The 110369-nt window shown below is 61.0% G+C and carries 110 protein-coding genes, 1 tRNA gene and 4 pseudogenes (2 of these 115 cut by a window edge); 68 read left to right on the forward strand and 47 right to left on the reverse strand.

Features of this window, described 5'->3' with window-relative positions; all coding sequences use genetic code 11:
* Nucleotides 1–791 carry the beginning of an NADP-dependent isocitrate dehydrogenase gene (locus BMZ57_RS05385; protein ID WP_044287354.1) on the reverse strand. The gene continues 1435 nt to the left of window position 1, outside the view, so the window shows 791 of its 2226 coding nt (coding positions 1–791); it begins with the start codon at nt 789–791; its stop codon lies off the left edge, out of view.
* 493 nt (nt 792–1284) lie between these two features.
* Here BMZ57_RS05385 and icd point away from each other — a divergent pair, with 493 nt between their 5' ends.
* Complete coding sequence (icd, locus tag BMZ57_RS05390; protein ID WP_010209595.1) at nt 1285–2541, forward strand: NADP-dependent isocitrate dehydrogenase; 1257 nt, start codon at nt 1285–1287, stop codon at nt 2539–2541.
* An 81-nt stretch (nt 2542–2622) separates the two neighbouring features.
* Here the strand turns inward: icd and cspD are convergent, their stop codons facing one another.
* Nucleotides 2623–2901, reverse strand: coding sequence for a cold shock domain-containing protein CspD (cspD, locus tag BMZ57_RS05395; RefSeq protein ID WP_029529108.1), 279 nt, complete (start codon nt 2899–2901; stop codon nt 2623–2625).
* A 224-nt stretch (nt 2902–3125) separates the two neighbouring features.
* Between cspD and clpS the strand changes: the two genes are divergently transcribed.
* The gene (gene clpS / locus BMZ57_RS05400) at nt 3126–3494 is read left to right on the forward strand and encodes an ATP-dependent Clp protease adapter ClpS (RefSeq protein ID WP_010209597.1); all 369 of its coding nucleotides are present in this window, start codon (nt 3126–3128) and stop codon (nt 3492–3494) included.
* 29 nt (nt 3495–3523) lie between these two features.
* On the forward strand, nt 3524–5794 hold the full coding sequence (gene clpA / locus BMZ57_RS05405; RefSeq protein WP_010209598.1) for an ATP-dependent Clp protease ATP-binding subunit ClpA: 2271 nt from the start codon (nt 3524–3526) through the stop codon (nt 5792–5794).
* Nucleotides 5795–6048: 254 nt separating this feature from the next.
* Here the strand turns inward: clpA and infA are convergent, their stop codons facing one another.
* The 3 genes from infA to aat form a co-directional block, all read right to left on the reverse strand.
* Nucleotides 6049–6267, reverse strand: coding sequence for a translation initiation factor IF-1 (gene infA, locus BMZ57_RS05410; protein WP_002553999.1), 219 nt, complete (start codon nt 6265–6267; stop codon nt 6049–6051).
* Nucleotides 6268–6367: 100 nt separating this feature from the next.
* A complete protein-coding gene (locus BMZ57_RS05415) occupies nt 6368–7075 on the reverse strand; it encodes an arginyltransferase (protein WP_010209600.1) in 708 nt (235 codons plus the stop codon).
* Nucleotides 7076–7130: 55 nt separating this feature from the next.
* Complete coding sequence (aat, locus tag BMZ57_RS05420; protein ID WP_010209601.1) at nt 7131–7811, reverse strand: leucyl/phenylalanyl-tRNA--protein transferase; 681 nt, start codon at nt 7809–7811, stop codon at nt 7131–7133.
* 246 nt (nt 7812–8057) lie between these two features.
* On the opposite strand from aat, the gene BMZ57_RS29085 reads away from it, so the two are divergent.
* From BMZ57_RS29085 to cysG, 7 genes are read left to right on the forward strand one after another with little or no spacing between them, the layout of a single operon-like run.
* Nucleotides 8058–8333 (forward strand): hypothetical protein, encoded by a 276-nt coding sequence (locus BMZ57_RS29085; protein WP_137205507.1) that lies wholly within the window; start codon nt 8058–8060, stop codon nt 8331–8333.
* Nucleotides 8308–10716 carry a DNA translocase FtsK gene (locus BMZ57_RS05425; RefSeq protein ID WP_010209603.1) on the forward strand — a complete coding sequence of 803 codons (2409 nt, stop codon included), beginning with the start codon at nt 8308–8310 and terminating at the stop codon, nt 10714–10716. Before BMZ57_RS29085 ends, BMZ57_RS05425 begins: the two co-directional genes overlap by 26 nt.
* A 54-nt stretch (nt 10717–10770) precedes the next feature.
* A complete protein-coding gene (gene lolA / locus BMZ57_RS05430; RefSeq protein WP_010209605.1) occupies nt 10771–11394 on the forward strand; it encodes an outer membrane lipoprotein periplasmic chaperone LolA in 624 nt (207 codons plus the stop codon).
* A gap of 10 nt (nt 11395–11404) precedes the next feature.
* Nucleotides 11405–12727, forward strand: a complete 1323-nt coding sequence (locus tag BMZ57_RS05435; RefSeq protein ID WP_010209607.1) for a replication-associated recombination protein A — start codon at nt 11405–11407, stop codon at nt 12725–12727.
* Nucleotides 12727–13101, forward strand: coding sequence for a fluoride efflux transporter CrcB (gene crcB, locus BMZ57_RS05440; protein WP_042572146.1), 375 nt, complete (start codon nt 12727–12729; stop codon nt 13099–13101). Before BMZ57_RS05435 ends, crcB begins: the two co-directional genes overlap by 1 nt.
* A 16-nt stretch (nt 13102–13117) precedes the next feature.
* Nucleotides 13118–14398 carry a serine--tRNA ligase gene (gene serS / locus BMZ57_RS05445; protein ID WP_010209612.1) on the forward strand — a complete coding sequence of 427 codons (1281 nt, stop codon included), beginning with the start codon at nt 13118–13120 and terminating at the stop codon, nt 14396–14398.
* Entirely contained in the window at nt 14399–15793 is a 1395-nt protein-coding gene (cysG, locus tag BMZ57_RS05450; RefSeq protein ID WP_021492757.1) for a siroheme synthase CysG, read from the forward strand.
* 104 nt (nt 15794–15897) lie between these two features.
* On the opposite strand, the gene BMZ57_RS05455 is transcribed toward cysG, so the two are convergent.
* The 6 genes from BMZ57_RS05455 to tusD form a co-directional block, all read right to left on the reverse strand.
* Entirely contained in the window at nt 15898–16893 is a 996-nt protein-coding gene (locus tag BMZ57_RS05455) for a glutathione S-transferase family protein (RefSeq protein WP_069672540.1), read from the reverse strand.
* A gap of 88 nt (nt 16894–16981) precedes the next feature.
* Complete coding sequence (locus tag BMZ57_RS05460) at nt 16982–17983, reverse strand: glycosyl transferase family protein (protein WP_021492755.1); 1002 nt, start codon at nt 17981–17983, stop codon at nt 16982–16984.
* Nucleotides 17980–18315 (reverse strand): TusE/DsrC/DsvC family sulfur relay protein, encoded by a 336-nt coding sequence (locus BMZ57_RS05465; protein ID WP_069672541.1) that lies wholly within the window; start codon nt 18313–18315, stop codon nt 17980–17982. The genes BMZ57_RS05460 and BMZ57_RS05465 overlap by 4 nt, the downstream gene beginning before the upstream one ends.
* Complete coding sequence (gene tusB / locus BMZ57_RS05470; protein ID WP_010209618.1) at nt 18312–18590, reverse strand: sulfurtransferase complex subunit TusB; 279 nt, start codon at nt 18588–18590, stop codon at nt 18312–18314. The genes BMZ57_RS05465 and tusB overlap by 4 nt, the downstream gene beginning before the upstream one ends.
* Entirely contained in the window at nt 18590–18940 is a 351-nt protein-coding gene (tusC, locus tag BMZ57_RS05475; protein WP_069672542.1) for a sulfurtransferase complex subunit TusC, read from the reverse strand. The genes tusB and tusC overlap by 1 nt, the downstream gene beginning before the upstream one ends.
* 1 nt (nt 18941) lies before the next feature.
* Complete coding sequence (tusD, locus tag BMZ57_RS05480; protein ID WP_021492753.1) at nt 18942–19334, reverse strand: sulfurtransferase complex subunit TusD; 393 nt, start codon at nt 19332–19334, stop codon at nt 18942–18944.
* 157 nt (nt 19335–19491) lie between these two features.
* Here tusD and BMZ57_RS05485 point away from each other — a divergent pair, with 157 nt between their 5' ends.
* Nucleotides 19492–20673: a CaiB/BaiF CoA transferase family protein gene (locus BMZ57_RS05485; protein ID WP_069672543.1), complete on the forward strand. Its 1182-nt coding sequence runs from the start codon at nt 19492–19494 to the stop codon at nt 20671–20673.
* Between the two features lie 105 nt (nt 20674–20778).
* Here BMZ57_RS05485 and BMZ57_RS05490 read toward each other — a convergent pair whose 3' ends face one another.
* Both BMZ57_RS05490 and BMZ57_RS05495 read right to left on the reverse strand, forming a co-directional pair.
* Nucleotides 20779–21273: a SprT family zinc-dependent metalloprotease gene (locus tag BMZ57_RS05490; RefSeq protein WP_010209629.1), complete on the reverse strand. Its 495-nt coding sequence runs from the start codon at nt 21271–21273 to the stop codon at nt 20779–20781.
* Nucleotides 21274–21401: 128 nt separating this feature from the next.
* Nucleotides 21402–22004, reverse strand: coding sequence for a Yip1 family protein (locus BMZ57_RS05495; protein ID WP_010209630.1), 603 nt, complete (start codon nt 22002–22004; stop codon nt 21402–21404).
* 262 nt (nt 22005–22266) lie between these two features.
* Here BMZ57_RS05495 and ttcA point away from each other — a divergent pair, with 262 nt between their 5' ends.
* Nucleotides 22267–23091: a tRNA 2-thiocytidine(32) synthetase TtcA gene (ttcA, locus tag BMZ57_RS05500; RefSeq protein WP_010209631.1), complete on the forward strand. Its 825-nt coding sequence runs from the start codon at nt 22267–22269 to the stop codon at nt 23089–23091.
* Nucleotides 23092–23158: 67 nt separating this feature from the next.
* The gene (locus BMZ57_RS05505) at nt 23159–23830 is read left to right on the forward strand and encodes a DNA-3-methyladenine glycosylase I (RefSeq protein WP_010209632.1); all 672 of its coding nucleotides are present in this window, start codon (nt 23159–23161) and stop codon (nt 23828–23830) included.
* Nucleotides 23831–23918: 88 nt separating this feature from the next.
* Here BMZ57_RS05505 and BMZ57_RS05510 read toward each other — a convergent pair whose 3' ends face one another.
* The 3 genes from BMZ57_RS05510 to arsC are packed head-to-tail and all read right to left on the reverse strand — an operon-like array spanning nt 23919 to nt 25283.
* Entirely contained in the window at nt 23919–24335 is a 417-nt protein-coding gene (locus tag BMZ57_RS05510; protein WP_010209633.1) for a DUF2069 domain-containing protein, read from the reverse strand.
* Nucleotides 24319–24933: an NAD(P)H:quinone oxidoreductase gene (wrbA, locus tag BMZ57_RS05515; protein WP_010209634.1), complete on the reverse strand. Its 615-nt coding sequence runs from the start codon at nt 24931–24933 to the stop codon at nt 24319–24321. The genes BMZ57_RS05510 and wrbA overlap by 17 nt, the downstream gene beginning before the upstream one ends.
* The gene (gene arsC, locus BMZ57_RS05520) at nt 24930–25283 is read right to left on the reverse strand and encodes an arsenate reductase (glutaredoxin) (protein ID WP_010209636.1); all 354 of its coding nucleotides are present in this window, start codon (nt 25281–25283) and stop codon (nt 24930–24932) included. Before arsC ends, wrbA begins: the two co-directional genes overlap by 4 nt.
* A gap of 115 nt (nt 25284–25398) precedes the next feature.
* Between arsC and BMZ57_RS05525 the strand changes: the two genes are divergently transcribed.
* Nucleotides 25399–25860 (forward strand): TlpA disulfide reductase family protein, encoded by a 462-nt coding sequence (locus BMZ57_RS05525; protein ID WP_010209638.1) that lies wholly within the window; start codon nt 25399–25401, stop codon nt 25858–25860.
* Nucleotides 25861–25999: 139 nt separating this feature from the next.
* Here the strand turns inward: BMZ57_RS05525 and BMZ57_RS05530 are convergent, their stop codons facing one another.
* From BMZ57_RS05530 to BMZ57_RS05545, 4 genes are all read right to left on the reverse strand, one after another.
* Nucleotides 26000–26404, reverse strand: a complete 405-nt coding sequence (locus BMZ57_RS05530) for an META domain-containing protein (RefSeq protein ID WP_010209641.1) — start codon at nt 26402–26404, stop codon at nt 26000–26002.
* A complete protein-coding gene (locus BMZ57_RS05535) occupies nt 26401–26841 on the reverse strand; it encodes a hypothetical protein (protein WP_010209642.1) in 441 nt (146 codons plus the stop codon). The genes BMZ57_RS05530 and BMZ57_RS05535 overlap by 4 nt, the downstream gene beginning before the upstream one ends.
* 70 nt (nt 26842–26911) lie before the next feature.
* On the reverse strand, nt 26912–27901 hold the full coding sequence (locus tag BMZ57_RS05540) for a 2-hydroxyacid dehydrogenase (protein WP_010209643.1): 990 nt from the start codon (nt 27899–27901) through the stop codon (nt 26912–26914).
* A gap of 122 nt (nt 27902–28023) precedes the next feature.
* Nucleotides 28024–30777, reverse strand: a complete 2754-nt coding sequence (locus BMZ57_RS05545) for a response regulator (RefSeq protein WP_010209644.1) — start codon at nt 30775–30777, stop codon at nt 28024–28026.
* 206 nt (nt 30778–30983) lie between these two features.
* Between BMZ57_RS05545 and BMZ57_RS05550 the strand changes: the two genes are divergently transcribed.
* Nucleotides 30984–31712: a response regulator transcription factor gene (locus BMZ57_RS05550; RefSeq protein ID WP_010209645.1), complete on the forward strand. Its 729-nt coding sequence runs from the start codon at nt 30984–30986 to the stop codon at nt 31710–31712.
* Nucleotides 31699–33069 carry a sensor histidine kinase gene (locus tag BMZ57_RS05555; protein ID WP_010209646.1) on the forward strand — a complete coding sequence of 457 codons (1371 nt, stop codon included), beginning with the start codon at nt 31699–31701 and terminating at the stop codon, nt 33067–33069. The genes BMZ57_RS05550 and BMZ57_RS05555 overlap by 14 nt, the downstream gene beginning before the upstream one ends.
* Here the strand turns inward: BMZ57_RS05555 and BMZ57_RS05560 are convergent.
* A complete protein-coding gene (locus BMZ57_RS05560) occupies nt 33066–33581 on the reverse strand; it encodes a DUF2062 domain-containing protein (RefSeq protein WP_069672544.1) in 516 nt (171 codons plus the stop codon). The two genes, BMZ57_RS05555 and BMZ57_RS05560, sit on opposite strands and share 4 nt — an antisense overlap.
* 135 nt (nt 33582–33716) lie before the next feature.
* Between BMZ57_RS05560 and BMZ57_RS05565 the strand changes: the two genes are divergently transcribed.
* The 8 genes from BMZ57_RS05565 to murB all read left to right on the forward strand — a co-directional run bounded on the left by BMZ57_RS05565 (nt 33717) and on the right by murB (nt 40537).
* Nucleotides 33717–35942 (forward strand): DNA internalization-related competence protein ComEC/Rec2, encoded by a 2226-nt coding sequence (locus tag BMZ57_RS05565; protein WP_254668480.1) that lies wholly within the window; start codon nt 33717–33719, stop codon nt 35940–35942.
* A gap of 73 nt (nt 35943–36015) precedes the next feature.
* Nucleotides 36016–36651, forward strand: a complete 636-nt coding sequence (locus tag BMZ57_RS05570) for a MotA/TolQ/ExbB proton channel family protein (RefSeq protein ID WP_010209649.1) — start codon at nt 36016–36018, stop codon at nt 36649–36651.
* Complete coding sequence (locus BMZ57_RS05575) at nt 36648–37076, forward strand: ExbD/TolR family protein (protein WP_010209650.1); 429 nt, start codon at nt 36648–36650, stop codon at nt 37074–37076. Before BMZ57_RS05570 ends, BMZ57_RS05575 begins: the two co-directional genes overlap by 4 nt.
* On the forward strand, nt 37076–38086 hold the full coding sequence (gene lpxK / locus BMZ57_RS05580; RefSeq protein ID WP_069672546.1) for a tetraacyldisaccharide 4'-kinase: 1011 nt from the start codon (nt 37076–37078) through the stop codon (nt 38084–38086). Before BMZ57_RS05575 ends, lpxK begins: the two co-directional genes overlap by 1 nt.
* A gap of 24 nt (nt 38087–38110) precedes the next feature.
* Nucleotides 38111–38296 (forward strand): Trm112 family protein, encoded by a 186-nt coding sequence (locus tag BMZ57_RS05585; RefSeq protein WP_003174668.1) that lies wholly within the window; start codon nt 38111–38113, stop codon nt 38294–38296.
* Nucleotides 38293–39057 carry a 3-deoxy-manno-octulosonate cytidylyltransferase gene (gene kdsB, locus BMZ57_RS05590; protein WP_042572155.1) on the forward strand — a complete coding sequence of 255 codons (765 nt, stop codon included), beginning with the start codon at nt 38293–38295 and terminating at the stop codon, nt 39055–39057. The genes BMZ57_RS05585 and kdsB overlap by 4 nt, the downstream gene beginning before the upstream one ends.
* A complete protein-coding gene (locus BMZ57_RS05595; RefSeq protein WP_010209653.1) occupies nt 39057–39521 on the forward strand; it encodes a low molecular weight protein-tyrosine-phosphatase in 465 nt (154 codons plus the stop codon). Before kdsB ends, BMZ57_RS05595 begins: the two co-directional genes overlap by 1 nt.
* Nucleotides 39518–40537: a UDP-N-acetylmuramate dehydrogenase gene (gene murB / locus BMZ57_RS05600; protein ID WP_069672547.1), complete on the forward strand. Its 1020-nt coding sequence runs from the start codon at nt 39518–39520 to the stop codon at nt 40535–40537. Before BMZ57_RS05595 ends, murB begins: the two co-directional genes overlap by 4 nt.
* A gap of 62 nt (nt 40538–40599) precedes the next feature.
* On the opposite strand, the gene BMZ57_RS05605 is transcribed toward murB, so the two are convergent.
* A complete protein-coding gene (locus BMZ57_RS05605; protein WP_010209655.1) occupies nt 40600–41271 on the reverse strand; it encodes a Bax inhibitor-1/YccA family protein in 672 nt (223 codons plus the stop codon).
* A gap of 152 nt (nt 41272–41423) precedes the next feature.
* Here BMZ57_RS05605 and BMZ57_RS05610 point away from each other — a divergent pair.
* Both BMZ57_RS05610 and BMZ57_RS29715 read left to right on the forward strand, forming a co-directional pair.
* A tRNA-Ser gene (locus tag BMZ57_RS05610) sits at nt 41424–41514 on the forward strand.
* Nucleotides 41515–41756: 242 nt separating this feature from the next.
* Nucleotides 41757–42245: a YuaE family lipoprotein gene (locus BMZ57_RS29715; RefSeq protein ID WP_231501082.1), complete on the forward strand. Its 489-nt coding sequence runs from the start codon at nt 41757–41759 to the stop codon at nt 42243–42245.
* Between the two features lie 179 nt (nt 42246–42424).
* On the opposite strand, the gene BMZ57_RS05620 is transcribed toward BMZ57_RS29715, so the two are convergent.
* Both BMZ57_RS05620 and BMZ57_RS05625 read right to left on the reverse strand, forming a co-directional pair.
* Nucleotides 42425–43399 (reverse strand): fimbrial protein, encoded by a 975-nt coding sequence (locus BMZ57_RS05620; RefSeq protein ID WP_226994520.1) that lies wholly within the window; start codon nt 43397–43399, stop codon nt 42425–42427.
* 209 nt (nt 43400–43608) lie between these two features.
* Nucleotides 43609–44466, reverse strand: a complete 858-nt coding sequence (locus tag BMZ57_RS05625; protein WP_038453350.1) for a sensor domain-containing diguanylate cyclase — start codon at nt 44464–44466, stop codon at nt 43609–43611.
* 199 nt (nt 44467–44665) lie between these two features.
* Here BMZ57_RS05625 and BMZ57_RS29470 point away from each other — a divergent pair, with 199 nt between their 5' ends.
* The 7 genes from BMZ57_RS29470 (at nt 44666) to BMZ57_RS05655 (ending at nt 50547) form a co-directional block, all read left to right on the forward strand.
* A complete protein-coding gene (locus BMZ57_RS29470; protein ID WP_167337370.1) occupies nt 44666–44827 on the forward strand; it encodes a hypothetical protein in 162 nt (53 codons plus the stop codon).
* Between the two features lie 5 nt (nt 44828–44832).
* Nucleotides 44833–45150, forward strand: coding sequence for a hypothetical protein (locus BMZ57_RS05630; RefSeq protein WP_010209663.1), 318 nt, complete (start codon nt 44833–44835; stop codon nt 45148–45150).
* Between the two features lie 385 nt (nt 45151–45535).
* A complete protein-coding gene (locus tag BMZ57_RS05635; RefSeq protein ID WP_031291146.1) occupies nt 45536–46285 on the forward strand; it encodes a hypothetical protein in 750 nt (249 codons plus the stop codon).
* A 134-nt stretch (nt 46286–46419) separates the two neighbouring features.
* Nucleotides 46420–46689, forward strand: coding sequence for a hypothetical protein (locus BMZ57_RS05640; protein ID WP_010209665.1), 270 nt, complete (start codon nt 46420–46422; stop codon nt 46687–46689).
* 192 nt (nt 46690–46881) lie between these two features.
* Nucleotides 46882–48999: a TonB-dependent receptor family protein gene (locus tag BMZ57_RS05645; RefSeq protein ID WP_069672548.1), complete on the forward strand. Its 2118-nt coding sequence runs from the start codon at nt 46882–46884 to the stop codon at nt 48997–48999.
* Between the two features lie 76 nt (nt 49000–49075).
* On the forward strand, nt 49076–49618 hold the full coding sequence (locus BMZ57_RS05650; RefSeq protein ID WP_010209668.1) for a sigma-70 family RNA polymerase sigma factor: 543 nt from the start codon (nt 49076–49078) through the stop codon (nt 49616–49618).
* Nucleotides 49615–50547 (forward strand): FecR family protein, encoded by a 933-nt coding sequence (locus tag BMZ57_RS05655; RefSeq protein WP_010209669.1) that lies wholly within the window; start codon nt 49615–49617, stop codon nt 50545–50547. The genes BMZ57_RS05650 and BMZ57_RS05655 overlap by 4 nt, the downstream gene beginning before the upstream one ends.
* Here BMZ57_RS05655 and BMZ57_RS05660 read toward each other — a convergent pair.
* On the reverse strand, nt 50544–52361 hold the full coding sequence (locus BMZ57_RS05660) for a sigma-54-dependent Fis family transcriptional regulator (protein ID WP_010209670.1): 1818 nt from the start codon (nt 52359–52361) through the stop codon (nt 50544–50546). The two genes, BMZ57_RS05655 and BMZ57_RS05660, sit on opposite strands and share 4 nt — an antisense overlap.
* Before the next feature lie 264 nt (nt 52362–52625).
* Here BMZ57_RS05660 and BMZ57_RS05665 point away from each other — a divergent pair, with 264 nt between their 5' ends.
* From BMZ57_RS05665 to BMZ57_RS05690, 6 genes are read left to right on the forward strand one after another with little or no spacing between them, the layout of a single operon-like run.
* Nucleotides 52626–53720 (forward strand): ABC transporter ATP-binding protein, encoded by a 1095-nt coding sequence (locus tag BMZ57_RS05665; protein WP_010209671.1) that lies wholly within the window; start codon nt 52626–52628, stop codon nt 53718–53720.
* Nucleotides 53720–54817, forward strand: a complete 1098-nt coding sequence (locus BMZ57_RS05670; RefSeq protein WP_069672549.1) for an ABC transporter ATP-binding protein — start codon at nt 53720–53722, stop codon at nt 54815–54817. Before BMZ57_RS05665 ends, BMZ57_RS05670 begins: the two co-directional genes overlap by 1 nt.
* Nucleotides 54814–55680: a carbohydrate ABC transporter permease gene (locus BMZ57_RS05675; RefSeq protein WP_010209674.1), complete on the forward strand. Its 867-nt coding sequence runs from the start codon at nt 54814–54816 to the stop codon at nt 55678–55680. Before BMZ57_RS05670 ends, BMZ57_RS05675 begins: the two co-directional genes overlap by 4 nt.
* A gap of 10 nt (nt 55681–55690) precedes the next feature.
* A complete protein-coding gene (locus BMZ57_RS05680) occupies nt 55691–56491 on the forward strand; it encodes a carbohydrate ABC transporter permease (protein ID WP_003174634.1) in 801 nt (266 codons plus the stop codon).
* A 10-nt stretch (nt 56492–56501) separates the two neighbouring features.
* The gene (locus tag BMZ57_RS05685) at nt 56502–56774 is read left to right on the forward strand and encodes a DUF2160 domain-containing protein (protein WP_010209675.1); all 273 of its coding nucleotides are present in this window, start codon (nt 56502–56504) and stop codon (nt 56772–56774) included.
* A 32-nt stretch (nt 56775–56806) separates the two neighbouring features.
* Nucleotides 56807–58549: an ABC transporter substrate-binding protein gene (locus tag BMZ57_RS05690; RefSeq protein WP_010209676.1), complete on the forward strand. Its 1743-nt coding sequence runs from the start codon at nt 56807–56809 to the stop codon at nt 58547–58549.
* Nucleotides 58550–58624: 75 nt separating this feature from the next.
* On the opposite strand, the gene BMZ57_RS05695 is transcribed toward BMZ57_RS05690, so the two are convergent.
* Both BMZ57_RS05695 and BMZ57_RS05700 read right to left on the reverse strand, forming a co-directional pair.
* Entirely contained in the window at nt 58625–59638 is a 1014-nt protein-coding gene (locus tag BMZ57_RS05695) for a hypothetical protein (RefSeq protein WP_010209677.1), read from the reverse strand.
* A 48-nt stretch (nt 59639–59686) separates the two neighbouring features.
* On the reverse strand, nt 59687–60118 hold the full coding sequence (locus tag BMZ57_RS05700) for a hypothetical protein (protein ID WP_010209678.1): 432 nt from the start codon (nt 60116–60118) through the stop codon (nt 59687–59689).
* Nucleotides 60119–60281: 163 nt separating this feature from the next.
* Here BMZ57_RS05700 and BMZ57_RS05705 point away from each other — a divergent pair, with 163 nt between their 5' ends.
* Nucleotides 60282–61283: an ABC transporter substrate-binding protein gene (locus BMZ57_RS05705; RefSeq protein ID WP_021492735.1), complete on the forward strand. Its 1002-nt coding sequence runs from the start codon at nt 60282–60284 to the stop codon at nt 61281–61283.
* A 72-nt stretch (nt 61284–61355) separates the two neighbouring features.
* Here the strand turns inward: BMZ57_RS05705 and BMZ57_RS05710 are convergent, their stop codons facing one another.
* Nucleotides 61356–62144, reverse strand: coding sequence for an AraC family transcriptional regulator (locus tag BMZ57_RS05710; RefSeq protein WP_010209679.1), 789 nt, complete (start codon nt 62142–62144; stop codon nt 61356–61358).
* An 86-nt stretch (nt 62145–62230) separates the two neighbouring features.
* On the opposite strand from BMZ57_RS05710, the gene BMZ57_RS05715 reads away from it, so the two are divergent.
* The 3 genes from BMZ57_RS05715 to BMZ57_RS05725 all read left to right on the forward strand — a co-directional run bounded on the left by BMZ57_RS05715 (nt 62231) and on the right by BMZ57_RS05725 (nt 64983).
* Nucleotides 62231–63229 (forward strand): bile acid:sodium symporter family protein, encoded by a 999-nt coding sequence (locus tag BMZ57_RS05715; RefSeq protein WP_010209680.1) that lies wholly within the window; start codon nt 62231–62233, stop codon nt 63227–63229.
* Between the two features lie 86 nt (nt 63230–63315).
* Nucleotides 63316–63675, forward strand: a complete 360-nt coding sequence (locus tag BMZ57_RS05720; protein WP_010209681.1) for a type 1 fimbrial protein — start codon at nt 63316–63318, stop codon at nt 63673–63675.
* Between the two features lie 123 nt (nt 63676–63798).
* The gene (locus BMZ57_RS05725) at nt 63799–64983 is read left to right on the forward strand and encodes a sugar transporter (protein ID WP_045791943.1); all 1185 of its coding nucleotides are present in this window, start codon (nt 63799–63801) and stop codon (nt 64981–64983) included.
* Between the two features lie 21 nt (nt 64984–65004).
* Here the strand turns inward: BMZ57_RS05725 and BMZ57_RS29720 are convergent.
* Nucleotides 65005–65079, reverse strand: a pseudogene (locus BMZ57_RS29720) (transcriptional regulator); the annotation flags it as partial.
* Nucleotides 65080–65196: 117 nt separating this feature from the next.
* On the opposite strand from BMZ57_RS29720, the gene aqpZ reads away from it, so the two are divergent.
* Nucleotides 65197–65964, forward strand: a complete 768-nt coding sequence (gene aqpZ, locus BMZ57_RS05730; protein ID WP_042572164.1) for an aquaporin Z — start codon at nt 65197–65199, stop codon at nt 65962–65964.
* Here the strand turns inward: aqpZ and BMZ57_RS05735 are convergent.
* Nucleotides 65894–66106, reverse strand: a pseudogene (locus BMZ57_RS05735) (NAD(P)/FAD-dependent oxidoreductase); the annotation flags it as partial. The gene aqpZ and the pseudogene BMZ57_RS05735 sit on opposite strands and share 71 nt — an antisense overlap.
* Between BMZ57_RS05735 and BMZ57_RS30325 the strand changes: the two are divergent.
* Nucleotides 66093–66221: pseudogene (locus tag BMZ57_RS30325) on the forward strand (FGGY-family carbohydrate kinase); the annotation flags it as partial. The pseudogenes BMZ57_RS05735 and BMZ57_RS30325 overlap by 14 nt on opposite strands.
* Before the next feature lie 138 nt (nt 66222–66359).
* Here BMZ57_RS30325 and BMZ57_RS05745 read toward each other — a convergent pair.
* Nucleotides 66360–67304, reverse strand: a complete 945-nt coding sequence (locus BMZ57_RS05745) for an aliphatic sulfonate ABC transporter substrate-binding protein (RefSeq protein WP_042572165.1) — start codon at nt 67302–67304, stop codon at nt 66360–66362.
* Nucleotides 67305–67549: 245 nt separating this feature from the next.
* Here BMZ57_RS05745 and BMZ57_RS05750 point away from each other — a divergent pair, with 245 nt between their 5' ends.
* The 5 genes from BMZ57_RS05750 to BMZ57_RS05770 are packed head-to-tail and all read left to right on the forward strand — an operon-like array spanning nt 67550 to nt 72680.
* Entirely contained in the window at nt 67550–68488 is a 939-nt protein-coding gene (locus tag BMZ57_RS05750) for an aliphatic sulfonate ABC transporter substrate-binding protein (protein WP_069672551.1), read from the forward strand.
* A complete protein-coding gene (locus BMZ57_RS05755; protein WP_069672552.1) occupies nt 68485–69810 on the forward strand; it encodes an LLM class flavin-dependent oxidoreductase in 1326 nt (441 codons plus the stop codon). Before BMZ57_RS05750 ends, BMZ57_RS05755 begins: the two co-directional genes overlap by 4 nt.
* Nucleotides 69811–69863: 53 nt before the next feature.
* Nucleotides 69864–70922 carry an ABC transporter substrate-binding protein gene (locus BMZ57_RS05760; protein WP_042572167.1) on the forward strand — a complete coding sequence of 353 codons (1059 nt, stop codon included), beginning with the start codon at nt 69864–69866 and terminating at the stop codon, nt 70920–70922.
* Nucleotides 70909–71898, forward strand: coding sequence for an ABC transporter permease (locus BMZ57_RS05765; protein WP_010209697.1), 990 nt, complete (start codon nt 70909–70911; stop codon nt 71896–71898). The genes BMZ57_RS05760 and BMZ57_RS05765 overlap by 14 nt, the downstream gene beginning before the upstream one ends.
* On the forward strand, nt 71892–72680 hold the full coding sequence (locus tag BMZ57_RS05770) for an ABC transporter ATP-binding protein (protein ID WP_010209699.1): 789 nt from the start codon (nt 71892–71894) through the stop codon (nt 72678–72680). The genes BMZ57_RS05765 and BMZ57_RS05770 overlap by 7 nt, the downstream gene beginning before the upstream one ends.
* 155 nt (nt 72681–72835) lie before the next feature.
* On the opposite strand, the gene BMZ57_RS05775 is transcribed toward BMZ57_RS05770, so the two are convergent.
* Nucleotides 72836–73300 (reverse strand): hypothetical protein, encoded by a 465-nt coding sequence (locus tag BMZ57_RS05775; protein WP_045791947.1) that lies wholly within the window; start codon nt 73298–73300, stop codon nt 72836–72838.
* A gap of 145 nt (nt 73301–73445) precedes the next feature.
* Nucleotides 73446–74168 (reverse strand): pirin family protein, encoded by a 723-nt coding sequence (locus BMZ57_RS05780; RefSeq protein WP_010209706.1) that lies wholly within the window; start codon nt 74166–74168, stop codon nt 73446–73448.
* A 180-nt stretch (nt 74169–74348) separates the two neighbouring features.
* On the opposite strand from BMZ57_RS05780, the gene BMZ57_RS05785 reads away from it, so the two are divergent.
* Complete coding sequence (locus BMZ57_RS05785; protein ID WP_010209707.1) at nt 74349–75299, forward strand: GlxA family transcriptional regulator; 951 nt, start codon at nt 74349–74351, stop codon at nt 75297–75299.
* A gap of 95 nt (nt 75300–75394) precedes the next feature.
* Nucleotides 75395–76918, forward strand: coding sequence for an ATP-binding protein (locus BMZ57_RS05790; protein WP_069672553.1), 1524 nt, complete (start codon nt 75395–75397; stop codon nt 76916–76918).
* On the opposite strand, the gene BMZ57_RS05795 is transcribed toward BMZ57_RS05790, so the two are convergent.
* Both BMZ57_RS05795 and BMZ57_RS05800 read right to left on the reverse strand, forming a co-directional pair.
* A complete protein-coding gene (locus BMZ57_RS05795; RefSeq protein ID WP_069672554.1) occupies nt 76865–79627 on the reverse strand; it encodes an ATP-binding protein in 2763 nt (920 codons plus the stop codon). The two genes, BMZ57_RS05790 and BMZ57_RS05795, sit on opposite strands and share 54 nt — an antisense overlap.
* A gap of 58 nt (nt 79628–79685) precedes the next feature.
* Nucleotides 79686–80084 (reverse strand): helix-turn-helix domain-containing protein, encoded by a 399-nt coding sequence (locus BMZ57_RS05800; RefSeq protein WP_010209711.1) that lies wholly within the window; start codon nt 80082–80084, stop codon nt 79686–79688.
* Between the two features lie 206 nt (nt 80085–80290).
* Here BMZ57_RS05800 and BMZ57_RS05805 point away from each other — a divergent pair, with 206 nt between their 5' ends.
* The 5 genes from BMZ57_RS05805 (at nt 80291) to BMZ57_RS05825 (ending at nt 85776) form a co-directional block, all read left to right on the forward strand.
* On the forward strand, nt 80291–81199 hold the full coding sequence (locus BMZ57_RS05805; RefSeq protein WP_010209712.1) for a LysR family transcriptional regulator: 909 nt from the start codon (nt 80291–80293) through the stop codon (nt 81197–81199).
* A 423-nt stretch (nt 81200–81622) separates the two neighbouring features.
* Entirely contained in the window at nt 81623–82213 is a 591-nt protein-coding gene (locus tag BMZ57_RS05810) for an antibiotic biosynthesis monooxygenase (protein WP_010209713.1), read from the forward strand.
* Nucleotides 82210–84048 carry an amidohydrolase gene (locus BMZ57_RS05815; RefSeq protein WP_010209714.1) on the forward strand — a complete coding sequence of 613 codons (1839 nt, stop codon included), beginning with the start codon at nt 82210–82212 and terminating at the stop codon, nt 84046–84048. The genes BMZ57_RS05810 and BMZ57_RS05815 overlap by 4 nt, the downstream gene beginning before the upstream one ends.
* Before the next feature lie 29 nt (nt 84049–84077).
* Nucleotides 84078–84695, forward strand: a complete 618-nt coding sequence (gene ycaC, locus BMZ57_RS05820; RefSeq protein ID WP_010209715.1) for an isochorismate family cysteine hydrolase YcaC — start codon at nt 84078–84080, stop codon at nt 84693–84695.
* 199 nt (nt 84696–84894) lie between these two features.
* The gene (locus tag BMZ57_RS05825) at nt 84895–85776 is read left to right on the forward strand and encodes a LysR family transcriptional regulator (RefSeq protein WP_010209717.1); all 882 of its coding nucleotides are present in this window, start codon (nt 84895–84897) and stop codon (nt 85774–85776) included.
* Here BMZ57_RS05825 and BMZ57_RS05830 read toward each other — a convergent pair.
* Nucleotides 85763–86800, reverse strand: a complete 1038-nt coding sequence (locus tag BMZ57_RS05830) for an AraC family transcriptional regulator (RefSeq protein WP_010209718.1) — start codon at nt 86798–86800, stop codon at nt 85763–85765. The two genes, BMZ57_RS05825 and BMZ57_RS05830, sit on opposite strands and share 14 nt — an antisense overlap.
* A gap of 1 nt (nt 86801) precedes the next feature.
* Nucleotides 86802–87716 carry a GGDEF domain-containing protein gene (locus BMZ57_RS05835; RefSeq protein ID WP_021492724.1) on the reverse strand — a complete coding sequence of 305 codons (915 nt, stop codon included), beginning with the start codon at nt 87714–87716 and terminating at the stop codon, nt 86802–86804.
* Between the two features lie 381 nt (nt 87717–88097).
* On the opposite strand from BMZ57_RS05835, the gene BMZ57_RS05840 reads away from it, so the two are divergent.
* The 5 genes from BMZ57_RS05840 to BMZ57_RS05860 all read left to right on the forward strand — a co-directional run bounded on the left by BMZ57_RS05840 (nt 88098) and on the right by BMZ57_RS05860 (nt 94531).
* A complete protein-coding gene (locus BMZ57_RS05840; protein ID WP_069672555.1) occupies nt 88098–90611 on the forward strand; it encodes a TonB-dependent receptor in 2514 nt (837 codons plus the stop codon).
* A gap of 65 nt (nt 90612–90676) precedes the next feature.
* Nucleotides 90677–92542 carry a phytase gene (locus tag BMZ57_RS05845; RefSeq protein WP_069672556.1) on the forward strand — a complete coding sequence of 622 codons (1866 nt, stop codon included), beginning with the start codon at nt 90677–90679 and terminating at the stop codon, nt 92540–92542.
* Nucleotides 92543–92588: 46 nt separating this feature from the next.
* Nucleotides 92589–93281, forward strand: coding sequence for a protein TolQ (tolQ, locus tag BMZ57_RS05850; protein ID WP_010209725.1), 693 nt, complete (start codon nt 92589–92591; stop codon nt 93279–93281).
* A 15-nt stretch (nt 93282–93296) separates the two neighbouring features.
* On the forward strand, nt 93297–93743 hold the full coding sequence (gene tolR / locus BMZ57_RS05855; RefSeq protein ID WP_021492721.1) for a protein TolR: 447 nt from the start codon (nt 93297–93299) through the stop codon (nt 93741–93743).
* Nucleotides 93740–94531, forward strand: coding sequence for an energy transducer TonB (locus BMZ57_RS05860; protein WP_069672557.1), 792 nt, complete (start codon nt 93740–93742; stop codon nt 94529–94531). The genes tolR and BMZ57_RS05860 overlap by 4 nt, the downstream gene beginning before the upstream one ends.
* Nucleotides 94532–94599: 68 nt before the next feature.
* Here BMZ57_RS05860 and BMZ57_RS30115 read toward each other — a convergent pair.
* The 6 genes and pseudogenes from BMZ57_RS30115 to BMZ57_RS05885 all read right to left on the reverse strand — a co-directional run.
* Nucleotides 94600–94722 (reverse strand): annotated as a pseudogene (locus BMZ57_RS30115) (dihydrofolate reductase); the annotation flags it as partial.
* A gap of 14 nt (nt 94723–94736) precedes the next feature.
* A complete protein-coding gene (locus BMZ57_RS05870; RefSeq protein WP_044287335.1) occupies nt 94737–95915 on the reverse strand; it encodes an acyl-CoA dehydrogenase family protein in 1179 nt (392 codons plus the stop codon).
* The gene (locus BMZ57_RS29475) at nt 95912–96049 is read right to left on the reverse strand and encodes a hypothetical protein (RefSeq protein WP_010209731.1); all 138 of its coding nucleotides are present in this window, start codon (nt 96047–96049) and stop codon (nt 95912–95914) included. Before BMZ57_RS29475 ends, BMZ57_RS05870 begins: the two co-directional genes overlap by 4 nt.
* A gap of 13 nt (nt 96050–96062) precedes the next feature.
* Nucleotides 96063–97037: an ABC transporter substrate-binding protein gene (locus tag BMZ57_RS05875; RefSeq protein WP_047540966.1), complete on the reverse strand. Its 975-nt coding sequence runs from the start codon at nt 97035–97037 to the stop codon at nt 96063–96065.
* 407 nt (nt 97038–97444) lie between these two features.
* Nucleotides 97445–99028 (reverse strand): rhodanese-related sulfurtransferase, encoded by a 1584-nt coding sequence (locus BMZ57_RS05880; RefSeq protein ID WP_069672558.1) that lies wholly within the window; start codon nt 99026–99028, stop codon nt 97445–97447.
* A complete protein-coding gene (locus tag BMZ57_RS05885; protein WP_021492716.1) occupies nt 99025–99636 on the reverse strand; it encodes a cysteine dioxygenase family protein in 612 nt (203 codons plus the stop codon). Before BMZ57_RS05885 ends, BMZ57_RS05880 begins: the two co-directional genes overlap by 4 nt.
* A 217-nt stretch (nt 99637–99853) precedes the next feature.
* Here BMZ57_RS05885 and BMZ57_RS05890 point away from each other — a divergent pair, with 217 nt between their 5' ends.
* Both BMZ57_RS05890 and BMZ57_RS05895 read left to right on the forward strand, forming a co-directional pair.
* Complete coding sequence (locus BMZ57_RS05890) at nt 99854–100759, forward strand: LysR family transcriptional regulator (RefSeq protein WP_042572179.1); 906 nt, start codon at nt 99854–99856, stop codon at nt 100757–100759.
* A gap of 107 nt (nt 100760–100866) precedes the next feature.
* Nucleotides 100867–101661, forward strand: coding sequence for a class II aldolase/adducin family protein (locus BMZ57_RS05895; RefSeq protein ID WP_021492715.1), 795 nt, complete (start codon nt 100867–100869; stop codon nt 101659–101661).
* A gap of 39 nt (nt 101662–101700) precedes the next feature.
* On the opposite strand, the gene BMZ57_RS05900 is transcribed toward BMZ57_RS05895, so the two are convergent.
* From BMZ57_RS05900 to BMZ57_RS05910, 3 genes are all read right to left on the reverse strand, one after another.
* Entirely contained in the window at nt 101701–102783 is a 1083-nt protein-coding gene (locus BMZ57_RS05900) for an LLM class flavin-dependent oxidoreductase (RefSeq protein WP_021492714.1), read from the reverse strand.
* A gap of 199 nt (nt 102784–102982) precedes the next feature.
* Nucleotides 102983–104287 (reverse strand): ATP-binding protein, encoded by a 1305-nt coding sequence (locus tag BMZ57_RS05905; RefSeq protein WP_021492713.1) that lies wholly within the window; start codon nt 104285–104287, stop codon nt 102983–102985.
* Nucleotides 104284–105024 (reverse strand): response regulator, encoded by a 741-nt coding sequence (locus BMZ57_RS05910; protein WP_010209741.1) that lies wholly within the window; start codon nt 105022–105024, stop codon nt 104284–104286. The genes BMZ57_RS05905 and BMZ57_RS05910 overlap by 4 nt, the downstream gene beginning before the upstream one ends.
* A 293-nt stretch (nt 105025–105317) precedes the next feature.
* Between BMZ57_RS05910 and BMZ57_RS05915 the strand changes: the two genes are divergently transcribed.
* A complete protein-coding gene (locus tag BMZ57_RS05915) occupies nt 105318–106739 on the forward strand; it encodes a serralysin family metalloprotease (protein WP_069672559.1) in 1422 nt (473 codons plus the stop codon).
* A gap of 1 nt (nt 106740) precedes the next feature.
* On the opposite strand, the gene BMZ57_RS05920 is transcribed toward BMZ57_RS05915, so the two are convergent.
* Entirely contained in the window at nt 106741–108144 is a 1404-nt protein-coding gene (locus BMZ57_RS05920) for an aminotransferase-like domain-containing protein (protein WP_069672560.1), read from the reverse strand.
* 123 nt (nt 108145–108267) lie between these two features.
* Between BMZ57_RS05920 and BMZ57_RS05925 the strand changes: the two genes are divergently transcribed.
* The 3 genes from BMZ57_RS05925 to BMZ57_RS05935 all read left to right on the forward strand — a co-directional run.
* Nucleotides 108268–108900 carry a LysE family translocator gene (locus tag BMZ57_RS05925; protein WP_010209745.1) on the forward strand — a complete coding sequence of 211 codons (633 nt, stop codon included), beginning with the start codon at nt 108268–108270 and terminating at the stop codon, nt 108898–108900.
* Between the two features lie 80 nt (nt 108901–108980).
* A complete protein-coding gene (locus tag BMZ57_RS05930) occupies nt 108981–110039 on the forward strand; it encodes a diguanylate cyclase (protein WP_029529114.1) in 1059 nt (352 codons plus the stop codon).
* A gap of 48 nt (nt 110040–110087) precedes the next feature.
* Nucleotides 110088–110369, forward strand: the 5' end (the start) of a protein-coding gene (locus BMZ57_RS05935; RefSeq protein WP_044287331.1) for a M20/M25/M40 family metallo-hydrolase. Its footprint extends 948 nt past the window's final position; the window shows 282 of its 1230 coding nt (coding positions 1–282); its start codon is at nt 110088–110090; its stop codon lies off the right edge, out of view.

The following is a 110369-nucleotide window of genomic DNA, read 5'->3' on the forward strand; positions in this document are numbered from 1 at the left end:
GGGTCGGAGACCTTCATCATGGTGGCTTTCAGGTGAACCGACAGCAGCACGCCTTGTTTCTTGGCGTCTTCGATTTCAGCGGCGATGAACGCGCGCAGGGCTTTCTTGCTCAGTACGGCGGTGTCGATGATCTCGCCGGCCTGTACCGAAGTCTTTTCCTTCAGGACGGTGGCGGTGCCGTCTTGGGCGATCAGCTCGATTTTGACAGCGTCAGCGGCTTCGATCTGTACGGCTTTTTCGCTGCCGTAGAAATCGCCACTGTTCATGTGGGCAATGTGCGACTTGGAGTCGGCAGCCCAGGCGCCCATCTTGTGCGGGTGCTTGCGCGCGTAGTTCTTGACCGACAGCGGTGCGCGGCGGTCGGAGTTGCCTTCGCGCAGTACCGGGTTCACGGCGCTGCCCTTGACCTTGTCGTAACGTGCACGGGTTTCTTTTTCCGCGTCGGTGGTTACGGTTTCCGGGTAGTCCGGCAGGGCATAGCCCTGGGCCTGCAGTTCCTTGATCGCGGCTTGCAGCTGCGGGGTCGAGGCGCTGATGTTAGGCAGCTTGATGATGTTGGCTTCAGGCGTAACGGCCAGGTCGCCCAGTTCGGCGAGGTGGTCCGGGATAGCCTTGGCGCCCAGTTGCTCGGGGAAGCTTGCGAGGATGCGCGCGGCGAGGGAGATGTCGCGGGTTTCCACGGCAATATCAGCGGAAGCGGTGAAGGCCTCTACGATAGGCAGCAGTGAATAGGTGGCGAGGGCCGGGGCTTCGTCGGTGAAGGTGTAGATGATCTTCGAGCGGGTGGGCATATTCGGATTAACTCTCTTCTTTGCTGAAAGCGTGCGCAGAAACTCGAGATGCGCCGGGTGGAGCGCGTTCGTTCAAAGTCATCCATGAGCGAAATGTCGAGGTTTCTTCGCGGTGATGTTGGGTTGCATCAGTCGAGCGTCAAGCGTTTGGACTATTGTAATAGTCCTGCTTTCTGGCTGAAGGCTACTGTCTAGAGCGGTCAGCCGTCGTGACTCTTTGGTCAGCGGCGGCATTATACATAGGTCGCTATGCTTACGCTGAGCCTTCATACAAAAGGTGTGTCGTCCATTGGTCTAAAGGTCGCAGGGCAGAAGTTGCTACCAAAGTCGCACGTTGTGCTCAAGATTGGCGATTTTGCCTTTTCTTTCAGGCTTGTAGGCGACAAATTATGCTGTTTTCGATGCAAATGAGCATGGCGTGAGGTTTCAGTCGCCATTTATCTGGAGTAGGCTCGAACGCAGCCAGATGTTCAATCCATAGATGGAGTTCAGCATGGGATACAAGAAGATTCAGGTTCCGGCAGTCGGCGACAAAATCACCGTCAACGCAGACCATTCTCTCAATGTTCCTGACCAACCGATCATCCCTTACATCGAAGGTGACGGTATCGGCGTCGACATCAGCCCGGTGATGATCAAGGTGGTCGACGCAGCTGTTGAAAAGGCTTACGGCGGCAAGCGCAAGATCTCATGGATGGAGGTGTATGCCGGTGAGAAGGCGACTCAAGTCTACGACCAGGACACCTGGCTGCCCCAGGAAACCCTGGATGCGGTCAAGGACTATGTGGTTTCCATCAAGGGGCCGCTGACCACCCCCGTCGGTGGCGGCATCCGTTCGCTGAACGTGGCCCTGCGCCAACAGCTCGACCTGTATGTGTGCCTGCGCCCGGTGCGCTGGTTCGAAGGCGTGCCTAGCCCGGTCAAGAAGCCTGGCGATGTGGACATGACCATCTTCCGCGAAAACTCCGAAGACATTTACGCCGGGATCGAATGGAAGGCCGGTTCGGCCGAAGCGATCAAGGTGATCAAGTTCCTCAAGGAAGAAATGGGTGTCACCAAAATCCGTTTCGACCAGGATTGCGGGATTGGTATCAAGCCGGTATCGCTGGAAGGCACCAAGCGCCTGGCACGCAAGGCCCTGCAATACGTAGTGGATAACGATCGCGACTCCCTGACCATCGTGCACAAAGGCAACATTATGAAGTTCACCGAAGGGGCCTTCAAGGAATGGGCCTACGAAGTGGCGGCTGAAGAGTTTGGCGCGACCCTGCTGGATGGCGGTCCGTGGATGCAGTTCAAGAACCCGAAGACCGGCAAGAACGTGGTGGTCAAGGATGCGATTGCTGACGCCATGCTTCAGCAGATCCTGCTACGTCCGGCCGAGTATGACGTGATCGCGACCCTCAACCTGAACGGCGACTACCTGTCCGATGCCTTGGCGGCGGAGGTGGGTGGTATCGGTATTGCGCCGGGTGCGAACCTGTCGGACACCGTGGCGATGTTCGAAGCGACCCACGGTACTGCGCCTAAATATGCGGGCAAGGACCAGGTCAATCCGGGCTCCCTGATTTTGTCGGCTGAGATGATGCTGCGTCACATGGGCTGGACCGAGGCTGCGGATCTGATCATCAAGGGCACCAATGGTGCGATTTCTGCCAAGACGGTAACTTATGACTTCGAGCGCCTTATGGACGGCGCGAAGCTGGTGTCGTCGTCCGGCTTTGGTGATGCGTTGATTTCGCATATGTAATCACGCAGGCATAAAAAACGGCCATCTCAAGTTGATTGGGGTGGCCGTTTTTTTATAACGCGCTGGACGCTCGGCGGCTGATCAGGCCGTTTGTTTCTTTTCTACGCCGCTCGCACGTACTGCCGGGCTCGCATCGGCTTCTGCTTTCACCGTATCGATATTCGCGGCGTGCAGCCCCTTGGGGCCTTGAATGATATCAAAGGTGACCGGTTGTCCCGCTTTCAGCGTTTTGTAACCATCCATGATAATCGCTGAGTAATGCGCAAAAAGGTCCTCGCTTTTTCCTTCTTCGTTAACAAAACCATATCCCTTGGCATTGTTGAACCACTTGACCTTGCCTTTGATCTTGACGCCAGACATACCCATATCCCTCTGCACCAGACTCCATCACTGGAGTATCATCCAGTTTATCCGTCCTAACCCGAATAAATAAGGTTGACTGCGCGGACCTTTTTTACCCACTGTGGGTTCTATTGGTTGTAACACCGTTTCGCCGATAGTCAAGGCGACCAGTCGGTCAGAGTTGAAATTCTGACAGGTCGCCCCCACCACTGTATTTGAACCACTGACGAACCTTTCTTTCCATGCATGCAAACAGCCAGATTCGACTAACATTCAATCAGGATCGACCGGATCAGGAACCTGATGACGACGGTTCTGCAGGCATTGCTGTTCAGGAGGCCAAGCCTGCCTTACAGGCGCCGCCGATGTACAAGGTGGTTTTGTTCAACGATGACTACACACCGATGGATTTCGTGGTCGAAGTGCTCGAGGTGTTTTTTAACCTGAACCGCGAGTTGGCGACCAAGGTAATGCTGGCCGTTCACACAGAAGGACGGGCAGTATGTGGAGTGTTTACCCGCGACATCGCCGAGACAAAGGCCATGCAGGTCAACCAGTACGCCAGGGAAAGCCAGCATCCGCTACTCTGTGAAATCGAGAAGGACGGTTAACGCCGACCACTTGGGTATGAGGTGAAGCTATGTTAAACCGCGAGCTCGAAGTCACCCTCAATCTTGCCTTCAAGGAGGCTCGTTCGAAGCGTCATGAATTCATGACCGTCGAGCACCTGCTGCTGGCACTTTTGGATAACGAAGCTGCCGCTACCGTTCTACGTGCGTGCGGCGCCAACCTCGACAAACTCAAGCATGACCTGCAGGAGTTTATCGACTCCACGACGCCACTTATTCCAGTCCACGATGAAGACCGTGAAACCCAGCCAACCCTGGGCTTCCAGCGGGTGCTTCAGCGTGCCGTGTTCCATGTTCAGAGCTCCGGTAAGCGTGAAGTCACAGGCGCCAATGTGCTGGTGGCGATTTTCAGCGAGCAGGAAAGCCAGGCAGTGTTCCTGCTGAAACAGCAGAGCGTTGCCCGTATCGATGTCGTCAACTACATCGCCCACGGTATCTCCAAGGTGCCCGGGCACGGCGATCATTCCGAGGGTGAGCAGGATATGCAGGACGACGAGGGCGGTGAGTCTTCTTCTTCGGGCAATCCACTGGATGCCTATGCCAGCAACCTCAACGAGCTGGCGCGCCAGGGGCGGATCGATCCGCTGGTGGGGCGAGAGCTTGAGGTTGAGCGTGTAGCGCAGATCCTTGCGCGTCGTCGCAAGAACAACCCGTTGCTGGTGGGTGAGGCAGGCGTGGGCAAGACCGCGATTGCCGAAGGCCTGGCCAAGCGCATCGTCGATAACCAGGTGCCGGACCTGCTGGCCAACAGCGTCGTCTACTCCTTGGACCTGGGCGCGTTGCTCGCGGGGACCAAGTACCGTGGTGATTTCGAGAAGCGCTTCAAGGCGCTGCTCGGCGAGCTGAAAAAACGTCCGCAGGCGATCCTGTTCATCGACGAAATCCACACCATCATTGGGGCCGGCGCGGCGTCCGGTGGCGTGATGGATGCTTCCAACCTGCTCAAACCGCTGCTGTCTTCGGGTGATATCCGTTGCATCGGCTCGACCACGTTCCAGGAATTCCGCGGCATCTTCGAGAAAGACCGTGCCCTGGCGCGTCGCTTCCAGAAAGTCGACGTTTCCGAGCCTTCGGTTGAAGACACCATCGGTATCCTGCGGGGGCTCAAAGGGCGTTTCGAAGCGCACCATGGCATCGAGTACACCGATGAAGCACTGCGCTCCGCCGCCGAGCTGGCGTCGCGCTACATCAATGACCGTCACATGCCGGACAAGGCCATCGATGTGATTGATGAGGCAGGGGCTTACCAGCGCCTGCAGCCGGTCGAGAAGCGTGTGAAGCGCATCGACGTGCCTCAGGTCGAGGACATTGTCGCGAAGATTGCGCGGATTCCGCCAAAACACGTCAACAGTTCCGATAAGGAGTTGCTGCGTAACCTGGAGCGCGACCTCAAGCTCACTGTATTCGGCCAGGATGCGGCCATCGATGCGTTGTCCACCGCGATCAAGCTGTCCCGTGCGGGTCTCAAGTCGCCGGACAAGCCTGTCGGTTCGTTCCTGTTCGCAGGCCCGACCGGCGTCGGCAAGACCGAAGCGGCGCGGCAGCTGGCCAAGGCCATGGGCATTGAGCTGGTGCGTTTCGACATGTCCGAGTACATGGAGCGTCACACCGTGTCGCGCCTGATCGGTGCGCCTCCGGGCTATGTCGGTTTCGATCAGGGCGGTCTGCTGACCGAAGCGATCACCAAGCAACCGCATTGCGTGCTGCTGCTCGATGAAATCGAGAAGGCCCACCCGGAAGTCTTCAACCTGCTGCTGCAGGTAATGGATCACGGAACCCTGACCGACAACAACGGACGCAAGGCGGACTTCCGCAATGTGATCGTGATCATGACCACCAACGCCGGTGCCGAAACGGCTGCGCGGGCTTCGATCGGCTTCAGCCATCAGGATCACTCTTCCGATGCGATGGAAGTGATCAAGAAGAGCTTCACGCCGGAATTCCGCAACCGTCTGGACACCATTATCCAGTTTGGTCGCCTCAGTCATGAGGTCATCAAGAGCGTGGTGGACAAGTTCCTTACCGAACTTCAGGCGCAGTTGGAAGACAAGCGCGTGCAGTTGGAGGTTACGGACGCGGCGCGCAGTTGGCTGGCGCAAGGTGGTTACGATGCTGCAATGGGCGCACGCCCAATGGCGCGTCTGATCCAGGACAAGATCAAGCGGCCATTGGCCGAAGAAATCCTGTTCGGCGAGCTTTCCGATCATGGCGGCGTGGTGCATATCGACCTGAAGGATGGCGAGCTGACCTTCGAGTTCGAGACCACGGCTGAAATGGCCTGATAGCGGTTGCAACAAAGCAAAAAGGCGCCGAAAGGCGCCTTTTTGCTATCTCTGATTGTGCAGCGCGGTCTTCAGGTCAATAAAGATCAAATGTGGGAGCTGGCTTGCCTGCGATAGCGGTGGATCAGGAAAGGGTTCCTTGGCTGACACACCGCTATTGCAGGCAGGCCAGCTCCCACAGGGTTGACCAGTATCTGCCAAATCGCACACACACAAAAACGCCCGGCATAACCGGGCGTCTTGTATTGACTTGCTTAGCGAGCGCGGTAAGTGATGCGCCCTTTACTCAAGTCATAGGGCGTCAGCTCGACGCGCACTTTGTCACCGGTAAGAATACGAATGTAGTTCTTGCGCATCTTGCCGGAGATATGCGCGGTTACGACGTGCCCATTTTCCAACTCCACACGAAACATGGTGTTGGGCAGGGTGTCGACGACAGTGCCTTCCATTTCGAAGCTGTCTTCTTTCGACATGCAGTAAAGCCCTCGGTATCCAGTGAATGGCCCGGTGCAACTGCGCCAGGCAAAAGCGGCGTGCATTGTGCCCGAAAAAGGGTGTTTAAGCCAAGGGGTTCTAGTTAAGCACGACCCATCTTTGATTAATTAGCAGTTCTATGGGCCGATATTGGGTCTTGTAGTTCATCTTTTTGCAGTTCTTGATCCAGTAGCCGAGGTACACAGCTTCCAGTTCCAGGCGCAAGGCTTCGCCAATTTGCCACAGGATCGCAAAGCGTCCCAGGCTACGGCGCTCTTCGCCGGGCTCGTAAAAGGTGTAGACCGCCGACAGGCCGTTAGGCAGTAAATCGGTCACGGCCACCGCCAGCAACCGGCCGTCGGCGCGAAACTCATAGAAGCGCGAGAACGGCAGGTCGCGTACCAGGAACGTGGAGAACTGGTCGCGACTGGGCGGAAACATATCGCCATCGGCATGGCGCTCTTCGATGTAGCGCTGGTACAGGTCGAAGTACTCTTCGGTGAACCGTGGCTTGGTTGGCATCACCGTTAGGTCGGCATTGCGCTTGAGGATGCGTTTCTGGTTGCGGTCCGGCAGAAACTGCGCCACGGGAATACGTGCCGGGACGCAGGCATTACAGTTCTGGCAATGAGGCCGGTACAGATGATCGCCGCTGCGCCGAAAGCCCATCTCCGACAGGTCGGCATACACATGCACGTCCATAGGCTGGCTGGGGTCGAGGAACAGTGTGGTGGCCTGCTCGTCGGGCAGATAGCTGCAAGAGTGGGGTTGAGTGGCATAAAACTTCAAACGCGCCAACTCGGTCATGATCAACCCTCGGATAAGCTTTGAAATAAGTGTAAGCCAGGAGCGCGGAAGTCGCCTAGGAAACCCACGGTCCAGCGTTGGGCTGGTCCAGATGGTCGCGCAGGAAACCTGCGAAGTCGCTGCGGGATATGGCGCGGGCACCCAGGCTATGGAGGTGATCGTTGGGCATTTGGCAGTCGATCAGTACAAAGCCCCAGGCCTGCAGTTGTCGGGTGAGTGTGGCAAAGCCAACTTTCGAGGCATTGTCGGCGCGGCTGAACATGGACTCGCCAAAAAACAGCTGGCCCATCGCCAGGCCATACAGCCCGCCCACCAGCGTGCCGTTGTCCCAAACCTCCACCGAATGGGCGTAGCCGCGCTGGTGGAGCGTCAGGTAAGCGCTCTGGATACTTTCGGTGATCCAGGTGCCGTCGGCATAAGCACGCGGTGCCGCGCAGGCCTGAATGACCGCCGCGAAATCCTGATCGAAGGTCACGGTGTAGCGCTGCTGGCGCAACAGTTTGCCCAGGCTTCGGGAGACATGCAGCTCGTCGGGGAATATGACGGTGCGCGGGTCGGGCGACCACCAGAGGATCGGCTGGCCCTCCGAAAACCACGGGAAGCAACCGTGGCGGTAGGCTTGTACCAGGCGCTCGGCCGACAGGTCGCCGCCGGCAGCCAGCAGACCATTGGGTTCGCGCATCGCCTTGGCGAGTGGAGGGAATGTCAGTGAATCGCGTTGTAACCAGGTCAGCATGGCATCCAGGCTTACGGAAGGGGAGGGGAGTGGCAGGTATGGCACCTGCTTGCGCAGTGCTGATTATTGTCGACATGGGGCCATCGGGCCAGCCCGAATCGGCCATTGGCGTGGATTAGCGTGAGCAGGTGTTTCTGCAACTCTGTGTCGGGGACGTGGTCGTAATCGGGTCTGTGCGATGCAGGCCATTTGCCAAGCTTGCCTTGATTGATAAAAACAGCGCATAAGCCTTTGTCAGCAAAGGCAATGCATGCTCAAATTGAACATGTTGTGACAAAAATTTGGCTAGGCTGCCGAGTGAAGGGCAAGGGCGTGGCATCGCCGGCACAAACCCGTACAATGCGGGCATTGTGGCGCTTTCGTCATTTCATCCAGCAAGCGCCCAATGTTAAAAGTAGATTCAACGACGCACGTTCATTTTTCAGCTGCTCGGATTGGGCAGTATTTGCAGTCATTCAACAGATGGACGCGCTAAAGGCGCAGGAAAAGACCCGTTTTGAAGAAATCCGCCGCAACACCTAAAGCAGCAGTCGTGCCGGCCTGGCGCCAGCACCTGCACTATCGCCTCAAGGAAGGTGCGCTGATCGCTATCGGCGCCCTGTGCCTGTTCCTGATGATGGCCTTGCTCACTTACGGCAAGGACGATCCGGGCTGGAGCCACAACAGCAAGATCGAAGACGTGCAGAACTTCGGTGGGCCTGCCGGTTCCTACAGCGCCGATATCCTGTTCATGGTGCTGGGCTACTTCGCCTATATCTTCCCGTTGCTGCTGGCGATCAAGACCTGGCAGATCTTCCGCCAGCGCCACGAGCCGTGGCAGTGGAGCGGCTGGCTGTTTTCCTGGCGCTTGATCGGCCTGGTGTTCCTGGTGCTGTCCGGCGCGGCGCTGGCGCATATCCATTTTCATGCACCGACCGGCCTGCCGGCGGGCGCGGGCGGGGCGCTGGGCGAAAGCCTCGGCGACCTGGCGCGCAAGACCCTGAATATCCAGGGCAGCACCCTGATGTTTATCGCCTTGTTCCTGTTCGGCCTCACCGTGTTCACCGACCTGTCGTGGTTCAAGGTGATGGACGTGACCGGCAAGATCACCCTCGACCTGCTGGAACTGTTCCAGGGCGCTGCCAACCGCTGGTGGGCGGCCCGTGTCGATCGCAAGCGCATGGTCGCCCAGTTGCGCGAGGTGGACACCCGCGTCAACGAGGTCGTGGCCCCGAGCACGCCGGATCGGCGCGAGCAGGCCAAGGTCAAGGAGCGCCTGATAGAGCGCGAGCAGGCCCTGAGCAAACACATGTCGGACCGCGAGAAGCAGGTACCGCCGGTGATCGCGCCGGCTCCGCCCAAGGCTCCCGAGCCGAGCCACCGCGTGCAGAAAGAGAAACAGGCGCCGCTGTTCATCGACAGTGCCGTCGAAGGTACTTTGCCGCCGATCTCGATCCTCGACCCGGCCGAAAAGAAACAACTCAACTATTCACCGGAATCCCTGGCGGCCGTCGGTCACCTGTTGGAAATCAAGCTCAAGGAATTCGGCGTCGAAGTGTCGGTGGACTCGATCCACCCCGGCCCGGTGATCACCCGTTACGAAATCCAGCCGGCCGCCGGTGTGAAGGTCAGCCGCATCTCCAACCTGGCCAAGGACCTGGCCCGTTCCCTGGCCGTGACCAGCGTGCGCGTAGTGGAAGTCATCCCCGGTAAGACCACCGTGGGTATCGAGATTCCCAACGAAGATCGTCAGATCGTGCGCTTCTCCGAAGTGCTGTCGACGCCTGAATATGACAACTTCAAGTCGCCGGTGACCCTGGCCCTGGGCCACGACATCGGCGGCAAGCCGGTGATCACCGACCTGGCGAAGATGCCTCACCTGCTGGTGGCCGGTACTACCGGTTCCGGTAAGTCGGTGGGTGTGAACGCGATGATCCTGTCGATCCTGTTCAAGTCCGGCCCGGAAGACGCCAAGCTGATCATGATCGACCCGAAGATGTTGGAGCTGTCGATCTACGAAGGGATCCCGCACCTGCTGTGCCCAGTGGTCACCGACATGAAGGACGCCGCCAACGCCCTGCGCTGGAGCGTGGCCGAGATGGAGCGCCGCTACAAGCTGATGGCGAAGATGGGCGTGCGTAACCTGTCGGGCTTCAACGCCAAGATCAAGGAAGCCCACGACCGCGGCGAGACCATTGATGACCCGTTGTACAAGCGCGAAAGCATTCATGACGAAGCGCCGAAACTGACCAAGCTGCCGACTATCGTGGTGGTGGTCGACGAATTCGCCGACATGATGATGATCGTCGGCAAGAAGGTCGAAGAACTGATCGCACGTATCGCCCAGAAGGCCCGTGCGGCCGGTATCCACTTGATTCTCGCGACCCAGCGTCCGTCGGTGGACGTGATCACGGGTTTGATCAAGGCCAACATTCCCACGCGTATGGCGTTCCAGGTGTCGAGCAAGATCGACTCACGGACCATCATCGATCAGGGCGGCGCCGAACAATTGCTGGGCCACGGTGACATGCTCTACATGCCGCCGGGCACCAGCCTGCCGATCCGGGTCCACGGCGCCTTTGTTTCCGATGACGAAGTGCACCGCGTGGTGGAGGCCTGGAAGCTGCGCGGCGCACCCGAGTACAACGACGACATCCTCAACGGCGTCGAAGAAGCCGGCAGCGGTTTTGAAAACGGCGGCGGCGGTGGTGACGACGATGCTGAAACCGACGCGCTATACGACGAGGCCGTGGCCTTTGTGCTGGAGAGTCGTCGCGCCTCGATTTCTGCGGTGCAGCGGAAACTGAAAATCGGCTACAACCGCGCCGCCCGCATGATCGAAGCCATGGAGATGGCGGGTGTCGTCACCGCAATGAACACCAACGGTTCGCGTGAAGTGATCGCCCCCGGGCAGATGCGCGACTGATCCCGCACCGCGTGGCAACACGCGGCGCGCCCTGAATAATCAATGAGGACTCCCATGCGCCTTATCCGCATGCTGTTGTTGCCGGCACTGGCCCTGACTGCTGTTTCGGCTCACGCTGACCCGGCCTCCGTCGCGAGCCTGAAGAACCTGTTGGACAAATCCCAGACCCTGACCGCGCGCTTCTCCCAGCTGACCCTGGATGCCGGCGGCACCCAGTTGCAGGAAACCGCAGGCGAAATGGCCGTGCAGCGTCCTGGCCTGTTCTACTGGCACACCGAAGGCAAGGCCGAGCAGACCATCGTGTCCGACGGCCAGAAGGTGACCCTGTGGGACCCTGACTTGCAGCAGGCGACCATCAAGAAGCTGGACCCGCGCCTGAACCAGACCCCGGCGCTGCTGCTCTCGGGTGATGTGTCGAAGATCAACGACAGCTTCGACATCACCTCCAAGCAAACCAGCAACGTGATCGAGTTCACCCTCAAGCCGAAATCCAAGGACACGCTGTTCGATACGCTGTCCCTGTCGTTCGGCAATGGCGTGATCAACAATATGCGTCTGGTCGACAGTGTCGGCCAACGCACCGACATCCTGTTCTCCGGGGTCAAGGCCAACCAGCCTGTGCCCGCCGCCAAGTTCAAGTTCGACATCCCCAAGGGTGCCGACGTGATCCAGGAATAACACGCTGCCCATGGACCTGTTTCGAAGTGACCCGATTGCCCAGCCATTGGCCGCACGCTTGCGTTCGACCAACCTGGATGAGTACGTCGGTCAGGAACACCTGCTTGCTCGCGGTAAGCCTTTGCGCGAAGCCCTGGAGCAGGGTGCGCTGCACTCGATGATTTTCTGGGGGCCGCCAGGGGTGGGCAAGACGACCCTGGCGCGGCTGCTGGCGAAGGTCTCGGATGCGCATTTCGAAACGGTCTCGGCGGTACTGGCTGGGGTCAAGGAGATCCGCCAGGCGGTGGAAGTCGCCAAGCAGCAGGCCGGGCAGTACGGCAAGCGCACCATCCTGTTTGTCGATGAAGTGCACCGCTTCAACAAATCGCAGCAGGATGCGTTTTTGCCCTATGTGGAAGATGGCACGCTGATTTTTATCGGCGCCACCACCGAAAACCCTTCGTTTGAATTGAACAACGCCTTGCTCTCGCGCGCGCGGGTCTATGTGCTGAAAAGCCTGGACGAAGCGGCGATGCAGAAATTGCTGCAGCGCGCCCTGAGTGAAGACAAAGGCCTGGGCAAGCGGCAACTTCGCGTCAGCGAAGAGGGCTTCAAGATCCTGCTGACCGCCGCCGATGGTGATGGTCGCCGCTTTCTCAACCTGGTGGAGAACGCTTCCGACCTGGCCGAAGACGGCAGCGAGATTGGCGTCGACCTCCTGCAAAGCCTGCTCGGCGACACGCGCCGTCGTTTCGACAAGGGCGGCGAAGCCTTCTACGACCAGATCTCGGCCTTGCATAAATCCGTACGCGGCTCCAACCCGGACGGCGCGCTGTACTGGTTCGCGCGCATGATCGACGGCGGCTGCGACCCGCTCTACCTGGCACGCCGCGTGGTACGCATGGCCAGCGAAGACATCGGCAACGCCGACCCACGCGCACTGAGCCTGTGCCTCGCCGCCTGGGACGTGCAGGAGCGCCTCGGCAGCCCGGAAGGCGAGCTGGCAGTGGCCCAGGCCATCACTTACCTGGCCTGCGCGCCGAAAAGCAACGCGGTGTACATGGGCTTCAAGTCGGCCTTGCGCGCCGCCGCCGAATACGGCTCCCTCGAAGTGCCGATGCACCTGCGCAACGCGCCGACCAAGCTGATGAAACAACTGGGTTATGGGGATGAATACCGCTACGCCCACGATGAGCCGGACGCCTATGCGGCCGGTGAAGACTACTTCCCCGATGACCTTGAGCCACTTCCGCTTTATCAGCCGGTGCCCCGTGGCCTGGAGCTGAAGATCGGTGAAAAGCTCAATCACCTCGCCGAACTCGATCGACTCAGCCCTAAACAACGGAGAAAGTAGTGTTCAAGACGATTCTAGCCGTGTCCGCAGCCGGCATCGCTGGTACATTATTGCGTTTCGCCACTAGCACCTGGGTCAGCGCCAACTGGCCGAAGCATTTTTATGCGGCGACCCTGGCGGTCAACCTGGTGGGCTGTTTGATCATCGGGCTGTTGTATGGCTGGTTCCTGTTGCGCCCGGAAGTACCGATTGAAATTCGGGCTGGCTTGATTGTCGGCTTTGTAGGCGGTCTGACGACCTTTTCATCCTTTTCACTGGATACGCTGCGCCTGCTGGAAAGCGGGCAGGCCCTGATAGCCTTCGGGTACCTGGGCATCAGCGTGTTCGGCGGGCTGCTCGCCACCTGGGCTGGCCTGTCCTTGACCAAACTTTGATAAACGAGAGACCGACATGCTCGATTCCAAACTGTTACGTAGCAACCTTCAGGACGTAGCGGACCGCCTGGCATCCCGTGGCTTTGCCTTGGATGTTGCGCGCATCGAAGCGCTGGAAGAACAGCGCAAGACCGTCCAGACCCGCACCGAAGCACTGCAGGCTGAACGTAATGCGCGTTCCAAATCCATCGGTCAGGCCAAGCAGCGCGGTGAAGACATCGCGCCGCTGATGGCGGATGTCGAGCGCATGGGCACTGAGCTGTCCGACGGTAAAGTCGAGCTGGAAAAAATCCAGTCCGAGTTGGATTCGATCCTGCTGGGCATCCCCAACATCCCGCACGAATCCGTGCCGATTGGCGAAGATGAAGACGGTAACGTCGAAGTGCGTCGCTGGGGCACGCCAACCGCCTTTGATTTCGAGATCAAGGACCACGTCGCCCTGGGCGAATTGACCGGCGGCCTGGATTTCGAAACTGCGGCCAAGATGTCCGGCGCGCGCTTTGCCTTGCTGCGCGGTCCGATTGCGCGCATGCACCGTGCCCTGGCGCAGTTCATGATCAACCTGCACACCGGCGAGCACGGTTACGAAGAAGCCTACACCCCGTATCTGGTGCAGGCGCCGGCGTTGATGGGCACCAGCCAGTTGCCGAAGTTCGAAGAGGACCTGTTCAAGATCAGCCGCGACGGCGAAGCCGACCTGTACCTGATTCCGACCGCCGAAGTGTCGCTGACCAACATCGTCGCCGGCGAGATCCTCGACGCCAAGCAACTGCCGATCAAGTTCGTGGCCCACAGCCCGTGCTTCCGCAGCGAAGCCGGCGCATCGGGCCGTGACACCCGCGGCATGATCCGCCAGCACCAGTTCGACAAGGTCGAGATGGTGCAAGTGGTCGAGCCGTCGACGTCCATGGAAGCCCTGGAAGGCCTGACCGCCAACGCCGAACGCGTCCTGCAACTGCTGGAGCTGCCGTACCGTGTGCTGGCGCTGTGCACCGGCGACATGGGTTTCAGCGCCGTGAAGACCTACGACCTTGAAGTGTGGGTGCCGAGCCAGGACAAGTACCGCGAGATTTCGTCGTGCTCCAACTGCGGTGATTTCCAGGCCCGTCGCATGCAGGCGCGTTTCCGTAACCCGGAAACCGGCAAGCCGGAGCTGGTGCACACCCTTAACGGTTCCGGCCTGGCGGTAGGCCGTACCCTGGTGGCAGTGCTGGAAAACTACCAGCAGGCTGACGGTTCGATCCGTGTACCGGAAGTGCTCAAGCCTTACATGGCGGGCGTTGAGGTCATCCGCTAAATGGAATTTCTGCCGCTGTTTCATAACCTGCGCGGCAGTCGTGTGTTGGTCGTCGGTGGCGGGGAGATTGCCTTGCGCAAATCCCGGCTGCTGGCCGATGCCGGTGCGTTGCTGCGGGTGGTTGCTCCCCAAATCGAAGACCAGTTGCGTGAACGGGTACTGGAGAGTGGCGGGGAGTTGATTTTGCGCGGTTATCAGGAGGCGGACCTCGACGGTTGCACCCTGATCATCGCGGCCACGGACGACGAGCCGCTGAACGCGCAAGTGTCCAGCGATGCCAAGCGCCGTTGCGTGCCGGTTAACGTGGTGGATGCGCCAGCCTTGTGCAGCGTGATCTTCCCAGCGATTGTCGACCGTTCACCGTTGGTGATCGCAGTGTCCAGCGGCGGCGATGCGCCGGTGCTGGCACGCCTGATCCGAGCGAAGCTGGAAACCTGGATTCCGTCCACCTATGGTCAGTTGGCGGGGTTGGCGGCGCGTTTTCGTGCCCAGGTCAAAGGCTTGTACCCGGATGTTCAGCAGCGTCGTGCGTTTTGGGAAGAGGTTTTCCAGGGCCCGATCGCCGACCGCCAGTTGGCCGGGCAGGGTGATGAAGCCGAACGCTTGCTGGTCGAGAAGGTCAACGGCGCGCCACCCTACGCGCCGGGCGAAGTCTATTTGGTGGGCGCAGGGCCGGGTGATCCCGACCTGCTGACCTTCCGCGCCCTGCGCCTGATGCAGCAAGCCGACGTGGTGCTGTATGACCGCCTGGTCGCTCCGGCGATTCTCGAACTGTGCCGCCGTGATGCCGAGCGAATTTATGTCGGCAAGCGTCGTGCCGATCATGCCGTGCCGCAAGACCAGATCAACCAGCAACTGGTGGATTTGGCCAAGCAAGGCAAGCGAGTGCTGCGCCTCAAAGGTGGCGACCCGTTTATCTTTGGCCGGGGTGGCGAAGAGATCGAGGAGTTGGCTGCCCACGGCATCCCGTTCCAGGTCGTACCGGGAATCACCGCAGCCAGTGGTTGCGCGGCCTATGCCGGGATTCCGCTGACTCACCGTGACTATGCCCAGTCGGTACGTTTTATCACCGGGCATTTGAAGAACGGGACGTCAGACCTGCCTTGGCAGGATCTGGTGGGGCCGTCGCAGACCCTGGTGTTCTACATGGGTTTGATTGGCTTGCCGATCATCTGTGAGCAACTGATCAAGCACGGGCGTGCATCGGACACCCCCGCAGCGCTGATCCAGCAGGGCACCACGTCCAACCAGCGTGTATTTACCGGCACCCTGGCGGACCTGCCGCGCCTGGTGGCGGAGCATGAAGTGCATGCGCCGACACTGGTGATCGTCGGTGAGGTGGTGGTGTTGCGCGAGAAGCTCAAGTGGTTTGAAGGCGCGCAGTCCCAGGTTTGAGCCTTAAAAGCATCGGGAGCAAGCCCCCCTCATATTGGAATGCATGCCAATGCGAGAGGGGGCTTGCTCCCGATGACGCCTTCAGACACAGCACTGCATCTGGATCAGCCCCAGACAGCTCTGCCGTTTAGCCGCCCACGATCATGCGCAGTATCAAACGCTTGCAACGGCCCCTTCGGCACAATCCCCGTCGGGTTGATCGTGCGGTGACTGGCATAGTAATGCCCTTTGATATGCTCGAAATCCACCGTCTCGGCCACCCCCGGCCACTGATACATCTCCTTCACCCAATTCGACAGGTTCGGATAATCCGCAATCCTGCGCAGGTTACATTTGAAGTGGCTGTAATACACCGCATCAAAGCGAATCAGCGTGGTGAACAGCCGTACATCCGCCTCGGTCAGGTATTCACCGACCAGGTAGCGATGGTCACCCAGATGATGTTCCAGGTGTTCCAGCTCGGCAAACACATCCTCAAACGCACCGTCATACGCCTGCTGCGACGTGGCAAAGCCTGCGCGGTATACGCCGTTGTTCACGGCGGGGTAGATGCGCTCGTTCAGCGCGTCGATGGTCGCGCGCAGCGGCTCGGGGTAGAAGTCGAGGGTATTGCCGGTCAGCTCATTGAACGCGCTGTTGAACATGCGGATGATCTCCGCCGATTCATTGCTGACGATGCGCTTGAGCTTCTTGTCCCACAGCACTGGCACGGTGACGCGCCCGGTGTAATCGGCAGTGTCAGCGGTGTAGCGCTGGTGCATGAAGTCAAAATCATCCAGCTTGTCGCCGGTCGAGCCGTGGGCCTTGTCGAAGGTCCAGCCGTTTTCCAGCATCAGCCAACTGACCACAGATACATCAATCAGGCTTTCCAGGCCCTTGAGCTTGCGCAGGATCAGGGTGCGATGGGCCCACGGGCAGGCGAGGGAGACGTAGAGATGATAACGGCCGGCCTCGGCCTTGAAACCGCCTTCGCCGCTCGGGCCTGGCGCGCCGTCGGCGGTCACCCAGTTCCGGCGTTGCGCCTGTTCCCGTTGGAATGCGCCGTCTGCGCTACTTTCGTACCACTGGTCTTTCCAGTGTCCTTCGATCAGCAAACCCATGACTGGCTCCTCGACTATTAAGCGTTGGAGCCCAGTCTAAAGGGCTGAGTTCGAACTAAAAGCGCAAAGACCGGGCGTTAATGATCGATTAAATCGATTTGTCTCGCGCATCCCAGTATTGCTGGGCCAGGATGAACGCCTGTTCGCGTGAATGGCCAAGGCCGCGCAACGCCAGGGCCATGGTCGCGATCAAGGCCAATTGCGGATAACTGTCTTCGACATCACCGCGCCACAACGCCTTCAGGTGTTCCGGCTCGAGTGTGGCCGGTTTGACGTGGCGCTGGGCGGAGAGGGCGGCCCACTCCTCGTCCCAGCTTTCGCCGCCGGTGGTGCCGTACAGGTGGCTCGCCGAGTCAGGGTTGATCTCGATCTCGCCGCCATCACCCTTCACCACGATTACGTTGTCGCCGAGCAGGCCGCTGGCATCGCGGTGCACGCCCTGGTAACCGGGGTGGAAAATACTTTGCAGGCCCAGGCGGGCATTCAGGGGGTTGAGCAAACGCGCCAGGGAGTGGATCGGCGAGCGCAGGCCCAGGGTGTTGCGCAGGTCGATCATGCGTTGCAGTTGCGGCGCCCAGTCACCCAGCGGGATAAACGCCAGGTTGCCTTGCGTGTAGGCGCTCTCGACCTGCTGCCAGTTACGGCATAGCGGGATCTGCAAACCTTCCAGCAATTGCTCGGTGTACAGCCGCCCCGCCGTGTGTGCGCCGCCGCCGTGCATGAGAATACGCACGCCATTTTGCGCCAGGCACTTGGCCGCCAGCAGATACCACGGCAGATGGCGCTTCTTTCCGGCATAGGTTGGCCAGTCGACATCCACGTTCAGCGCCGGGGCGGCCAGGCGTTCGCGCACGGCCTCAGTGAAACCGGCGAGTTCTTCCGGGCTTTCCTCCTTGTGGCGCAGCAGCATCAGGAAGGCGCCGAGCTGGGTGTCTTCGACTTTTTCGTCGAGCAACATGCCCATGGCTTCGCGCGCTTCCTCGCGGGTGAGGTTGCGCGCACCGCGCTTGCCTTTGCCCAGGATGCGCACGAACTGCGCAAACGGGTGCTCGGCAGGGGTTTCGAGGGTCAGCGGGGCAAAGTCGGTCATAAGCAATTCGTCGGCCTGGGCAGGCCCGCCAGTTTGGCGGCGAGTTTGGCGGGAGTGCCGTTGAACAGTTTGTTGAGGTGCAGGCTGTTGCCCTTTTCCGGGCCGAGTTTCAAGGCCGTGTACTTGATCAACGGGCGTGTGGCCGGTGACAGCTGGAATTCGGCATAAAACTGGCGCAGCAATTCGAGGATTTCCCAGTGGGCCTCGGTCAGCTCCAAAGCTTCGGCGGCGGCCAGGGCATTGGCGACGTCAGCGGACCAGTCGTCCAGGTGGGCCAGGTAGCCGTCCTTGTCCAGTTCCAGGGTGCGTACGCCTACGGTCAGGGTGTTCATAGCCAGGTGTTGACCTTGTCGTAGTCAATCGACAATTGCACGAAGCCTGGGTAGTCCACGCTGTCGGCCCAGTCCGGGAGCGGCAGATTGCGGGCCTGCATGTCTTCGGCCAGGACAAACACCTTCACGCCCTTTGTTTGCAGCGCAGCGTTGTGCAGCCCATAGGCGCCATCGCCGCAGAGCAGGATGGCGTCCGTGGCGCCGCAGATGCGCAGGCAGCTTGCGAGGCGGCTATCGGTAAACGGGGAATGGGATACCACATGTAGAGTCGACATCAGAGGGTAATCACCTGGTCGTAACGATCAATCATTTCGCAGATCGCTGCAGTGTCCAGCGGCTGGGCGTTGGCGGGTGTTGAGAGGCCGCGCTCGGCCAGGCTGTGGCTGCAGGCGAACACTTCATCAATGCCGAACAGACCCAGTGCTTGAAGGTTGGCGCTGAGGTCTTTTTGCTGCACGGCTTTGGCGTCCTGGTGCGGCGCGAGCTGGAACACACCGTCATCGAGGAACAGCAGGCCGATCGGCAGATCGAAAGCGCCGCCGGCCAACACGATGTCCAGCGTTTCGCGGGCGCTTGGCCCGGACCACGGCGACTGGCGGCTGATCACCAAAAGAGATTTGGACATATCACGCCCCTCCAAAACAGATCAGGCGGTCGGCGGACTGGGCGGCATCGTGCAACTGCCCCAGGCCCGACAACGCCCAAGGTGCGTCGAGGTTGACCGCGCTGCGCTGATAACGCGTGGCTTCCTCCTGGTTGAGCACGCCGCGGCGCAAGGCGGCGGCAATGCACACCACGCCATCAAGCGAGTGCTGGCTGACAAACTCGCGCCATTGTCGGGCGATGTCTTGCTCATCTTGAGGCGCAACGATGTTGCTGGACGCGCTGTGCACGCCGTCCTGATAGAAAAACAGCCGCACAATCTCATGCCCGCCGGCCAATGCCGCCTGGGCGAACAGCAGGGCACGGCGCGAGGAGGGCGCGTGGGCGGCGGAAAACACTGCAATCGCAAACTTCATGGAACACTCTGCAAGCAAACGTGAGCCAATGATAAAGCCGCCGCCACGAAAAAGCCCGCCGTGATCAAAACGGTCACTGTCGGTGACCGTTCCGGCGATTGCCCTCAGGGGCAAGGCTGCCTAGTCTGTGGGCAGTCGAAACGGAAATGGAGTGCCCATGTCAGGTCCCTTGGCGTCCCTCAAAGTGCTGGATTTTTCCACCCTGCTGCCCGGCCCGTTTGCCTCCCTGATGCTGGCGGACATGGGCGCCGAAGTGCTGCGTATCGAGTCGCCCACACGCATGGACCTGTTGCGGGTGCTGCCGCCCCATGATCAGGGCACTTCGGCCAGCCACGCCTACCTCAATCGTAACAAGCGCAGTCTGGCACTGGACCTCAAGCAGGCCGAGGCGCTGGAGATCGTACGGGCGCTGGTGAAGGACTACGACATTCTGCTCGAACAATTCCGACCGGGGGTGATGGAGCGCCTGGGGTTGGGCTATGAGGCACTGAAGGCGATCAACCCCCGGCTGATTTATGTGGCGATCACTGGTTACGGCCAGACTGGCCCCTATAAGGACCGCGCCGGGCACGATATCAATTACCTGGCGCTCGCCGGAGTGGCCAGCTACACCGGGCGCCAGGACGCCGGGCCTTTGCCCCTCGGCGTGCAGTTGGCGGACGTGGGCGGTGGTTCGCTGCATGCGGTGGTGGGGTTGCTGGCGGCGGTCATCGCTCGGCAGCAGAGCGGGGTGGGGCAATACCTGGATGTGAGCATGACCGATTGCTCGTTCAGCCTGAACGCGATGGCCGGCGCGGGTTACCTGGCGTGTGGGGTGGAGCCTGAGTGGGAAAGCCATGTGCTCAATGGCGGTAGTTTCTACGACTATTACCGGTCACGGGATGGGCGTTGGATGTCGGTGGGCAGCCTGGAACCGGCGTTTATGCAACAACTCTGCACAGCCTTGGGCCGCCCCGAACTGGCCGCGCAAGGTTTGTCGCCCAAGCCGGAACAGCAAAAAGCCCTCAAGCAGGCGCTGCAGGTCGAGTTTGAAAAGCGCAGTTTTGATGAGCTGTGCGCGCTGTTTGCCGCGACAGATGCCTGTGTGGAACCGGTGTTGACCCTGAGCGAAGCCGTGGCGCATCCGCAGTTGAAGGCGCGTGCGCTGGTCAGCCAGGTGCCGCGGGGCGACGGCTCGACCCAGTCGCAGATTGCCTGTCCGTTGAAGTTTTCCGACGGGTTACCGGCGCCTCGGCATATTGGCGTTGCCGTGGGCGCACACAGTGATGAGGTGTTGGTGGAGCTGGGGCTTAGTGCCCAGCGGATAGCCGAGCTGCGACAAGCCAAGGTGGTTGGGTAGTGCCTGATCTGACGCTTTCGCGAGCAAGCCCGCTCCCACAACCGAACGTGTTCTGACCTTGGAATACAGGCGAATGTGGGAGCGGGCTTGCTCGCGAAGAGGCCCTCACTCCACCCGAGTTTCCCCGGTAAACACCAGCGTCTGCCGACACCTGCGACACAAATACCGCCGCCCCTGAGCCACCATGCCATGTCGCTGCGACGAAAACGGAAAGTCGCTATCGGCACACGGGCAACGATAGATATAGCGAGTCACCTGACGACGCTTCACCTCATAGGTATGGCAACGATCCGGCGGCAGTTCGTAGACCCCGCGCATGATCAATTGCCATTCCTCGCCATGGGGCTGGATACGTTCGCCAAACAATTGGTGGGCAATCAGGTGCGCGACTTCGTGGGCCACGGTCTGTTTCAGGAAGTGCTGGCTGTTTTCACGGTACAACTGTGGGTTGAAACGCAGCAGGTTCTCGTGCAAATGCGCGACACCGGCCTTTTGCCCACGCAGCTTGAGGCTGACCTGGGGGCGTTTGAAGCTTCGTTTGAAAAAGGATTCGGCTTGCAGGAAACAATCTTCGACGCGGGTATTGAGTTGCTCGGGCATGCTGTACATATCTCCAGAGACGTCCAGTATGCCGCAAAGCTGGGTGTTTCCGAATCTGTCAGGCGCCGAATGGTCATGCATGATGCACAAAGCCACCTTGCGGTGGCTTTGCCTGGGGGTTGAAAAGGTCAGTTGGTGTAGATAGGGCCCACGCCCAGGCCCCAGACGACCACGGTAAACGCCATGATTGCCACCAGGACCACCAGGCCCACGGCCAGTACCGAGCTGGAAAACAGGAAGCCTTCATCGGGGTCGATGTTCATGAAGGTCGGCAGCCCGACATAGAGCAAGTACACCGTGTAACAAATGGCCGCCGTACCCACGACCATGCCCAGCCACATATGCGGATAGAGCGCGGCCAGCCCACCGATAAACAACGGCGTAGCGGTGTAGGTGGCAAAGGCCACGCAACGCGCCATGCTGGGGTTGGCGTCGTAGGTGCGTGCCATCCAGTGGACAAACGCGCCCATCACCGCCACGCCGCCGAGCATGGCGGCGTAAGACATGAGGGTCATCCACAAGGCGCTTTCCTGGGTCAGCATCACCGGTGCGCGATTGCCGATGACCCAGCCGACCTGGGTGGTGCCGATAAAGGCGGATACGGCGGGGATCGCCGCAAGAATCAAGGTGTGAGTGAGGTACATGTGGCCGATGCTTTCTTCTTTATCGCCACGGATTTCCCGCCATTCCTGATCGGGATGGGTAAACAGCCCCACGACGTGATGGATCATGCCAGTCACTCCTGTCGTTATTACCATCGCCCCCCATCGGAGCGCCCACGGGCCAAATGGCCTCAAAGGTCCGGATAGATGTGCGACCTCTAGTCGCAGTATAGGAAGTGATGACCGGAATAACTGTAGGGCCTTTAGAGCAAATTGCGCTGTAAACACTGAGCTTAATCGCGGCGAGGTCTTTTACCGCTAGCCCTTTTGATGGTTTTTTTGCGTAAAATAACCGGCTTTTCGTCACACACCTCTAGCGGATCCAAGCGCCATGGGCACTCTTACGGTCAACCAGAACAAACTGCAAAAACGCCTGCGTCGCCTGGCCGGGGAAGCGGTCGCCGATTTCAACATGATCGAGGACGGCGACAAGGTCATGGTCTGCCTCTCCGGCGGCAAAGACAGCTACACCATGCTCGACGTGCTGCTGCACCTGCAAAAGGTCGCGCCGATCACATTCGAGATCGTCGCCGTCAACATGGACCAGAAACAACCGGGTTTCCCTGAGCACGTGCTGCCGGCCTACCTCAAGGCGCTGGGTGTCGAGTATCACATCGTCGAAAAAGACACCTACTCGGTGGTCAAGGAGCTGATTCCGGAGGGCAAGACCACCTGCTCGCTGTGCTCGCGCCTACGCCGTGGCACGCTGTACACGTTCGCCGACGAGATCGGTGCGACCAAGATGGCACTGGGTCATCATCGCGATGATATCGTCGAGACCTTCTTCCTCAACATGTTCTTCAACGGCTCACTCAAGGCCATGCCGCCCAAGCTGCGCGCCGATGACGGGCGCAATGTGGTGATCCGCCCGCTGGCGTATTGCAACGAGAAAGACATCCAGGCCTACTCCGACTTCAAGCAATTCCCGATCATTCCGTGCAACCTGTGCGGCTCCCAGGAGAACCTGCAGCGCCAGGTGGTCAAGGAAATGCTGGTGGACTGGGAGCGCAAGACCCCAGGCCGTACCGAAAGCATCTTCCGCAGCCTGCAGAATGTGATTCCCTCGCAGTTGGCCGATCGTAACCTGTTCGACTTCACCAGCTTGAAGATTGATGAGACCGCTGCGTCGCGCTTCGTCAATGTTGTGAACCTCTGAGTCGATTCAACGCTCTGACACACGGCGCTTGCGGGCGCCGTTTTCAATTCAATTGCTAGGAGAGGGCATGCGCGATTACAAGTGGCTGCACGAATACTGTCTGAACCGATTCGGTTCGGCGGCCGAGCTGGAAGCCCACCTGCCTGTACCCAAGACCCCGGCGCAATTGCGCAAGATCAGCGATGATCGCTACCTGTCGACCCTGGCGTTGCGTGTGTTTCGTGCGGGCTTGAAGCACAGCGTAGTGGACGCCAAGTGGCCGGCCTTCGAGCAGGTGTTCTTCGGTTTTGACCCGGAAAAGGTCGTGCTGATGGGCGCCGAGCACCTGGAGCGGCTGATGCAGGACACGCGCATCATCCGTCACTTGGGCAAGCTCAAGAGCGTACCGCGCAATGCGCAGATGATTCTCGACATCGAGCAGGAGAAGGGCAGTTTCGGCGCGTTTGTCGCCGATTGGCCGGTGACCGATATCGTCGGGTTGTGGAAATACCTGAGCAAGCATGGTCACCAGCTCGGCGGGCTGTCAGCGCCGCGCTTCCTGCGCATGGTCGGCAAGGACACCTTTGTGCCGAGTTATGACGTGGTGGCGGCGCTGAACGCGCAGAAGATTGTCGACAAGGCGCCGACCAGCCTGCGCGACCTGGCGACGGTGCAGGGGGCGTTCAACCAGTGGCATGCCGAGAGTGGGCGGCCGATGTGCCAGTTGTCGATGATGCTGGCGTATACGGTGAATCATTGAGACCACGTTGATGCTTTCGCGGGCAAGCCCGCTCCCACAGGGGAATGCATCCAAATGTGGGAGTGGGCTTGCTCGCGAAGGCTGAGTTTCAGGCGTCGCGGGCTTCAACCAATCGCCGATTCAACTGATGCCGCCACCGCACATACAACAACGCCGTACAAAACACCGCCAGGCTCGCCAGCATCTCAAGTACCCCGAACCACTGCCGGTTCGGGTCATAGGCCGCCAGCGCGCCCTTGATGAAGTACAAATTCACCACAAAGCACATCCACGAATGCCCGCGCGCGCTGCCCAGCAGCATGCCCGGCGTCAGCACCAGCAGCGGCACCAGTTCGATCAGCAGGATCACCCACGGCCGTGCGCCGTGCAGATCAGCAACGAACAGGTAGTACACGCACAGCAACCCCACCAAGCCGAAAAACGCCAGCAGGCTCAGCACGCGCGCCAGCTTGACCCGCGGCTCCAGCCACGCCTGGGGCGGCAGGACCTTAGGCTTTCTGGCCACGGCCGTTCTCCAGCAGCGTGGCGGTGGTGGCCAGGCGCAGGCCGAGTGCGCGGCACAGGGCGATTTCATGTTGATCGAGCAAGCGCTTGCCGTCAGGCCCGGCATGGTGGCTGGCGCCATACGGCGTGCCGCCGCCCTGGGTGTCGAGTAACGCCTGTTCGCTGTAGGGCAGGCCGGTGATGAGCATGCCGTGGTGCAATAGCGGCAACAGCATCGACATCAACGTGGTTTCCTGGCCGCCGTGCAGGCTGGCGGTAGAGGTGAACACCCCAGCCGGCTTGCCGACCAGGGCACCGGTAAGCCACAGGTTGCTGGTGCCGTCGAGGAAATACTTGAGCGGCGCGGCCATGTTGCCGAAGCGGGTCGGGCTGCCCAGGGCCAGGCCCGAGCAGTGCTTCAAGTCATCGAGGCTGGCGTACAGCGCGCCTTCCTCTGGAATACTCGGCGCCACGGCTTCGCACTCGGTGGAGATCGCCGGCACGGTGCGCAGCCGGGCTTCCATGCCGCCTTGCTCGATGCCCCGGGCAATCTGCCGGGCCATTTCGCTCACCGAGCCATTGCGGCTGTAATACAGCACCAGCACATACGGCGACGTCACGGCAGAATCTCCAGCACGTTTTCCGGCGGACGGCCAATGATGGCGGTGTCGGCGGTTTCCAGGATAGGGCGTTCCATCAGCTTCGGATGCTCGGCGATGGCGGCAATCAACTGTGCTTCGCTGAGGCTGGCGTCCGCCAGGTTGAGGGTTTTGTATTCATCTTCACCCGTGCGTAGCAGTTGGCGGGCGCTGATGCCCAGCTTGCCCAGCAACGCCTTCAATTGCGCGGCGTCCAGCGGGGTTTCCAGGTAGCGCACCACCGTCGGAGTGAGGCCGCGGGCTTCCAGCAGTTCCAGCGCACCGCGGGATTTCGAGCAGCGCGGGTTGTGATAAAGCGTCAGATCGGTCATGTGCGGGTCGCATCTTGCGTAAGGTGGCAGGTATTCTACCCGCGCAGCGACCTGTCCTTAAACCGTAAGAGGCGATAGGTCGCAGCCAACGTTCATTTTTGCGAAGGATTACCCCATGACAAGGCGACTGATCGGAGCATTGGCGATCATCACAACCCTGCTGCTCAGCGGCTGCGGTAACGATTACGGCGTTGACCAATATGGCAAGAAGGTAGCTTCCGAACGCCTGGACAAGCAATGGCTGGTGGTCAACTACTGGGCCGAATGGTGTGGCCCGTGCCGTACGGAAATCCCCGAACTCAATGCGTTGGCCGAGCAGTTGAAGGCGCAGAACGTAGGCGTATTTGGGGTCAATTTCGACAACGTGCAGGGCGAAGAACTGAAAGCCGCCAGCGACAAGCTGGGCATCAAGTTCACGGTGCTGGCGCAGAACCCGGAAGAGATTTTCGATATTCCACGCAGCGAAGCATTGCCGGTGACCTACATCATTGATGACAAGGGCAAGGTACGTGAGCAGTTGATGGGTGAGCAGACAGCGGAAGGGGTGTTGGCCAAGCTCAAGGCCTTGCGCGGCTAAAACCACGACTCAAAACACCTGTGGGAGGGGGCTTGCCCCCGATGACGGCATGTCAGCAATAATATATTGACTGATCCACCGCTACCGGGGGCAAGCCCCCTCCCACATTCAGCTTCCATCAATCCATCGATTGGGTAAATCAGCCTTCTTCGAGCCACAAGCGGATCGGCTTGCCTTCGGCCGGCCAGAACCGCGTCTGCTCGATGGGCGAGATATCCCAACGCTGCACGCCTTGCAGGGCCTGGAAGAAGCGGTGTTCCTGCTCCATCAGGGCCTCGGCGCAGAGTTTGCGGGTGCTGCCGATCTTGCCGAAGCTGAGGCTGTCGCCGTCGACGGTGTAGGGCGCAAACCAGTGGTTGCAGCCGCCATTGCCGTAGGCGCGGCCATCGGCGCCAAGGGTGACGGTCAGGTGCGCATAGTCCATCAGCGGGCGTTCACCAATCCATTCCACCACGTAGCTGTGATCCTGCTTGAGCTTGACCGAATCCCCGGCGCAACCCGTCAGGGCCGCACCGATGGCGGCGAGCAGAAGCAGGCCTCTCATTGCGCGGCCTTCTGGCATTTCGGGCAGCGGTGCTTGTCACCCTCGCTGGCCCAGCCCAGTTCGGCAATGCGCGCATTCGCGGCGGGTTGCAGCGGCTCTTTGGTCAGCTTGGTTTCCACCGCGAATTCGAACTCCAGCACGGCCTCGCAGCTGTCGCAGTTGACCTTCCAGGTGTGAATCTCCAACTCGCCGAACTTCGGCCCCTGGGCCATGGCGACCCACTGGCCTGCCGGGCGGATGGAGTAGCGCGCGTCACCTTCGACGGTGAGGCGCATCGACAGGGTTTTACTACCGCGCAAGGTGACGATCAGCACGTCGCCGTGCTTGATCGAACCACCGTTGCCAGTGACCTGATAACGGCCCGGCACCAGGGCGCGGCATTCGATCAGGGTGTGTTGCGGGCTCAGCAAACTGAAGCGGAAATCGTGTTCGGCCATGGATCCTCCAAATAGGCGCGGCATCCTATCACGGTGCTGGCTCATCATGAGCCCGGTATGTGACCGCTGATCATCCTTCGACAAGGTTCTGCGCCCGCCCATCGGCCCAGGCGGCAATGTTGGCCAGGGTGGTGCCGGCAATCGCCGCCAGGGCCTCGCGCGTGAGGAACGCCTGGTGGGCGGTGATGATCACATTGGGGAAGGTCAGCAGGCGCGCGAGGACGTCGTCCTGCAGGGGCAGGTCGGAGCGGTCCTCGAAAAACAGCTGGGCCTCTTCTTCATACACATCGAGTCCCAGATAGCCGAGCTGGCCGTCCTTGAGCGCCTCAATCAGCGCCGGGGTGTCGACCAGGCCGCCGCGACCTGTGTTGATCAGCATCGCGCCCGGCTGCATCTGCGCCAGGGAGCGGGCGTTGATCAAGTGCTTGCTGTCGGCGGTGAGCGGGCAATGCAGGCTGATGATCTGTGCCTGGGCGAGCAGTTCGGGCAGGCTCACGTAGCGCGTGCCCAGGGCCTGTACCTGCGGGTTGGGGAAGGGGTCATAGGCGAGCAACTGGCAGCCGAAGCCGGCCATGATTTTGGCAAACGTAGCGCCGATCTGCCCGGTGCCAACCACGCCGACGGTCTTGCCCACCAGGTCGAACCCGGTGAGGCCATGCAGGCTGAAATCGCCATCGCGGGTGCGGTTGTAGGCCCGGTGCAGTCGACGGTTGAGGGCGAGGATCAGTGCGACCGCATGCTCGGCCACCGCATGGGGCGAATACGCCGGTACCCGCACGATGGTCAGGCCCAGGCGCTTGGCGCAGGCCAGGTCCACATGGTTGTAACCCGCCGAACGCAAGGCGATCAACCGCGTGCCACCCTTGGCCAGATGCTCCAGGACCGGGGCGCTGAGGTCGTCGTTGATAAAGGCGCAGACCACTTCGTGATGCTCGGCCAGGGCTACGGTGTCCAGATTGAGACGGGCTGGCTGGAACTGAAGCTCCAGGCCAGGCGGCAGCGGTTCGCCGAGGAAACTGTCGCGGTCGTAGGTCTGGCTGCTGAAAAGAATGACGCGCATGGAAATGCTCCCTGCAATGACAAATGAAGGCACAGGCGTTTGTGGTGAGCGGGCTTGCCCCGCTCGCGCGATACGGCGAGCCGACAAGCCCGCTCACCACAAACGCCGGTACCTGTGCAAAATCAGGCGTTGACCCGCGCTTCACTGGCGAGTCGGGCGATGGCCATGTCCAGTTCGTCCAAGGCATGCTGGGCCTTGGCGTCGTCCTGCTTGAGCAGGGTTTCGGCGCGGTGGCAGGCGGCCCGCAGTTGCGGTACGCCGCAATAACGGGTGGCACCATGCAGTCGGTGCACACGCTCGATCAGGGCGTTGTTGTCGTTGGCGTCACGCGCAATGGTGATGGCGAGTCGGTCGGCCTCCAGGGAGGCGAGCAACATGGCGAGCATGTCCGCCGCCAGATCCGCCTTACCGGCGGCCAGGCGCAGGCCTTCTTCATGGTCAAGCACAGGCAGTTGTACGCCGGGGCCGAGGCCATCCGCTACGCGTTCCGGGCCTTGATTGCGCAGGGCCAGGCCGGTCCACTTCAATACCACCTGAGCCAGCTGCCGCTCGCTGATGGGTTTGGTCAGGTAATCGTCCATGCCGCTTTGCAGCAAGGCGCGTTTTTCGTTGGCCATGGCGTGGGCGGTGAGGGCGACCACTGGCAATGGCGTGCCGCTGCGTTCGCTTTCCCACTGGCGGATCGCCTCGGTGCTCTGGCGGCCATCCATGCCGGGCATTTGTACGTCCATCAGCACCAGGTCGAAGGTGTCCTGTTTCACGGCGTCGATGGCGGCATAACCGCTTTCCACGGCACGCACCCGCGCGCCCATGTCTTCCAGCAGGGTCTGTACCAGCAGCAGGTTCGCCGGATTGTCATCCACGCACAATACGCGCGGCGCACGGCTGGACAACGGTTCGCCCGGTTCACTGCGCGACGGACGCGGGCTGATCAGGTCGGACAGCGCACGGCGCAGTTTGCGCGTGCACGCCGGCTTGGCCTGCAACTGGCTGTTGGGGTTGGGCACGGACTGGTTGAACAGCATCTGCTCGGTGGTGGGGCACAGCACCAGCACTTTGCAGCCCAAGTGTTCGAGGTCCCACAGGTGCTGGTTGAGGCGTTCGGGCGGGATGTCGTTGGCCGTCACGCCGAGCACCGCCAGGTCGATGGCCTGTTCGGTCTGATGGGCGCTGGTGATGCCGTTGGTCAGACTTTCCAGGCTATTGAACGGGGTGACTTCCAGGCCGCAGTCTTCCAATTGATGTTGCAGCGCCTGGCGTGCCAGTTCGTGGTTTTCCAGCACGGCGACGCGATGACCCAGCAGGGGCGCGGAAGGCAAGTCTTCGACGTCGTCGCGGGTCTTGGGCAGGTTCAGGCTGATCCAGAATTCCGAACCTTCGCCCGGCGTGCTGTCGACGCCGATTTCGCCGCCCATCTGCTCGATCAGGCGCTTGGAAATCACCAGGCCCAGCCCCGTGCCGCCGGGTTGGCGCGACAGCGAGTTGTCGGCCTGGCTGAAGGCCTGGAACAGCGCGCGCACGTCCTGGCTGGACAGGCCGATACCGGTGTCCTGCACGCTGATGCGCAATTGCACGCTGTCCTCCTGTTCGTCCTCGATCATTGCCCGGGCCACGATGGTGCCCTCGCGGGTGAACTTGATCGCGTTGCTGATCAGGTTGGTGAGGATCTGCTTCAAGCGCAGCGGGTCGCCGACCAACGCCAGCGGCGTGTCGCGGTACACCAGGCTCACCAGTTCCAACTGTTTGGCATGGGCGGCGGGTGCGAGGATGGTCAGGGTGTCTTGCAGCAAGTCCCGAAGGTTGAACGGGATGCTGTCGAGCACCAGCTTGCCGGCTTCGATTTTCGAGAAATCGAGGATCTCGTTGATGATGCCCAGCAGGTTGTCGGCGGACTTTTCGATGGTGCCCAGGTAGTCAAGCTGGCGTGGGGTCAGCTCGCTTTTTTGCAATAAGTGGGTAAAGCCAAGGATGCCGTTGAGCGGCGTGCGGATCTCATGGCTCATGTTGGCCAGGAACTCCGATTTGATGCGGCTGGCCTCCAAGGCCTCCTTGCGTGCCAGGTCCAGCTCAATGTTCTGGATCTCGATGGTTTCCAGGTTCTGGCGCACGTCCTCGGTAGCCTGGTCGATGCTGTGTTGCAGTTCTTCCTGGGCATTCTGCAAGGTCTCGGCCATGCGGTTGATGCCGGAAGCGAGCTGGTCCAGTTCCTGGCTGCCCAGGGGCGGCAAACGGGTTTCCAGATTGCCGTCCTTGAGTTGAGCCACGGCTTGTTTGATCTGGCCGATCGGCGAATTGATCGTGCGGCTGATGCGCAGCGCCAGCGCGGCGGTGCAAATCAGGCCGATGGCGATCAGCAACAGGCTGGCGAACAGGCTGCGGTAGCCGCGCAGCAACATGCCGTTGTGGGACAGTTCCACCTCGACCCAGCCCAGCAGGCGGTCGGCTTCATCCGGAATCAGCTCTCCGGCAAGGTTGCGATGGCGCCCGAACACCGGCAGCAAATAGCGGGTGGCGTCATTGCCGGTGCGTTGCAACAGGTGAGAGCTGTTGCCGACCGGCGGTTGGTTGAGCATGGTCGGGCCGGCGTGGGCGAGGGGCGCGCGTTCGGGGCTCAGGAAGGACACGGCACGCACGTCCGGCTGTTCCAGGGATTGAGTGGCGATGCGCTCAAGCAGCTCGGTGTTGCGCGCGCTGAGGGCGGGCGCGACCAGCGGCGCCAATTGCTCAGCAATCATCTCGCCGCGTTGCAGCAATTGGGTCTGCAGTTCCGAGAGCTGCATCCAGGTGAAATAGCCCCCCAACAACGAGGCCATCAGGCTGGTCGGTAATAAGGTCAGCAACAGTACGCGGCCTTTTATCCCCATTCTTGTCAGCACGCCACTCTCCTGCTACCACATTGATATCTACGAAATTGCGCGGGCATCCGGTCCGCGCCACCTGCGCAGTGTAGCCATTTGCGCGGCGAGGAATCTTGCAAATTAATGACATACGGCAATCTTCAAGGCATTTGGCGCGCGGTGGCGATTGCCTGTGGCGGGTGAATCTTGAATAATCAGTGATTGAGAATGACTTGCAGATACTAATGAATCCCGCAGCGATTGGCCTACCCAGTGTCCTGACCATTGAAGATGACCCCGTGCTGGGCGCCTATGTCCAGGAGCACCTGGGCCGCTGTGGTTTCCACGTCACCTGGTGCCAGAACGGCCAGCAAGGTCTGCAGATGGCGCGCAATCAAGTGTTTGACGTGGTGCTGATGGATATCCTGCTGCCGGGGCTGGATGGGTTGTCGATCCTGACCCACCTGCGTCAGAGCCATTCGATCCCGGTGATCCTGATGTCGGCACTGGGGGCCGAGGCCGATCGCATCAGCGGTTTCCGCCTGGGCGCCGATGACTACCTGCCCAAGCCGTTCAGCATGATCGAGCTGCGTGTGCGCATTGAAGCCATCCTGCGCCGGGTGGCCCTGGACCGACGCCCATTGCCGAGCCTGGCACCCGCACGTGACGATGCCCGCACCCTGCGCTTCGACGATGAATTGTGCGATGTCTTCCACCTGGGGCACTGGGCCGGCTTGACCCGCAGTGAATACCGGCTGCTGGAAACCCTGCATCGCAACGCTGAAGAAGTCCTCAGCAAACCCTTCCTTTACCAGCATGTGCTGCAACGCGGTTACGCGCCCCATGACCGCAGCCTCGACATGCACATCAGCCAGATCCGCCGCAAGCTCAAGGCCATCGGCTACACCGAGCGCGAAGTGCGTACGGTGTGGGGCAAAGGCTATGTGCTGAGCGGTGCCGATGACAGCCTTTGAACGCCCCTTGAAGCGGCTGCCGGGCAAGCACTCGTTGTTCTGGAAGCTGGCCTGCCTGTTGATCGCCTTCTGTTTGCTGATGATCTGGCTCAGTTGGTCGTGGGGTCGGTACATGGAGCAGAAGAACGCCTACCTGTCCGATGAAGCGCGGATCACGTTGAGTGGCTACGCAGTCGGTGCCGAGCAGGCGTGGAGTCAGGGTGGACGTGCGGGTGTCGACGCTTGGCTGCAGGCGATGGGCAAGCGTGAAACCACCTGGATAGGCGTGATCGGCAATGACCTGCAGTCGCTCAGCAGTTACCCGCTGACCGACAAGGAAAGCCAGCGCCTGACCTTTCTGCGTGGCCTGGATTGGCCGGTGAGCCGACATGTCAAAGGCCTGCCGTGGCTGAAAATCCCGTTCCCCGTCGACCCCAACGCGGGTTCGCTGGTGATCGAATTGCCGCAGCGCTTCATGCCGGGGCGCTATCAGCTGTTCTGGCGGGTGGTGACCAATGGCGTGATCCCCGGTCTGTTTACCCTGTTGTTGTGCGTCGGCCTGTATCGGTTGCTGATCGTGCCCCTGAATCAACTGCGTGAGCAGGCCAACGCCTGGCGTGCCGATCAATTGAATACCCGGTTATCCCACGATGCGACCAGTCGCCGGGATGAATTGGGCGAGCTGGGCCGTGCGTTCGACCATATGTCCGAGCGTTTGCAGGGTACCGTGGTGTTGCAGCAGCAACTGCTGCGGGACATGTCCCACGAACTGCGCACACCGCTGAGTCGTCTGCGGGTGGCCTGTGACAGTGAGCAAGACCTGACGCAACTGCGCGAGCGCCTCGGCCGTGAGATCGACGCCATGCAACGCCTGGTCGAAGACAGCCTGCAACTGGCCTGGCTGGACACTGAACGGGCGCCGCTGCCTCAGGAAGATATCCAGCTGCAGGCCTTGTGGGACATGCTGCGCGAAAACGCGTGTTTCGAGAGCGATTGGCCGGCATCGCGTCTGCCGTGCCTGCTCGGCCCGGATTGCTGGGTGCGAGGCAACCTGAACGCGTTGGCCCAGGCGCTGGAAAACATCCTGCGCAATGCCATCCGCCACTCACCCGTGGGCGGTGTGGTCAGCCTGGATGGGCGTCGCGAAGGTGACTATTGGCATGTGTGGCTGGAGGACCAGGGCGGCGGGATAGATGAAGGGGATCTGGAGCGGATCTTCGCACCTTTTACCCGGCTGGACGGTTCACGCCCGGGCGATGGTGGCTTCGGCCTGGGCCTGAGCATCGCGCGCAATGCCGTGCAGCGCCAGGACGGTAGCCTCTGGGCAGAAAATACCGGGCAAGGGTTACGGGTGCATCTGCGCCTGCGGGCTTGCTAGGCGCGACGTTGTTTGCGTTTTTTCCATTGGTGGGCCACCCACCAGCGCCAATAGCCCATGGTCAGGCAGTACGCGATCGCGCCCAATACCAGCCCCAACACCACTGAACCCAGCAGGAACGGCTGCCATAACGTGCTCAATTGGCCGCTGATCCATTCCCAGGTCAGGTCATCCGGCAAGCTGCGCGGCGGCACATTCATCAGCCAGGCGCCGGTCATGTAAGTACAGATAAACACCAAAGGCATGGTAATCGGGTTGGTCAGCCATACCAGGCTGACCGCGATGGGCATATTGGCGCGCACGGTGATCGCCAGGACGGCTGCCAGCAACATCTGCAACGGAATCGGGATAAAGGCCGCGAACAAACCCACGGCCATTGCGCGTGCGACCGAATGCCGGTTCAGGTGCCAGAGGTTCGGGTCATGCAGCAAGGTGCCGAGAAACTGTAATGACTTGTGTTCCCTGATACTGCTGGGGTCAGGCATGTATCGTTTGAATAAGCGCCGGGGCATAAGGGGTCCAGGTCAGTTCGAGGGCCAAGTATGCCCGCATTCTATAAACAGAAAATTCAGACTTTGTGACAAAACATCATAGGCCGTATTGGACAACCGGCTAAGACTGAGTGGATCACTCGAAAAGGAGGATCCATGAGGACAGGGATGTTCGCGTTTGCGCTGGGGTTGCTGGCCTTGCGCTTTTTACCGGCATTGCCGCCGACCGGTTGGCTGATCGCCCTGCTGATGTTGGCCTTGATGCTGTTGCCGTTTCGCACTTATCCCTTGGCGTTTTTTCTGTTGGGGCTGAGTTGGGCCTGTATCAGCGCGCAGTGGGCGCTGGATGACCGTCTCAGGCCGGCGCTGGAGGGGCAAACACGCTGGGTGGAAGGGCGGGTCAGCGGGTTGCCGCAACAGACGGGCGATGGCGTGCGCTTCGTACTCACCGACAGTCGGTCGCGTAACGCTCGGTTGCCCAAGCGCATCCGGGTGTCCTGGCGCGGTGGGCCGCCCGTGCGCAGCGGTGAACGCTGGCGCCTGGCAATCACCCTCAAGCGGCCGGCCGGGTTGCTGAACTTTCATGGGTTTGATCAGGAGGCCTGGCTGCTCGCCCAGCGCATCGGCGCCACGGGTACGGTAAAGGACGGAGAGCGCCTGGCCCCGGCTACCGCCGCCTGGCGTGACAGTGTGCGTCAGCGCCTGCTGGCGGTAGATGCCCAAGGCAGGGAGGCAGGCCTGATTGCCTTGGTGTTGGGCGATGGCTCTGGATTGGCGGCGGCTGATTGGCAGGTACTGCAGGACACCGGCACTGTGCACCTGCTGGTCATCTCCGGCCAGCACATCGGCTTGCTCGCTGGCTTGATCTACGGATTGATCGCCGGCCTGGCGCGCTATGGGTTCTGGCCTCGAACCTGGCCGTGGCTGCCGTGGGCCTGTGGGCTGGCGTTCACCACGGCATTGGGTTATGGCTTGCTGGCCGGGTTTGGCGTGCCGGTACAGCGCGCCTGTGTGATGGTTGGGTTGGTATTGTTGTGGCGATGGCGCTTGCGTCATCTCGGGCTGTGGCGGCCGTTGTTGCTGGCGCTCAATGGGGTGCTGGTCCTGGAACCATTGGCCAGTGTGCAGCCGGGTTTCTGGCTGTCATTTGCGGCGGTGGCGGTGCTGATCCTGGCGTTTGGCGGACGGCTGGGGCCCTGGAGCCTATGGCAGGCCTGGACCCGGCCGCAGTGGTTGATTGCCATCGGGTTGTTTCCGGTCTTGCTGGTGTTGGGGTTGCCCATCAGCCTGAGCGCACCATTCGCTAACCTGGTGGCGGTGCCATGGATCAGCCTGGTGGTATTGCCGTTGGCCCTGTTGGGCAGCGCATTGCTGGTGCTGCCGTTTGTGGGGGAAGGATTGCTCTGGCTGGCGGGAGGGGCGCTGGATGCCTTGTTTAACGGCTTGGCGTGGCTCGCCGGGCGGATGCCGGCCTGGATTCCGGCCGAAGTACCGCCGGGGTATTGGCTGGTGAGTCTGCTGGGCGCCACGTTGCTCCTGCTGCCCAAGGGCGTGCCGTTTCGTGTGCTGGGCTGGCCGATGCTGTTGCTGGCGGTGTTTCCACCGCGAGCGCCGGTGCCTGACGGGCAGGTGGAGGTGACGCAGCTTGACGTCGGCCAGGGGCAATCGCTGATTTTGCGTACCCGCCATCACACCTTGCTGTACGACGCCGGCCCGCGCTCCGGAGCTTTTGACCTGGGGGCCCGCGTGGTACTGCCATCTTTGCGAAAACTCGGGATAGGGGAGCTGGACATGCTGCTGCTCAGCCACGCCGACGCCGATCATGCCGGTGGCGCGGCAGCCATTGCCAAAGGCATGCCGATCAAGCGCGTGGTGGGCGGAGAGACCGAAGGCCTGCCAATATCGCTCGGCACCCAGCCTTGCGTCAGTGGCGAGCGCTGGACCTGGGACGGCGTGACCTTCGAACTCTGGCAATGGCCTGACGCTATCAGCGGCAACGCGAAGTCCTGCGTTTTGCAGGTGCAGGCCAAGGGTGAGCGCCTGTTGCTGACCGGTGATATTGACCGCGCAGCCGAACACGCCATGCTCGCGTCCCCCCTTGCGGTGCCCACCGATTGGCTGCAGGCGCCGCACCATGGCAGTCGCAGTTCTTCGTCCTGGCCCTTTGTGGAGCGACTAGCGCCGCGATCCGTGCTGATCTCGCGTGGGCGCAGCAACGCGTTCGGCCATCCCCATCCGCAGGTGATGGCGCGTTACCAGCGGTCGGGCAGCCAGGTGTATGACACTGCCGAGCAGGGCGCCGTGCGTCTGCGATTGGGGGCTTTCGCAGCGCCGGTTGTTGCGCGCAGTCAACGCCGGTTCTGGCGCGAGCGGTTACCTTAGCCGAGGCCGATGGGGTCTGTGGTCTACGCACCTATATGGTAAAGTGGCGCACTTTTTCGAGGGGACATTCACTGTGTGGGAATTGGTCAAATCCGGCGGCTGGATGATGTTGCCGATCATCATGAGCTCTATCGCCGCACTCGGCATCGTCGCCGAACGCCTGTGGACCCTGCGCGCCAGCCGCGTGACCCCCGAGCATCTGCTGGGGCAGGTCTGGGGCTGGATCAAGAATAAGCAACTGGACAAGGAAAAGCTCAAGGAACTGCGCGCCAACTCCCCGTTGGGTGAAATCCTTGCTGCAGGCCTGGCCAACTCCAAGCACGGTCGCGAGATCATGAAGGAGTGCATCGAAGAGGCCGCCGCCCGCGTCATTCATGAGCTTGAGCGTTATATCAATGCTCTCGGCACCATCGCCGCGATGGCGCCGTTGCTCGGCTTGCTCGGCACAGTGCTGGGCATGATCGATATTTTCAGCTCATTCATGGGCGCCGGCATGACCACCAACGCGGCCGTACTGGCCGGCGGTATCTCCAAGGCGCTGATCACCACAGCCGCAGGCTTGATGGTGGGTATTCCTTCGGTGTTCTTCCACCGATTCCTGCAGCGTCGCATTGATGAGCTGGTGGTCGGCATGGAACAGGAAGCCATCAAGCTGGTGGAAGTGGTGCAAGGCGACCGTGACGTCGACCTGGTTGGGGGCAAAGCGTGAAATTTCGCCGCAAGCAACGGGAAAACGTCGATATCAACCTCGCGTCGCTGATTGACGTGGTGTTTATCCTGCTGCTGTTTTTTGTCGTCACCACCACCTTCACCCGGCAGACCGAGCTGCGCGTCGACCTGCCGGAAGCCGTGAGCGGCTCGCCGGCCGAAGACCAGCAAGTCAAGCAACTGGACATCGCCATCAGCGCCGACGGGGTGTTTTCGGTGAACAACCAGTTGCTTGAGAAAAACGACCTGGCCAGCCTGATGGACGCCTTGCAGAAAGAGTCCGGCGGCGACACCAAGCTGCCACTGTCCATCAGTGCCGACGGCAAGACCCAGCATCAGGCCGTGATCACCGCGATGGACGCCGCCGGAAAGCTCGGCTTCAGTCATCTGCGCATGACCACCGTCGAGGCGGCGGGCCAACCCTGATGGCCATGTCCGATCGTTTGCTCAAGGCCTGGTACGAGGGCCATCCGGCACTCTTGCTGCTGCGCCCGCTGGAGTCCTTGTACCGTGGGGTTGTGCAGCGCAAGCGTGCGCGCTTCCTGGCGGGTGAGGGCGAGATCTATCAATCGCCGGTGCCGGTGGTGGTGGTCGGTAATATCACCGTGGGTGGCACTGGCAAGACGCCATTGATCCTGTGGTTGATCGAACATTGTCGACGCAGCGGCTTGCGCGTGGGAGTGGTCAGCCGCGGTTATGGCGCCAAGCCGCCACAGTTGCCATGGCGGGTTGAAGCCAGCCATAGCGCCGAAGTGGCGGGTGACGAGCCTTTGTTGATCGTGCAGCGCTGCGGCGTCCCGTTGGTGATCGACCCCAATCGTAGCCATGCAGTCCAGGCGCTGCTGGCCAGCGAAACCGTGGACCTGATCCTTTCCGACGACGGCCTGCAGCACTACCGCCTGGCCCGTGACCTTGAACTGGTCCTGATCGACGCCGCCCGCGGCCTGGGCAACCGTCGTTGCCTGCCGGCGGGGCCGTTGCGTGAGCCGGTGGAGCGGCTGCAGAGTGTCGACGCGTTGCTGTACAACGGCGCCGTCAGTGATCGAGACGATGGTTTCGCCTTTCGCTTGCAACCCACGGCACTGGTCAACCTGCTGACCGGCGAGCGGCAGCCGGTGGATCATTTTCCCGCCGGCCAGCCGGTGCATGCGGTCGCCGGTATTGGCAACCCGCAACGTTTCTTCAATACCCTTGAAACGCTACACTGGCAGCCGATACCCCATGCATTTGCCGACCACTCGCCCTACAGCGCTGAGGTCCTGAATTTTACGCCGTCATTACCGCTGGTCATGACCGAGAAGGACGCGGTGAAGTGCCGCGCCTTTGCCCAGCCCGACTGGTGGTACCTTGCGGTGGATGCACTGCCGTCGCGGGCGTTCATCGCCTGGTTCGACACGCAGCTGATGCGTCTGCTGCCTGCCCGTCTTTTGCCTTAAACCGCTGCTTTCCAGGAACCACTCATGGACACCAAACTGCTCGACATCCTCGCTTGCCCGATCTGCAAAGGCCCGCTCAAGCTCAGCGCCGACAAAACCGAGCTGATCAGCAAAGGCGCCGGCCTGGCTTACCCGATCCGCGATGGCATCCCGGTGATGCTGGAAAGCGAAGCCCGTACCCTGACCACCGACGAGCGTCTGGATAAATGACCACCGCCTTTACCGTTGTCATTCCTTCCCGCTACGCATCGACTCGTTTGCCGGGCAAGCCGCTGCAACTCATCGGCGACAAGCCGATGATCCAGCGGGTGTGGGAACAGGCCTGCAAAAGCAGCGCCGAGCGTGTGGTGGTGGCCACCGACGATCCGCGCATCATCGAAGCCTGCAAGGGGTTTGGCGCCGAGGCGGTGTTGACCCGCGAAGACCATAACTCCGGCACCGATCGCCTGGCTGAAGTTGCCACCCAGCTTGGCCTGGCACCGGACGCCATCGTGGTCAACGTACAGGGTGACGAACCCCTGATCCCGCCCAGCGTGATCGACCAGGTCGCTGCCAACCTGGCCGCCCATGGCGAAGCGCGCATGGCGACCCTCGCCGAGCCGATTGAAGACATCGAGACCCTGTTCAACCCCAACGTGGTGAAAGTGGTCAGCGACATCAACGGCCTGGCGCTGACGTTCAGCCGCTCGGTCTTGCCTTGGGCGCGCGACGCCTTCGCCAAGAAACCTGACGTATTGCCGGAAGGCGTGCCTTACCGTCGCCATATCGGCATTTACGCCTACCGCGCCGGTTTCCTGCATGACTTCGTCAGCTGGGGCCCGTGCTGGCTGGAAAACACTGAATCCCTGGAGCAACTGCGGGCCCTGTGGCACGGCGTGCGTATCCATGTGGGCGATGCGCTGGAAGCGCCGCCGGCAGGCGTCGATACCTTGGAAGACCTTGAGCGCGTCCGTCGCCTGCTGGGGGCCTGATGGAGGTTCTGTTTGTCTGCCTGGGCAACATCTGCCGTTCGCCTACAGCAGAAGGCGTACTGCGTCATAAATTGCGCGAAGCGGGGCTGGCGGGGCAGGTGGAAGTAGCGTCTGCAGGGACGGGTGAATGGCATGTCGGCAACCCGCCGGATCAACGCAGTCAGCGTGCGGCGTTGGTGCGCGGCTACGATCTGTCCGCCCAGCGTGCCCAGCAGGTGTCTCGCGCCGACTTTGCGCGCTATGACCTGATCCTGGCCATGGATCACAGCAACCTGCGCAACCTCAAGGCCCTGCAACCGGGCCAGGGCAAGGCGGAGCTGGACCTTTTCCTGCGCCGCTACGACGCCGAAGTGGACGAAGTGCCGGACCCGTATTACGAAGGTGAACAAGGCTTCGAACGGGTCCTGGACCTGATCGAACGCGCCTGTGATTTATTGGTGATCGAATTGAAGGGACGGTTATGACCTTGCAAGTGCTTGCGCAGGTATCGCTCAAGCCATTCAACAGCTTTGGCATTGATGTCAGTGCCCAGTTGTTTGCCGAGGCCTACAGCGATGATGACGTCCGTGAGGCGCTGGCCTATTCAGCGGTGCACGCGGTGCCGCTGTTGGTGATCGGCGGTGGTAGCAACTTGCTGTTGACTCAGGACATACCGGCGCTGGTCCTGCGCATGGCTACCCAAGGCATCCGGGTGTTGCATGACGACGGCACGCAGGTGGTGGTCGAAGCCGAAGCCGGCGAAGCCTGGCATCCGTTCGTGCTGTGGACCCTGGAACAGGGCTTTTGCGGCCTGGAAAACCTCAGCCTTATCCCCGGCACCGTCGGTGCAGCCCCGACGCAGAACATCGGCGCCTACGGCGTGGAGATCAAGGATGTATTTGCCGGCCTGACTGCTCTGGATCGCCACACCGGCGAGCTGCGCGACTTTAGCCTGGACGAGTGCAACTTTGCCTACCGCGACAGTCTGTTCAAACACGAAACCGGACGCTGGCTGATCCTGCGAGTGCGCTTTGCCCTGAGTCGCGCCAGCCACCTGAAACTCGACTACGGGCCGGTGCAACAGCGCCTGGCGGGGCAGGGGATCACCGAGGCGACGCCGAGTGACGTCAGCCGCGCGATTTGCAGCATCCGCCGTGAAAAACTGCCGGACCCGGCAGAACTGGGCAATGCCGGCAGCTTCTTCAAGAACCCGCTGGTGTCCCAGGCGCTGGCGGCTGAGCTGCAAGCGGTGTATCCGGACCTGGTGGCGTACCCGCAGGCGGATGGGCAGATGAAGCTCGCGGCCGGCTGGCTGATCGACAAGGCGGGGTGGAAGGGCTTTCGCGACGGCGATGCCGGCGTACACAAGTTGCAGGCGTTGGTGCTGGTCAACTATGGCGATGCCACGGGGCACGATATTGCGAACTTGGCCCAGCGTATCCAGCGCGACATCGCTGAGCGTTTCAAGGTTGATCTGGAAATGGAGCCCAACCAGTATTAACTCCCTTGAAACAAAAATGCCCCGCATCTTTCGATGCGGGGCATTTTTTATTGCGTTAACAATCAGTCATCACGGCTCATGATGCCGAAGATCTGCAACAGGCTGATGAACAGGTTGTAGATCGACACATACAGGCTGATGGTCGCCATGATGTAGTTACGCTCGCCACCATGGATGATTGCGCTGGTCTGGAACAGGATGCACACCGAGGAGAACAGCACGAAACCTGCGCTGATCGCCAGTTGCAGGCCGCTGATCTGGAAGAACATGCCCGCAACCACCGCCGCCAGCAACACGAAGAAACCAGCGGTGATGAAGCCACCCAGGAAGCTCATGTCCTTACGGGTGATCAGCACGTAGGCCGACAGACCACCAAACACCAGCGCCGTCATGGCGAACGCCGAGCTGACCACTTCCGCGCCGCCAGCCATGCCGAGGTAACGGTTGAGGATCGGGCCGAGGATAAAGCCCATGAAACCGGTCAAGGCAAACGCCGACACCAGGCCCCAGGCCGAGTCACGCAGCTTGTTGGTCAGGAAGAACAGACCATAGAAGCCGATCAGCACGACAAAGATATTCGGGTAGCCGACACGCATCTGCTGGGCCACGAACGCCATCACGCCGCTGAATGCGAGGGTAAGGGCGAGCAAGCCATAGGTGTTGCGCAACACGCGGCTGACTTCAAGCTGCTCAGCCTGCGCGTTACCATTCACTGCGTAATTCTGTTCGCGCATGGCGACACTCCTTCGATTTTGAAACGTTCAGTCGCAAAGATCATAACAGACGCTCTGTAACAAGCGATGGCAAGAGTTTGACAGTGTGTTTCATTCGGGTATTATGGCGCCCGCTGAGACGGGATGGGCTACTATAATCCTGTGATGCACAAGGGAAATTGGCAGAGTGGTTGAATGCACCGGTCTTGAAAACCGGCGGACGTTAATAGCGTCTCCAGGGTTCGAATCCCTGGTTTCCCGCCAAGATTCAAACAAAAGCCCCGCGATTGCGGGGCTTTTGTGTTTCTGGGATTAGGTGGTGGAAGATCAGCTTTTACTCGTCATCTCTTTGTTTTTTTACTACTATTGTCCGTCTGTGCGCTCAAGGAAGAGAGGCTGAGCGCCTTGAGTCTGGTAGAGAATTTACACTCGAAGATTGAGTGGGTTATTGCTTTTACCCAGAACCTAACGACTCAGCCAACCATAATGACCTCTTGGTGAACCCGATGGATAAAATGTGTGGCATCGTTGTAGTGGTAGGACTTGCCCTCGCGGGATGCGCTACGAAAACTCCAGAAAAAAAACCTGAAGTGACTCCACCTCCCGCCGTCGTCCATGAAGCACCACCTGAAGTCGCACCTTCGTCACCACCCAATTGGACTGTGCGATATGAGGCTGCACCTGCTAACGCGGCGGCCCACGCCTCTCCAGAGTCCGCTCAGCCAGAATCAGAAACAGACTTAAACCAGAATCGCGCTGAGCAATGCCGTAAAGAGCTGGATGTCTTAAAGGTTTACAACAAAGCGTCCTACGTTAAATACGAGGCGGAATACCAAGCCATTGCTGCCAAGACGGCTAAATATATGGAAATCAAGGACTCGTTGGGTTCCGATTTGAACTATATGGTTATGCCCGCGTATCAATTTCAAATTCGTGAGTTCTGCTTCCGCGTGAAAACCCGGCTGTCGGAGCTTGTGCTTCGCCAAGCCAAATAATACAAGCGAACCCGCTGCGAGTGGTTTCTGGTCTAGAGAGGTCAGGTGGGGGCCGTAAGGCTTAAAAACCCTTTTGACGTATCCAAGACCACAAAACTTAATGCCTCGACTTGTCGGGGCATTAACTTTTAGGCGGTGCTGGCGGCGTTTTAACACAGCCAATGCCGACACTCAGCGTGCTACAGATAGTTCATTACAAAGGTAACCGACGCGTTGGCAGTGCCGGCCTTCAGTTCGCCGTCAGCCAGGCGGTAATAAGCCGCAGAAAGAGGGATTTTGAAGCTTGTGCCTGTGGTACTGAAGCCATTGAATGGGTAGGTAGTACCCAGGACAATAGGTTTACCGGTGTCGTCCATCAGTTTCAGGCCGATGCCTTTTGCGGTCGAACTGGCGTTCAACGCTACGATGCCTTGTTGCTGATCAATCACTTGCGAAGTGGCTTTAAGGGCATAGGTGACCTTCTGGATACCTGTCTGGCATTGGTTAAGACCAATGTTGAATCGAACGCTTTGTGACGTATCACCAATCTTGCTGAATTCATCAAGGTAATAGTCATCTCCCATTTGAACAGAAACATCCGGGGTCTCGCAGGATGCAGCGTTCAAGATGATTGGGTTGGTCAGGTTAACCTTCACAAGATCAATATCGCCGTACCGATGCGCTCCCAGGTTGCCTGCGGGAACCTCATTTTTCGATGACAGTTCACCTGATTTAGTAATTTCAAGGGTGTACGTCCTGCTTGGGTCCAGGTAATTCCCGGACATAACCCTGTCTGCACTTAAATAGCCATTTTGTGAGGTCTTGATTTTCATTGACAGCCCTGTTTTACCCAGGGGGAAAGTAGTACCAGTCTTAACGCTACCAAATGTCGGGTTCAGACTAAAGATAAAGGGTGACGATACAGTGCAGTTAAAACCCTGCTTCGGTGCTGTGATGGTTTCTTCGTACACCACCGTGCCTGCGGGCGTATCTCGAGGGACCGTCAAGGTAATTGGCGCGGCGGCGTAGTTAGCCGTGAACGTTTCACCCTGGGTGAAATTGCAACTCGCGGCCATCGTATCCGCTGAATAAGCAGACATAACCGCGGCGGCGGTACTCAGCAGTGCACGCAGTCGGCGTTGTTTTTCTGAAACACACATTTTGTTCACGGCCATGATAGAGGCAAGATGGACGAGCACCCTATCGATCAACTACGGCTGAGAAAATCAGGCGATTCTTAGAGTGTGTGCCGCGATGACGCTATTTGCAGTGGAAGGGGCCGCGGGAGGAGGTCAATCATTTGCACACCTTGATACTTGCCCGCGACTTGATTGGTTTTCGAGCCAGGCAGGTTAGGTAAAACCATCGCCAGCCCGGCTGTTGATTAGTTCCACCGCTGCCTTTTCACCCGATACATCTCCCCATCCGCATGACTCAACAGCGTATCTGCATCCTCTCCATCCGCCGGGTAAAACGCCACGCCAACACTGCAGGACGGCATCTTAACCCCGCCAAACTCGGCACCCAGTGGCTCAGCCATGACTGCAAGTATCTGCGCCACCTTGCCGGCCACCGCATCCTGCGACTGGATATCCGTAATCAACACCGTGAACTCATCCCCGCCCATCCGGGCCACCAGGTCGCTCTCGCGCACGCAGCGCTCCAGTCGTCGGGCAATCACACAGAGCACGCGATCGCCCATGGCATGGCCATGCACATCGTTGATGCCCTTGAAGTCATTGATGTCCAGGAACAGCAGCGCCAGGATCTGGTTATGAAGCTGTGCGGCCTTCAGGGCGTCGTCCAGCCGAGCATTGAACAGCGACCGGTTGGTGAGGGCCGTCAGCGGGTCATGATGGGCGAGGAAGCGTAGTTCCTCCTCGGCTTGGGTGAGTGCGGTCACGTCCCGTGCGACGCCGATCCGCGCGCCGACCTCTTCGGACCAGAACGCCGCCCACAGGATATGTACGACGCTGCCATCCTTGCGGATATAACGGTTGCGGAAGTCGACATGGGGTTGGCCGTTCATGACCCGGATAATGGAGGCGCGAGTGCGTGCCAGGTCTTCAGGGTGCATGTAGTGAGTGATCAGGGTACCCACCAGCTCATTGGCGCTGTAGCCGAGCAGTGCCTCACAGGCATCGCTCACGAAGACAATCTGGTTATCGCTGTCGACGACGAAGACCGTATCCAGCATCAGGTGGATCAGTTTGGGATAGAGGGCTTCCAGGTCAATGGGCATTGGCAGTCAGGCGTCTGATTCATAGGGGCTGATCATAGCCCGAACACGGCGAGTGGCGGCGAGACGTGCGGTGGTTTTTTGATGCCCTGCATCACGGTGGCTCTTTGCCCGGGGTGTTCACAACACCTGGTCAAACGTATTATCGGGCCGAGCGCCCTATCCGGTCGCTGAGACTCACCCCCTTTTGAAGGACATGAGCATGCAAAAGCACTTCGGTAATTCAGGCCTGTTCAAGGCTGCTTCGTATATCTGCGACGAAACCCTCGGCAGCGGCATCGCCGGCTGGGAGTTGAAAAACAGTGCGTTGAATACGAAGGAGTTTTTGATATGTCCAAAGAATTACTCGGAGTTTCTGCTCTAGGGTTGATGGTCGTCGGTGAGTTTTGTGCAATCTACAGTGAGGTAGTCACCGCCAGGCTGGCCCAAGCCAGCGACGGCTCATGGCAAGCTTTCATCATGCCGGTGGTGGTGATGTGCTTCGCAGGACTTTGTCTGTTGGGGGCTTATTGGCTGGGTTATCTGGCGGTCGGTGATATCTGGGTGGTCACGGTGGTTTCCGTGACGTCGTTATTGCTGCTGGAACCGATCGTGATCTGGGCGCTGTTCCAGGAGTTTCCCGGCCGAGGCGCGATGATCGGGTTTTGCCTGGGAGCCTTGGGCATGCTGGCCACTGTCTTGCTGTAGCGGCACGCTCTGGCCCGGCATTTGGATGTCGGGCCAGATTAGAGTGAGCAGTGGGCAATACCTTCCACCGCCGCAAGGGCGGCTGAGTATTAAAGCCGTGACACGCAACTCAGCAAAAAAGCTGCGCCACCGAAAGCAGGCAAATCATCTGGACAACCATTTGCGCACGAATTGGATGTTTCATTGCCGTGACCCTGATTACAGTCGTTACAGTAAGTATAGAGACAGAATAGAATTATTCAGAATTTAAGCCCATTCATCTGCCCAGCGGTCTCTGGTTACAACTCTCTGCCCCCGGTCACTGCACTTTTCTGGATTTCTCCGCTCTATCCTTGTCCCAGCCCCGCCGATCCCCGCGTGGGCGGATGAATCAGATCGGGTGCCGATGGATCGCACGTTTCCTTGTTTCAATCGTCGACGGGTGCGCCAGCCCTTGCTGCTGGCGGCCTTGTTAATGCTCTGTGCCAGCGGCTGCAGCCAGCAGCAGGGGCAGGATATCGTCAAGCAGTTCAGCAATGGCAAGCCCGATGAGTTCTTCCAGACCAGTGTCGATCGCATGGCGACGCTGGGCATGCGCGACAATCTGCAAAGCCTGTATTTACTGATGAGCAAACTCTATCTGCGTAATCCCAGCCAGTGGCGGCAGTCGGGTTACCCGGACGCGGTGACTGCGGCGCGGGAGATTCGCCAGGCCATCGAGCAACGTCGCGCACTACCAGCCCTAGGGGAGCGTCGTGACCTGGCGGCGCTGAGTTACTCCTTGAGCCCTGAATTCAAAGGCGACCGGGTCGGCGCCTTCATCTACGCAATCGGCAGCATGATCGTGACCGCCCACGGTGGACGCACGGAGTTCTACATCACCGATTCAATCAACCCGCAGTTCGTCAGCAATGCCGCGCGCAATATCGAGAAGGCCACGTGGCTGCTGAGCAAACGTCAGGATGCGAATGGCGTGCTGCTGCTGTTTTCCAACGAAATTTCGGAGGAGGGCAGCAACCTCAGCTTCGCGGTGGAGTTCGGCAAGATCGTCGCGCGTCTCGATCTGCTGACCCAGATGCTCGATGAACGCTACCGGCGTATTGGCCTGAACTATGCGCAGAGCTTGTTGCTGATGAATTTTCTGCCGGTGCAATAAACAGGGATACGTCAGCATAAAGGTACGGTGCTTCCCTTTTGCGCGTAGGAATCGGCCTATCTTGCTGCCCACTGCTTGAAACACCCCTTGGTCATCAATAGCCTCGGATTTTTCTGAAATATGAGGCCTTTACCATGGGTAAGCGGAAAACGGTTTGGCCTACTGAAAGAGAAATACGCCTGCGCTTTATCCTGTTGGCTGTGATCGATGCGGCGAGTATTCAGGGTGTCTGCGCCGAACTGTTGTTGCCTGCGCACGAACTCCTGCGTGACTCGCCCACCGAGGCGCAATTGCTCGATGCACTGCGCGGGATACTGGCAACGGATGAAATGTATGGATTCCGATTGGCTCCGGGATCAGAAGCAGAAGAATTGATGCAGGTGCTGAATATCCCCGACAGCTGAGGAGTTTGTGTGGGAGGCGACAACGTCCTGGATGGAGTCGCGCCCCATACGGATGTGAACCTCCTATTTGCCAGGTCAGCTTCAGCTGTGTCACGCAACACAGCCCAGGAGGTCAAAGCGTTAATAAGGCGTGACCTGGCGCGCGTCCCAGCCTTCCCACCACGTGCCCCCCGAACTCCAAGGACCTGCCCGATGCTGTTGCGCCACCCTCCGTTCCTGTTTGCCGCCCTGACGTTAAGCTCGCTGGTGCACGCCGAAGACCTGCAATTGGCCCCGGTCGAAGTCACCAGCAGCGAAGCCAGCGCCGGTGAAGTGGCCGAGGCGCAGCTCAAGAGTGTGCCCGGTGGCACCAACTACATCGACATGAATAGCGTGCAGCAGGGGCGAGTGAGTACCAACGAAGACGTATTCAAGTACCAGGCCGGGGTGTACGCCAAGGCGGCCAACAACGAAGGGGTGAAGCTCTCGATTCGCGGTTCGGGCCTGAACCGCAGCCCCGGGTCCCACGCCTCCGGCCTGTACGAAATGTTCGACGGCCTGCCGTTGACCGGTCCTGGCGGCACCCCTTACGAGCTGAAAGACCCGTTGTGGCAAAGCCGGGTAGAAGTGCTGCGCGGCGCCAACGGTTTTGACCAGGGCGCGTTGGCCCTAGGCGGCGCCGTCAACTACGTGACCCGCACGGGCTACGATGCGCCCAAGCTGCAACTGCGCTATGAAGCGGGCAGCAAAGGCTACGCCCAGCGTGAGATCAGTTCCGGCCAGGTGCTGGGGGATGCCGACTATTACATCAGCCTCACCGATTCCGAATCCGACGGCTACCAGCACCAGAGCGCAGCAACTAGCAAAGGTGTGGCCGCCAACTTCGGTTACCGCTTCAACCCGGACCTGGAAACCCGCTTCTATTTCCGCTACCGCGAAACCACCAACGACACGCCGGGCAAACTCACGCGATACCAGATCAGCCACGACCCGCGCGCGGCCGCCAGCCTCAACGCCGCCCGTGACTCCAAGCGCCTGCAGCCGGGCTCGACCTGGATCGCCAACAAGACCACCTTGCAGCTGGACGATAATGCCCGCGTCGAAGTCGGCCTGGCGTACCACGATTACCCGATGGACCTGCGTGAAGGCACCAACCGCCTCAAAGTCGCGTACACCGATATCAGCAGCACCCTCAACTACATCCGTCAGGACACGCTGTTTGGCCACGACAGCAACACCACCGTCGGCCTGCGCACCACCCAGGCGATGCCCAACAACGGCGCCTCGGAATATGTGCGCACGCCTGCCGGTAATACCGCTGGCTACGCGCCCGGCACCAAGACCCGTGACTACAGCTACCTGGGCTCCGACACCGTGTTGCACATCGGCAACGATCTGGAACTGATTCCCGACCTATGGCTGACCACCGGCCTGGCGGCGATCTACACCCGTCGCGAAACCCAGGTCACCTATCCCGAAGGCCAGGCGCCGCTCAGCCAGCACGACTGGGACTACGCTCCGCGTATCGGCCTGCGGTACGACTTCACCCCGCACCTGCAGGTGTACGGCAACCTGAGCCGATCGGTCGAGCCGCCGCATGCGTGGTCGATGATTTGGGGTTCGAACAAATACTTCCCCAAAGACAGCGGCCCGGCCACCGGCCTTCAGCGTGAAGGCGTGAGCCTGAAAAACCAGACCGCCACCACCCTGGAAATCGGCGGTCGCGGCGAGCAATGGTTCGGTCAGTGGGACCTGGCGCTGTACCGCTCTGAAGTGCGCCACGAATTGCTCACGGTGGAAACCCAGGCGCAAACCGCCACCCGCAATGCCATCGTCGCAGAATCCAACGCCAGCCCCACTGTGCACCAGGGCGTGGAACTGAGCCTGCTCAGCCCGTTGTGGGAAGGCGGCCATAACGGCCAGCTCACTCTGCGCCAGGCCTACACCTTCAGCGACTTCCACTACCGTGATGACGACCGCTTTGGCGACAACGCCCTGCCGGGTATCCCCAAGCACTACTATCAGGCGCAGGTGCGCTACAGCCATCCGACCGGTTTCTACACCAGCCTTAACACCGAGCATTCATCAAGAGTGGCAGTGGACTACGCCAACTCCTACTACGCCGCGTCCTACACGGTGCTCGGTGCCACCTTCGGCTACGATGCGCCCCAGCAGGATTGGCAAGCCTGGGTCGACCTGCGCAATCTCACCAACCGCCGTTACGCCAACACCGTCACGCCGGGATACGACGATAAAGGCCTGGATGTAGCGCGTTCCACGCCGGCGGATGGCCGTGGCATCTACACCGGTGTGTCGTGGAGCTGGCGCTGAGCCCCTTGCCCAAACCCTGTTTTACTGGCATTGTCTGCGCAATTGGCAATTATTCCCATTTGAGATCTTTTTGCGCATGCACGACATTCCGGCCGCGCCAGGCGACTCCGTCCGGCAGCAGACCCTTACGGCGATGTACAGCGAGCACCACGGCTGGTTGCACGGCTGGCTGCGCAAGAAACTCGGGTGTTCCCAGCATGCAGCGGACCTCGCCCATGACGCCTTCATCCGCGTCTTGATGCTGGCCGAACCTCAACAGATCAAAGAGCCCCGCGCGTTCCTGGCCACCACGGCAGGGCGGTTGCTGATCGACGGCGCCCGTCGTCGTCGCATCGAAAAAGCCTACATGGAAGCCCTGGTGATCCAGTGCGAGGACGCTGGCATGCCCGACCCGGCCGCGATTCATGTCGCGCTGCAAGCCCTGGAACGTATTGCGGAGATGCTTGCCGGGCTGCCTGCCAAGGCGCGCGAAGCGTTCCTGCTGAGCCGCCTCGACGGGCTGACCTACAGCGAAATCGCCACACGCCTGGACGTGTCTGCCAGCACCGTCAAAAACTACATCTCCAGTGCCTTGGTTCACTGCTACCACAGCCTGCACCCGGCAGACCCGCTGGCATGAGTTCCGAACAGATCATCCAACAAGCGGCGCAGTGGCTGACCCGCCTGCATGACGAAAACGTCACCGAGGCCGACCACCAGGCATTCAACACCTGGCGCCAGGCCGACCCGCGGCACGCTGTGGCCATCGAACGCATGGGCGCAGTATGGGGCAGCCTCGACACGCTGCCGGCCAAGCCCGCACGCATTGCCTTGAACCGCGCATTCGCCCCGCGACGTGCGCGAGGTGCGCAAGCGGTGGGCTTGCTCGGCGTGGTCCTGTGCGGCTGGCTGGGCCTGCAACACCTGCCGGTCTGGATGGCCGACCAGCGCACCGGCGTCGGCGAGCGCCGGCAGATCGCCCTCGAAGACGGCAGCCAGTTGCAGCTCAACAGCAATTCGGCGGTCGACGTGAAATTCGACGGCCATCAACGGGTCATCGAGTTGCTGCAAGGCGAACTCTGGGTGGACGTGGCCAAGGATGCGCAACGGCCGTTCGTGGTGCGTACCGACCAAGGTACGGCCACGGCATTGGGCACGCGTTATCTGGTCAAACGTGCAGCGGATGGCACCACGGTGGTCACGGTGATCGAGTCCAGCGTCGCGGTCAAAGGCGCCACCCGCGACGGCGTCAACGTCACCGCCGGCCAGCGTTCGGTCCTCGATCACGGCCGCGCCCAGCCGCCGCAAGCCATCGGCAACAGCGACCCGGACGCCTGGACCCGTGGCCTGCTCAAGGTCAACGATCAACCCCTGAGCGACGTGCTGCAAACCCTCGCCAGCTACCGCCATGGCATGCTGCGCTTCGACCCTCAGGCGTTGCAGGACCTGCGGGTGTCCGGTGTGTTCAAGCTGGATGATACGGCGGCGGCGCTGTCGTCACTGGCGGACAACCTGCCGATCCAGGTGGAGTACTTCACCGACCTGCTGGTGGTGGTCAAGCCGCGTTAGCCTTCGTGCTGGCGCAGGCGTTTGTACAAGGTGTTGCGGCTCACCCCCAGCTCCCGCGCCAGGTGGGAGATGTTCCCGCCTGCCGCCTTCAAACGCTGGTTCAGATCGATGCTGTCATCCAGGTATTCACTGGCGGGCAGCGGTGGATCTACCTTCAAGTCCACAAAAAAATCATCCGGCAGGTGTTCCGCGCGGATCGGCTGTTCCTCAGCCATGGCCAGCGCCACCTGCAACACGCTGCTCACCTGACGCAGATTCCCCGGCCACGGGTGCTGTTCGAATAACGCCAGCACTTCGGCGCTGAGGCCTGCCCATTGAGTCGGCTCGCGGTGTTGCTGCCACAGTTGTTGGAACAGTGCCTGCTTATCGGTACGTTCGCGCAACGGCGGCAGTTCCAAGGTCAAGCCGCCGATGCGGTAGTACAAATCCTCACGAAAACGTCCGGCCTGCACCAGCTCGCGCAGTGCACGGTTGGTGGCCGAGATGATTCGCAGATCTACCGGGAACAGCTCGCTGCTGCCCACCGGCTGTACACAGCGCTCCTGCAGCACCCGCAGCAAACGGGCCTGGGTCGGCAGGGGCATATCACCGATCTCGTCGAGAAACAGCGTGCCCTTGTCGGCCTTGCGGATCAGGCCGATGCTGCCTTTCTGATTGGCGCCGGTGAAGGCGCCTTTTTCATAGCCGAACAGTTCCGATTCCACCAGCTCGGCGGGAATCGCCGCACAGTTCACCGCGATAAACGCCTTCTGGCTGCGCGAACTGGCCTGGTGCAGGGCTTTGACGAACACTTCCTTGCCCACGCCGGTTTCGCCATGGATCAGCAGCGGAATGTCCTTTTCCAGTAAGCGTTCAGCCTGGCGCACGGCCTTCTCCACGCGTACATCGCCGAAGTGCAGGGTCTTGAGGCCAATCGACGCAGGCGTCGGTGGCGTCGGCTCGGTGAACACGCGCGCCTGCACGGGCATCTGCTTGGGGCGTCTCAACACGCATTGGAAGCGGTTGCGTCCTGCGGCCTGCAGGGAGAAAGGCAATCCTTCCGGCTGGTTCAACAACTCCAGCAATGACACCTTGAACAAACTGTCGATCATCACCCGCGACAAGCTGATGCCCAGCAGGTTGTCGGCACGCCGGTTGGCTGACAGCACCTGACCGCTCTCATCGAAGATCAGCAGGCCGGCCCACTGGCTGTCGAGGTTGCTCAGGCCGGTGTTGAAGGTCAGTTGGAAGTGCTCGCCGCGAAACAGGTTGAGGATCAGCCGGTTTTCCACGGTCTGGCTCATCATCTTGACCATGCCCAGGGTGTGCGAGGGCGGCAGGTAGCTGTCGCTGGACACATCCAGCACCGCGATGATCTCGCGCTGCGCATCGAAAATCGGCGCCGCCGAGCCGGTCATGAAGCGGTTGGCCTTGAGGAAGTGTTCATCGTGCTCGATATGCACCGCCTGGGCACAGGCCAGCGCGGTGCCGATGGCATTGGTGCCGCTGGAGCGCTCCATCCAGCTGGCGCCGGGGTTGAAGCCTCTGGCCAGCTTGGGGTCGATAAATCGCTGGGTGCCCCAGCTGGTCAGCACCTGGCCCTGGTTGTCGGCCAGCATGATCAGGCAGTTGGAATTACTGAGGATGTTTTCGTAGTAGGGCAGCACTTCCTGATGCGTGGTCTGTACCAGCGAGTGCTGGCTTTCCAGCAGTTGACTGATGCCCTCGGCGGGGAGCTGGTCGAAGCTGGGCGTGCTCTGGTGGTCCAGGCCGAAGGCGCGGCAGCGGCGCCAGGATTCCTGGATAAGGGTGTCGTGAGCCAGTGGTTCGGCCATGGGGTGACCTTCGTTTTTATTGTTATTGGGCTTGCACAATCTGCCTGGAAAAACCGCTCCCACAGTTGCCCTGTGTTGTGCATGAGAGTGTTGTTCAGAACTGTTCATTGTCAACCCCTGAACTGTTCAATTGTTCAGTCAGATTGTTCACTCTCGAACATCGCTTTCACCCCATTTCCTTGCACATCAAACACTTGTCGATTTGGCACGAAACTCGCTCTGACAGCTGGCCAGATTCATTCCAATAATAAAAAAGGTCGTGTCATGTCATTGACCCTGGAACATGTCTCCCGCGTTGTCGAAGGCCAGACCTGGATCGACGACGCCACCCTGCGTTTCGAAGCCGGTTCCTTCAACGTCTTGCTCGGCCGCACCCTGTCCGGCAAGACCAGCCTGATGCGCCTGATGGCCGGCTTGGATAAGCCCAACAGCGGTCGCATCCTGATGAACGGTGTGGATGTCACGCAAAAGCCGGTGCGCCTGCGCAACGTGTCGATGGTCTACCAGCAGTTCATCAACTACCCGACCATGACGGTGTTCGAGAACATCGCCTCGCCGTTGCGCCAGGCCGGTGTGTCCAATGAGCTGATCCAGAGCAAAGTGCTGGAAACCGCGAAGATGCTGCGCATCGAGAAATTCCTCCAGCGTCACCCGCTGGAACTCTCCGGTGGCCAGCAGCAGCGCACGGCCATGGCGCGCGCACTGGTCAAGGACGCAGAGCTGATCCTGTTCGACGAACCACTGGTGAACCTGGACTACAAACTGCGCGAAGAACTGCGTCAGGAAATGCGCGAGCTGTTCGCCGCGCGCCACACCATCGCCATCTACGCCACCACCGAGCCCAATGAAGCGTTGGCCCTGGGCGGCACCACCACCATTCTTCACGAAGGCCGGGTGATTCAGAGCGGCAAGGCTGCCGAGGTCTATCACCAGCCGCGTACCGTGCTGGCCGCCGAGCTGTTTTCCGAGCCGCCGATCAACCTGATGCCGGGGCGTATCAGCGGCAATGAGGTGAGCTTTGCCAATTTCGTGCACTTCCCGCTGAACGTCGATCTGCGCCCGATTGGCGAAGGCGAATTCCGTTTTGGCGTACGCCCCAGCCATATCAGCCTGGTGCCAAGCAACGATGACGATCTGGAGCTGGCGGTCACCGTGGAAGTCGCGGAGATCAGTGGTTCGGAAACCTTCCTGCATGTGCGCAGCGAACATTTCCTGCTGGTACTGCACCTGCCGGGGGTGCACGAATACGACGTCGACGCGCCGATCCGCGTGTATATCCCCACCCATAAACTGTTTGTGTTCGATGGGCAGGGCCGTTTGGTCCAGGCCCCCGGGCGCCGTGTTGCGAGGGTTGCCTGATGGCCGAGATCCATTTGCAGAACCTGGCGCATAGCTACAGCCCTACGCCGAGCGGTCCTGAGGACTACGCCATTCGGGAAATGAACCATGTGTGGGAGCAGGGTGGGGCCTACGCCTTGCTTGGGCCGTCGGGCTGCGGCAAGTCGACCCTGCTCAACATCATCTCCGGCCTGCTCAGCCCGTCCGAAGGCCAGGTGCTGTTTGACAGCAAAGTGGTCAATGACCTCTCCCCGGAAAAACGCAACATCGCCCAGGTGTTCCAGTTTCCGGTGGTGTACGACACCATGACGGTGTTCGACAACCTCGCGTTCCCGCTGCGCAACCAGGGCATGGCCGAGGCAAAAATCCACAGCAAGGTGCAGGAAATTGCCGAAGTTCTCGACCTGCAGAACCTGCTGACCAAGAAGGCCCGCAACCTCACCGCCGACGAGAAACAGAAAGTCTCCATGGGCCGTGGCCTGGTGCGTGACGACGTGTCGGCAATCCTGTTCGATGAACCGTTGACGGTGATCGATCCGCACCTCAAGTGGAAACTGCGACGCAAACTCAAGCAGATCCACGAGCAGTTCAACATCACCATGGTCTACGTCACCCACGATCAGTTGGAGGCCTCGACCTTCGCCGACAAGATCGCGGTGATGTACGGCGGCCAGATCGTGCAATTCGGCACACCCCGCGATCTGTTCGAACGGCCCAGCCATACTTTTGTCGGCTATTTCATCGGCAGCCCTGGGATGAATCTGATCGAGGTGCAAGCCGACGCGGGCGGGGTGCGGTTTGCCGACACCCACCTGCCATTGCCAGCGGCCTTGCAGCAACGTATTGCCAACACCGAGTACAAAAAGCTGCAGGTCGGTATCCGCCCGGAATTCATCCACGTGTGGGACGAGTACAACCCTGACGCCCTGCAGGCCGATATCACTCATCTCGAAGACCTCGGCACCTACAAGATTATTACCCTCAACCTCAACGGCGCGTTGCTCAAGGTACGCCTGGCCGAAGACAAACCCGTGCCCGAAGGCAAGGCCTCCATCAGCTTTCCCGCGCAGTGGTTGATGGTGTACGCCGACGATTACCTGCTGGAGGTGCAGCCATGAACAAGGTGCAAAACAACAAGGCCTGGTGGCTGGTGCTGCCAGTGTTCCTGCTGGTGGCATTCAGTGCGGTGATCCCGATGATGACCGTGGTCAACTACTCGGTGCAGGACATCTTCGACCAGTCCAGTCGCTACTTCGTCGGTGCCGACTGGTATAAGCAGGTGCTGCTTGACCCACGCCTGCACGATTCGCTGCTGCGTCAGTTCATTTACTCGGCCTGCGTGTTGCTGATCGAAATCCCGTTGGGCATCGCCATCGCCCTGACCATGCCGACCAAGGGCCGCTGGTCTTCGCTGGTGCTGATCATCCTCGCCATCCCGCTGCTGATCCCATGGAACGTGGTAGGGACAATCTGGCAGATCTTCGGTCGCGCCGATATCGGCCTGCTGGGTTACAGCCTCAACGCCCTGGGCATCAGTTATAACTACGCCGCCAACACCATGGACGCCTGGGTAACGGTGCTGGTGATGGACGTATGGCACTGGACTTCCCTGGTGGCGCTGCTCTGCTACTCCGGACTGCGCGCGATTCCGGACGTGTACTACCAGGCTGCGCGGATTGATCGCGCATCGCCCTGGGCGGTGTTCCGACATATCCAGTTGCCGAAGATGAAAAGCGTGCTGCTGATCGCGGTGATGCTGCGCTTTATGGACAGCTTCATGATCTACACCGAGCCTTTCGTCCTCACCGGCGGCGGTCCGGGTAACGCTACTACGTTCCTGAGTCAGACGCTGACCCAGATGGCTGTAGGCCAATTCGACCTGGGCCCGGCGGCGGCATTCTCGCTGGTGTATTTCCTGATCATCCTGTTGGTGTCCTGGCTGTTCTACACCGCCATGACCCACTCCGACGCCAACCGCTGAGGCCGCCAACATGAGTAAGCGCAAGGTTATTCCGCTGCTGATCTACATCCTGTTCCTGCTGGTGCCGATCTACTGGCTGCTGAACATGTCCTTCAAGAGCAACACCGAAATCCTCGGCGGGTTGACGCTGTTTCCGCAGGATTTCACCCTGGCCAACTACAAGGTGATCTTCACCGACCCGAGTTGGTACACCGGCTACCTCAACTCGCTGTACTACGTAAGCCTGAACACGGTGATCTCCCTGAGCGTGGCGCTGCCGGCGGCCTATGCGTTTTCGCGCTACCGCTTCCTGGGCGACAAGCATCTGTTCTTCTGGTTGCTGACCAACCGCATGGCGCCACCGGCGGTGTTCCTGCTGCCGTTCTTCCAGCTGTATTCGTCCATCGGGCTGTTCGACACGCACATCGCGGTGGCGCTGGCGCACTGCCTGTTCAACGTGCCGTTGGCGGTGTGGATCCTTGAAGGCTTCATGTCCGGCGTGCCCAAGGAAATCGACGAAACCGCCTACATCGACGGCTACTCGTTTCCTAAGTTCTTCGTGAAGATTTTTATCCCGTTGATCGGCTCCGGCATCGGTGTCACCGCGTTTTTCTGCTTCATGTTCTCCTGGGTCGAACTGTTGCTGGCGCGCACCCTGACCTCGGTCAATGCCAAGCCCATCGCGGCGGTGATGACCCGCACGGTGTCGGCGTCGGGTATCGATTGGGGCGTGCTGGCGGCGGCGGGGGTGTTGACTATCCTTCCCGGCATGCTGGTGATCTGGTTTGTTCGCAACCACGTGGCCAAGGGCTTTGCCCTGGGCCGGGTCTGAGGAGTCGATGATGGAATGGATGGCCTGGACCACCCCCACCGCGCTGTTTTTTGGTGCCATAGCCCTGATCCTGGCGGGCATGACCACTTGGGAGCTGCGTTCTCCGAGTATTCCCCGGCGTGGGTTCTTACCGATCAGCACCACCCGTGGTGATCGTTTGTTTATCGGTCTTCTCGGCAGCGCCTACCTGCATTTGCTGGTCATCGGCGTTACCGACTGGAGCATCTGGGTGGCGTCCGCGCTCTCCCTGGTATGGCTGTTGAGTGTGATGCGTTGGGGCTAGTGCCCTTATGAATAAACAACCTGGAGGTCTCTATGTTGAATAAGAACAATAAGCTGCGACATAGCATTTCATTGGCCGCCGTACTGGCCCTCAGTGGTTTGAGCGCCTCGGCCTGGGCCGATGCGTACGAAGATGCCGCAAAAAAATGGATCGGCAGCGAGTTCAAGCCGTCCACCCTCACGGCTGAACAGCAGCTTGAAGAGCTCAAGTGGTTTATCAAAGCTGCGGAACCGTTCCGTGGGATGAAGATCAACGTGGTGTCGGAAACCCTCACCACCCACGAGTACGAGTCCAAGGTGCTGGCCAAGGCCTTCAGCGAAATCACCGGCATCAAGCTGACCCACGACCTGCTGCAGGAAGGCGACGTGGTGGAGAAGCTGCAAACTCAGATGCAGTCCGACAAGAACATCTATGACGGCTGGGTCAACGACTCGGACCTGATCGGTACACACTTTCGCTACGGCAAGACCGAATCCATCACTGACCTGATGGCCAACGAAGGCAAGGACTTCACCTCGCCGACCCTGGATATCAAGGACTTTATCGGCATCTCCTTCACCACCGCGCCCGACGGCAAGATCTACCAATTGCCCGACCAACAATTCGCCAACCTGTACTGGTTCCGCGCCGACTGGTTCGAGCGTCCGGAGCTGAAAGCCAAATTCAAGGAAAAATACGGCTATGACCTCGGCGTACCAGTGAACTGGTCGGCCTATGAAGACATCGCCAAGTTCTTCAGCGAAGACGTCAAGGAGATCGACGGCAAGCGCGTGTATGGGCACATGGACTACGGCAAGAAAGACCCGTCCCTCGGCTGGCGCTTCACCGATGCCTGGTTCTCCATGGCCGGTGGCGGCGACAAGGGCCTGCCCAACGGCTTGCCGGTGGACGAGTGGGGCATTCGCGTGGAGGACTGCCACCCGGTCGGGTCCAGCGTCACCCGTGGCGGCGACACCAACGGCCCGGCCGCCGTGTATGCCACCCAGAAATATGTGGACTGGATGAAAGCCTATGCGCCACCGGAAGCGGCGGGCATGACCTTCTCCGAATCCGGCCCGGTGCCGTCCCAAGGCAACATCGCCCAGCAGATCTTCTGGTACACCGCGTTTACCGCCGACATGGTCAAGCCAGGCTTGCCTGTGGTGAATGCCGACGGCACGCCGAAATGGCGCATGGCGCCATCGCCCGTCGGACCGTACTGGGAAAAGGGTATGAAGAAGGGCTATCAGGACGTGGGCTCCTGGACGTTCCTCAAGTCGACGCCTGAGAAACAGAAGCTTGCGGCCTGGCTTTACGCGCAGTTCGTGACCTCGAAAACCGTGTCGCTGAAGAAAACCATCGTTGGTCTGACACCGATTCGTGAGTCCGACATCAACTCCCAGGCCATGACCGACATGGCACCGAAACTGGGTGGCCTGGTGGAGTTCTATCGCAGCCCGGCCCGAACCGAATGGTCGCCGACCGGCACCAACGTGCCGGACTACCCACGCCTGGCACAACTGTGGTGGAGCAACATCGCCGCCGCCGCCAGCGGCGAGAAAACCCCGCAACAGGCGTTGGACAACCTGGCCAAGGAACAGGACGCCATCATGACGCGTCTGGAACGCTCCAAGGTGCAACCGGTGTGCGGCCCGAAAATGAACCCCGAGCGTGACGCGCAATACTGGTTCGACCAGCCGGGCGCGCCGAAGCCGAAACTGGCCAATGAGAAGCCGAAAGGCGAGACCGTGAACTATAACGACCTGCTCAAGCAGTGGGAGGCGGCGCGTAAGTAAAACTCTTTTGCGACTAACGCTGTGCAGGTGGTGAGGGAGTACGATCCCTCGCCACCCTTGTATCGCGCCAAGTGATTAAACGGGTTTCTTCCAAGCACCAAGCAGTTTGGCAATCGAGTCGGCTGCATCGTAAATGCTGGGAGGTGGTGCGTTATCGCTGATCACTTCGGAGAAAATCATGTTTTCGAATTTCATGAGTGTTTCGCGCTCCAAATCCTTGGACTTGGCAGCATAATCATGAACGAATGCGCACATTGAACTTCTGAGTTCGAGTTGTGAGATTTGATTTTTCAATACTGCCCAGCGAGAGTGAATGAGTCTGAAGTAGTAGATTAAAATAATTTCCACGGCAATTGAAAATGTGAGGGTCAGGAGGGGCAGTGTCGTTTCTTTTTTGAACAAGAAAAGTGTTATTCCAGCTAGCAACTGAATGAGAGGAAGGGATAAGGCAAGTGCGCCTGCGATCTTGAGTGCTGATAGAAGGCCTGAAGCTTCTTTGCGCTTGCTCTCGACTATTTTATCGAATGCATGGCTCAGGCCGAGGTAGTTATTGCCTGAAGTCACCTCTCTGTAACGGTCTTCTGCTTCAGCTGCTCGTTTTTCCCATTGATCAATGTTTGAGCTCCACGTCTCGATTTTTTTGATATTTTCGTCAAGGTTTCGAGAATTGTATTCAGTTCGTTCACGGTAAATAGTGTACGCAACACCGAATGTGATTTCGTCGATCCTCGAAAGGAGGGTTTCTTCGAATTTAGGGTGGATGTAAAACTGGACAATTGGTGACGTACTAAAATCTGGTGTTGAGCCTAAGGCGCTTATGTATCTTAAAGTTTTCGCTAGCTCAAAGTGAGTATGCTCAATGGTTATTTCATCTATCGGAGAGGATAGTAGGTTTTTGATCGTTAACAGTTGGTCGTTGTAGTAGGTGGACTGTTGAGTGGGAAAAGAGAAGTCTCGGCGACCTAATAGGGTGCTGCCAATCTGTTTTGCCATGGTTTTGACGCAAGCGGATATATCACTTTTGTGCAGCTCAAGATATTCCTTGAGTGCACTTTGGTATTGTTCCGCCTGTTCTAGTGTCGTCAGCATATTTACATCCCTATTAATGTCTCGTCGCCTTGACCTGTTGCACGTCTGTCAGCCGGCCATCTGAGGCAACAGGTGTGATTCTCCGCCCACATCCTTGACCAACCCACTGGCCAAAAACAGCGGTGCCAGGCGTTTATGCAGTTGCGGTTCAACAAACTCCTTCACGGTGTCCAGCGCCAGTACACCGCTCAACGGCAACTCGGCCTTGGTGTACGACAACCAGGCTTTCTTCAGCGCCTGCAGCACATCGCTGCCCGCCGTGGATGCGAAGCGGCGTTGGGTGGGTTTGCCGTCGAAGGTGAAGGTGTGCTGGAACTCATAGCCGGTTTCATCACCTTGGCTGGCCGTGCAGCGGATGCAGCTGCACGGGCCGTCGCCGAAGGCGCTGCGCAGGTAGGCGTTGAAGTCCACCACGGGTTTGAGTGACAGGCGCTTATCCACCTCGAACAGGTCCCCGGTCATTTTTTCGTCAGTGTTCAACGTCCATTTCCTCGCAGGTTCGGCAGTTTTTCAAAGCGCGGCACAATACCAGCCGAGCGAGTGTTTGTGGGTGATTTGCATAACAATAGATCCCGATATTCTTTTCCTGTCTTAAAAATCGCCGCTAGGCTCCATCACCTTCTTAAAAACGCGGCAGACTCCTATGACTTTCAAGCGTTCTTCCCTGGCCCTGCTGGCGGTTGCGACAGCGTTGATCAGTATCGGCGCCCAGGCCGAAGGCAAGATCAGCATCGCCCAGCAATTCGGCATCGGCTACCTGATCCTCGACGTGGTGCGCGACCAGAACCTGATCGAAAAGCACGGCAAGGAACAGGGCCTGGACATCAAGGTGGAGTGGAGCAGCATTTCCGGCGCCACCGCGATGAACGAGTCGCTGCTGGCCGGTGCGCTGGATGTGGTCTCTGCCGGTGTGCCGCCGATGCTGACCCTGTGGGATCGCACCAAGGGCAAGCAGAACGTCAAGGCCATCGCCTCCCTCGGCTCGATGCCCAACTACCTGCTGACCAACAACCCCAACGTGAAGACCCTCAAGGATTTCACCGAAAACGACCGCATTGCCGTGCCAGCCGCCGGCGTGGGCTTCCAGTCGCGCACGCTGCAGATCGAGACCGCCAAGCAGTTCGGCGATGCCCACTACAAGAAATTCGACGACATCTCCATCAGCCTGGCGCACCCCGACGCGACCGCCGCGTTGATTGCCGGTGGTTCGGAGATCAACTCACACTTCTCCAGCCCGCCGTTCCAGTATCAGGAATTGCTCAATCCGAATGTGCACAAGGTGCTCAGTTCCTACGACATCCTGGGCGGTCCGGCGACGTTCAACGTGCTCTACACCACGCAGAAATTTCATGACGAAAACCCCAAGACTTACAAGGCGTTCTATGACGCGCTGGCCGAGGCCGAGAAGATCATAAAGGCCGACAAACCGGCTGCGGCCAAGGCATACATCCGCGTAGAACAGTCGAAACTGCCGTTGGACCTGGTGGAGCAGATCGTCCAGGACCCGGAAATCGACTTCACCATCGTGCCGCAGCGCACCTACCTCTATGCCGAGAAATTGCAAGCGCTGGGGGTGCTGAAAAACAAGGCTGCCAGTTGGAAAGACTACTTCTTCGAAGAAGCCCATGGTGGCGATGGCAGCTGATATCCGCGAAGGGCGTGCCACGGCGGGCATGGCGAATAGCTGTGGCGCCAGGCAATTGTGGCGAAGGCCTGCCTAGCGGAAGAACTCCCCTGGCGTCGCCTCGAACTGCTGGCGAAACGCATTGATAAACGCCGAGGTGGATTCATACCCACAGGCCAGCGCCACATCCGTCACGCGCTCGCCCTGCTCCAGGGCGGGCAGGGCAGTCAGCAATCGCAAACGCTGGCGCCACGCCCGAAAGGTCAGCCCGGTATCACTCAGAAACAACCGGCTGAGGGTCTTCTCACTCACCCCCAGCTTCTGGCTCCACTGACTCAATGTGGTTTGCTGTTCCGGGCGCAGGTTCAAGCTGCGGTAGATGTGGCGCAAACGCGGGTCCAGGGGCAGCGGTAGCATCAGATCCACCTGAGGCGCCGCCGCCAGTTGGTCCAGCACCACCTGGGCCAAGCGCCCATCCGGCCCATCCTCGGCATACTCCACCGGCAGTTCGCTGAAGCTGCGGATCAATTCCCGCAGCAAACTGCTCACCTCCAGCACATGACAGCGTTCGACCGCCCAGGCGGTGACGCTGCAATCCAGGTACAAGCTGCGCATTTCCGTGTGGGGCGAACTGAACACGCGGTGCGGCACACCTGCCGGGATCCACACCGCACGCTGAGGCGGTGCGACGAAGCGGCCGACGCTGGTCTGGATCTCCAGCACCCCGGAAATCGCGTAGGACAATTGCACCCACGGGTGGCTGTGCCGGCGGGTCAGCGCACGATTGGGCAAGGATTCGGTGCGCCCGTACACCGGCCGCGGCAGGCTGGAAAGCCCAGGCACACTGCGGCGGACGGTCTTGTCATGTCCTTTAGGCGGCATTTAGTGGCTCATTGGCGTTAGTCGGTAACAAGGCGTTACGTTAGAGTCGCGACGACGCTCTTGGCAACCCCCGGAAGATCCTGCTTATGACTCGCCCCCGTTTTCTGCCTGACAACTTCACCCTGACCCTGATCGCCACGGTGATCCTCGCTTCCCTGCTGCCCGCCAGCGGCCAGACTGCCGTGGCCTTCGGCTGGGTCACCAACCTGGCGATTGCGTTGCTGTTCTTCCTGCACGGCGCCAAGCTGTCGCGCCAGGCCATCGTCGCCGGTGCCGGCCACTGGCGCCTGCATCTGCTGGTGTTCAGCCTGACCTTTGTGCTGTTTCCACTGCTGGGCCTGGCGCTCAAGCCGCTGCTGTCGCCGCTGATTGGTAAAGACCTGTACATGGGCATGCTTTACCTCTGTGCCTTGCCGGCCACGGTGCAATCGGCGATTGCCTTCACCTCCCTGGCGCGGGGCAATATCCCGGCGGCGATTTGCAGTGCGGCGGCGTCCAGCCTGTTCGGGATCTTCCTTACGCCGTTGCTGGTGACGCTGCTGCTCAACGTACACGGCGAGGGTGGGTCTACCGTCGACGCGATCCTGAAAATCAGCGTGCAATTGCTGTTGCCGTTCATCGCCGGGCAGATCGCCCGTCGTTGGATCGGCGAATGGGTTGGCCGCAATAAATCCTGGCTGAAGTTCGTCGACCAGGGTTCGATCCTGCTGGTGGTGTACGGCGCCTTCAGCGAAGCGGTCAACGAAGGCATCTGGCATCAGATCCCGCTATGGGAACTGGGCGGACTGGTGGTGGCGTGCTGCGTGTTGCTGGCCTTGGTGCTGGTGGCCTCGACCGTGCTGGGCAAGGCCTTCGGCTTCAACCAGGAAGACCGCATCACCATTCTGTTCTGCGGTTCGAAGAAGAGCCTGGCGACGGGCGTGCCAATGGCCCAAGTGTTGTTCGCCGGAGCGACCATGGGCGTGCTGATCCTGCCGCTGATGCTGTTCCACCAGATCCAGCTGATGGTCTGCGCGGCGCTGGCACAGCGTTATGCCAAACGTGCGGAAAGCATTCCGGAAATGATGGGGCAGGTGGATCCTTGAACTACGTCACAGCGTTTGCCGAATAAACTCAAGTAAGCGGCGGGCCCGACGACTACCTTCTTAACCACCCAAGAAGGAGCGTCGACATGAACGTTAAGCGTTTTTCACTGATGACCGGCGTTCTTGCGGTATGGGCGGGGGCTTGCATGGCGGGGTCCTCTGGCGTCATTCAGTTTCACGGCAGTGTTGTCGAGCCCAGTTGTCATGCGGCGTCGCCGGGTGGGTCGACGCTGGAACTCAAGGGCTGCCCGCAGGCCCTGCGTAGCAGCCATTTCGAGGTGCGGCCGGTGCGCACGGTGAAGGCAGTGGGCAACGCCCAGGCTGACGTCAAGTTAGTGGCCGACAGCAATGATGGGCGCTATTACGACCAGCGGTATGTACTGGTGGATGCCCTCGGCAAACCCATTCAATCGGGGGCCTACGTGGTCACCCTGACCGCGCCGTGACGCCACCGAGGTTGTTTTGAGCTGGATCGGCGTCAACAGCCGCGCCAGAAACCTATAGAATGCTCGGCGGCGGCGCTTGTCCTGGGTGGCCGCTTGATCACCGTCAGAGTACCGCGCCGTTCAATGAGCCTTTCAGCCGCAACGCCCCAAGCCAATTGGCAACCGGTCATCGCCCTCGCGTTGGCCGCCTTTGTGTTCAACACCACCGAATTCGTGCCCGTCGGGCTGCTCAGCGCCATCGGCGCCAGCTTCGACATGCCTGTGTCCAGCGTCGGGTTGATGCTCACCATCTACGCCTGGATCGTGTCGCTGACCTCGCTGCCGGTCATGCTGCTGACCCGTAACGTTGAACGGCGCAAACTGCTGATCGTGCTTTTTTGCATGTTTATCGTCAGTCACATCCTTTCCAGCGTCGCTACCAGCTTTGGCATCCTGATGCTCAGTCGCATCGGCATCGCCTTGTCCCATGCCTTGTTCTGGTCGATCACCGCATCGCTGGCCGTTCGCCTGGCACCGGAAGGCAAGCAGGTGCAAGCCCTCGGCCTGCTGGCTACCGGTACTTCCCTGGCGATGGTGCTGGGTATTCCGCTGGGCCGCCTGCTCGGCGAAGCCATGGGCTGGCGCACGACGTTCCTGGTAATTGGCGCCTTCGCCGCTGCCCTGGTGTTCTGGCTGGCGCGCACCTTGCCGCTGCTGCCGAGCCAGAACTCCGGCTCCTTGCGCAGCCTGCCGCTGTTGTTCAAGCGCCCGGCGCTGGTGGCGTTGTACGTGCTCACCGCCATTACCGTGACCGCGCAATTCACCGCCTACAGCTACATCGAGCCCTTCGTCGAAGGCGTCGCCGGCATGAGCGGCAGCGCGGTGACCCTGATCCTGCTGGTGTTCGGCGGCGCCGGCATCATCGGCTCGCTGTTGTTCAGCCTGGTGCACCGCTTCAACCCGCATGTGTTCGTGGTCGGCGCGGTATTCATTCTCGCCGCGTGCCTGGCGCTGCTGCTGCCGTTGAGCGGTGCAGAATCCTACCTGGTGGTGCTGAGTGTGTTCTGGGGCATGGCGATCATGGGCTTCGGCCTGGCGATGCAATCCAAGGTGCTGGTGCTGGCCCCGGATGCCACCGACGTGGCCATGGCGATGTTCTCCGGCATCTACAACATCGGCATCGGCGGCGGCGCCCTGGTGGGCAGTTGGGTCGGCAGCCAGTTCGGCTTCGCCTGGATCGGCGCGGCGGGCGGGTTGCTGGCGGCGCTGGCGTTGATTGGGTATTGCCTGGCGATCCGCCGGTTTGGGCAGGGTGTGGCGCGAGCCTGAGTCAAACTCCCGCGCCACCGTCAATGCATTCAACGCATGCATCGGGTCATTGTGAATGGCCCTCAACAGCGCTTTGGCCGGCCCTGTCGGTCCCCTCCAGACGTTAAACGTTCAAAAGCAGTAATCCAGACAAGTCTTACACAGCAATTTGATACCCATTGCTACCGTCGCCCAAGACCGCCCACGGCCTTTGGTGACGGCACTTGAACAGCAATGGAGTCGATTGTGCAAAAACGTTTGACCGCCGAGTTTATCGGTACTTTCTGGCTGACGTTCGGCGGCTGTGGCAGCGCCATCCTGGCGGCGGCTTTCCCGGAACTGGGCATTGGGTTTGTCGGCGTTTCGCTGGCGTTCGGGCTCACGGTGCTGACCATGGCCTATGCGGTAGGTGGAATATCCGGCGCGCATTTCAACCCGGCCGTCACTCTTGGCTTGTGGGCGGGTCGCCGTGTAGCGGCCGGTGAAGTGCTGCCGTACATCGCGGCGCAGGTTGCCGGTGCCATTGGCGCTTCTGCGGCGTTGTACCTGATTGCCAACGGGCAGCCGGATTTCGCAATAGGTGGCTTTGCCGCCAACGGTTATGGCCCATTGAGCCCTGGCCTCTTTGACATGAAGGCCGCGCTGCTTGCGGAATTCATCGCCACGTTCTTTTTCTTGTTCATCATCATGCGCGTGACCTCGTCGGGCGCTGTGCCTGGCTTTGCACCCATTGCGATTGGCCTGGCGCTGACCTTGATTCACCTGGTGCTGATCCCGGTGACCAATACTTCGGTGAACCCTGCACGCAGCACCGGGCCGGCGTTGTTTGCCGGGGGCGAGTACCTTGCGCAGCTTTGGCTGTTCTGGCTGGCGCCGATGGTCGGCGGGGTGATGGGAGCGTTGGCGGCGCGTTCGTTGGGTGAGCGCGACAAATCAGCGGGTCCGCCTCAGCCAGCGCCACCGTGCGATCAGCGGCGGGTGGGCAGATCCACACCGTGTTGATCTGACGCTTGAGGTCCTTGGCTTCCTGGCCAACCAGCTTCATCTGGCGGTCCCAACCTTCGGTGAACACGGCGCCTCAGGCGCCGAGGTCGAGGCAGGTCACGTATTTGGGCTGGCTGTAGGTCATCGGCGCGACGCGCAACCGTTGGCTGATGCCGTTTTTGGCCAACCTGCTGCAACGCCCGGTGGTGCGCAGCCTGTCACCGGAGGTCTCGGCGCTGGGCGCGGCGCATCTGGCGGGAAGGGCGTTGGGGGTGCGCGACAGCCAACCACTCTCCAACTGTTGCGCCGCGGTCCACCTGTGGGAGCTGGCTTGCCTGCGATAGCGGTAGATCAGCAATGGGCAAAGCGGCTGACCCACCGCTATCGCCACCGGATCTATCCTTGCTCCGCCCTCAAGGTTTCCAGGTCTGTACATCCTTGGCGTCCACGGCCTTGGGCAATAAGCCCGCCTTGAAGAAGGCATCGGCGATTTTCTGCTGTTCGCCCAGTTGATCGATCGTCACTGGCTGCACTTGATAGCTGCGGTGCGCATTGGCTGCTTCAACCGTCGCTACATCCAGGTTGCCCCACAGCGGGCCAAGTACTTTGGCCGCGTCTTGCGGGTGGGTTTTCACCCACTGGCCGGTCTTTTCCAGTTGTGCGTACACCACTTTCAACACGTCCGGGTGGGCCTTGGCGTACGGCGTGCCGGTGAGGTAGTAGCGCTTGTAGCTGGCCAGCCCCGCGCCGTCCGCCAGGGTACGTGTTGGCAGTTGGCGCTGCACGCTGGTGAGGAAGGGTTCCCAGGTGACCCACGCGTCCACCTTGTCGTTCTCGAACGCTGCGCGACCGTCGGCGGGGGACAGGTAGGCCGGTGTGATATCCGAAAATTCCAGGCCCGTCTGGGCCAACGCGGCAATCAACAAGTAGTGGGTGCCCGCCGCCTTGGTCACGGCGATTTTCTTGCCTTTGAGGTCCGCCAGTTGCTGGATCGGCGAGTCCTTGCGCACCACGATGGCCTGGGCTGAAGGCGAGGGGGCTTCCTGGGCGAAGTAGGTGAGCTTGGCCTGCGCAGCCTGGGCGAAGATCGGCACGGTGTCGGCCACGTCGGCACTGATGTCGACGTTGCCCACGTTCAACGCTTCGAGCAGGGGCAGGCCACTGGGGAACTCATGCCAGCTCACGTCGATGTTGTCGGCCTTGAGGGCTTTTTCCAGGGTGCCCTGGGTTTTCAGCAGGGTGATCAGGGTCGAGGATTTCTGGTAACCGATGCGCACAGTTTCCTGGGCCTCGGCGCTGACCGCAACGGAGAAGGCCAGCAACCCTACTACCGCAGCGAGGGGACGACGTATGGACATGGCACGCTCGATTTTTGACGAAACAGTATTGAGCTTAAAGTTCTAAAAACTATTCGTTAAATACTTTTTCGATCTGAACTTAGGACGCTTTTTCCAGCTGCCTATGAATTGAGCATAACCATAGAATTATAAGATTCTTTCATCATTTCCAATCATTAATATAATCGAATCAACTTTGCTGCCAGGCCTTAAGCGGTTTTTTGGCATATGCAGTTCTCTTCATTTCTTCCTCGCCAAGGCCTCCCATGACGTTCAAAAAACTAATCGTCGCCGCCAGCCTGCTGTTCGCCGCGACCGCGGCCCATGCCGAGCAAACCCTGGACATCAGCTATCAGCGCTCATCCACCCTGTGGATCCTGCTCAAGCAAAATGGCCACTTGGAGCAGCGCCTCAAGCCCCTGGGTTTCACGGTGAACTGGCACGAGTTCAGCACTGGCTTGCTCAGCTCGCTGAACGCCGGCAGCGTCGACCTGCACGCCGACGTGGCCGACGCCTTTGCGCTGTTCACCCAGGCTGCCGATGCACCGTTGACCTACTACGCCCAGGAAAACTCATCGTCGAGTGCCCAGGCGATCATCGTCCAGGATCAATCGCCGATCCACAGCATCGCCGACCTCAAGGGCAAGACCGTCGCCGTGTCCAAGGGCTCTGGCAGCCATTACCTGCTGATATCCGCGCTGAGAAAAGCTGGCTTGACCCTGGCCGATATCACCCCGCGCTACCTGGAAGCCCCGGACGGCGGCGCTGCCTTCGCCAATGGCAGCGTGGATGCCTGGGTGATCTGGGACCCGTTCCTCGCCACCCAACAGCTGGATCACCACGTGCGTGTCATCGCCGACGGCAAGGACGGCCTGGCCGACTACAACCGTTTCTACTTGGCGACCACGCGATTCGCCAAGGCCCACCCGGACGTGTTGCAGGTGACCTTCGATACCCTGCGCGAGACCGGCCAATGGGTGAAGGCCCATCCCAAGGAAGCTGCCGAGATCCTCGGCCCGCTGTGGGGCAATATCGCCCCGGCCACAGTGGAGCGCGCCGATAGCCGCCGCAGCTACGACATCATCCCGGTGAAGGTGGAAAACCTCGCCGAGCAACAGCGCATCGCCGACACCTACTACGCCGCCAAGTTGATTCCCAAGCCGTTGAAGGTCAGCGCCATCACCGTGTGGACACCCAAGCCATGAGCCGCCAAATCCATTTATCCGCGTTTTTGTTGAGTGGGCCGGTGGTGCACAGCCATGCGGTGTGGCGCCACCCCGAAACCGTTGGCAATTACCTCGATCCCGAGTACTACGCGCGGGTCGCCAAGGTGGCGGAGGAGGGGCTGTTCGACTTCCTGTTCTTCGCCGATCGCCTGGCCGTGGGTGATCAGATGGGCGGCTCCCGCGAGTTCGCCTTGCGCTACGGCGCCCAGGACGCCACGCGCCTGGACCCGTTGCCGATCCTCTCTTACCTGGTCGGCAAGACCAGTAAGCTGGGCCTGGGCGCGACGCGTTCCACCACCTATTACGAACCGGCGCACATCGCCCGTGAATTCGCCACCCTCGACCACCTGTCCAAGGGGCGGGCGGCGTGGAATATCGTCACCTCGATGAACGACAGCGAAGGGCGTCTGTTCGGCAAGGACAAGCACCTTGAACACGACCTGCGGTATGACCGCGCCGATGAGTTTGTCGAAGTCGCACTGAAGCTCTGGAACAGCTGGGGCAATGGCGCGCTGAAACTGGATCGCAAAAGCGGCGTGCTGGCGGACCCGGAGTTGATCCGTTCGGTGCAGCATCAGGGCGAGTGGTTCAGGGTTGAAGGCCCGTTGAATATTCCGCGCACGCCCCAGGGTCGGCCGGTGCTGATCCAGGCCGGTTCTTCCGGGCGTGGCCGGCGCTTTGGCGCGCGTTGGGCCGAGGCGATTTTCACGATTCATCCGCACTTGGCGGCCATGCGTGCGTTTCGCGATGACGTGCGTGCGCAGGTGGTGCAGCAAGGCCGTGAGGCTGACAGTTGCAAGGTGCTGACGGCGGTGATGCCGTTCATTGGTGGCAGCGAAGCGGAAGCCCGCGCCAAGCGCGATCAACACAACGCGCTGGCACGGCCGGAGCTGGGGCTGGTGACCCTGGCGTCGCAGCTGAATGTGGACCTGTCGCCATTCCCGCTTTGCGCGACGCTGGCCGAGATCGCCCAGTCGTCGCTGATCCACCCGGCCGCCGCTGAAAAGCTGTTGATGCAAGGGCCGGAAACCACCCTCGAACAGCTCGGGCGCATCTTCGCCAGCAGCGTGCGCGTACCGCAATTAGTAGGCACGGGCGCGCAAGTGGCCGAGCAGTTGGCCGAGCTGTTCGAACAGGGCGGTTGCGACGGGTTTGTGATCTCTCCGGGGTATTTGCCGGGTTCGTTCACCGAGTTTGTCGAGAGCGTGATCCCGCATTTGCAGCGCAAGGGGCTGTTCCGCACCGCTTACGAAGGGTCGACGTTGCGTGAGCACCTGGGCCTCTCCGAGCTTACTGGCTGAAACGCAAAGCTCGCTCCTACACACCGCACTACCGCACATAAAGGGATTCTTCTGTGGCTATATTCGATCATTTGACCCGCCGCCGCCTGCTCGGCCTGGCCGGCATCACTGTGGCCAGCCTGTCGCTGCCACGCTTGGGCGTTGCCGCCGACGAACATGCCGGTCACAACACTGCCCAGGAGCCCGCAGGCACCGGTGAGTTCATCCGCCTCGACGCACCGCGCAAGCTGAAACTGGCGGTCAACCTCAACGCCGTGTGCCTGGCGCCAGTGGTGATCGCCCATGGCCAGGGGTTTTTCACAAAGCACAATCTGGACGTAGAGCTGGTCAACTTCGGCAACTCCACCGAAGTGCTGCTGGAGGCCATCGCCACCGGTAAAGCTGACGCGGGCGTGGGCATGGCGTTGCGTTGGCTCAAGGCGCTGGAGCAGGGTTTCGATGTGAAGCTCACCGCCGGCACCCACGGCGGCTGCCTGCGTTTGCTCAGTGCCGTGAACGGCGCTGTGGCCAAGCTGGAGGACCTCAAGGGCAAGGCCATCGGTGTGACCGACATGGCCAGCCCGGATCGTAATTTCTTCTCGATCCTGCTGAAAAAACACGGTGTGGACCCGGTGCGCGATGTGGAGTGGCGCCTGTATCCCGCCGACTTGCTGGGCACTGCGCTGGAGCGTGGCGAAGTGCAGGCAGTGAGCGGCAGTGACCCGTTCATGTACCGCCTGATCAAATCTGGCGTGGCGCGTGAACTGTCTACCAATCTGGTAGAGGAATACGCCAACCTCAGCTGCTGCGTGGTCGGCGTCACCGGCAAACTGGTGCGTGAAGACAAGCGTGTGGTCGCGGCCTTGACCCAGGCGATCCTCGAAGCCCACGACTATTCCGTGCAGCACCCGGAAGAAGTCGCCAAAGGCTTCCAGGCCCATGCATTGAATACGTCGATAGAGGAAGTGCAGGCGATCCTCCACGACCACACCCACGGTCACCACGCGGTGGGCGCGGCATTGACCAGGGAAATCCTCACCTACGTCACCGACTTGAAAACCGTCGAAGTGATCAGCAAGAGCACTGACCCGGTGGAGTTTGCCAAGGAGATCACCGCCGATGTCTTCAGCTGATGCGACAACCCTGAACCCGTCCCTGGCGTTCAAAGTCCGGTGGCAAGGCGTGGCGGTGGTTGGGGCCTGGCTGGCCGTCGCGCTGCTGATCAGCTTCTGGCCCAACGCGACGCGTAATTGGCCGATGACCCAAGGCCTGGCCAATCTGTGTGTGGGTATTGCGGGGCTGTACGTCGTGTTGAGCCTGTTGGGGCGCACGGTATCCAAGCTTGGCCAGCGCTTGCGCAATGCCGGCCCTTGGCTGATCGCCTTACCGGTGCTGCTCGGAGGCTGGGAGCTGTTGACCGCCAAACTGGCGCTGTTGCCGGTGCCGTTTTTTGCGCCGCCCCAGGCGTTGCTGGCGGTGTATATCGAAGACTACGCGCGCCTGGCCGACAGCCTGTTGCACTCGGCATTGCTGCTAGGCTCGGGCGTGGCGCTGGGGACGATCACCGGGTTTATCGCCGGGGTGGCGATCGGGTGGTCGACGCGCATCGGTTACTGGCTGCACCCGGTGTTGCGCATCCTCGGGCCGGTGCCGTCCACGGCGCTGTTGCCGCTGTGCTTTTTTCTGTTTCCCAGCAGTTGGAGTGCCAGTGTATTTCTGATCGCCCTGGCCACCTGGTTTCCGGTCACGGTGCTCACCTGGTCTGGTGTGGCGAGTGTGGACAAAGCCTACTACGACGTAGCCCGTACCCTCGGTGCCAAGCAGGGTTTTCTGATTTTCAAGGTGGCGATTCCCGCAGCGTTGCCGCATGTATTCGTCGGCCTGTTCATGGGCCTGGGGGCGTCGTTTTCGACCCTGGTGGTGGCAGAAATGATGGGCGTCAAATCCGGCATCGGCTGGTACCTGCAATGGGCCCAGGGCTGGGCCGCCTACGCCAATATGTACGCCGCCTTGCTGATCATGGCGCTCGCTTGTTCGGGGTTGATCACCGGGTTGTTCCTGGTGCGTGACCGGTTGTTGGCCTGGCAGAAAGGATCGATGAAATGGTAGCCCTGGCACACGCAGTATCGGCGTCGGAAAGTCTGGCGCTGCGGATAGAAAACCTCAGCCATGGTTTTGCCCTGGACGGCCAGCATCTGCCGGTGTTGGAGCGGGTTTCGTTGGACGTGGCGCCGGGCGAGTTCGTGGCGTTGCTCGGGCCTTCGGGGTGCGGCAAGTCAACCTTGCTGCGCTTGGTGGCCGGCCTGGAGCCCGCGGACTCCGGCCGCTTGCTGGCCGACGGTGAGGCCATCACCGGCCCGGACCCTAGCCGTGTGGTGGTGTTCCAGGACCCGACGCTCTACCCGTGGCGCCGTGTATGGGACAACGTCGCTGTTGGCCTGGAAGCCCAGGGCCTGCTTAAGACCCATGCGGCCAAGGTTGATGAAGCCCTGGAAAAAGTCGGCCTCAGCCAGTTCGCCCGCGCCTATCCCCGGCAGTTGTCGGGTGGCATGGCGCAGCGAGTGGCTTTGGCCCGTGCACTGGTCAATCAACCACGCCTGCTGATCCTCGATGAGCCGTTGGGCAAGCTCGACTCCCTGACCCGTATCACCCTGCAAAAGGAGCTGATCGACTTGTGGCAGCGCCAGGGCTATACGGCTTTGTTGGTGACTCACGATGTGGAAGAAGCCTTGCTGCTGGCCAATCGCGTGATTGTCTTCAGCGATCGCCCCGCCAGGATCCAGGCACAACTGACGATCGACCGCGCGTACCCCCGGCACCGCGACGATCCTTACCTGGTGGACCTGCGACGGCAGATTCTGGGCCTGCTGGGGTTGGGTGAAAACTGGTAGCCGACGGCGCTACTGTGTAGGCCCTACCTGTGCGCATCGAAGCGCGGCAAAAGATCGGCAAGGCGGTGCAGGGGGCAGCCGCGACCTGCATTAATCACAGGCGAAAAAAAACCGGCTGATCAGGCCGGTTTGGGGTTCCCGCCAGCAGCGCGGGGTTAAACGTTGTTGCCTTGCAAGCGATCAGCACCGCCTTCAGCCAGGCCACGTTCCTGCAGACGATCAGCACCGCCTTCAGCCAGGCCGCGTTCCTGCAGACGATCAGCCCCGCCTTCAGCCAGGCCACGTTCCTGCAGACGATCAGCACCGCCTTCAGCCAGGCCCCGTTCCTGCAGACGATCAGCCCCGCCTTCAGCCAGGCCACGTTCCTGCAGACGATCAGCCCCGCCTTCCGCCAGGCCACGTTCTTGCAGACGATCAGCACCACCTTCGGCGATACGACGTTCCAGCAGGCGGTCCGAACCGTTTTCGGCAACGCGGTTACCTTGCAGGCGGTCCGAGCCACCCTCTGCGACACGATTTTCGATCAGGCGATCCGAGCCGCCTTCAGCAACGACAGGGTGAGCAAATGCGTTTGCAGCGAGTACCGAGAAAGCGAGGCTAAGCAAGATTTGGCGTTTCATGAGGGTGTGCTCCGAGTGTTTTAGTTGGGTTGTTGCTGGTATGGGGTTGATGTTACGCGTTGCATTTTTTAAGAGAACTTCATTGGGCTGATGGTGACTATCGACGTCAGCGATGGCTCGTTCCGCCGAGCCATCGCAGGGCCGGTCAAGGCATCTGCGGCAGTTCCTGCGGGCGCAGGTCGAACACCAGCACCTCGGCGTCTTCGCCGTGGCCCAGGCGGATCTGCCGTTCATCCCGCACACGGGCACCGTCGCCTTCCTGCAAGCGTTGGCCGTTGACTTCAACGCTGCCTCGGGCCACATGGATGTACACATGCCGATCGGGCGCCAGGTCCAGGGTTGCGGCCTCGTCGCCGTTGAACAGCCCGGCGTACACCCGTGCGTCCTGGCGCACGCTGAGGGAGCCATCGCTGCCGTCCGGCGAGATGATCAACTGCAGGCGTCCACGTTTCTGCGCCTCGCTGAAGTGCTCCTGCTGATAGCGCGGTTCGGCGCCGGCTTGATTCGGCACGATCCAGATCTGCAGGAAGTGCACACCACGGGTCTGGCTGTGGTTGAACTCGCTGTGGGCCACGCCGCTGCCGGCACTCATCAGTTGCACATCACCAGGGCGGATCACCGAGCCCGTGCCCAGGGTGTCTTTGTGTTCCAGCGCGCCTTCCAGCACATAGGAGAAGATCTCCATGTCGCGGTGCGGGTGCTGGCCGAAACCTTTGCCGGCCGCGACGCGGTCATCGTTGATCACCAGCAGGTCGGAAAAGCCTTGTTCTTTCGGGTTCCAGTAGTTGGCGAACGAGAAGGTGTGGAACGACTTCAACCAACCGTGATTGGCGGCGCCGCGTTCGGAAGCTTTGCGAAGGGTCAGCATGGTTTTGTCCTCAAGTGGGAGCGGGCTGCGACATGCAGGGCTCCGGCGTTGAGAAGAAGGTTAATGGTTACTGAAACATTCATTAAGAAGATGAAAACTGAATAACTGTCTCTCGTGAGTTGACAGTGGTGGACGTGCCATAATGCCGTCCGCACTCCTTGACGATGGATCCTCCCCGATATGAAAACCGTGGCCATGGCGCTGTTTCCGGACTTCCTCCTGCTCGACATGGCCGGGCCGCTCGAAGTATTTTCGATTGCCAATCGCTACCTGCCGGCGGCGGAGCACTACCGGATCCTCACCCTCGGCACCGAGCCCGGCCCGCTGCGTGCCTCCAATGGCGTAGCGGTGCAGACTGATCTGTTACTGGACCAGGCCCAGGACGCCTATGACCTGTTGCTGGTGCCCGGTGGTCCCGGTGCCTACAACGAATGCCACCCCGCGTTGCTGCCCTGGCTCAAGGCAGCAGCCCCGCGGGCGCGGCGCTTCGGTTCTATCTGCACCGGGGCCTTTGTGCTTGGGCATGCCGGCCTGCTGGACAATCACCGCGTGACCACCCATTGGCACTACACCGAGCGGCTGATCAAGGCGTTCCCCAAGGCTATTGTCGAAACTGATCGTATCTATTTGCAGGACGGTCGCTTGATCACCTCGGGCGGCGTTACGGCCGGTATCGACCTGGCACTGTCGGTGGTGGCCCAGGACCACGGCAAGCAAGTCGCGGTGGACGTGGCCAAGGTGCTGCTGGTGGTGATGAAGCGCCAGGGCGGGCAAGCCCAGTTCAGCCCGATGACGGCGGCGGTTGCGCCTCAAGAAACCGCGATTACCCGTGTGCAGAACCATGTGCTCGAACATCTGTGCGAACCCTTCACCATCGAGTCCATGGCCGCGTTGGCTGGCATGAGTGCGCGGCATTTTGCGCGGCTGTTCGCCAAGGAGGTGCAGATGACGCCCATGGCGTTCCTGCAAGGCGCGCGCATCGACCGCGCCCGGCAGTTGCTGGAAACCACTGACCTGCCGCTCAAGACCGTGGCGTTCCACGCAGGCTTCGGCAGCGTGCGGCATATGCGCTTTTTGTTCAGCGAGAAACTGGGCCTGAACCCGACCCAATACCGACAACAGTTCAGTTAACGACAGAATGTCCGTGTTGCGCACCCGAATGTCCGTGTCGCTCCCCGTGCCAGCATTGTCCTGCCATCCCCAGGTGGCAAGATAGCGTCAGGCCCATGGAAAAGGATGCGCAGACGCCCAAGGCCGGGCGTTTCAGCGCTTTTACACGCATGAATAACCCTCAGGCGATTGACATTAATGGCACGCAGCGCTTCGGCGCTTATGTCTTTCACCGGCAACAGCGGAGGGTCAGCAAGTCTGGCTGGCCGGTGCCCTTGGGGGGACGTGCGCTGGATATCCTCACGGTGCTGCTCGAAACACCCGGGCAATTCATCAGCAAGGCGACGTTGATCGAGCGGGTCTGGCCGAACAGCGTGGTGGAGGAGAACAACCTGCGCGTGCACATCGCAGCACTGCGCCGTGCCCTCGATGGGCAGCGCTATATCCTCAACGACCCCCAGCGTGGCTATTGCTTCGCAGTCAAGCTGCAGGAAGGGCTGCCAGCCACGTTGCCCCGCCACAATCTGAGCGCACGGCTCAGCGCGGTGATGGGCTGCGAGGCATTGCTGGGTGTACTGGTGCGGCGTCTGTCCGGGCTGCAGTTGATGACGCTCACTGGCTGCGCCGGCGTCGGCAAGAGCACCCTGGCCCTGGCGTTGGCCGAACGCGTATTGCCGCGCTACCGGGATGGCGTGTGGTGGGTCGACCTGGCCACCGTCGAGGCGCCGGTGGCCATGCTGCGCCACCTGGCCACGGCATTGCACCTGGAGCCCATCGCCAGTGCCACCGAGCTGGGCCATCAATTGGCCTCCCGCCAGCTCTTGCTGGTGCTGGATGGCGCCGACCTGCTGCTGGGCGCCTGCCGGCACCTGGTGCGGGTGCTGCGCGAAAAAGCGCCCCAGGTCAGCGTGCTGGTCAGCAGCCGTGAAGCCCTGCATGTCGCGGGCGAGTGGGTGCAACGCGTGCCCCGGTTGGCAGTGCCTGCACCGTCGGCGCTGGGCAGTGTTGAGCAGGCGATGGCGTATCCGGCCGTGCAGTTGTTTGCGGCGCGGGCAAGCGCCGGTCAGCAGGGGTTTGTGCTGCGGCCCCAGGACCTGGCGCCAATGCGCGATATCTGCCGGCGCCTTGATGGCATCCCACTGGCCCTTGAACTGGCCGCCGCCCAGGTCGATGCGCTCGGCGTGCGCGGCTTGCAGCAGCAACTGAGCAAAGGCTTGCAGGTGCTGACCCGCGGCCGGCGTACGGCGGTGGAACGCCATCAATCCCTGACTGCCGCCCTGGACTGGACCTACCAACGCCTGAGCCTGCCGGAGCGCTGGCTGTTCCTGCAGTTGAGTTTGTTCAAGATGGCCGTGACCTTGCCCACTTTGAGCAAGCTGGTCAGCGGGACTGAATTGGAACACGCTGACCTGTCGTACCTGCTGGGGCGCCTGGTTGATACCTCGTTGCTAAGCCTTGAACCTGGCCCGGGCCTTGCGCGCTACCGCCTGCTCAACTGCGTGCGCAGCTATGCCCTGGCGCAGCTGCGTGACCCGGAGCAGGTGGCGCGCTTGCAGCAGGGCTATGGGCATTACCTGGGGCCGTTTTCAGGCCGGCCGTTTGTCCTGCAACTCGTCGAGCAGGCGGCGTACGCGGACTAGGTCAGGGGTGGCAAAACCTTCAGTGAACCGCGCGTAAATCGAGCCCAGCAAGTCCCGTGCAGCCTCTAGACGGCCTTGGGACAGCCACACACCCGCCAGTGACGTTGCACAGCGCAATTCCCAGGCCAGCGCGCCTTGCTGGTGCGCCAGGCCCAGGGCCTCCAGCAACAGTGCTTCGGCTGCGCGGGCATCGGTCATGCTTTCGGCGTGTACCCGCAGGATTTCCGGGGTGCACCAGCCCGCGTCGCCGGCGCGGGCACGGTCGAACCCGGGCGCGTCCACAGCGTGGGAACCCAGCGTGACAAGGATGTCCTCGATCAACCCCAGGCCTTGCAGGTCCTTGTGCCCGAGGATTCCCGCGTAGTGGCCTGCCCAGGTCTTGAATAACTGCACCGAATGCTTGTGGGCGTGTTCCAACAGCAAAGCCTGCAGGGTCTGGGCGGCGTCTTCGTCACCGTTGTAGCGGGCGATGACCACGCCCGCCAGGGCCAGGGTGTAACAGATTGAGGTGCCATGATTGATCTGCTGCGCCAACCCCAGCGCTTGGCTGGCGGTGCGCCAGGCTTGCTCGGGAAAGCCTTGCAACCACAGGATTCGCGCCAGCACCGTGAGTGAGGCGACGCTCTGGTCGTATTGCACACCGATGCCGTGGGCAAACCGGTTGAGGTGGCCACTGTGCGTCATGCGTTGGATCACTTGCTCGGCATTGTGCCGGGCGAGTGCCTGGTTGCCGTTGTAGTGCTGGGCCAGTACGCGCAAGCGCTGGGCGCTGATGTCCAGTTGCGGGTCGGTGCGTGGGTCGAGACGATCGAACTGCAGACTGTGCGCCAGCGCCTGGCGATACTGGCCAGCACACAGGTTCACCGCCATATGCCCGGAAACCGCACGCAATTGCCCTGGGACATCTTCGCTCGCGTCGGCCAAACGCCGTGCACTGACAAACGCGGCAATGGTCTGCGGGGCACCGCCCATGGCGTGATAGGACAGGCTGCCCAGCGCCAACTGCAGTTGCATCGTCAAACGGGGGCAGGGCGAGACGGCCTGGTCCATCAACGCCAGCGCCTTGTCCACGTACAAGCGGTGTTCCCTGAGCAACGACAACTCTTGCCACAGTGGCATTGCGCTGACCGTCAAGCGGATCGCCAGCAGGTGTTCGCCCTCCTGCGCGAGCCCCCAGTCGAGGGCCGAGCGGATATCTTCACGCAGCGGTGCATAGCGGTCGATCCAGGCTTGAGTGGCGACCGACTCCCAATCGTCGCGCGCCTGTTCCATCAGCGCCAGGCAGCGCTCGACGTGGCGGTCGCGGGTGGCGTCCAGCTCTTGGGCAACGCTAAGCTTTTCCAGGGCGTAGGTGCGGGTGATGTCCAGCAGGCGATAGACCATCTCGTCATCACCGGCTTCTACATTGAGCAACGACTTGGCAACCAATTGCGTGATCGAGACCAGCACCTCGGTCGGTGCGACCTGTCCCCCGGCGATCACCGCCGCCGCGCTGGCCAGGCTGAACCCGCCGCGAAACACGGCCAGGCGACGCAGGCAGATCTGCTCGCAGGCCGTGAGCAGTTCAAAGCTCCAGTCCAGCGTGGCCCGCAGGGTTTGATGGCGGGGCAGGGCACTGCGCCGACCGCGGGTCAGCAAACGGAAGTTGTCCTCCATTTGCACCAGTAGACCTGGCAAGCCAAAGCGTTCGATCTGCGCCGCCACCAACTCGATCGCCAGGGGAATGCCGTCCAGGCGCTGGCAGATATCGATCGCCAGCGGCAGTTCGGCGTCGCTCAGTTCAAAGCTGTCCTGGTGGGACATGGCCCGTTCGATCAACAATTGCAGGGCCGGATAGCCCAACGCCTGGGCGCGGTTGCCGGCGGCCGGCGGGCAGGCCAGGGGCTCCAGGCGCTGCACGTACTCACCTTCGGCGCGCAGTGCCTCGCGGCTGGTCGCCAGGATATGCAGCCTCGGCGCGTGGCGTAGCAGGGTTTCGCTGATCAGGGCGATGTCGTCCAGCAGGTGCTCGCAGTTATCGATCACCAGCAGCACCTGGCGTTCCTGCAGGCTGCGGGCGAACGCGACCAGGCGCTCATGCTCAGTGTGGGTGAGGTCGAGCAGCGCTGCGAGGTTGGGCAAGATCATCGACGGCGCACTCAGCGGCGCCAGGTCCAGAAAACGTATGCCGTCGCGGTAATGCCCGATCAGCAGTTCCGCCACCCGCAGCGCGACAGTGGTCTTGCCGATCCCGCCGGCGCCGGTGAGGGTGATAAAGCGCTGTTCGGGCAGTTGCTGCACCAGGCTGTCGATCAGGGCCTGGCGCCCGAGCATCCGGGTACGGCGCAGCGGCAGGTTGTGGCACGTGCCTTGCGGGGCGCCCTCGGTGGGTAGCGTCATCGGTTCGATGCTCAGTGGCGCAACAAAACTGTAGCCGCGCTGGGCGACGGTCACGATATAGCGCTGCCCGGCCTGGCCATCGCCCAAGGCCTTGCGCAACGCCGCCATATGCACCCGCAGGTTGCCGTCTTCCACCACACTTTTGGGCCAGACGCGGGCGATCAATTCCTGCTTGCTCACGACATTGCCGGCCTGTTCGAGCAGGATCAGCAGGATCTCCACTGCGCGCCGCCCCAGGCGCAACGGGCGACCGGCCTCCAGCACCAGGCGCTGGCGCGGGTGGATGCGATAGGGGCCGAAATGCACAGCCTGGTCGCTGAGGTCACTCATGGAAGGCCATGCTCGAAAAGGACAGAGCGGCCAGCATATTCCAGGTAAGCACCGACCACTAGGCTGCGATCACTTGAGGCTTATGGCGTAAGTAGCGATTTCGCCAGGTCATGGGATTGACGCCTTCGCTGCGGGTGAACATATGGCAAAAGTGCGCTTGGTCGCAAAACCCGCATTCCAGGCTGATTTGCGTCAGGCTCAGGGATGAACTGGTGATCAGTTCCTTGGCCCGTTGGATGCGCTGTTGACGGATCCACTCCTGCGGCGACAACCCGGTGGTGCACTTGAACGCACGGGAGAAATGGCTGCGTGACAACGCGCAGGCCTGGGCCAGGTCGGCAATGGCCAGGCTTTCGCCGAGGTTGGCCAGGATCAGTTGCTTGGCGATGCGCTCGCGCCGAGGGCACAGGCCTCCGGTGGCGGACAGACGAGGGGCATATTGCTCGAGTCGGGCCATGACAAATATCCGCAGTCGATGGGAGCGTTCCCGGTGGATGGATGCAGTGTAGACGGGGCCCATCTTGTTGCCGGACCATCCGGCTGACGAGTTAATCGTTGTTAATTTCGCCAGGTGCCGAGCTGGAAAAGACAGCACAGGCATGCAATGCAGGGCGCTTTTCCCATGCTTATCTGTAGGCTTGCCAACCGTTTGGACATGCCCCTATGAACCGCAACGACCTGCGCCGCGTCGACATGAACCTGCTGGTGATTTTCGAAGCGTTGATGTTCGAGAAGAACCTGACCCGTGTCGCCGAAAAGCTTTTTATGGGGCAGCCGGCGGTGAGTGCGGCCTTGGGGCGTCTGCGCGATCTGTTCGACGACCCGTTGCTGCTGCGTAACGGGCGGGGCATGGAACCCACGCCACGCGCCGTGGCGATACTCAAGGAGTTGCAACCGGCCATGGACACCATTTCCGGCGCCGTCAGCCGTGCCAAGGATTTCGACCCTTCTACCAGTTGTGCGGTGTTCCGCATCGGCCTCTCGGACGACGCTGAATTTGGCCTGTTCCCACCCCTGCTTAGTCAACTGCGCGAGGAGGCCCCAGGGATAATCGTGGTGGTTCGCCGGGCTAATTACCTCTTGATGTCGTCGTTGCTGGCCAGTGGGGAGATCACGGTAGGGGTGAGCTACACCACCGAGTTGCCGGCGAATGCCAAGCGCAAGAAACTGCGGGACATTCCGTGCAAGGTCTTGCGTGGGGATGACGGTGCTGCACCGCTGACCTTGGATGACTACTGTGAGCGCCCCCATGCGATGGTGTCGTTTTCCGGGGATTTGAGCGGCAACATTGACCTGGACCTTGCGCGCATCGGCCGGGCGCGGCGGGTGGTGTTGGCCGTGCCGCAGTTCAGCGGATTGCGGGCGCTGTTGGCGGGCACCCAGATTATCGCGACGGTGCCCGATTATGCGGCGTGTGCGTTGACCGAAGGCACCGCCTTGCGCGCGGAGGACCCGCCGTTCGCCATCGACGCGGCGGAGTTGTCGATGGTGTGGAGTGGGGTGCATGACAATGATCCGGCGGAACGCTGGTTGCGGGCGCGGATTGGGGAGCATATGGCGCGGGTGGTTTGATCTTTTGAGTCCATATCCATTTCTGCGGTAACGACTGCTATTGGTTCCGCCCTTGCGCACGCTCCAAAGCCTGCGTTCGGTCAGCGTGTTTTACGGGGGCGCCGAAGATCAAAAACCAAAGCGCGGCAGTCTTATAGCCGACCGGTATTGTGTGGTCGAACTCGGTCAAAAACTGTGGGAGCGGGCTTGCTCGCGAATGCGGTGGGTCAGTTACAGATATATCAACTGACCCACCGCATTCGCGAGCAAGCCCGCTCCCACATTTGGGTCTGCCTCTATCAGCCGATATCTTGCTGCTCTTGATCTGGCTGTTGATCGTGATCTCGGGCAACCCCACCAAACAGCACGTACATCCAATTTTCCCCACCGCACCCCCGGCAAACTCCCCCTCATCGCTGAAACATCAAGGCAGAGGGACATCCCATGGACCCAGCAGCAAAACCCGGCCCCGACGAAGTCGTCACCCTCGTCGTCAAACACCTGATCAAACAAGGCCATGAAGCCGACTACGAAGCCTGGCTACGCCGCATCGTGCGCATCGCCGGCGACCGTCCTGGCCACCTCGGTGTCGACGTAGTGCGCAGCAAGCAGGGCAAACTGGCACTGTTCACCTGCATATTGCGCTACCGCTCCACCGACGACCTTGAAACCTGGCTCGACTCTCCCGAACGCAAGACCTTGATCGCCGAAGCCACTCCGATGCTGGCCGAAGGTGACAACACCGAAATCGGCGCGGTTAACGAATTCTGGTTCAACCCCGAATCTGAAAACGCCGCCAAGCCGCCGCGTTGGAAACAGGCGGTGGTCACCTTGTGCGTCATCCTGCCGCTGACCCTGCTGGTACCCATCGTGTGGGGCCCGGTATTGCGCCTGCACCCGTTCCTGTCCAACTACGTGGTCGCCACGTTCCTGGTCACCGTGACTATCGTTGTGCTGGTGGTCTACCTGTTGATGCCGGCGGCCACCCGCCTGTTCGCTCCCTGGCTTGAAGCCTCTGTAAAGGAAACCCTATGAACGCCGATCTGATTCTGTTCAATGGCCAGTTCCACACTGTGGACCGTGAAAACCCACGCGCCACTGCCGTCGCCATCCGCGAGGGGCGCTTTGTCGCCGTGGGCAGTGACGGTGAAGCCATGGCCCTGCGCGGCAGTGGTACCCAGGTCATCGACCTCAAGGGCCGTACCGTCATCCCCGGCCTCAATGACTCCCACTTGCACCTGATCCGTGGCGGCTTGAACTACAACCTCGAACTGCGTTGGGAAGGCGTGCCGTCCCTGGCCGATGCCCTGCGTATGCTCAAGGACCAGGCCGACCGTACGCCAACCCCGCAGTGGGTGCGCGTGGTGGGGGGGTGGAACGAGTTCCAGTTCGCCGAAAAACGCATGCCGACCCTCGAAGAGTTGAACCAGGCAGCGCCCGATACGCCGGTGTTCGTGCTGCACCTGTACGACCGCGCCTTGCTCAACCGTGCTGCGCTGCGCGTGGCCGGCTACACCAAGGACACGCCAAACCCGCCGGGTGGCGAGATCGTGCGTGACAGCCACGGCAACCCTACCGGCATGCTGGTGGCCCGTCCCAACGCGATGATCCTGTATTCGACGCTCGCCAAAGGCCCGAAACTGCCGCTGGAATACCAGGTCAACTCGACTCGCCAGTTCATGCGTGAACTCAATCGCCTGGGCCTGACCAGCGCCATTGATGCCGGCGGCGGTTTCCAGAATTATCCGGACGATTACGCAGTGATCGAGCAACTGGCCAAGGACGAACAGTTGACGGTGCGTATCGCCTACAACCTGTTCACCCAGAAGCCCAAGGAAGAACTCAGCGACTTCAAGCAGTGGACCGGCAGCGTCACCCTGCACCAGGGCGATGACTACCTGCGCCACAACGGCGCGGGCGAGATGCTGGTGTTCTCGGCGGCGGACTTTGAAGACTTCCTTGAGCCACGCCCGGATTTGCCGTTGAGCATGGAGCAGGAGCTGGAGCCGGTGGTACGCCACCTGGTGGAGCAGCGCTGGCCGTTCCGCCTGCACGCGACCTATGACGAATCCATCTCGCGCATGCTCGACGTGTTCGAGAAGGTCAACCGCGACATCCCGTTTAACGGCTTGCCGTGGTTCTTCGACCACGCCGAAACCATCACCCCGAAAAATATCGAGCGTGTGCGCGCCCTCGGCGGGGGGATCGCGATCCAGGACCGCATGGCATTCCAGGGCGAGTACTTTGTCGAGCGCTACGGCGCCAAGGCCGCCGAAGCCACGCCGCCGATCAAGCGCATGCTCGCCGAAGGCGTGCCGGTCGGGGCGGGCACTGATGCCACGCGGGTGTCGAGCTACAACCCGTGGACTTCGTTGTACTGGATGGTCAGCGGCCGCACCGTCGGTGGCCTGGAACTGCACGCCGAGGGCCTGCCGCGCCTCACCGCGTTGGAGCTGTTCACCCATGGCAGCGCCTGGTTCTCGTCCGAGCAGGGCAAGAAGGGCCAGATCAAGGTCGGGCAGTTGGCCGACGTGGCGGCACTGTCGGCGGACTTCTTCAGCGTCGACGAAGAGGCCATCAAGTGGATCGAGTCGGTACTGACCGTGGTCGGTGGCAAGGTGGTCTACGGCGCCGGTGACTTCGAAGATTACGCACCGCCGCGCGTTCCGGTGCTGCCGGATTGGTCGCCGGTGGTCAAGGTGCCAGGGCACTGGCGCCCAAGCTCGCCCTTGCAGGCTCAGGTGCACCAATGCAGCGGCCCGTGCGGCGTGCATTCCCATAGCCATGAAAAGGCGCGCCTTTCCAGTGTGCCGGTCAGCGACTTCCAGGGTTTCTGGGGGGCGTTTGGCTGCTCGTGCTTTGCCTTCTGAATTCCATACATCCCTAAAGGAGTTACCCCATGCCTTACTCGCGCTTGAACAAAGATGACGCCGTGGTCCTGTTGGTCGATCACCAGACCGGCCTGATTTCTCTGGTACAGGACTTCTCCCCGAACGAATTCAAGAACAACGTGCTGGCGTTGGCTGACGTCGCCAAATTCTTCAACCTGCCGACCATCCTGACCACCAGTTTTGAAAGCGGTCCCAACGGTCCACTGGTTCCAGAGCTCAAAGCCCTGTTCCCGGACGCCCCGTACATCGCCCGCCCTGGCCAGATCAACGCCTGGGACAACGAAGATTTCGTCAAGGCGGTCAAGGCGACCGGCCGCAAGCAGATCATCATTGCCGGCGTGGTGACGGATGTGTGCGTCGCTTTCCCGACCCTGTGTGCCCTCGATGAAGGCTTTGAGGTGTTCGTGGTCACCGATGCCTCCGGTACCTTCAACGAAACCGTGCAACAAGCTGCCTGGGCGCGCATGACGGCCGCCGGTGCGCAACTGGTGAACTGGTTCGCCGTGGCCTGCGAGCTGCAAGTGGACTGGCGCAACGACATGGAAGGCCTGGCCAACCTGCTGTCGCCGCGCATTCCCAACTACCGCAACCTGATGAACAGCTACTCGGCGTTCACTGCCAAGTAACTAGCCTTCAAGGATGTAGGTAATTCCCTGTGGGAGGGGGCTTGCTCCCGAATGCAGTGTGTCAGTCCCAGCATCTGTGACTGACCCACTGCATTCGGGAGCAGGCCCCCTCCCACATTTGTTCGTGTTTCCCTATTTTGGTTTGTGGCGTGCCCACTAAACCGCTATAAAAACCGCAAATGTCCACCGAGAAGCGACAATGAACCCCTTCGAAGACATGCGCCTGTTCTGCCAGGTCATGGAGTCCGGCAGTTTCACCGCCGCCGCCGAGCAATTGGGGCTGTCCAAGCAGTTCGTCAGCCGCCGCCTGATCCAACTGGAAGACCGCCTGGGCGTACGCCTGCTCAACCGTTCCACGCGCCGGCTGGACGTCACGCCACTCGGCCAGAGCTACTACGAGTCCGCCTTGCGCCTGCTCAGTGAAGTCGAGCAGGTGGAGCAGGGCATCGCCGGCCAGAACAGCGAACCCCGCGGTACCATTCGCCTGAGCGCGCCCTTGTCGTTTGCCATGGCCCACCTGGGTTGCCTGTTGCCGCTGTTCCTGCGGCGCTATCCCCAGGTGGCGGTGGAGGTGGACTTGAGCGACCGCCCCGTGGACCTGATCGGCGAAGGCTACGACCTGGTGCTGCGCATCGGCACCCTGGAAGACTCCACCTTGATTGCCCGTCGCATCGCCAGCATTCCCCGGGTGTACTGCGCCAGCCCCGACTACCTGGCCCTGCGCGGTACGCCGCATAAACCCGACGACCTCGCCGAACACGATTGCCTGCCCTACGGCCATGGTCGCCAGGTGCAATGGCGCTTCAAGGGCAAGGTGCAGGCGCTGAACGTCAGCGGGCGCATGCGTGTGAACAACGGCGACCTGCTGCGCGACACGGCCATCGCCGGCCTGGGCGTGACCTACCTGCCGACCTTTATCGTCGGCGACGCGTTGAAGGATGGCCGCCTGGTCACCGTCCTCGACGAATTCGCCCCCGAGGCCCTGACCCTGTCAGCGGTTTACCCGCAACACCGGCAAGGCTCGCGGCCGGTGCAGGCACTGGTGGAGTTCCTGCGTGAACGCCTGGCTAGCGGCTGTTGAACAGCTGGCGGATCAGGTGGGGCGTGCTACCGGTCCAGCGCTTGAATGAACGGCGAAAGTTTGCCGCGTCGTTGAAGTTCAGGTACGCCGCCACTTCGTCATTGCTGTAACCCTTGACCTGATACAGGTGCAGCGCCACCTGCTTGCGCACACGGTCAACCTGCTGCTGAAAGCCGGTGGCATGTTTATGCAGCTTGCGCTTGAGGGTCGCCGGGCTCATGGCGAAGGCATGCGCGGCCTGTTCCAGGCTTGGCGGCTGGCGCACCTGCTCGCGCAGGTAGTCGTAGAGACAATCAAGAAAACTGCTGGTGAAGCCCAGCTGTTCGATCTGCTCGCGGGCGTGTTGGCGCGCGACTTGGCCTGCGGTGGCCGAGGCGCCCGGCCACGCGCGGATGAGGTGTTCGCGGGGGATGCTCAGCATGTCCAGCGGTCGCTCAAAACGCGTGCCTTCCCCCAGGTGCACCCAATACTGTTCGACATAACGCGGTTCGGCATGGCTGAAGCTGGCCGTCCACGGCAGGCGCTCGCCGCTGAGCCATTGGCTCATGGCAACCAGTGAGGTCATGCTGGCTTCGAGCAGGAAGCGCCAGTGTTCACCGGCGCCGCAACTGTCCAGCCAGTACAGGTAGGCGTGGTGCTCATCCAGCTCCAGTTGCAGGGTGACCAGCGGGCTGAGCAACACCTGTTGCTGGATCAGAATGTCCAGGGCCTGGTGCAGGTTCTGTGCATGACCCAACGCGTGGCTGGCGGCGCCGTAGTAGCCGGGCAACAGGCGTTGGCCAAACAGAAAACTGCTGTCATCCGCGTCCAGTAACTTGCGGCTGTTGCCGATCAATCCGAGGAACTGCTGCGGGCTCAACCGCGCAGTGCCGGCCAGGATGTCTTCGTGGAACAAGCCGGTGCCGCGCAGCAGGCGATGGCTGTCGATGTCCCGTGACAGGGCCAGGTCGATCAGCGTGGCCGGTTGGTAGTGACCGGGAATAAAGCGGCTGTCGGCTTCGTACCAGCTGGTTTTGACGGCCATCTCAGGCGCTTTTCGCCAGGGGCTGCTTGGCCCTGGCCAGGGCCAGGTTGAGGCGCTTGAGCAGGTCGTGGGGCGGCTCGTTCAGGGCCATGACCACGGCAGTGGTCGCCGCCAGTTGCAGACGTTCACCGTGCAGCCGGGTTTTGTGGGCCAGGCCGCGCACTGCCTGTTGCAACTCCAGCGCCAGCGCCTTGGCCTGGCGCTCGCCGGTATTGGGCAGCAGCACCACAAACCGATCGCCGGCCAGGCGGCACAGCAGGTCCTGCCGGCGCAGGTTGAGCAACAACAAATGGCTGAGGGCCTGCAGCACCGCGTCGCCCTCGGCATGCCCGTAGGCCTGGTTGATGGCGGCGAAGTTGTCCAGGTCCAGAGCCAGCAGCGACAGGGGTTGTTGCTGGGTGTGGCTGTCCTGCAGGCTGTCGGCCAGCTGGCGCTTGAGGTAGTCGGCACCGGCCAAGGGGGTGAGTTTGTCGAACAGCCGATGCTCGCGAAACAACCGCTCGCGCTTTTCCATCTGCGCGCTGATCGCCAGTTGCTCGCGGTGCCAATGGTAGATGCCGATGGTCAGCAGGATCATGCCCACCGGCATTGGTCCGGATTCCAGCCAGTGGTCCCAGGTGATGCTGTCGGGCAGGCGGATGAATTCGTCGAGGCTGTCGATCCACCAGGAGAAAAAGATGCATGACAGGCCTAGCGCCAGGTAGTTGGTGACGCGCCCGGCGGGGCGGCTTTTCAGCACCAGGCCCAGCCAGACCAACGCCAACAGCGCGGAGCCGCCTTCGCCGACGATATCCAGCCACACCCATTCGCTGAAGCTTTTCAACTCGCCGCAGGCCAGGTGCAGGATCAGCCCGAGGTTGGCCGCGATCAGCAACAGGGAGAGTTTCCAGCGGTGGGGCTTGAGCACGGAAAACATGGCCGCGAGTCCTTGGGCAAATAAGCGATGGGCGCCAGCACAGCAGATGGATGTGACGGTTGCGTGACGGTGGGGAGGGGTCGAATCAGCTCATCCGTCCAGGCATTGAAAATCAAAAATGGGGGCGGGGGCTTGCCCCCGATAGCGGTGTGTCAGCGGAAAATCAGGTGACTGACCTACCGCCATCGAGGGCAAGCCCCCTCCCACAGTTGATCTTCACAGGTCATATCAGCTCATTTCACATCGAATCCCAGCGTAGAGCCCTTGTTTACGGGCCTTCACGCCACCCCTTGTCACAGAACCGTCATCCCCCACCCCTAGCGTGCCCTTCCAGTTGCCGGGCCTCTTGCCTGGCGCCAACGGATTCTTGGGGAGGATTGCATGTACAAGCGCACCGGGCTCGTCGGCTTCACGCTTACTGCCTTGGCCCTGGCAATTGCCAGCGAGCGGCTTTCGGCGGCCGAAGTGAGCAACACCGAGCACGTCGAAGTGGTCGGCCAGGCGGCAGCCATGGATCAGGCGCTCAAGGAGCAACGCAGCGCCGACAGCATCAAGAGCGTGGTGCATGCCGACGGCGTGGCCCAGTTGCCGGATGAAAACGTCGCCGAAGCGGCGCAGCGCCTGCCGGGTATCAGCGTGGAACGCGACCAGGGCGAAGGGCGCTTTGTCAGCGTGCGCGGCCTGGGCCCGGACCTCAACAGCGTGACCATCAACGGCACCCTGGTGCCCGCCCCGGAAAGCGCACGCCGCGCGGTGGCCCTCGATGTGCTGCCTTCGGAGCTGGTGCAGTCGCTGTCGGTGATCAAGACCCTCACCCCGGACATGGACGCCAACTCCCTCGGCGGCACCGTCGATGTGCAAAGCCTGTCGGCCTTCGACCACAAGGGCCTGTTCTACACCGGGAGCACCGAAGCCAGCTACGACAAGAACACCCACCAGACCAGCCCGAAATTCTCCGGCGCTGCCAGCAACCGTTTCAGCCTCGGCGACGGCGTCGACAACTTCGGTGTGGCCGCCGCGCTCAGTTGGCAGAAGCGTGACTTCGGCTCGGACAACGTCGAGACCGGCGGCGCGTGGGATTTCACCCATGGCGCCAAGCTCAACGAATTCGAACAGCGCGACTACGACATCAGTCGAGAACGTGCCGGTGGCGGTCTGAACTTCGATTACAAGCCCGATGACCTCAGCAGCTACTACCTGCGCACCCTCTACAGCAGCTACAAAGACACCGAGACCCGTAACGCCACCAGCATCGAATTTGCCGACCCACTCGCCGCCGGCGAACTGGGCGATGCCGAGGCCAAGCGCAAGCTGAAGAACCGCGAAGAGACCCAGAAAATCCAGTCCTATGTGTTCGGTGGCGAGCGCATGCTCGGCCTGTGGACCCTGAGTGGCCAGGCCGGCTACAGCCAGTCCAGTGAAGACAGCCCGGCGCATATCGCCGGCGCCACGTTCGACGGCGGTGACTTTGCCAACAGCGGCTTCTACGACAAAGACAAGCCACGCCCGATCATTGGCAGCGGCTTCTATGACGCAAGCAACTTCACCCTCGACAAGGTCGACTGGGAAAAACAGAACACCAAGGACACCGAGAAAAACCTGCGCCTGGACCTGGTCCGCGACTACGACCTGAGCGGCTATGCGTCCCAGGTGAAGTTCGGCGGCAAGGTCAGCCGTCGCAACAAGGGCAACGACCTGGAAGCCTGGGTCTACAAAGACTTCGACACCCTCGGTTTTACCGACGACCAGCTCAACCTCAGCCAATTCCAGAAAGGCAACGTGGACTACCGCCTGGGCAACTACGGGCCAGGCATCAGCCCCAGCAGCATCAAACACCTGATCGGCAGCCTCAACGCCGCAGACTTCTATGACGAGACTGAATCCCGGGTCAACGACTTCACCCTCCGTGAAGACATCAACGCCGGTTACCTGATGAACACTATCGATATCGACGACTGGCGCTTCATCGCCGGCCTGCGTTACGAAGGTACCGAGTTCGAAGCCAAGGGCACAGGCGCCACCGATGGCGTGTTCACGCCCACCGAGACCAAGCGCCGCTATCACCACTGGCTGCCGGGCCTGCATGCGCGCTACCAGATCGACAAGAACACCCAGGTGCGCGCGGCCTGGACCAAAGCCGTGGTGCGCCCGACCTTCGGCCAATTGGCACCGGGGTTTGTCATTGACGATGACGAGGCCACCTTCGGCAACCCGGACCTCAAGCCCCTGGAATCGAGCAACCTCGACCTCGGCATCGAGCACTTCATGGGCCGCGCCGGCACCGTCTCGGCGTTTGTGTTTTACAAGGACATCAAGAACTTCGTCTACAACACCGACCTGGCCGGCAGCGGGGCCTGGGCCAACTTTTCCGAGGCGCATACCTATGCCAACGGTGACAGTGCCAAGCTCTACGGCCTGGAACTGGCCTACTCACAGAAATTCGATTGGCTGCCTGCACCGTGGAACGGCCTGCTGATCGGTGCCAATACCACGTTCAGCCGTTCCAGCGCCGACATCGAAGGCTTCGACAGCGCCAGCGGTTCGAATCGCAAACGCAACATCAGCCTGCCTAACCAGTCAGACACCGTCGGCAACCTGATGCTTGGCTGGGAAGACGACAAGCTCAGCCTGCGTCTGTCGGCCAACTACAAATCGGCCTACCTCTACGAGCTGGCCTCAATCAACGACAAAGCCCACGACCTGCACGTCGACGCCCAGACCTTCGTTGATTTCAGCGCGCGCTACTCACTGACCAAGAACCTGCAAGTCAGCTTCGAGGCCCAGAACCTTACCGATGAGTCGTACTTCGTCTACACCGGCCACCGCAGCTACAACGGCCAGTACGAAGAGTACGGCCCGACCTACAAGCTGGGCCTGACGTTCACCCACTTCTAACTCGCCTTTTTTCCACTGTAGGCGCGAGCGAGTTCGCTCCTGCACGACAAGGATTTTGATTGTTCATGAGAATGTCCAAGCTCTACGTGATGATGGTGTTGGCCGCGTGCTCGCCGGTCATGGCCGCCGACCTGGCGCTGACCCCTTGGGCGCCAAGCCTGAATGCTGACGCGGTGACTTTCCTGCCGGGCCGCACTGAGCGCCTGGCCGCCGGTACCCGCAACGGCCTGCAACTGCTCGACGGCAAAGGTGCCGAACTGGTCCGCTTCAACGGTAATTTCAGCAGCCTTGACACCCGCATCGCTGGCAACCAGGTGCTGGTTGCCAGCCTCGACAACGACCGCCAGCAAGCGCTGTTGGTGAACCTCGATGCCTCGGCTAAAACCTTCGGCAAACCGCTGTACCTGCCGACTCGCGACTACCCGGTCAATGGCCTGTGCCTGTTCCGCGACGCAGCCGCCAACCTGTTTGTGTTCCTGGTGGGAGACGAGGGCAAGGGTGAACAATGGCTGGTGGGCAATGGTTCGACGCTGTCAGGCGAGCCTCAGCGCGTGCGTGGTTTGCCACTGCCGCCGTCGGCACAGTTCTGCCAGGTGGATGACGCGACCCAGCAGTTGCTGGTCAATGAAGAAAACGTCGGCTGGTGGGCCTACCCGGCGCACCCGGAGGCGGAGGTGAAACGCACGCCGGTGGCGCTGTTTGACGCTCCCAAACGCGAGGCTGGCGCCATGGCGTTGGTGCCGGGTGGGCTGGTGACGCTGGACCCGAAGACTGCCCAACTGCATCTGTTTCAGCACACCGGCGAGCGTTGGGTGGAACAGGGCAGCCTGACGCTGCCGGGCCTGAAAGAACCGGAGCAACTGAGCGTCAACGGCCAGCAAGTGCTGGTGCGCGATGACGACACCGGTCGGCTCTACCAAGGCCAACTCGACTGGCAGCCCAAGCCTGTGGCCACCGAGTCGGTATTGCCGGAAGTCGCCGCTCTGCGCCAGACCGACCCGGTCGGTCGCCAGGGCGATGCGGCGGATGATCCCGCAATCTGGATTCACCCCGAACAACCGGCCCGCAGCCGCGTGCTCGGTACCAACAAAAAACACGGCCTGCTGGCCTATGACCTCGACGGCAAGCTGTTGCAGGAGCTTGCGGTCGGTCGCCTGAATAACGTTGACGTGCGCCCCAACTTCAAGCTCGGGGCGCAGACCGTCGACCTGGCCGTGGCCAGCAATCGTGATCACAACAGCCTGAGCCTGTTCAGCATCGACCGTCGCAGCGGCGAACTGCGCGAAGCCGGTGAAGTGCCGACGCCACTCAAGGAAATCTATGGCATTTGCCTGTTCCAGCCCGCCAGCGGTGAGATCTACGCGATTGCCAACGGCAAGGACGGCACCTTCCTCCAATACCGCCTGAGTGCACCGGACGGCCGGGTGCAGGGCGAGTTGGTGCGCCAGTTCAACGTCGACAGCCAACCCGAGGGCTGTGTGGCCGACGACCAGCGCCAGCGTTTGTTCATCGGTGAAGAAGACGTCGGCGTCTGGGCGGTGGATGCGCGTGCCGACCAACCGGCCACGCTCACCAGCGTGATCAAGGTCGGCCCGCAGCTGCATGCGGATGTCGAGGGCCTGGCGTTGTACCAGAGCGATGAACGCGACTACCTGGTGATCTCCAGCCAGGGCAATGACAGCTACCTGGTGCTGGATGCCGAGCCACCGTTCGCAATGCACGGTGCCTTTCGCGTCGGCCTGAATGCGGCGGCAGGGATCGATGGCGCTTCCGAAACCGACGGCCTGGAAGTCACTGCCATCAACCTTGGCGGCCCCTGGAGCAAGGGCCTGCTGGTGGTGCAGGACGGGCGCAAGCGCATGCCCGAACAGACCCAGAACTTCAAGTTCGTGCCCTGGGCCGACGTGACCCGCGCGTTGAAATTGCCGTAGGCGTCATCACCCGGTCATCACTTTTTAATCGAATAGGAGCTTAACCATGCACGCGACGATGGAACATATGACGATCTGGGGCTTGATCAGTGACGCCAGCCTGTTGGTCAAGGCAGTGATGGTCACATTGCTGCTGGCGTCCTTGCTCAGTTGGTACCTGATCATCCAGCGCGCCAGTGTCCTGCGACGCCTGGAGCGGCAGTTGAAAGGTTTTGTGCTGCGCTTTCGGGCTGCGCCTGACTTGCAGCCGCTGTACCGCGAAACCGTGCAGGCGGGCGAGGGTGGCGTTGCGCCGATCTTTATCGCGGGGGTGCAGGAATATCAGCACCTGCAGGGCCACGACCCGGCGGTGCTGGAAGGTGTCGAGCGCGCGCTGCAGGTGGCGATCACCGAGCAGGAAATCGAGCTGGAAAAGGGTCTGCAATTCCTCGCGACTGTGGGTTCGGTCAGCCCCTACATCGGCTTGTTCGGCACGGTGTGGGGCATCATGAATTCCTTTATCGGTTTGTCCCAGGTGCAACAGGCCACGTTGTCGACGGTAGCGCCGGGCATCGCCGAGGCATTGATCGCCACTGCCATCGGCCTGTTCGCGGCCATCCCGGCGGTGATCGCCTACAACCGTTTCGCGGCACGTGGGCAGACCTTGCTGACCCGCTACTACGCCTTCGGTAACGAACTGCAAGTGCGTCTGCACCGCACCCTGCGCGGTACGCCGATCAACCTGGCCGTGGCCGCCTGAACAAGGAGCAAACCGATGTTGACCAGGCCACAACGCAAGCACGGGCCCAAGGCGGAGATGAACGTGGTGCCTTACATCGACGTGATGCTGGTGCTGCTGGTGATCTTCATGGTCACCGCCCCGATGTTGACCCAGGGCGTGAAAATCGAGCTGCCCAAGGTCGCCGCCGAGGCACTGGCGAGCGACACGCGCCAGCAGATCCTCACGCTGTCGGTCAAGGCTGACGGCGGCTACTACTGGAACCTGGGCGGCGAACTCGACACCACGCACCAGACCGACAGCGCCGTGACCCTGGATGAAATGGGCGCCAAAGTCACGCAGGTGGTGGCGGCGCGCAGCGACACCCAGGTGTACATCCGCGCCGATGACAACGCCGGATACGGCAAGGTCGTGGCGGCCATGGCGGTGTTGCAGAAGGGTGGTGTAAGCAACCTGGGGCTGGTGACCGAGGCCCCGCAATGACGGCGATGATCATGCACAGTCCGCTGCTGACGATGGCGCCCCCGGCGTTTTCCGGGCTCTGGAGAAACAGCTTGGCGGCCAGCCTCGCGGTGGCGCTGCATGTGGGGGTGCTGGCGGCGCTGATGCTGGGTTGGTCGACGGAAGCACCCACGCTGGAAGCGCCAAGGGTGATGCATACCCAGTTGGTGATAATGCCGCCAGCGCCAGTGCCAGTGCCTGAGCCGGCGGCGGTCGCAGCGCCTGCGCCGGAGCCTGTCGTGGTTCCCGTGCCGGCGAAACCGGTCGTTGATCCACAGGTCCAGGCACAAAAACTGGAAAAAGCCGCGTTGGCGCGCAAGCGGGTTGAGGAAAGGAAGCTGGAGCAGCAACAGCAACAGCAACAGCAACAGCAACAGCAACAGCAACGCCAGGCCGCTGAACAACGCAACCGCGAGCTGGAGCAGCAGCGTCTGGCCCAGGAGCGCCTCGCCGCTGAACGCGCACGCCCTGCAGCCCCGGCCGCTGCGCCGGCATTCGACAGCCGCCAGTACCAACCCTTGAGCAAGGAGGCGCCGGACTATCCGGAGCGTGCCCTGGACAAGAACATTGAAGGCGATTGTTCGGTGGAGTACACCGTCAACACCCTGGGCCGCGTGGAAAACCCCAGGGTGCTGGACGGCTGCCACCCACTGTTCATGCGGCCTTCCCTGGCGGCGGCGAATACCTTCCGCTACCAACCGAGAGTGGTGGACGGCAAGGCAGTAGCGGTGCCGGCGGTGCGCAACACCTTCCACTACCGCATCAAATAATCCTAGATTTTTACCGCGTTAGGCGTTGGCGAGATTCGCCAGTTCGGAGCTCGCCGCATACCGCTCCAGATCTCATTGCGGCTGTTGGTGGAAATCGCCGACGTACGCGGCGACAACCTCACGCTCGGGTGGGTATACAAAGGATGCCCATCCCGCAACGCCTCGTGATTCAGCAACCCGCCCCGCGCGATCTGGCTCACCGGGCTCACGTACGTTCCTTCTGGCGTTGGACGAAGACGGCTTTGCCGATGCCTTGCAATACGGCGTCGTTCTGTGGGGTGTGTACGCGGCTGCACAGCACGTCGCGGTAATGCCGTTGCAACGGACTATGGCGCGACAGGCCGGGGTTGCCCGAGGCTTCGATGGCCAGCTCCACGGCGCGGATGGCGTTGTGGGTCACCAGGTATTTCAACTGCGCCGCGTTGGCGGCTGGCGTGTGACCTTCGGCGGCAGCGTCAAGCAGGCTGCGGTTGGCGAACAGCAGGGTGTCGATATGGCCGACGGTTTCCTGGAACCGCGGCAAGGTCGACAGCGCAGCACCAAGGTTGGACGGCGTACGCGCTTCCAACCAGTTCACCAGCCAGTCCCGCGCAGCCTGGGCCACGGCGTCGTATACCGAGGACAGCAACACCGACATCCACAGCAAGCCTTCGCCATCCAGCTCCGGCGTCGGCGCGCTCCACGGGCTGACGCTGACGGCATGGTCCAGCGGCACCAACACGTTGTCGAGCACCACTTCATGGCTGCACGTAGCCCGCATGCCCAGGTGGTCCCACGTGTCGATGATGGTCACGCCGGGACTGTCTTTGGGCACCAACCAGGCGCCCACCAGTGGGTCGGCATCATCACTGCGGCCCCACACGCTGAGCCAGCTCAGGCCGTGGCTGCCGGTGGAGTAGACCTTGCGGCCGCTGATGCGCCAGCCCTCGGCGGTGCGTATCGCGGTGGTCGCCGGCAGACCGCCGCGGGCCGGGGTGCCAAGGTCAGGTTCGACACGCAGGGCGTTGATCAAGGCGCCGTTGCGCACGGCGTCTTCGGCCACTTGCGTGCGCAGGTGGGCGGGCCAGGTCTTGCTGTCTTGCAGGCGCGTGTGTTGCAAGTACTGCATCACCAGGATCAGCGCCGTGGACGGTTCGCCCTTGGCGATCGCACTGATGGCCTTGCGCGCCTGGAGCAGGCTGGCACCGCCGCCGCCAAAAGCCTTGGGCACGGTGAGGGCGACCAGGCCATGTTGGTGCAGCAACTGGAAGTTGGCGTGGGGAAAGGCGCCGCTCTCGTCGTAGAGGTGCGCGGTGCTGGCCAGCTCGACGGTGAGGCGTTCGAGCAGGGCTTCGAAGTGGGCGACTTCCACGGAGCGTAGGGCAGGGTGCGAGGATTGGCTCATGCCAGCGCCTGCTGCTGCGCTTCCACCTCGGCGGCGACGCTGTAGCGGTCGGAGCCGCCTTTCTGGCTGTTGGAACCCAGGTCACCGAGTTCCGGGAACGGCGCATCCAGTTTCAAATGCCGTGGCTCGCTCATGTTCTGCTCCTATTTAGCGCGATGCTTGGGAAAGGGGGACACGCTTGGCGTTGAAGCTCTTGTCGAAGCCCTGAGACACGTCGATGTGCTTGAGCAACAGGCCCTCTTTTTGGTAGGTGTCAGCGGTTGTTTGCAGGCCGCTGATAACCGCATCGTCGATGGCGACCGGTGTCAGGTGGGTGTCCTTGGCCACTTCGACATGCACATCCAGCGGCAGGCCGGTGATCTTGGCCTGGGCGGCCGCGTATTCATGAGGGTGCACGTTGGCCCAGGCATAAGCGCGGTCGACGCGGGCGACAAAGTCATCCAGTTGCGGGCGCTTGTCGGCGATGGCTTGGCGGGTGGCCGCGAGGTACAGGTGATTGCTCAACAGCTTGTTGCCACTGATCAGCACGCGGGCCTGGCTTTGCGAGGTGACCACCGTGGTGTACGGGTCCCAGGTGGCCCAGGCGTCGGCAGTACCGTTATCCAGCACCAGGCGCGATTCGCTTGGTAGCAGGAAAATGAACTGCACATCCTGGGTGGTCAAGCCGGCGGTGGCCAGGGCCTTGATCGCCAGGTAATGGCCGATGGAGCCGCGCCCGGTGACGATCTTCTTGCCCTTGAGGTCGGCGACGGTCTTGATCGGTGAGTTCCTGGGGACCACCAGGGCGGTGGTGTTACGCCCCTCAGCGTGAATGATGCTGACCACCTTGAGCGACGCACCGGCACCCAGGGCGAACACGTAGGGCGCATCACCAAGGGCGCCGATGTCTACGGCCCCGGCATTCAAGGCTTCGCCCAGGGGTGAGGCGGAGGGGAACTCCGCCCAGCGAATGTCGTAGGGCACGTTTTCCGATTCGCCGGAAGCTTCCAGCAGCGCCTTGATGGTGGATTTCTGATTGGCTACGCGCAGCGGTTGCAGGTCGGCGGCGTGGCTGCTGCCGATCAGGCCGAAGGCGAGTGCGGTGCCCAGGAGCAGGCGCTTGAAGGGGGTGGTAAAGACCATGGAATGCAGGCTCCAGGCAGATCAAGAAAAGGTTCGTTTACCTCCGCCTGGAGAAGGGGTCGGTGCATGGGTTAACGTTATGCCTATAAAAACTGGCTGTGAAGTTCTTTTTGGTTATATTGTAATTATGAAAATAAATGATTAAGTGGAAGAATATTATTCTCTAACCGTATTTTTTTGGTGTGATTCGGGTCAGGGTCAGGTTGCCCTACAGGCCCCGATAATGGGTGTCGCCCCGTTCGTTCAGCAAGCATGCATAGTCGTCGCCCACGCCCGGTAAAAGGGGACGCGTTGATGTCATGGCGACGCCCTGTAGGAGCGAGCTTGCTCGCGAAAACCGTCAACGAAAACGCGGGCATCCGGATTAAAGCCTGCGCCGCGTGTGGGTGCAGGCAGCTTGGGGGATTTCAGATCACATAGAAACCATGGGTGCCGTCGCGGGCCAGTTGGTCGACCAGGCCGAATTCCCAATCCAGATACGCCTGCATGGCTTCCTTGGGATTGTCGGTGCCTTCGTACGGACGGCGGTAGCGGTCGATGCGCGGTGAGGCCAGGTGAGTTTCACCTTCTTCGAGTGGCAGTTGCGCGTCGATCCAGCCGGCGGTGCCGCCTTGCAGCAGGAACACGGGCTTGCCGGTGATGGCTTCGACTTCAGCTACCGCCAGGCGCGCCAGTTGGCTGCTGCCACACGTCAGCACATAGCGTTGGGCGGTGGGCACCTTGGCCAGGGCCTGGGGCAGTTGTGCGCGCAGGGCCCACCAGGCACCGGGGACGTGGCGCTTCACGTAGTTGGCGCTGGCAGTGAAGTCCAGTACCACGGTGTCGCCATGGGCCTGCCATTCGGCGAGGGTATGGGGGCTGATCAGTTCGGCCTGGGGCGGTGCCGGCACTGGTGCGACCCAGGCGCCTTTCTCGCTGAATTGCGCGGGCTGCAGGTTATCCAGCACGTACACTTCCCAACCCAGTTGGGCCAGCCAGGAGGCGGACATGTTTGCGCGCACGCCGTCGTCATCCGCCAACACCAACCGTGCGCCACGCACGCTGGCGACGTGGTCGGTTTCCTGCACCAACTGACCGCCTGGCGTGGAGCGCGCGCCCTGCAGATGCCCGGCGTCAAATTCTTCCGGAGTACGTACGTCGAACAGGTACGTCGTACGTTTCTGCTCCCGCTGCCAGGCGTGCAGATCGGCCAGAGTGGCACGGCCGACGCGAGCCTTGTCGGCAACCCGACGCGCATCGGTAGCGGCGAGCTGGCGGTGCTCTTCCGCGGTCGGCGCAAAGCGGCGCGACTGGCCGTGTGCGAGCGTCTGCCCGGCCAGTGTCCAGCCAATGGTGCCGTTGCGCAGCGCCGAGACGGGGTTGGCCACGCCGGCATTGATCAGCGACTGGGTGCCGATAATGCTGCGGGTGCGCCCGGCGCAGTTAACGATGATGCGGGTGGCCGGGTCCGGCGCCAGTTCGCGGGCGCGCAACACTAACTCGGCACCGGGCACGCTGATGCCGGTGGGAATGCTCATGGTCTGGTATTCGTCAAAGCGCCGCGCGTCGAGCACCACCACATCGGCCTGGCTGTCGAGCAGGGCCTGCACTTCTTCGGCGGCCAGTGACGGCGTGTGTCGTTCGCTCTCCACCAGTTCGCCAAATGCCTTGCTCGGCACGTTTACGTCGATGAACAGCTCGCCACCGGCGTTGCGCCAACCGTCCAACCCACCTTCCAGCAGGCTGACCCGGGTGTAGCCCAACTCGCCCAGGCGCTCGGCAGCACGGACAGCCAGGCCTTCGCCGTTGTCGTAGACGGTGACCTCGGTATCGCGCCGCGGGATGCGTGAATACACCTCCAGTTCCAGTTTCGACAGCGGAATGTTCGCGGCAAACAACGGATGGGATTCGGCGAACGGCGCTTCTTCGCGCACGTCGACCAGGGCGACTTCTTCACGGTCCAACAGGGCCTGGCGAATCTGCGCAAAGCTGCGGGTCGATACGGGGGTCATAGGGCAGGGCTCTTTTCTTTGGACAAATCCCAGATATTCGGGAGGAAGGCGTTGGAATAACCGGAGATAAACAGTTTCTCGCTGCCGTCGGGCTGGTACACCGCGCGGCGCACCGCACCGATATTGGCGCCGTACACGTGGATGCTGATCGACACCTGGTCGCTGTGGGCGTTGCTCACCTGGTGAATGTCACCGACCTTGGGCGACACAGCCTCGACTTGGCCCGGCACCAACCGGACCGGCTTGCCATCGGCAATCAGGCTGCCATCGGGGGCGCGTTCGAACCCTTGGGAGAACTCCGAGCCGCGCAGCATCCCGATCAATCCCCATACCCGGTGGTCGTGGATCGGCGTGCTTTGTCCTGGTCCCCAGACAAAACTGACGATGCTGAAGCGCTGGCGCGAGTCGGCATGCAGCAGGAATTGTTGATAGCGCTCGGGATCGGGTTGGGCGAACTCATCGGGGAGCCAGTCATCATGGCTGACCAGTTGCGCCAGCAACTTGCCGCCACGGTGCAGCAGGTCGCCCTCGCGTGGATTGCCGTCGATCAATTCCGCCAGGGCGCCTATGAAGGCTCTAAGTCTCTCGGGGTGTCGGGCCTGGGTCATGACAATTCCATCGTGTGGTCGGTAATGATGGGTTTATCTAAGCATAATGTTTATTGTTAATATGCTATTTTTTAATGATTAGCTTATAGCCGAAGGTAATTTAGAACCGATCTGAATAGTGTAAGACGTTATCGATCACAGCGCGGGCTATCCAGACTTCGTTCCTGCAACTATGCTTCCCACACATCTTAATGACTGTTCTCTATGTGCGGCCCAAATGAAAATTGACGATATCGATGCCTTTGTCGAAGTGATTCGTTGCCAGTCCATCAGCCATGCCGCCGAGTCGTTGCAGCTGACCCAGCCGGCTATCACTCGCCGGGTGCAGAACTTCGAGCAGGCGCTGGGGGTGGAGCTATTCGACCGCAATACCAAACCTCTCAAGCCTACGCTGATCGGCACCCGGGTCTACGAGCAGTGCCGGTTGATCCTGCGCGAGATGGACGCCCTGCGTGAACTGGTGGCCACTGACGCACCCCCCACCGGCCTGTTGCGCCTGGGTGTGCCGCAGACCATAGGTGATGTGGTGCTGCTGGACGCGCTCAAACACCTGCGTACGGAGTATCCGGACCTGCGCGCCCAGGTCGCTACGGGCTGGGGCAGCCAATTGGTGGGCAAGATCGAGCGCGGCGAGTTGGATGCGGCGGCGGCACTGTTCCCGGCGGGCAAGATCTTCCCGGACAACATCGTCGGCGAGTCGATCGGCAAGATGGAGCTGGTGGTGGTCTGCGCCAAGGCGCAACTGCCGAAGAAGCCCTGCAAACTGGCGGATGTGTACCAGAACGGCTGGATTCTCAATCCGGATGGCTGCGGTTTCCGCGCGGGGTTGCAGCGGACCTTGTCCGATCAGGGGCTGGCATTGCGGGTGAACCTGGAGACGTTTGGCACTGAGCTACAACTGGGGTTGGTGGCGGACGGCCTGGGCCTTGGCCTGGTACCACGCCCGTTGTTGGAGCGCAGTGTGCACCGTGAGCAACTGGCGGTGATGCCGCTCAAGGATTTCAAGCCGGTGATGGATCTGTGGCTGATCTATCCGCACTTCCTGGGCAACCTGCAAGGGCCGGTGGATGCGTTTGGCAAGTTAGTGGCTGCCTCGTTGCACCCGATCAAGCATGCAGCTTGATATAAAAAATAATAATAATTAGCTTAGATTAAAATGTGCTTTTTATTATTTTTTTGCATCCCATAGGCTTGCCTGGAAGTCCTTAAGGCCATCCAGGAAGTTTTGCCATGAGCAGCGTCACCTCGATTTCCAGCGTTTCCAACCCTGTTCGCCAGCGCGTCACTGCGGAAGAATGGGAGGTGCGCGTCAAACTGGCCGCCGCCTATCGCCTGGCGGCGTTGTACAAGTGGACCGATCACATCTACACCCACTTCTCCGCTCGCGTGCCGGGCCCGGACGCGCATTTCCTGATCAATGCATTTGGGTTGTTGTTCGATGAAATCAATGCGTCCAACCTGGTCAAGGTCGACCTCGACGGCACTATCGTCGACGACCCTACCGGCCTTGGCATCAACTACGCCGGCTATGTGATCCACAGCGCCATCCACGGCGCACGCCACGACCTGCAAGCGGTGCTGCACACCCACACCCGAGACGGTATTGCGGTGTCGGCGCAAAAAGACGGCCTGTTGCCGATTTCCCAGCATTCCATTGGTTTCTCCGGGCGTGTGGCGTACCACGGCTATGAAGGCATTGCCCTCGACCTGGACGAGCGCGAGCGATTAGTCGCGGACTTGGGCGACAAAAGTGTGATGATCCTGCGTAATCATGGGTTGTTGACCGCCGGCGTTAGCGTAGAGCATGCGTTTCAGCAACTGCAGCAACTGGAGCGGGCCTGCAATATCCAGATCGCAGCCCAGGCAGCGGGGAATGCGGCGTTGATTTTCCCCCCAGTGGACGTGGTGGAGAAGGTCGAGCAACAGGCCAAGGCGAACGCCAGCGGCGAAGGACCGGGCGTGGCGCGGCATTGGAATGCGTTGATTCGGCAGTTGGAGCGCAGTGATACCGACTACAAGAACTGAACTTTCCTAAGGGAGCTGGCTGACCAGCTCCCCTATGAATCAAGCCACTTGCTGGGCCTGTTCGCGTTCAGCGATCAGCTGGCGGGTGAGAGGAATCAAGCGCTTGCCATAGTCGATGGCATCATTCAAAGGATCAAACCCACGAATCAGGAACGTGGTGATCCCCAGGTCGTAGTAATCCACCAATGCCTCCGCGACTTGCTCAGCCGTGCCCACCAGTGACGTTGAGTTGCCCTGTGCCCCCAGTAGCCCTGCAATCCCCGTCCACAAACGCTTATCCAGCCGCGATCCCTGCGCCGCCGCCGCGAGCAACCGGCGCGAGCCTTCGTTCGGCGGTTCACGTCGGACAAATCCATTTTTCTCTGCCAGCTCGGTGGCCTGCTGCAAGATGCGGTCGGCCCGTGCCCACGCCAGTTCTTCGGTCTCGGCAAGGATCGGCCGCAACGAAAGGCTGAAACGAATCGTGCGTCCATGCTTGGCCGCTTCGGCGCGTACCTGGGTCACGATCTCGCGCACTTGTTCGTAGGTTTCGCCCCACAGCGCGTACACATCGGCGTGTTTGCCCGCCACTTCGATCGCGGCTTTGGACGCACCGCCAAAATACAAGGGGATGTGCGGTTGTTGCGGTGACTTCACCGTGGAATGTGCACCTTCGACCTGATAGTAGGTGCCCTTGAAGTCAAAAGGTTGTTCGCTGGTCCATTCCTGACGCACCACGCTCAGGTATTCATCGGTACGTGCGTAGCGTTCGTCCTTGCCGATGTGGCTGCCATCGGCACGCAATTCGCGGTCGTCACCACCGGTGATGATGTGCACTGCCGTGCGCCCGCCGTTGAACACGTCGAGCGTGGCGAATTGGCGCGCCGCCAAGGTAGGCTGGGCGAAACCGGGGCGATGGGCGATGAGGAATTGAAGTTTTTGCGTCACGCTGGCGGCATGGGAGGCGATCAGCGTGCTGTCCGGGCTGTTGGAGTGAAAGGCCACCAGCGCGCGGTCGAAGCCGGCTTGTTCGTGAGCGCGGGCCACGGTCTCGATGTAGTCGGGTTGCAGGGTAGGGCCGCTGCGTGGGTGAATTTCGGAAGCGTGATGGCCGCCAATGTAGCCGATGAATTCGATGCTCATGGTCTGTCCTGGTTCAGTGCGTGATGGACACCTCCACCGGGCAGGGGGTCGGTTATTCGCCTCTAAAGTAGGGGCCGAAGCCAGGGCTGTAAAATGCCGATTGGTTCTAACCTAATTATTAAAATGTTGAATCATGGGGGAGTTGATGTATCAGTAATTTGCATCTGTATCCCGCACCGGCAACACCGGTCTCTGAGGCTTAAAGCCCCAGGCGTATCTCGGCACACAACCCACCTTGCGGTCGATTGCTCAAGGTCAGCGAGCCGCCTATCGCGACTGCCAGTTGTTGTGCAATCGCCAAGCCCAGTCCGGTGCCACCGGTGCCGCGGTTGCGTGAACTTTCGACGCGGTAGAATGGCTGCATGACCTGAACCAGTTCGTCTTCGGCAATTCCGGGGCCACGATCCAATACCTTGATCGACAATTCCCCGTCCGCCGTCGAGCCCACTTCCAGTTCGGCACTGCCTGCAAACTTCAATGCATTGTCCACCAGATTCACCAGCACCCGGCGCAAGGCGTGGGGGCGCGTGTCGAACACGACTGCGCTTTTTCCCGTGAGGCTGACCTGTTTGTGCATGTCCTGGTAGTCGAACACCAGGCTGTCGAGGAACGCATCGAGGTTGATCCGGTGGCTGGTTTCGGTAGCGCCGTGAACGCTGCGCGCATAGGCCACGCCTTCGCGTACCAGGTGTTCCATCTCGCCCAGATCACTCCAGAGCTTGTCGCGTTCGGCGCTATCTTCCATGAATTCAGCGCGCAGTTTCATGCGGGTGATCGGGGTTTGCAGGTCATGGGAAATCGCCGCCAGGATCTGCATGCGTTCCTTCAAGTATTCGGCGATGCGTTTTTGCATTTCATTGAACGCGGCAGCGGCGTGGGCAACTTCGGTTGGCCCCTGTTCGTCCAGCGGTGTGGGATGGGCGTTGGGGTCGAGGGTTTCCACGGCGCGGGCCAGGCGGGTCAGCGGGCGGATGGCCAGGCGCACGGCGATCCAGGTGCAGCCCAGCAACAGAGCCAGTTGCAGCACCAGTACCACCGGCAGCCAATAGGCGACCGGCAGGGCGGCGGGGCGCACGTCGATGGTGATCGGGCTGCCATCGGCCAGGTTCAGGTGCGCCTGGAAGTGCTTCTGAATACCGGGGATGTCGCGGAAGGTCAGCGCGTAGTGTTCACCCAGCGCATCCGCGATCGAGGTGGCGGCCATGGGCACATCATCGCTGCTCATCGGTTCGCCGGTCTCGCCCGCGTTGAGCAGGTAGCGATAGTTCTGACGGTCGAGACGCGGCAACCAGCTGGCCCGTTCGTTGACCGGCAGCCGGTCGAGGATCGCCACCGAGGTGGACACATCGTTTTCCAGGTTGCCCAGCATGGCGGTGCGCGCGCTGATGTAGCGCTCGTAGAATTGCGCACTGAAGGACAAGCCATGGGCGCACACCAGGCTGATCAGGAAGATCAGCGACAGTTGTGATGCCAGGGTGCGCGGCCATCCCAACCTGAAGGTCATTGCTCGGCCCCGAGGATTTCCACCGGCAGGGAGAACACGTAGCCCTCGCTGCGCACGGTCTTGATATAGGCCGGTTCACGGGCGTCATCCAGCAGACGTTGACGCAGGCGACTCACCAGCAGGTCGATGGAACGGTCGAACAGGTCGGCGTCGCGGCCCTGGGTCAGGTTAAGCAACTGGTCGCGGTTGAGCACGCGTTGCGGGTGGTCGAGGAACACCCGCAGCAAGCGGTATTCGGCACCGCTCAGCGCCACGAGGGTGTCATCGTCGTCGAGCAGATGGCGGGCGGTGGTGTCCAGGCGCCAGCGACCGAAGCGGATCAATCGTCCGGTTTCACTGACCACAAGGTTCGGCGGCAGCATCCGCGTGCGGCGCAATACGGCGTTGATACGCGCCAGCAGTTCACGGGCGGCGAAGGGTTTGACCAGGTAGTCGTCGGCGCCCATTTCCAGGCCGATAATGCGGTCGGTTTCATCGTTGCGCGCGGTGAGCATCAGCACCGGCGTGGCCTTGTGTTTGCCGACTCGCAGTTCGCGGCACAGCTGTAGGCCGTCATCACCGGGCATCATGATGTCCAGCACGATCAGGTCCACCGGGGTGGTGTCGAGGAAGCTGCGCATCTGACGGCCGTCGGCGACCACGGTAGTACGCATGCCGTTCTTCTTCAGGTAGTTGCCTACCAGTTCGCGGATCTCCCGGTCGTCATCGACGATCAGGATGTGATCGACATGATCCATGCTGTGCCTTCCTCGTTAATTACTCATTGGGGCGCAGTCTAGCCACTGTCGGCGCCTTTGCCTTGTGCCCTTTGTATTGCAGTGTATCTGGCGATAAGGAGATACACGATGAAGCAAAATTGCGGCTTCAATGCTCAAGGGGAGCGCAAGCGTTGAGCGACGTCCTACGCGCTGCGGGCATAAAACGATGGATTCACTTGAACGTAATCGCTCGAATTCCCGGCTTAAACGCACATCCGATTATGTGCCCAAGGTCGCAAGATCAGGCTTCATTGCCTGATGAGAGCGCATTCATGACAGCCATTACCTCGCGAGCGAGCACCACATTCCAGACGATTGAACAGTTTCAGCACCGAGATGATCGCGGTGGCGGCATCCAGCACAACGGATTACCGTCCAAGACGCCCGAAGAAGCAACCGCACGACTTTGGCGTGGGAGTGCTGGATGGCCGGATAAGAACGGCGACGGCCGTTATGGTGTGACCTATACGTTTCGAGAGCCTCCCGAGGACAAGCATCAAAGACAGCACAATAAATCCGGGTTCACTCACGTGCTCGAAAATCAAAGGCAACAGACCCGGCGCAGCTTGCAATCCATTGCGGATGTGGCAAACGTGAGGTTTACCGAGGGGCCGAAAACGGCGAGCAGCGAAGGTCACATCACCCTCGGCAATTACGCTGATTTGTTCAATAAGAAGGGCCAGTCCGTTGCGGCTTATCCTCAGACGTCCTTGCCCAACCCCAAGGACAGATTCAGCGGCGATGCTTGGTTCGTCGATACAAAAGACGATCAGAGCGTGCCGAATGCGTCCCACGGTGATGCAGGTCGCTTCACCCTCGTGCATGAGTTAGGCCATGCCTTGGGATTGAGCCACCCTAGCCAATACGACGTCAGTTCCGGGTCTGCCAAAGCCGGGTATCTGGAAGACTCCGAAAGCCATACCACCATGAGTTACCTGGGCGAACGTCACGGCTATATGAATCACGGCGGCATCCGCGCGTCGGCGCCGCAACTTGACGATATCAGCGCCTATCAACAGGAATACGGCGCCAACCATGAAACCCGCAAGGACGACACCACCTACGGTTTCAATTCCAATACCGATCGGGATTTCCTCAGCGTCAAGGCCGACCAGGACAAGATGGTCGCTGCCATCTGGGATGGCGGCGGCACCGACACATTGGACTTCTCCGGCTACCAGCAGGACCAACAGATCAGTCTCAAGGCCGGGACGTTTTCGGATGTCGGCGGCCTCAAGGGCAATGTCTCGATTGCCTATGGCGTGACTATCGAAAACGCTCTGGGCGGCTTCGGCAATGATTTGCTAGTGGGTAACGACGCGGCCAACACCCTCAACGGTGGAGAGGGCAACGACCGCATATATGGGGCGGGCGGGGCGGACATCTTGTGGGGCGGCAAAGGCAATGACGTCTTTGTCTACGGGAAAACCAACGAGTCGACCCGCGACGCGCCGGATCAGATCATGGACTTTGTCAGTGGCGAAGACCGCGTGGATGTGTCCGGGATCCGCGCGACGCTGGGCGACAAGCCGCTGACGTTCGTGCGTGCATTTTCGGGCGCCAGCGGTGAAGCGATGGTGACCTATGACCCGGCAGTTCAGAGGAGTACGTTGCAAATCAGCGGCAAACCTGACGAGCCGGCCTTTCTCCTGGTGGTCCACGGCAAATTGCAGCAGGGCGACATCGTGAGTTGATTCAGCCGGTGCTTCGCAACAGCGTCTCAAACAGCTGCTGCACCCGTGGCTCATCACTGTGGGCCACATTGAAACGCATCGAATCACGCTGGACCGGGTCGTAGCCAAACAGCGCGCCCGGTGCCAGCACCATGCCCTGTTTCAATGCCGCCTGGGCCAGCAGCTCGCCGTTGACCCCAGGCGGCAGCCGCGCCCAGATAAACATTCCGCCTTCGTAACCCATCGGCAGCTCGCAGCCGCAACGCTTGAGCCATTGCTCCACGCGTCCACCGGCCTCCATCAAGCGCTGGACCATGCGCTTGCGGTGCTTGGCGTAGCTGCCTTCGCTGAGCATGCGGTACACGACCTGCTCGAACAGATCGGAGGTCACGCCGCCGCTCATCAGCTTCATGTTGGTTAGGTTGGCTGCCAGTTGCGGTGCGGCCACCACAAAGCTGACGCGGGCGTTGGCGCTGAGGATCTTGGAGAAGCCCGACAGGTAGGTGACCTGGTCCAGGCCGGCGAGGGCGGCCAGGCGCGGCGGCGGGTTGGGGTGCAGGTCGCCGTAGAGGTCGTCCTCGACGATATGGCAGTGGTAGCGCTCGGTCAGTTGCAGCAGGCGGAACGCCTGGCCGGGGCTTAAGGAGTGGCCGGTGGGGTTGTGCAACACGCTGGTGGTCAAGTACAGGCTGGGGCGATGCTCGGCCAGCAGCTGTTCGAGGGCCGTGAAATCAAAACCGTCGGGGCGACGCGGGATCGTCACCACCTTGACCCCGTGCAAGGCCAGGTTGGCGTGGAAGTTGAAGTAGCACGGTGCGTCGAGCAGGACCGTGTCACCGGGACGTGCCAGCAGGCGCATCAGCATGTCCAGGCCTTGTACGGTGTTGGGAGTGGTGATGATTTGTTCCACCGACACCGACAGGCCCTCGCCGTGCAGCTTCTGTTGCAGCGCCTGGCGCAAAGGCAGCAACCCGGCCGGTGTGCCCAGGCTGGCGATGCGCAGCGACGGCGCCCGCACCACGCTGCGCAGGGTTTGGCGCAGGGCTTCGCTGTCCAGCCAGGTTTCCGGCAGGTGGCCGCCGCCGGGGCGCAGGTCGCCGTGGGCCGTCGCAAGCGGTCGACGCAACACGCTGAGCAGGTCCTGTGGCAGCAGATCGACCCAGTTCGAGGTTGTCGGGCGTGCACGGTCTGTCGCGACGAAATAGCCACGGCCTTGACTGGAAGTGAGCAGGTTGCGCCCGCGCAGGCGGTCAAGGGCCTCATTGAGGGTGAACTTGCTCACACCCAGTGTCTCGGTCAGTTCGCGCACCGAGGGCAACTTGCTGCCGGGCGTCCATTCGCCGTTTTCGATGGCCTGGCTGAACGCCTCTACGATCTGTAGCACCTTGGGGGTGCCTTCTACAAAGGTGATGGCTGATACGAACACGCGACGTCCTTGCCTTTGCTGGAAGTTTTACCGGTAAAGTTCGGGCGGATTAGGCCTCACTTTACCTGCCTTGCGCAATGCCAACTGCCTAGACTGCGGGCTCCATCCTCCAGGTCCCCGGCCATGACAAGTGCGTTAACCCTCTCCTCGTTCCTGTATTTCCTGCTGTTTTGCGCCACCATGACCTTCAGCCCCGGCCCCATGACTCTGCTGTTGTTGAGCCTGGGCGTGCGTGACGGTCTGCGCCGTTCGATCCCGGCGCAGATCGGCGCCAGTGTGTCGTACCTGATTTCGATCCTGATCTTTGCCGTGGGCTTTTCCGAGTTGATCAAGGGCTATCCGGTGATCACCCAGGTTATCCAGGTGGTCGGCGTGGCGTACATCCTGCATCTTGCCTACAAACAGTGGACCAGCAGCGGCGTGGTGATCGAACGGATCGGCCAGGTCGAAGCGGCGCGCAACCTGTTTGGCAAGGGCTTGCTGACTGGGTTCTCCAATCCCAAGACCCTCATCATGTTCAGTGCCGTGTTCCCCCAGTTCGCCGGTACCGGGGCGAGCCGTTCGACGGTGGACATTGCGATCCTTGGGCTGACGTTCCTGTTGCTGCAATTCGCCAGCGGCTGCCTGTATTGCTACTTCGGTCAGCGCATCAAGCATGTGCTGGAAAACCCCAAGCGCCGTGTGTTGTTGCAGCGCATCACGGCCGTGTTGCTGCTGGGCGTGGCAATGATGCTGGCGCGGGGCTTTGCCCACTGAGTCTTGAGCTAACGAGCAATAGTGGCGATCTGCCGTTACCCTGATAGACTCCAGGCATTCATTCAGGATCTCACCCCACCATGTCAGCTGCAGAAGGCACCGGACTTCCGCTCGCTTCTCGGTTGTACAGATCCCGTACCCTCGGGCTGACGCTCGGATTTGTCTGCGTGGTGTTCGGGATGTATCCCCTGGACCCGGCCTGGTGGGTGTGGGCCTGGATGTTGATCAATGCCTTTGTCTGGCCGCATGTGGCTTTTCAACTGACGCGGCGCAGCGCCAGCGCCCTGCGCAGTGAACGGCGCAATCTATTGTTCGATTCCTTTTGTGGTGGGTTCTGGGTCGGCGCCATGCACTTCAACCCGCTGCCGAGCGTGACCACCTTGTCGATGATGAGCATGAACAACGTGGCCATCGGCGGCCCGCGCTTCATGCTGGCGGGGTGGGTGGCGCAGGCGTTGGGTCTGGGCACTGCGTTGCTGATCTTCACGCCCGCATTCATCGCTGTGACCACCCAGGCGCAGCTCTACGCCTGCCTGCCGATCCTGATGCTGTATCCGCTGGCCTTAGGGTGGATCTGCTACCGTCAGGCGCTGACCCTGGCACGACATAAACGTGAACTGCTGGCCCTTAGCCGCACTGACAGTCTGTCCGGGCTGCTCAACCACGGCGCCTGGAAGGATCACCTTGAGATCGAGTTCCAACGCTGTCGCCGCGATTCCATGGGCGCCGTCATTGCGCTGATCGACATCGACCATTTCAAGACCATCAATGACACCTACGGCCATGTCACCGGCGATATCGTCCTGCGCCAGCTCAGCAAAGTGTTGCGCCAGAACCTGCGCGCCACCGACCTGGCCGGGCGTTACGGGGGTGATGAGTTCTGCGTGATCCTGCCGGGCATGCCGCTCAACCGCGCCACAGAAGTGATGGACGCCTTGCGCGATCGCTTCAACGCCTTGGCCTACGCCCAGGACCCGACCCTGCGCGTCAGCCTGAGCATCGGCCTGGCGCCGTATCAACCGACCCACGCAGATTCGACCAGTTGGTTGAATGACGCCGACCAGGCCTTGTACGACGCCAAAAGCAGTGGGCGGAACCGCGTCAGCACGGTACAGGAGGGTTGGTTGCGATCGGTCTAGTGGAGTAGGGTGTCACGGCACCTTCCAACAAAAAACAAGGATCGGTTCATGCTCTTCAACTTCCCCCGTACCCTCCTGGCCGCCACCCTGGCCATGTCCTTCGCCGTGCCGGCCTACAGCGCCGAACCCCACAAACAGATCCAGGCACACGCCGAGCAGTATAAGGCCGACGCCCTGAAACTGCTGGAGCGCCTGGTGAACATCGACTCGGGTTCCGGCTATGAACCGGGCCTGACGCAAGTGCGCGACATTGCTGTGGACGAGTTGAAACAGCTGGGTTTCTCGATTGAGCTGGTGCCGGATAAAGCGGCCAACAACAGTCACGTGGTT

The organism is Pseudomonas simiae (assembly GCF_900111895.1).
Classification (GTDB): Bacteria; Pseudomonadota; Gammaproteobacteria; order Pseudomonadales; family Pseudomonadaceae; genus Aquipseudomonas; species Aquipseudomonas simiae.

Excerpts from the sequence above, each read along its gene's own strand:
- icd (WP_010209595.1), top strand. The coding sequence starts at position 1,285 with ATGGGATACAAGAAGATTCAGGTTCCGGCAGTCGGCGACAAAATCACC.
- cspD (WP_029529108.1), bottom strand. The coding sequence starts at position 2,901 with ATGTCTGGCGTCAAGATCAAAGGCAAGGTCAAGTGGTTCAACAATGCC.
- clpS (WP_010209597.1), top strand. The coding sequence starts at position 3,126 with ATGCATGCAAACAGCCAGATTCGACTAACATTCAATCAGGATCGACCG.
- clpA (WP_010209598.1), top strand. The coding sequence starts at position 3,524 with ATGTTAAACCGCGAGCTCGAAGTCACCCTCAATCTTGCCTTCAAGGAG.
- infA (WP_002553999.1), bottom strand. The coding sequence starts at position 6,267 with ATGTCGAAAGAAGACAGCTTCGAAATGGAAGGCACTGTCGTCGACACC.
- BMZ57_RS05415 (WP_010209600.1), bottom strand. The coding sequence starts at position 7,075 with ATGACCGAGTTGGCGCGTTTGAAGTTTTATGCCACTCAACCCCACTCT.
- aat (WP_010209601.1), bottom strand. The coding sequence starts at position 7,811 with ATGCTGACCTGGTTACAACGCGATTCACTGACATTCCCTCCACTCGCC.
- BMZ57_RS29085 (WP_137205507.1), top strand. The coding sequence starts at position 8,058 with ATGCATGCTCAAATTGAACATGTTGTGACAAAAATTTGGCTAGGCTGC.
- lolA (WP_010209605.1), top strand. The coding sequence starts at position 10,771 with ATGCGCCTTATCCGCATGCTGTTGTTGCCGGCACTGGCCCTGACTGCT.
- BMZ57_RS05435 (WP_010209607.1), top strand. The coding sequence starts at position 11,405 with ATGGACCTGTTTCGAAGTGACCCGATTGCCCAGCCATTGGCCGCACGC.
- serS (WP_010209612.1), top strand. The coding sequence starts at position 13,118 with ATGCTCGATTCCAAACTGTTACGTAGCAACCTTCAGGACGTAGCGGAC.
- cysG (WP_021492757.1), top strand. The coding sequence starts at position 14,399 with ATGGAATTTCTGCCGCTGTTTCATAACCTGCGCGGCAGTCGTGTGTTG.
- BMZ57_RS05455 (WP_069672540.1), bottom strand. The coding sequence starts at position 16,893 with ATGGGTTTGCTGATCGAAGGACACTGGAAAGACCAGTGGTACGAAAGT.
- BMZ57_RS05460 (WP_021492755.1), bottom strand. The coding sequence starts at position 17,983 with ATGACCGACTTTGCCCCGCTGACCCTCGAAACCCCTGCCGAGCACCCG.
- BMZ57_RS05465 (WP_069672541.1), bottom strand. The coding sequence starts at position 18,315 with ATGAACACCCTGACCGTAGGCGTACGCACCCTGGAACTGGACAAGGAC.
- tusB (WP_010209618.1), bottom strand. The coding sequence starts at position 18,590 with ATGTCGACTCTACATGTGGTATCCCATTCCCCGTTTACCGATAGCCGC.
- tusC (WP_069672542.1), bottom strand. The coding sequence starts at position 18,940 with ATGTCCAAATCTCTTTTGGTGATCAGCCGCCAGTCGCCGTGGTCCGGG.
- tusD (WP_021492753.1), bottom strand. The coding sequence starts at position 19,334 with ATGAAGTTTGCGATTGCAGTGTTTTCCGCCGCCCACGCGCCCTCCTCG.
- BMZ57_RS05485 (WP_069672543.1), top strand. The coding sequence starts at position 19,492 with ATGTCAGGTCCCTTGGCGTCCCTCAAAGTGCTGGATTTTTCCACCCTG.
- BMZ57_RS05490 (WP_010209629.1), bottom strand. The coding sequence starts at position 21,273 with ATGCCCGAGCAACTCAATACCCGCGTCGAAGATTGTTTCCTGCAAGCC.
- BMZ57_RS05495 (WP_010209630.1), bottom strand. The coding sequence starts at position 22,004 with ATGATCCATCACGTCGTGGGGCTGTTTACCCATCCCGATCAGGAATGG.
- ttcA (WP_010209631.1), top strand. The coding sequence starts at position 22,267 with ATGGGCACTCTTACGGTCAACCAGAACAAACTGCAAAAACGCCTGCGT.
- BMZ57_RS05505 (WP_010209632.1), top strand. The coding sequence starts at position 23,159 with ATGCGCGATTACAAGTGGCTGCACGAATACTGTCTGAACCGATTCGGT.
- arsC (WP_010209636.1), bottom strand. The coding sequence starts at position 25,283 with ATGACCGATCTGACGCTTTATCACAACCCGCGCTGCTCGAAATCCCGC.
- BMZ57_RS05525 (WP_010209638.1), top strand. The coding sequence starts at position 25,399 with ATGACAAGGCGACTGATCGGAGCATTGGCGATCATCACAACCCTGCTG.
- BMZ57_RS05530 (WP_010209641.1), bottom strand. The coding sequence starts at position 26,404 with ATGAGAGGCCTGCTTCTGCTCGCCGCCATCGGTGCGGCCCTGACGGGT.
- BMZ57_RS05535 (WP_010209642.1), bottom strand. The coding sequence starts at position 26,841 with ATGGCCGAACACGATTTCCGCTTCAGTTTGCTGAGCCCGCAACACACC.
- BMZ57_RS05540 (WP_010209643.1), bottom strand. The coding sequence starts at position 27,901 with ATGCGCGTCATTCTTTTCAGCAGCCAGACCTACGACCGCGACAGTTTC.
- BMZ57_RS05550 (WP_010209645.1), top strand. The coding sequence starts at position 30,984 with ATGAATCCCGCAGCGATTGGCCTACCCAGTGTCCTGACCATTGAAGAT.
- BMZ57_RS05555 (WP_010209646.1), top strand. The coding sequence starts at position 31,699 with ATGACAGCCTTTGAACGCCCCTTGAAGCGGCTGCCGGGCAAGCACTCG.
- BMZ57_RS05560 (WP_069672544.1), bottom strand. The coding sequence starts at position 33,581 with ATGCCCCGGCGCTTATTCAAACGATACATGCCTGACCCCAGCAGTATC.
- BMZ57_RS05565 (WP_254668480.1), top strand. The coding sequence starts at position 33,717 with ATGAGGACAGGGATGTTCGCGTTTGCGCTGGGGTTGCTGGCCTTGCGC.
- lpxK (WP_069672546.1), top strand. The coding sequence starts at position 37,076 with ATGGCCATGTCCGATCGTTTGCTCAAGGCCTGGTACGAGGGCCATCCG.
- BMZ57_RS05585 (WP_003174668.1), top strand. The coding sequence starts at position 38,111 with ATGGACACCAAACTGCTCGACATCCTCGCTTGCCCGATCTGCAAAGGC.
- kdsB (WP_042572155.1), top strand. The coding sequence starts at position 38,293 with ATGACCACCGCCTTTACCGTTGTCATTCCTTCCCGCTACGCATCGACT.
- BMZ57_RS05595 (WP_010209653.1), top strand. The coding sequence starts at position 39,057 with ATGGAGGTTCTGTTTGTCTGCCTGGGCAACATCTGCCGTTCGCCTACA.
- murB (WP_069672547.1), top strand. The coding sequence starts at position 39,518 with ATGACCTTGCAAGTGCTTGCGCAGGTATCGCTCAAGCCATTCAACAGC.
- BMZ57_RS05605 (WP_010209655.1), bottom strand. The coding sequence starts at position 41,271 with ATGCGCGAACAGAATTACGCAGTGAATGGTAACGCGCAGGCTGAGCAG.
- BMZ57_RS29715 (WP_231501082.1), top strand. The coding sequence starts at position 41,757 with ATGGATAAAATGTGTGGCATCGTTGTAGTGGTAGGACTTGCCCTCGCG.
- BMZ57_RS05620 (WP_226994520.1), bottom strand. The coding sequence starts at position 43,399 with ATGGCCGTGAACAAAATGTGTGTTTCAGAAAAACAACGCCGACTGCGT.
- BMZ57_RS05625 (WP_038453350.1), bottom strand. The coding sequence starts at position 44,466 with ATGCCCATTGACCTGGAAGCCCTCTATCCCAAACTGATCCACCTGATG.
- BMZ57_RS29470 (WP_167337370.1), top strand. The coding sequence starts at position 44,666 with ATGCAAAAGCACTTCGGTAATTCAGGCCTGTTCAAGGCTGCTTCGTAT.
- BMZ57_RS05630 (WP_010209663.1), top strand. The coding sequence starts at position 44,833 with ATGGTCGTCGGTGAGTTTTGTGCAATCTACAGTGAGGTAGTCACCGCC.
- BMZ57_RS05635 (WP_031291146.1), top strand. The coding sequence starts at position 45,536 with ATGGATCGCACGTTTCCTTGTTTCAATCGTCGACGGGTGCGCCAGCCC.
- BMZ57_RS05640 (WP_010209665.1), top strand. The coding sequence starts at position 46,420 with ATGGGTAAGCGGAAAACGGTTTGGCCTACTGAAAGAGAAATACGCCTG.
- BMZ57_RS05645 (WP_069672548.1), top strand. The coding sequence starts at position 46,882 with ATGCTGTTGCGCCACCCTCCGTTCCTGTTTGCCGCCCTGACGTTAAGC.
- BMZ57_RS05650 (WP_010209668.1), top strand. The coding sequence starts at position 49,076 with ATGCACGACATTCCGGCCGCGCCAGGCGACTCCGTCCGGCAGCAGACC.
- BMZ57_RS05655 (WP_010209669.1), top strand. The coding sequence starts at position 49,615 with ATGAGTTCCGAACAGATCATCCAACAAGCGGCGCAGTGGCTGACCCGC.
- BMZ57_RS05660 (WP_010209670.1), bottom strand. The coding sequence starts at position 52,361 with ATGGCCGAACCACTGGCTCACGACACCCTTATCCAGGAATCCTGGCGC.
- BMZ57_RS05665 (WP_010209671.1), top strand. The coding sequence starts at position 52,626 with ATGTCATTGACCCTGGAACATGTCTCCCGCGTTGTCGAAGGCCAGACC.
- BMZ57_RS05670 (WP_069672549.1), top strand. The coding sequence starts at position 53,720 with ATGGCCGAGATCCATTTGCAGAACCTGGCGCATAGCTACAGCCCTACG.
- BMZ57_RS05675 (WP_010209674.1), top strand. The coding sequence starts at position 54,814 with ATGAACAAGGTGCAAAACAACAAGGCCTGGTGGCTGGTGCTGCCAGTG.
- BMZ57_RS05680 (WP_003174634.1), top strand. The coding sequence starts at position 55,691 with ATGAGTAAGCGCAAGGTTATTCCGCTGCTGATCTACATCCTGTTCCTG.
- BMZ57_RS05685 (WP_010209675.1), top strand. The coding sequence starts at position 56,502 with ATGGAATGGATGGCCTGGACCACCCCCACCGCGCTGTTTTTTGGTGCC.
- BMZ57_RS05690 (WP_010209676.1), top strand. The coding sequence starts at position 56,807 with ATGTTGAATAAGAACAATAAGCTGCGACATAGCATTTCATTGGCCGCC.
- BMZ57_RS05695 (WP_010209677.1), bottom strand. The coding sequence starts at position 59,638 with ATGCTGACGACACTAGAACAGGCGGAACAATACCAAAGTGCACTCAAG.
- BMZ57_RS05705 (WP_021492735.1), top strand. The coding sequence starts at position 60,282 with ATGACTTTCAAGCGTTCTTCCCTGGCCCTGCTGGCGGTTGCGACAGCG.
- BMZ57_RS05710 (WP_010209679.1), bottom strand. The coding sequence starts at position 62,144 with ATGCCGCCTAAAGGACATGACAAGACCGTCCGCCGCAGTGTGCCTGGG.
- BMZ57_RS05715 (WP_010209680.1), top strand. The coding sequence starts at position 62,231 with ATGACTCGCCCCCGTTTTCTGCCTGACAACTTCACCCTGACCCTGATC.
- BMZ57_RS05720 (WP_010209681.1), top strand. The coding sequence starts at position 63,316 with ATGAACGTTAAGCGTTTTTCACTGATGACCGGCGTTCTTGCGGTATGG.
- BMZ57_RS05725 (WP_045791943.1), top strand. The coding sequence starts at position 63,799 with ATGAGCCTTTCAGCCGCAACGCCCCAAGCCAATTGGCAACCGGTCATC.
- aqpZ (WP_042572164.1), top strand. The coding sequence starts at position 65,197 with ATGGAGTCGATTGTGCAAAAACGTTTGACCGCCGAGTTTATCGGTACT.
- BMZ57_RS05745 (WP_042572165.1), bottom strand. The coding sequence starts at position 67,304 with ATGTCCATACGTCGTCCCCTCGCTGCGGTAGTAGGGTTGCTGGCCTTC.
- BMZ57_RS05750 (WP_069672551.1), top strand. The coding sequence starts at position 67,550 with ATGACGTTCAAAAAACTAATCGTCGCCGCCAGCCTGCTGTTCGCCGCG.
- BMZ57_RS05755 (WP_069672552.1), top strand. The coding sequence starts at position 68,485 with ATGAGCCGCCAAATCCATTTATCCGCGTTTTTGTTGAGTGGGCCGGTG.
- BMZ57_RS05765 (WP_010209697.1), top strand. The coding sequence starts at position 70,909 with ATGTCTTCAGCTGATGCGACAACCCTGAACCCGTCCCTGGCGTTCAAA.
- BMZ57_RS05770 (WP_010209699.1), top strand. The coding sequence starts at position 71,892 with ATGGTAGCCCTGGCACACGCAGTATCGGCGTCGGAAAGTCTGGCGCTG.
- BMZ57_RS05775 (WP_045791947.1), bottom strand. The coding sequence starts at position 73,300 with ATGAAACGCCAAATCTTGCTTAGCCTCGCTTTCTCGGTACTCGCTGCA.
- BMZ57_RS05780 (WP_010209706.1), bottom strand. The coding sequence starts at position 74,168 with ATGCTGACCCTTCGCAAAGCTTCCGAACGCGGCGCCGCCAATCACGGT.
- BMZ57_RS05785 (WP_010209707.1), top strand. The coding sequence starts at position 74,349 with ATGAAAACCGTGGCCATGGCGCTGTTTCCGGACTTCCTCCTGCTCGAC.
- BMZ57_RS05790 (WP_069672553.1), top strand. The coding sequence starts at position 75,395 with ATGGAAAAGGATGCGCAGACGCCCAAGGCCGGGCGTTTCAGCGCTTTT.
- BMZ57_RS05795 (WP_069672554.1), bottom strand. The coding sequence starts at position 79,627 with ATGAGTGACCTCAGCGACCAGGCTGTGCATTTCGGCCCCTATCGCATC.
- BMZ57_RS05800 (WP_010209711.1), bottom strand. The coding sequence starts at position 80,084 with ATGGCCCGACTCGAGCAATATGCCCCTCGTCTGTCCGCCACCGGAGGC.
- BMZ57_RS05805 (WP_010209712.1), top strand. The coding sequence starts at position 80,291 with ATGAACCGCAACGACCTGCGCCGCGTCGACATGAACCTGCTGGTGATT.
- BMZ57_RS05810 (WP_010209713.1), top strand. The coding sequence starts at position 81,623 with ATGGACCCAGCAGCAAAACCCGGCCCCGACGAAGTCGTCACCCTCGTC.
- BMZ57_RS05815 (WP_010209714.1), top strand. The coding sequence starts at position 82,210 with ATGAACGCCGATCTGATTCTGTTCAATGGCCAGTTCCACACTGTGGAC.
- ycaC (WP_010209715.1), top strand. The coding sequence starts at position 84,078 with ATGCCTTACTCGCGCTTGAACAAAGATGACGCCGTGGTCCTGTTGGTC.
- BMZ57_RS05825 (WP_010209717.1), top strand. The coding sequence starts at position 84,895 with ATGAACCCCTTCGAAGACATGCGCCTGTTCTGCCAGGTCATGGAGTCC.
- BMZ57_RS05830 (WP_010209718.1), bottom strand. The coding sequence starts at position 86,800 with ATGGCCGTCAAAACCAGCTGGTACGAAGCCGACAGCCGCTTTATTCCC.
- BMZ57_RS05835 (WP_021492724.1), bottom strand. The coding sequence starts at position 87,716 with ATGTTTTCCGTGCTCAAGCCCCACCGCTGGAAACTCTCCCTGTTGCTG.
- BMZ57_RS05840 (WP_069672555.1), top strand. The coding sequence starts at position 88,098 with ATGTACAAGCGCACCGGGCTCGTCGGCTTCACGCTTACTGCCTTGGCC.
- BMZ57_RS05845 (WP_069672556.1), top strand. The coding sequence starts at position 90,677 with ATGAGAATGTCCAAGCTCTACGTGATGATGGTGTTGGCCGCGTGCTCG.
- tolQ (WP_010209725.1), top strand. The coding sequence starts at position 92,589 with ATGCACGCGACGATGGAACATATGACGATCTGGGGCTTGATCAGTGAC.
- tolR (WP_021492721.1), top strand. The coding sequence starts at position 93,297 with ATGTTGACCAGGCCACAACGCAAGCACGGGCCCAAGGCGGAGATGAAC.
- BMZ57_RS05860 (WP_069672557.1), top strand. The coding sequence starts at position 93,740 with ATGACGGCGATGATCATGCACAGTCCGCTGCTGACGATGGCGCCCCCG.
- BMZ57_RS05870 (WP_044287335.1), bottom strand. The coding sequence starts at position 95,915 with ATGAGCCAATCCTCGCACCCTGCCCTACGCTCCGTGGAAGTCGCCCAC.
- BMZ57_RS29475 (WP_010209731.1), bottom strand. The coding sequence starts at position 96,049 with ATGAGCGAGCCACGGCATTTGAAACTGGATGCGCCGTTCCCGGAACTC.
- BMZ57_RS05875 (WP_047540966.1), bottom strand. The coding sequence starts at position 97,037 with ATGGTCTTTACCACCCCCTTCAAGCGCCTGCTCCTGGGCACCGCACTC.
- BMZ57_RS05880 (WP_069672558.1), bottom strand. The coding sequence starts at position 99,028 with ATGACCCCCGTATCGACCCGCAGCTTTGCGCAGATTCGCCAGGCCCTG.
- BMZ57_RS05885 (WP_021492716.1), bottom strand. The coding sequence starts at position 99,636 with ATGACCCAGGCCCGACACCCCGAGAGACTTAGAGCCTTCATAGGCGCC.
- BMZ57_RS05890 (WP_042572179.1), top strand. The coding sequence starts at position 99,854 with ATGAAAATTGACGATATCGATGCCTTTGTCGAAGTGATTCGTTGCCAG.
- BMZ57_RS05895 (WP_021492715.1), top strand. The coding sequence starts at position 100,867 with ATGAGCAGCGTCACCTCGATTTCCAGCGTTTCCAACCCTGTTCGCCAG.
- BMZ57_RS05900 (WP_021492714.1), bottom strand. The coding sequence starts at position 102,783 with ATGAGCATCGAATTCATCGGCTACATTGGCGGCCATCACGCTTCCGAA.
- BMZ57_RS05905 (WP_021492713.1), bottom strand. The coding sequence starts at position 104,287 with ATGACCTTCAGGTTGGGATGGCCGCGCACCCTGGCATCACAACTGTCG.
- BMZ57_RS05910 (WP_010209741.1), bottom strand. The coding sequence starts at position 105,024 with ATGGATCATGTCGATCACATCCTGATCGTCGATGACGACCGGGAGATC.
- BMZ57_RS05915 (WP_069672559.1), top strand. The coding sequence starts at position 105,318 with ATGACAGCCATTACCTCGCGAGCGAGCACCACATTCCAGACGATTGAA.
- BMZ57_RS05925 (WP_010209745.1), top strand. The coding sequence starts at position 108,268 with ATGACAAGTGCGTTAACCCTCTCCTCGTTCCTGTATTTCCTGCTGTTT.
- BMZ57_RS05930 (WP_029529114.1), top strand. The coding sequence starts at position 108,981 with ATGTCAGCTGCAGAAGGCACCGGACTTCCGCTCGCTTCTCGGTTGTAC.